At 31.3% G+C, this 115,343-nt stretch carries 107 protein-coding genes, 5 tRNA genes and 2 pseudogenes (1 of these 114 only partly in view); 67 read left to right on the top strand and 47 right to left on the bottom strand.

Annotated elements, in window-relative coordinates; translation table 11 throughout:
* The first annotated feature begins 247 nt into the window (after positions 1 to 247).
* The 3 genes from QZU90_RS07815 (at position 248) to dph5 (ending at position 3,112) form a co-directional block, all read left to right on the top strand.
* Positions 248 to 595, top strand: a complete 348-nt coding sequence (locus tag QZU90_RS07815) for a hypothetical protein (protein ID WP_295605611.1) — start codon at positions 248 to 250, stop codon at positions 593 to 595.
* An 89-nt stretch (positions 596 to 684) separates the two neighbouring features.
* Positions 685 to 1,839, top strand: coding sequence for an aldo/keto reductase (locus QZU90_RS07810; protein WP_296856525.1), 1,155 nt, complete (start codon positions 685 to 687; stop codon positions 1,837 to 1,839).
* 475 nt (positions 1,840 to 2,314) lie between these two features.
* Positions 2,315 to 3,112 (top strand): diphthine synthase, encoded by a 798-nt coding sequence (gene dph5 / locus QZU90_RS07805; protein WP_296856523.1) that lies wholly within the window; start codon positions 2,315 to 2,317, stop codon positions 3,110 to 3,112.
* Between the two features lie 869 nt (positions 3,113 to 3,981).
* On the opposite strand, the gene QZU90_RS07800 is transcribed toward dph5, so the two are convergent.
* A complete protein-coding gene (locus QZU90_RS07800; protein WP_295605615.1) occupies positions 3,982 to 4,215 on the bottom strand; it encodes a hypothetical protein in 234 nt (77 codons plus the stop codon).
* Positions 4,216 to 4,527: 312 nt separating this feature from the next.
* Here QZU90_RS07800 and QZU90_RS07795 point away from each other — a divergent pair, with 312 nt between their 5' ends.
* A complete protein-coding gene (locus QZU90_RS07795; protein ID WP_296856521.1) occupies positions 4,528 to 5,169 on the top strand; it encodes a queuosine precursor transporter in 642 nt (213 codons plus the stop codon).
* Positions 5,170 to 5,319: 150 nt separating this feature from the next.
* Here QZU90_RS07795 and QZU90_RS07790 read toward each other — a convergent pair whose 3' ends face one another.
* Complete coding sequence (locus QZU90_RS07790) at positions 5,320 to 5,871, bottom strand: helix-turn-helix domain-containing protein (protein ID WP_295605620.1); 552 nt, start codon at positions 5,869 to 5,871, stop codon at positions 5,320 to 5,322.
* Between the two features lie 947 nt (positions 5,872 to 6,818).
* Between QZU90_RS07790 and gdhA the strand changes: the two genes are divergently transcribed.
* From gdhA to QZU90_RS07770, 4 genes are all read left to right on the top strand, one after another.
* Positions 6,819 to 8,153, top strand: coding sequence for an NADP-specific glutamate dehydrogenase (gdhA, locus tag QZU90_RS07785; RefSeq protein WP_296856519.1), 1,335 nt, complete (start codon positions 6,819 to 6,821; stop codon positions 8,151 to 8,153).
* Positions 8,154 to 8,308: 155 nt separating this feature from the next.
* Positions 8,309 to 8,887: a sugar O-acetyltransferase gene (locus tag QZU90_RS07780; protein ID WP_295605624.1), complete on the top strand. Its 579-nt coding sequence runs from the start codon at positions 8,309 to 8,311 to the stop codon at positions 8,885 to 8,887.
* Between the two features lie 113 nt (positions 8,888 to 9,000).
* Complete coding sequence (locus QZU90_RS07775; RefSeq protein WP_295605626.1) at positions 9,001 to 9,399, top strand: PaaI family thioesterase; 399 nt, start codon at positions 9,001 to 9,003, stop codon at positions 9,397 to 9,399.
* A gap of 138 nt (positions 9,400 to 9,537) precedes the next feature.
* Positions 9,538 to 10,479, top strand: coding sequence for a M48 family metalloprotease (locus QZU90_RS07770; protein WP_296856516.1), 942 nt, complete (start codon positions 9,538 to 9,540; stop codon positions 10,477 to 10,479).
* Positions 10,480 to 10,589: 110 nt separating this feature from the next.
* Here QZU90_RS07770 and QZU90_RS07765 read toward each other — a convergent pair whose 3' ends face one another.
* The 3 genes from QZU90_RS07765 to QZU90_RS07755 all read right to left on the bottom strand — a co-directional run bounded on the left by QZU90_RS07765 (position 10,590) and on the right by QZU90_RS07755 (position 13,449).
* Positions 10,590 to 11,543: a hypothetical protein gene (locus tag QZU90_RS07765; RefSeq protein WP_296856514.1), complete on the bottom strand. Its 954-nt coding sequence runs from the start codon at positions 11,541 to 11,543 to the stop codon at positions 10,590 to 10,592.
* 132 nt (positions 11,544 to 11,675) lie between these two features.
* Positions 11,676 to 12,533 carry a hypothetical protein gene (locus QZU90_RS07760; RefSeq protein ID WP_296856512.1) on the bottom strand — a complete coding sequence of 286 codons (858 nt, stop codon included), beginning with the start codon at positions 12,531 to 12,533 and terminating at the stop codon, positions 11,676 to 11,678.
* Between the two features lie 577 nt (positions 12,534 to 13,110).
* Positions 13,111 to 13,449, bottom strand: coding sequence for a hypothetical protein (locus tag QZU90_RS07755; protein WP_296856510.1), 339 nt, complete (start codon positions 13,447 to 13,449; stop codon positions 13,111 to 13,113).
* Between the two features lie 166 nt (positions 13,450 to 13,615).
* Between QZU90_RS07755 and QZU90_RS07750 the strand changes: the two genes are divergently transcribed.
* Positions 13,616 to 14,992 (top strand): MATE family efflux transporter, encoded by a 1,377-nt coding sequence (locus QZU90_RS07750; protein ID WP_296856508.1) that lies wholly within the window; start codon positions 13,616 to 13,618, stop codon positions 14,990 to 14,992.
* 55 nt (positions 14,993 to 15,047) lie between these two features.
* Here the strand turns inward: QZU90_RS07750 and QZU90_RS07745 are convergent, their stop codons facing one another.
* Together QZU90_RS07745 and QZU90_RS07740 are read right to left on the bottom strand one after the other, a co-directional pair.
* On the bottom strand, positions 15,048 to 15,950 hold the full coding sequence (locus QZU90_RS07745) for a hypothetical protein (protein WP_296856506.1): 903 nt from the start codon (positions 15,948 to 15,950) through the stop codon (positions 15,048 to 15,050).
* Between the two features lie 11 nt (positions 15,951 to 15,961).
* Positions 15,962 to 16,780, bottom strand: coding sequence for a protein-ADP-ribose hydrolase (locus tag QZU90_RS07740; protein ID WP_296856504.1), 819 nt, complete (start codon positions 16,778 to 16,780; stop codon positions 15,962 to 15,964).
* 211 nt (positions 16,781 to 16,991) lie between these two features.
* Here QZU90_RS07740 and QZU90_RS07735 point away from each other — a divergent pair, with 211 nt between their 5' ends.
* A complete protein-coding gene (locus QZU90_RS07735) occupies positions 16,992 to 17,798 on the top strand; it encodes a DUF169 domain-containing protein (protein ID WP_296856502.1) in 807 nt (268 codons plus the stop codon).
* 120 nt (positions 17,799 to 17,918) lie between these two features.
* On the opposite strand, the gene QZU90_RS07730 is transcribed toward QZU90_RS07735, so the two are convergent.
* Positions 17,919 to 18,323, bottom strand: a complete 405-nt coding sequence (locus tag QZU90_RS07730) for a pyridoxamine 5'-phosphate oxidase family protein (RefSeq protein WP_296856499.1) — start codon at positions 18,321 to 18,323, stop codon at positions 17,919 to 17,921.
* A gap of 304 nt (positions 18,324 to 18,627) precedes the next feature.
* Here QZU90_RS07730 and QZU90_RS07725 point away from each other — a divergent pair, with 304 nt between their 5' ends.
* A complete protein-coding gene (locus QZU90_RS07725; RefSeq protein ID WP_296856498.1) occupies positions 18,628 to 19,020 on the top strand; it encodes a helix-turn-helix domain-containing protein in 393 nt (130 codons plus the stop codon).
* 73 nt (positions 19,021 to 19,093) lie between these two features.
* Here QZU90_RS07725 and QZU90_RS07720 read toward each other — a convergent pair.
* From QZU90_RS07720 to QZU90_RS07695, 6 genes and pseudogenes are all read right to left on the bottom strand, one after another.
* A pseudogene (locus QZU90_RS07720) lies at positions 19,094 to 19,682 on the bottom strand (orotate phosphoribosyltransferase-like protein).
* Between the two features lie 123 nt (positions 19,683 to 19,805).
* Positions 19,806 to 20,753: a Gfo/Idh/MocA family protein gene (locus QZU90_RS07715; RefSeq protein WP_296856496.1), complete on the bottom strand. Its 948-nt coding sequence runs from the start codon at positions 20,751 to 20,753 to the stop codon at positions 19,806 to 19,808.
* A gap of 337 nt (positions 20,754 to 21,090) precedes the next feature.
* Complete coding sequence (hemC, locus tag QZU90_RS07710; RefSeq protein ID WP_296856494.1) at positions 21,091 to 21,960, bottom strand: hydroxymethylbilane synthase; 870 nt, start codon at positions 21,958 to 21,960, stop codon at positions 21,091 to 21,093.
* Between the two features lie 175 nt (positions 21,961 to 22,135).
* Positions 22,136 to 23,785, bottom strand: coding sequence for a coenzyme F430 synthase (gene cfbE, locus QZU90_RS07705; RefSeq protein WP_296856492.1), 1,650 nt, complete (start codon positions 23,783 to 23,785; stop codon positions 22,136 to 22,138).
* Positions 23,786 to 23,907: 122 nt separating this feature from the next.
* Complete coding sequence (locus QZU90_RS07700) at positions 23,908 to 25,779, bottom strand: bifunctional NADP phosphatase/NAD kinase (RefSeq protein WP_296856490.1); 1,872 nt, start codon at positions 25,777 to 25,779, stop codon at positions 23,908 to 23,910.
* Between the two features lie 42 nt (positions 25,780 to 25,821).
* Complete coding sequence (locus tag QZU90_RS07695) at positions 25,822 to 26,280, bottom strand: pyruvoyl-dependent arginine decarboxylase (protein ID WP_295608537.1); 459 nt, start codon at positions 26,278 to 26,280, stop codon at positions 25,822 to 25,824.
* A gap of 326 nt (positions 26,281 to 26,606) precedes the next feature.
* Here QZU90_RS07695 and QZU90_RS07690 point away from each other — a divergent pair, with 326 nt between their 5' ends.
* The 4 genes from QZU90_RS07690 to ade all read left to right on the top strand — a co-directional run bounded on the left by QZU90_RS07690 (position 26,607) and on the right by ade (position 31,677).
* Positions 26,607 to 27,014 carry a translation initiation factor IF-5A gene (locus QZU90_RS07690; protein WP_295608705.1) on the top strand — a complete coding sequence of 136 codons (408 nt, stop codon included), beginning with the start codon at positions 26,607 to 26,609 and terminating at the stop codon, positions 27,012 to 27,014.
* A gap of 239 nt (positions 27,015 to 27,253) precedes the next feature.
* A complete protein-coding gene (gene speB, locus QZU90_RS07685) occupies positions 27,254 to 28,183 on the top strand; it encodes an agmatinase (protein WP_295608703.1) in 930 nt (309 codons plus the stop codon).
* A gap of 274 nt (positions 28,184 to 28,457) precedes the next feature.
* Positions 28,458 to 29,675 (top strand): TIGR00300 family protein, encoded by a 1,218-nt coding sequence (locus QZU90_RS07680; protein WP_295608701.1) that lies wholly within the window; start codon positions 28,458 to 28,460, stop codon positions 29,673 to 29,675.
* Positions 29,676 to 29,808: 133 nt separating this feature from the next.
* Positions 29,809 to 31,677: an adenine deaminase gene (gene ade, locus QZU90_RS07675; protein WP_296856487.1), complete on the top strand. Its 1,869-nt coding sequence runs from the start codon at positions 29,809 to 29,811 to the stop codon at positions 31,675 to 31,677.
* Between the two features lie 138 nt (positions 31,678 to 31,815).
* On the opposite strand, the gene QZU90_RS07670 is transcribed toward ade, so the two are convergent.
* Positions 31,816 to 32,262 carry a DUF447 domain-containing protein gene (locus QZU90_RS07670; RefSeq protein ID WP_296856485.1) on the bottom strand — a complete coding sequence of 149 codons (447 nt, stop codon included), beginning with the start codon at positions 32,260 to 32,262 and terminating at the stop codon, positions 31,816 to 31,818.
* Between the two features lie 44 nt (positions 32,263 to 32,306).
* On the bottom strand, positions 32,307 to 32,429 hold the full coding sequence (locus QZU90_RS07665; protein WP_296856483.1) for a hypothetical protein: 123 nt from the start codon (positions 32,427 to 32,429) through the stop codon (positions 32,307 to 32,309).
* A 195-nt stretch (positions 32,430 to 32,624) separates the two neighbouring features.
* On the opposite strand from QZU90_RS07665, the gene QZU90_RS07660 reads away from it, so the two are divergent.
* Positions 32,625 to 33,638: an SIS domain-containing protein gene (locus QZU90_RS07660; protein WP_296856480.1), complete on the top strand. Its 1,014-nt coding sequence runs from the start codon at positions 32,625 to 32,627 to the stop codon at positions 33,636 to 33,638.
* Positions 33,639 to 33,811: 173 nt separating this feature from the next.
* Positions 33,812 to 34,483 (top strand): flavodoxin family protein, encoded by a 672-nt coding sequence (locus QZU90_RS07655; RefSeq protein WP_296856478.1) that lies wholly within the window; start codon positions 33,812 to 33,814, stop codon positions 34,481 to 34,483.
* Between the two features lie 176 nt (positions 34,484 to 34,659).
* On the opposite strand, the gene QZU90_RS07650 is transcribed toward QZU90_RS07655, so the two are convergent.
* The 5 genes from QZU90_RS07650 to QZU90_RS07630 all read right to left on the bottom strand — a co-directional run bounded on the left by QZU90_RS07650 (position 34,660) and on the right by QZU90_RS07630 (position 39,886).
* On the bottom strand, positions 34,660 to 34,866 hold the full coding sequence (locus tag QZU90_RS07650) for a histone family protein (protein WP_295606323.1): 207 nt from the start codon (positions 34,864 to 34,866) through the stop codon (positions 34,660 to 34,662).
* Between the two features lie 408 nt (positions 34,867 to 35,274).
* Positions 35,275 to 35,919, bottom strand: a complete 645-nt coding sequence (locus tag QZU90_RS07645; RefSeq protein ID WP_295606238.1) for an Hsp20/alpha crystallin family protein — start codon at positions 35,917 to 35,919, stop codon at positions 35,275 to 35,277.
* Between the two features lie 535 nt (positions 35,920 to 36,454).
* Positions 36,455 to 37,507: an NOG1 family protein gene (locus QZU90_RS07640; protein WP_295606242.1), complete on the bottom strand. Its 1,053-nt coding sequence runs from the start codon at positions 37,505 to 37,507 to the stop codon at positions 36,455 to 36,457.
* A 197-nt stretch (positions 37,508 to 37,704) separates the two neighbouring features.
* A complete protein-coding gene (locus tag QZU90_RS07635) occupies positions 37,705 to 38,262 on the bottom strand; it encodes a TIGR00296 family protein (protein WP_296856477.1) in 558 nt (185 codons plus the stop codon).
* A 253-nt stretch (positions 38,263 to 38,515) separates the two neighbouring features.
* Positions 38,516 to 39,886 (bottom strand): TldD/PmbA family protein, encoded by a 1,371-nt coding sequence (locus tag QZU90_RS07630; RefSeq protein ID WP_295606248.1) that lies wholly within the window; start codon positions 39,884 to 39,886, stop codon positions 38,516 to 38,518.
* A gap of 150 nt (positions 39,887 to 40,036) precedes the next feature.
* Here QZU90_RS07630 and pyrI point away from each other — a divergent pair, with 150 nt between their 5' ends.
* Entirely contained in the window at positions 40,037 to 40,498 is a 462-nt protein-coding gene (gene pyrI / locus QZU90_RS07625; protein ID WP_295606251.1) for an aspartate carbamoyltransferase regulatory subunit, read from the top strand.
* 115 nt (positions 40,499 to 40,613) lie between these two features.
* Here pyrI and QZU90_RS07620 read toward each other — a convergent pair whose 3' ends face one another.
* The 7 genes from QZU90_RS07620 to hisA all read right to left on the bottom strand — a co-directional run bounded on the left by QZU90_RS07620 (position 40,614) and on the right by hisA (position 47,749).
* A complete protein-coding gene (locus QZU90_RS07620; protein WP_296856474.1) occupies positions 40,614 to 41,855 on the bottom strand; it encodes a GMC family oxidoreductase N-terminal domain-containing protein in 1,242 nt (413 codons plus the stop codon).
* Positions 41,856 to 42,131: 276 nt separating this feature from the next.
* Entirely contained in the window at positions 42,132 to 43,355 is a 1,224-nt protein-coding gene (locus tag QZU90_RS07615; RefSeq protein ID WP_296856472.1) for a preprotein translocase subunit SecD, read from the bottom strand.
* A 2-nt stretch (positions 43,356 to 43,357) separates the two neighbouring features.
* The gene (locus QZU90_RS07610; RefSeq protein ID WP_363142480.1) at positions 43,358 to 44,503 is read right to left on the bottom strand and encodes a protein translocase subunit SecF; all 1,146 of its coding nucleotides are present in this window, start codon (positions 44,501 to 44,503) and stop codon (positions 43,358 to 43,360) included.
* Positions 44,504 to 44,760: 257 nt separating this feature from the next.
* Positions 44,761 to 45,249 carry a flavodoxin gene (locus QZU90_RS07605; RefSeq protein WP_296856470.1) on the bottom strand — a complete coding sequence of 163 codons (489 nt, stop codon included), beginning with the start codon at positions 45,247 to 45,249 and terminating at the stop codon, positions 44,761 to 44,763.
* A 104-nt stretch (positions 45,250 to 45,353) separates the two neighbouring features.
* The gene (gene argC / locus QZU90_RS07600) at positions 45,354 to 46,370 is read right to left on the bottom strand and encodes an N-acetyl-gamma-glutamyl-phosphate reductase (RefSeq protein WP_296856468.1); all 1,017 of its coding nucleotides are present in this window, start codon (positions 46,368 to 46,370) and stop codon (positions 45,354 to 45,356) included.
* Between the two features lie 74 nt (positions 46,371 to 46,444).
* Complete coding sequence (locus QZU90_RS07595; protein ID WP_295606266.1) at positions 46,445 to 46,915, bottom strand: FAD synthase; 471 nt, start codon at positions 46,913 to 46,915, stop codon at positions 46,445 to 46,447.
* A gap of 93 nt (positions 46,916 to 47,008) precedes the next feature.
* A complete protein-coding gene (hisA, locus tag QZU90_RS07590; RefSeq protein ID WP_296856466.1) occupies positions 47,009 to 47,749 on the bottom strand; it encodes a 1-(5-phosphoribosyl)-5-[(5-phosphoribosylamino)methylideneamino]imidazole-4-carboxamide isomerase in 741 nt (246 codons plus the stop codon).
* 415 nt (positions 47,750 to 48,164) lie between these two features.
* Here hisA and QZU90_RS07585 point away from each other — a divergent pair, with 415 nt between their 5' ends.
* Both QZU90_RS07585 and QZU90_RS07580 read left to right on the top strand, forming a co-directional pair.
* Positions 48,165 to 49,145 (top strand): ABC transporter ATP-binding protein, encoded by a 981-nt coding sequence (locus QZU90_RS07585; RefSeq protein ID WP_296856464.1) that lies wholly within the window; start codon positions 48,165 to 48,167, stop codon positions 49,143 to 49,145.
* 57 nt (positions 49,146 to 49,202) lie between these two features.
* Positions 49,203 to 49,928 carry an ABC transporter permease gene (locus QZU90_RS07580; protein WP_295606275.1) on the top strand — a complete coding sequence of 242 codons (726 nt, stop codon included), beginning with the start codon at positions 49,203 to 49,205 and terminating at the stop codon, positions 49,926 to 49,928.
* A gap of 189 nt (positions 49,929 to 50,117) precedes the next feature.
* Here QZU90_RS07580 and nudC read toward each other — a convergent pair whose 3' ends face one another.
* Positions 50,118 to 51,020 (bottom strand): NAD(+) diphosphatase, encoded by a 903-nt coding sequence (nudC, locus tag QZU90_RS07575; RefSeq protein ID WP_295606278.1) that lies wholly within the window; start codon positions 51,018 to 51,020, stop codon positions 50,118 to 50,120.
* A 179-nt stretch (positions 51,021 to 51,199) separates the two neighbouring features.
* On the opposite strand from nudC, the gene truA reads away from it, so the two are divergent.
* Positions 51,200 to 52,084 (top strand): tRNA pseudouridine(38-40) synthase TruA, encoded by an 885-nt coding sequence (gene truA / locus QZU90_RS07570; RefSeq protein ID WP_295606281.1) that lies wholly within the window; start codon positions 51,200 to 51,202, stop codon positions 52,082 to 52,084.
* Between the two features lie 122 nt (positions 52,085 to 52,206).
* Here the strand turns inward: truA and QZU90_RS07565 are convergent, their stop codons facing one another.
* Positions 52,207 to 52,410, bottom strand: coding sequence for a DUF4870 domain-containing protein (locus QZU90_RS07565; RefSeq protein WP_295606284.1), 204 nt, complete (start codon positions 52,408 to 52,410; stop codon positions 52,207 to 52,209).
* Positions 52,411 to 52,572: 162 nt separating this feature from the next.
* Entirely contained in the window at positions 52,573 to 53,250 is a 678-nt protein-coding gene (locus QZU90_RS07560; RefSeq protein WP_295606286.1) for a DUF447 domain-containing protein, read from the bottom strand.
* A 253-nt stretch (positions 53,251 to 53,503) separates the two neighbouring features.
* Between QZU90_RS07560 and wecB the strand changes: the two genes are divergently transcribed.
* The 5 genes from wecB (at position 53,504) to QZU90_RS07535 (ending at position 58,651) form a co-directional block, all read left to right on the top strand.
* Positions 53,504 to 54,835, top strand: a complete 1,332-nt coding sequence (wecB, locus tag QZU90_RS07555) for a non-hydrolyzing UDP-N-acetylglucosamine 2-epimerase (protein WP_296856461.1) — start codon at positions 53,504 to 53,506, stop codon at positions 54,833 to 54,835.
* A 9-nt stretch (positions 54,836 to 54,844) separates the two neighbouring features.
* On the top strand, positions 54,845 to 56,020 hold the full coding sequence (locus tag QZU90_RS07550; RefSeq protein ID WP_295606292.1) for an ATP-grasp domain-containing protein: 1,176 nt from the start codon (positions 54,845 to 54,847) through the stop codon (positions 56,018 to 56,020).
* 87 nt (positions 56,021 to 56,107) lie between these two features.
* On the top strand, positions 56,108 to 57,130 hold the full coding sequence (locus tag QZU90_RS07545) for a hydantoinase/oxoprolinase family protein (RefSeq protein WP_296856458.1): 1,023 nt from the start codon (positions 56,108 to 56,110) through the stop codon (positions 57,128 to 57,130).
* 110 nt (positions 57,131 to 57,240) lie between these two features.
* The gene (locus tag QZU90_RS07540) at positions 57,241 to 57,936 is read left to right on the top strand and encodes a hypothetical protein (protein ID WP_295606297.1); all 696 of its coding nucleotides are present in this window, start codon (positions 57,241 to 57,243) and stop codon (positions 57,934 to 57,936) included.
* A 139-nt stretch (positions 57,937 to 58,075) separates the two neighbouring features.
* Entirely contained in the window at positions 58,076 to 58,651 is a 576-nt protein-coding gene (locus QZU90_RS07535; RefSeq protein WP_295606300.1) for a CDP-2,3-bis-(O-geranylgeranyl)-sn-glycerol synthase, read from the top strand.
* A gap of 120 nt (positions 58,652 to 58,771) precedes the next feature.
* Here the strand turns inward: QZU90_RS07535 and QZU90_RS07530 are convergent, their stop codons facing one another.
* Positions 58,772 to 59,071, bottom strand: coding sequence for a hypothetical protein (locus QZU90_RS07530; protein WP_295606303.1), 300 nt, complete (start codon positions 59,069 to 59,071; stop codon positions 58,772 to 58,774).
* Between the two features lie 353 nt (positions 59,072 to 59,424).
* On the opposite strand from QZU90_RS07530, the gene tes reads away from it, so the two are divergent.
* The 8 genes from tes (at position 59,425) to QZU90_RS07490 (ending at position 66,773) form a co-directional block, all read left to right on the top strand.
* Complete coding sequence (tes, locus tag QZU90_RS07525; RefSeq protein WP_295606307.1) at positions 59,425 to 60,954, top strand: tetraether lipid synthase Tes; 1,530 nt, start codon at positions 59,425 to 59,427, stop codon at positions 60,952 to 60,954.
* Positions 60,955 to 61,393: 439 nt separating this feature from the next.
* The gene (locus tag QZU90_RS07520; protein WP_295606310.1) at positions 61,394 to 62,374 is read left to right on the top strand and encodes a beta-ribofuranosylaminobenzene 5'-phosphate synthase; all 981 of its coding nucleotides are present in this window, start codon (positions 61,394 to 61,396) and stop codon (positions 62,372 to 62,374) included.
* An 80-nt stretch (positions 62,375 to 62,454) separates the two neighbouring features.
* On the top strand, positions 62,455 to 62,940 hold the full coding sequence (hacB, locus tag QZU90_RS07515; RefSeq protein WP_295606313.1) for a homoaconitase small subunit: 486 nt from the start codon (positions 62,455 to 62,457) through the stop codon (positions 62,938 to 62,940).
* A gap of 449 nt (positions 62,941 to 63,389) precedes the next feature.
* Positions 63,390 to 64,031, top strand: a complete 642-nt coding sequence (locus QZU90_RS07510; RefSeq protein ID WP_296856455.1) for an HVO_0476 family zinc finger protein — start codon at positions 63,390 to 63,392, stop codon at positions 64,029 to 64,031.
* Positions 64,032 to 64,119: 88 nt separating this feature from the next.
* Positions 64,120 to 65,394 (top strand): tRNA (N(6)-L-threonylcarbamoyladenosine(37)-C(2))-methylthiotransferase, encoded by a 1,275-nt coding sequence (locus tag QZU90_RS07505; RefSeq protein WP_296856453.1) that lies wholly within the window; start codon positions 64,120 to 64,122, stop codon positions 65,392 to 65,394.
* A gap of 625 nt (positions 65,395 to 66,019) precedes the next feature.
* A complete protein-coding gene (locus QZU90_RS07500; protein WP_012956484.1) occupies positions 66,020 to 66,220 on the top strand; it encodes a histone family protein in 201 nt (66 codons plus the stop codon).
* A gap of 405 nt (positions 66,221 to 66,625) precedes the next feature.
* A tRNA-Val gene (locus tag QZU90_RS07495) sits at positions 66,626 to 66,697 on the top strand.
* Between the two features lie 3 nt (positions 66,698 to 66,700).
* Positions 66,701 to 66,773 (top strand) — tRNA-Phe (locus QZU90_RS07490).
* A gap of 169 nt (positions 66,774 to 66,942) precedes the next feature.
* Here QZU90_RS07490 and deoC read toward each other — a convergent pair.
* Complete coding sequence (deoC, locus tag QZU90_RS07485) at positions 66,943 to 67,668, bottom strand: deoxyribose-phosphate aldolase (protein ID WP_296856450.1); 726 nt, start codon at positions 67,666 to 67,668, stop codon at positions 66,943 to 66,945.
* Positions 67,669 to 67,969: 301 nt separating this feature from the next.
* On the bottom strand, positions 67,970 to 69,676 hold the full coding sequence (locus QZU90_RS07480) for a tRNA uridine(34) 5-carboxymethylaminomethyl modification radical SAM/GNAT enzyme Elp3 (RefSeq protein ID WP_296856448.1): 1,707 nt from the start codon (positions 69,674 to 69,676) through the stop codon (positions 67,970 to 67,972).
* 304 nt (positions 69,677 to 69,980) lie between these two features.
* On the opposite strand from QZU90_RS07480, the gene QZU90_RS07475 reads away from it, so the two are divergent.
* Together QZU90_RS07475 and QZU90_RS07470 are read left to right on the top strand one after the other, a co-directional pair.
* On the top strand, positions 69,981 to 70,259 hold the full coding sequence (locus tag QZU90_RS07475; RefSeq protein ID WP_296856446.1) for a PRC-barrel domain-containing protein: 279 nt from the start codon (positions 69,981 to 69,983) through the stop codon (positions 70,257 to 70,259).
* A 69-nt stretch (positions 70,260 to 70,328) separates the two neighbouring features.
* Entirely contained in the window at positions 70,329 to 70,631 is a 303-nt protein-coding gene (locus QZU90_RS07470) for a DUF2098 domain-containing protein (RefSeq protein ID WP_296856444.1), read from the top strand.
* A gap of 176 nt (positions 70,632 to 70,807) precedes the next feature.
* Here QZU90_RS07470 and QZU90_RS07465 read toward each other — a convergent pair whose 3' ends face one another.
* From QZU90_RS07465 to QZU90_RS07445, 5 genes are all read right to left on the bottom strand, one after another.
* Entirely contained in the window at positions 70,808 to 72,889 is a 2,082-nt protein-coding gene (locus QZU90_RS07465; protein ID WP_296856611.1) for a DEAD/DEAH box helicase, read from the bottom strand.
* A 115-nt stretch (positions 72,890 to 73,004) separates the two neighbouring features.
* The gene (gene moaC / locus QZU90_RS07460; RefSeq protein ID WP_296856442.1) at positions 73,005 to 73,475 is read right to left on the bottom strand and encodes a cyclic pyranopterin monophosphate synthase MoaC; all 471 of its coding nucleotides are present in this window, start codon (positions 73,473 to 73,475) and stop codon (positions 73,005 to 73,007) included.
* 223 nt (positions 73,476 to 73,698) lie between these two features.
* A complete protein-coding gene (locus QZU90_RS07455) occupies positions 73,699 to 74,802 on the bottom strand; it encodes a glycosyltransferase family 4 protein (protein WP_296856441.1) in 1,104 nt (367 codons plus the stop codon).
* A gap of 229 nt (positions 74,803 to 75,031) precedes the next feature.
* Positions 75,032 to 75,283, bottom strand: a complete 252-nt coding sequence (locus QZU90_RS07450; protein ID WP_295606748.1) for an MJ0307 family thioredoxin — start codon at positions 75,281 to 75,283, stop codon at positions 75,032 to 75,034.
* Positions 75,284 to 75,518: 235 nt separating this feature from the next.
* A complete protein-coding gene (locus QZU90_RS07445) occupies positions 75,519 to 76,349 on the bottom strand; it encodes a S49 family peptidase (protein WP_296856439.1) in 831 nt (276 codons plus the stop codon).
* A gap of 290 nt (positions 76,350 to 76,639) precedes the next feature.
* Between QZU90_RS07445 and QZU90_RS07440 the strand changes: the two genes are divergently transcribed.
* Positions 76,640 to 77,548: a shikimate kinase gene (locus QZU90_RS07440; protein ID WP_295606754.1), complete on the top strand. Its 909-nt coding sequence runs from the start codon at positions 76,640 to 76,642 to the stop codon at positions 77,546 to 77,548.
* 69 nt (positions 77,549 to 77,617) lie between these two features.
* On the opposite strand, the gene QZU90_RS07435 is transcribed toward QZU90_RS07440, so the two are convergent.
* The gene (locus tag QZU90_RS07435; RefSeq protein ID WP_295606757.1) at positions 77,618 to 78,487 is read right to left on the bottom strand and encodes a radical SAM protein; all 870 of its coding nucleotides are present in this window, start codon (positions 78,485 to 78,487) and stop codon (positions 77,618 to 77,620) included.
* A gap of 184 nt (positions 78,488 to 78,671) precedes the next feature.
* Here QZU90_RS07435 and QZU90_RS07430 point away from each other — a divergent pair, with 184 nt between their 5' ends.
* The 6 genes and pseudogenes from QZU90_RS07430 (at position 78,672) to asd (ending at position 83,879) form a co-directional block, all read left to right on the top strand.
* Complete coding sequence (locus QZU90_RS07430) at positions 78,672 to 78,995, top strand: chorismate mutase (RefSeq protein WP_295606760.1); 324 nt, start codon at positions 78,672 to 78,674, stop codon at positions 78,993 to 78,995.
* Between the two features lie 2 nt (positions 78,996 to 78,997).
* Positions 78,998 to 79,195 carry a 30S ribosomal protein S17e gene (locus tag QZU90_RS07425; protein ID WP_295606763.1) on the top strand — a complete coding sequence of 66 codons (198 nt, stop codon included), beginning with the start codon at positions 78,998 to 79,000 and terminating at the stop codon, positions 79,193 to 79,195.
* A gap of 338 nt (positions 79,196 to 79,533) precedes the next feature.
* Entirely contained in the window at positions 79,534 to 80,751 is a 1,218-nt protein-coding gene (locus QZU90_RS07420; RefSeq protein WP_295606766.1) for an aspartate kinase, read from the top strand.
* A gap of 291 nt (positions 80,752 to 81,042) precedes the next feature.
* Entirely contained in the window at positions 81,043 to 81,936 is an 894-nt protein-coding gene (dapA, locus tag QZU90_RS07415; protein WP_296856436.1) for a 4-hydroxy-tetrahydrodipicolinate synthase, read from the top strand.
* Between the two features lie 58 nt (positions 81,937 to 81,994).
* On the top strand, positions 81,995 to 82,813 hold the full coding sequence (gene dapB / locus QZU90_RS07410) for a 4-hydroxy-tetrahydrodipicolinate reductase (RefSeq protein WP_296856434.1): 819 nt from the start codon (positions 81,995 to 81,997) through the stop codon (positions 82,811 to 82,813).
* 72 nt (positions 82,814 to 82,885) lie between these two features.
* Positions 82,886 to 83,879 (top strand): annotated as a pseudogene (gene asd, locus QZU90_RS07405) (aspartate-semialdehyde dehydrogenase).
* Positions 83,880 to 84,043: 164 nt separating this feature from the next.
* Here the strand turns inward: asd and QZU90_RS07400 are convergent.
* The 3 genes from QZU90_RS07400 to QZU90_RS07390 all read right to left on the bottom strand — a co-directional run bounded on the left by QZU90_RS07400 (position 84,044) and on the right by QZU90_RS07390 (position 85,952).
* Complete coding sequence (locus QZU90_RS07400) at positions 84,044 to 84,343, bottom strand: hypothetical protein (protein ID WP_296856432.1); 300 nt, start codon at positions 84,341 to 84,343, stop codon at positions 84,044 to 84,046.
* Positions 84,344 to 84,687: 344 nt separating this feature from the next.
* Positions 84,688 to 85,476: a sulfide-dependent adenosine diphosphate thiazole synthase gene (locus QZU90_RS07395; RefSeq protein ID WP_296856430.1), complete on the bottom strand. Its 789-nt coding sequence runs from the start codon at positions 85,474 to 85,476 to the stop codon at positions 84,688 to 84,690.
* A 299-nt stretch (positions 85,477 to 85,775) separates the two neighbouring features.
* Positions 85,776 to 85,952: a hypothetical protein gene (locus QZU90_RS07390; RefSeq protein ID WP_295606801.1), complete on the bottom strand. Its 177-nt coding sequence runs from the start codon at positions 85,950 to 85,952 to the stop codon at positions 85,776 to 85,778.
* Positions 85,953 to 86,585: 633 nt separating this feature from the next.
* Between QZU90_RS07390 and QZU90_RS07385 the strand changes: the two genes are divergently transcribed.
* A complete protein-coding gene (locus QZU90_RS07385; protein WP_295606804.1) occupies positions 86,586 to 87,731 on the top strand; it encodes an acyltransferase in 1,146 nt (381 codons plus the stop codon).
* Between the two features lie 470 nt (positions 87,732 to 88,201).
* Positions 88,202 to 89,326 carry a metallophosphoesterase gene (locus QZU90_RS07380; protein ID WP_295606807.1) on the top strand — a complete coding sequence of 375 codons (1,125 nt, stop codon included), beginning with the start codon at positions 88,202 to 88,204 and terminating at the stop codon, positions 89,324 to 89,326.
* A 105-nt stretch (positions 89,327 to 89,431) separates the two neighbouring features.
* On the opposite strand, the gene QZU90_RS07375 is transcribed toward QZU90_RS07380, so the two are convergent.
* Positions 89,432 to 90,064, bottom strand: a complete 633-nt coding sequence (locus tag QZU90_RS07375; RefSeq protein ID WP_296856427.1) for a hypothetical protein — start codon at positions 90,062 to 90,064, stop codon at positions 89,432 to 89,434.
* Between the two features lie 239 nt (positions 90,065 to 90,303).
* Here QZU90_RS07375 and QZU90_RS07370 point away from each other — a divergent pair, with 239 nt between their 5' ends.
* The 4 genes from QZU90_RS07370 (at position 90,304) to QZU90_RS07355 (ending at position 92,475) form a co-directional block, all read left to right on the top strand.
* Entirely contained in the window at positions 90,304 to 91,107 is an 804-nt protein-coding gene (locus QZU90_RS07370) for a hypothetical protein (RefSeq protein ID WP_296856425.1), read from the top strand.
* A gap of 572 nt (positions 91,108 to 91,679) precedes the next feature.
* The gene (locus QZU90_RS07365) at positions 91,680 to 91,967 is read left to right on the top strand and encodes a hypothetical protein (protein WP_295606815.1); all 288 of its coding nucleotides are present in this window, start codon (positions 91,680 to 91,682) and stop codon (positions 91,965 to 91,967) included.
* A gap of 1 nt (position 91,968) precedes the next feature.
* A complete protein-coding gene (locus tag QZU90_RS07360; RefSeq protein ID WP_295606818.1) occupies positions 91,969 to 92,238 on the top strand; it encodes a hypothetical protein in 270 nt (89 codons plus the stop codon).
* A gap of 163 nt (positions 92,239 to 92,401) precedes the next feature.
* Positions 92,402 to 92,475 (top strand) — tRNA-Lys (locus QZU90_RS07355).
* Between the two features lie 146 nt (positions 92,476 to 92,621).
* Here QZU90_RS07355 and QZU90_RS07350 read toward each other — a convergent pair.
* Entirely contained in the window at positions 92,622 to 93,773 is a 1,152-nt protein-coding gene (locus tag QZU90_RS07350; protein WP_296856423.1) for a chitobiase/beta-hexosaminidase C-terminal domain-containing protein, read from the bottom strand.
* A 179-nt stretch (positions 93,774 to 93,952) separates the two neighbouring features.
* Here QZU90_RS07350 and QZU90_RS07345 point away from each other — a divergent pair, with 179 nt between their 5' ends.
* Together QZU90_RS07345 and QZU90_RS07340 are read left to right on the top strand one after the other, a co-directional pair.
* Positions 93,953 to 94,717 carry a nitroreductase family protein gene (locus QZU90_RS07345; protein ID WP_295606824.1) on the top strand — a complete coding sequence of 255 codons (765 nt, stop codon included), beginning with the start codon at positions 93,953 to 93,955 and terminating at the stop codon, positions 94,715 to 94,717.
* Positions 94,718 to 95,011: 294 nt separating this feature from the next.
* On the top strand, positions 95,012 to 96,685 hold the full coding sequence (locus QZU90_RS07340; protein WP_296856421.1) for a hypothetical protein: 1,674 nt from the start codon (positions 95,012 to 95,014) through the stop codon (positions 96,683 to 96,685).
* Between the two features lie 226 nt (positions 96,686 to 96,911).
* Here QZU90_RS07340 and QZU90_RS07335 read toward each other — a convergent pair whose 3' ends face one another.
* A complete protein-coding gene (locus QZU90_RS07335; protein ID WP_296856419.1) occupies positions 96,912 to 97,721 on the bottom strand; it encodes a TMEM175 family protein in 810 nt (269 codons plus the stop codon).
* 529 nt (positions 97,722 to 98,250) lie between these two features.
* Here QZU90_RS07335 and thsA point away from each other — a divergent pair.
* The 9 genes from thsA to QZU90_RS07290 all read left to right on the top strand — a co-directional run bounded on the left by thsA (position 98,251) and on the right by QZU90_RS07290 (position 105,136).
* Positions 98,251 to 99,861 (top strand): thermosome subunit alpha, encoded by a 1,611-nt coding sequence (gene thsA, locus QZU90_RS07330; RefSeq protein ID WP_295606833.1) that lies wholly within the window; start codon positions 98,251 to 98,253, stop codon positions 99,859 to 99,861.
* 343 nt (positions 99,862 to 100,204) lie between these two features.
* Complete coding sequence (locus QZU90_RS07325) at positions 100,205 to 100,468, top strand: hypothetical protein (RefSeq protein ID WP_296856417.1); 264 nt, start codon at positions 100,205 to 100,207, stop codon at positions 100,466 to 100,468.
* A gap of 139 nt (positions 100,469 to 100,607) precedes the next feature.
* On the top strand, positions 100,608 to 101,285 hold the full coding sequence (locus QZU90_RS07320) for a class I SAM-dependent methyltransferase (RefSeq protein WP_295606839.1): 678 nt from the start codon (positions 100,608 to 100,610) through the stop codon (positions 101,283 to 101,285).
* Between the two features lie 303 nt (positions 101,286 to 101,588).
* Positions 101,589 to 101,855 carry a hypothetical protein gene (locus QZU90_RS07315; RefSeq protein ID WP_295606842.1) on the top strand — a complete coding sequence of 89 codons (267 nt, stop codon included), beginning with the start codon at positions 101,589 to 101,591 and terminating at the stop codon, positions 101,853 to 101,855.
* A gap of 16 nt (positions 101,856 to 101,871) precedes the next feature.
* On the top strand, positions 101,872 to 102,150 hold the full coding sequence (locus QZU90_RS07310; protein ID WP_295606904.1) for a hypothetical protein: 279 nt from the start codon (positions 101,872 to 101,874) through the stop codon (positions 102,148 to 102,150).
* Positions 102,151 to 102,273: 123 nt separating this feature from the next.
* A tRNA-Gly gene (locus QZU90_RS07305) sits at positions 102,274 to 102,347 on the top strand.
* A 13-nt stretch (positions 102,348 to 102,360) separates the two neighbouring features.
* A tRNA-Gly gene (locus QZU90_RS07300) sits at positions 102,361 to 102,434 on the top strand.
* A 446-nt stretch (positions 102,435 to 102,880) separates the two neighbouring features.
* Positions 102,881 to 103,921 carry a hydroxymethylglutaryl-CoA synthase gene (locus QZU90_RS07295; protein WP_295606845.1) on the top strand — a complete coding sequence of 347 codons (1,041 nt, stop codon included), beginning with the start codon at positions 102,881 to 102,883 and terminating at the stop codon, positions 103,919 to 103,921.
* A gap of 54 nt (positions 103,922 to 103,975) precedes the next feature.
* Entirely contained in the window at positions 103,976 to 105,136 is a 1,161-nt protein-coding gene (locus tag QZU90_RS07290) for a thiolase domain-containing protein (RefSeq protein ID WP_295606848.1), read from the top strand.
* A gap of 102 nt (positions 105,137 to 105,238) precedes the next feature.
* Here the strand turns inward: QZU90_RS07290 and cobQ are convergent, their stop codons facing one another.
* Entirely contained in the window at positions 105,239 to 106,861 is a 1,623-nt protein-coding gene (gene cobQ / locus QZU90_RS07285) for a cobyric acid synthase CobQ (RefSeq protein ID WP_394350206.1), read from the bottom strand.
* Positions 106,862 to 107,407: 546 nt separating this feature from the next.
* Between cobQ and lonB the strand changes: the two genes are divergently transcribed.
* The 7 genes from lonB to QZU90_RS07250 form a co-directional block, all read left to right on the top strand.
* Positions 107,408 to 109,294 carry an ATP-dependent protease LonB gene (gene lonB / locus QZU90_RS07280; protein WP_295606907.1) on the top strand — a complete coding sequence of 629 codons (1,887 nt, stop codon included), beginning with the start codon at positions 107,408 to 107,410 and terminating at the stop codon, positions 109,292 to 109,294.
* Positions 109,295 to 109,577: 283 nt separating this feature from the next.
* On the top strand, positions 109,578 to 110,060 hold the full coding sequence (locus QZU90_RS07275) for a hypothetical protein (RefSeq protein WP_295606854.1): 483 nt from the start codon (positions 109,578 to 109,580) through the stop codon (positions 110,058 to 110,060).
* A 289-nt stretch (positions 110,061 to 110,349) separates the two neighbouring features.
* Positions 110,350 to 111,447, top strand: a complete 1,098-nt coding sequence (locus tag QZU90_RS07270) for a hypothetical protein (RefSeq protein WP_295606857.1) — start codon at positions 110,350 to 110,352, stop codon at positions 111,445 to 111,447.
* A gap of 294 nt (positions 111,448 to 111,741) precedes the next feature.
* Positions 111,742 to 112,662 carry a ribose-phosphate diphosphokinase gene (locus tag QZU90_RS07265; RefSeq protein ID WP_295606860.1) on the top strand — a complete coding sequence of 307 codons (921 nt, stop codon included), beginning with the start codon at positions 111,742 to 111,744 and terminating at the stop codon, positions 112,660 to 112,662.
* Positions 112,663 to 112,909: 247 nt separating this feature from the next.
* Positions 112,910 to 113,293, top strand: a complete 384-nt coding sequence (hypA, locus tag QZU90_RS07260; RefSeq protein ID WP_295606863.1) for a hydrogenase maturation nickel metallochaperone HypA — start codon at positions 112,910 to 112,912, stop codon at positions 113,291 to 113,293.
* Between the two features lie 148 nt (positions 113,294 to 113,441).
* Entirely contained in the window at positions 113,442 to 114,182 is a 741-nt protein-coding gene (hypB, locus tag QZU90_RS07255; protein WP_295606866.1) for a hydrogenase nickel incorporation protein HypB, read from the top strand.
* Between the two features lie 174 nt (positions 114,183 to 114,356).
* On the top strand, positions 114,357 to 115,343 hold the 5' portion of the coding sequence (locus QZU90_RS07250; RefSeq protein ID WP_295606868.1) for a DUF354 domain-containing protein. 45 nt of this gene lie beyond the right edge of the window; only the first 987 of its 1,032 coding nucleotides appear in the window; it begins with the start codon at positions 114,357 to 114,359; the stop codon falls past the right edge of the window.

Here is a 115,343-nt window from a genome sequence, read left to right as displayed (position 1 = left end):
TTTCGTATCGAATTTTCAATATTTATTTTATTGTTTTATTACTTTAAATTGTTTTTCTCTTTTGAGTAAATATTTAATTTTTATTGTTTTTAAGATTATCTTATCCTTAAATCATTTTTTAAGAATTATATATATTGTCCTTTAACATTAATTTTATATATATAAAATTTTAGATTATATATTATATTCATATTATTGAAGTATTTTTGAAATATAATGATTTTAGCATTATCTTTAGGTGATAATTATGGGTTGTTTTAATGAGACAACTAGTGTGAAGATAAATAAGCAGAAAAAAGACCTTGCCAAATCAAAGGGATTGAAATTGCAGGATCTTTTGGACCATGCCCTTGATGAAGCTTTAGGATTTAGCTATTACCCCATGAGTGAATTGAGACTTTTGGAAATAGACAATGAAATTGAATCCTTGAAGATTCAAAAGGAAAAGGCAATGAGAGATTGTCAAAAGAAGATTGATATTCTTATCAGTGGCTTGATTGAATTTAAAGAGGAAGAGGCTGCTCAATACGATAGGAAAATCAGACAATTGGAATTGGAAAAGGAATACAATAAACAGATGTTGTATAAAGATTAATGATTTTTAAAAGAATTTTGTTATTTAATAAAACTATTAAACTAATTTATAAATTATTTAATTAATTATTGTGCATTAGGAGATTAAATATGAAGAATATGGGATTTGGAATGATGAGATTGCCGCAGCTTGATGAAAATGATTTCTCAAGTGTAGATTTTGAACAAGTTAAGAAGATGGCTGACGTTTATATGGAAAATGGTTTCAATTACTTTGATACCGCTTATGCTTATCATGATGGAGCAAGCGAAGTCGCTTTAAGAAAAGCGGTTGTCGAACGTTATCCAAGAGACTCATTTGTAATTGCAGACAAGATGCCGACTTTCTTAATCACTGAAGAGTCTCAAGTGGAACCGATTTTCAAGGAACAATTGGAACGTTGCGGTGTAGATTACTTTGATTATTATATGATTCATAATGTAAGCAGCTTTTCTGAAGCGGGATGGAAATATGTTGACACCTTTGGTTTCTGTAAAAAGATGAAAGATGAAGGCAAAATCAAGAAGTTAGGTCTTTCCACTCATGCAAATGCAGAATTCCTGGACAATATATTGAAGGAACATCCTGAAATGGAATTTGTCCAATTGCAGATCAATTACCTTGATTGGGAAAATGATGGTGTGGAATCCAGAAAATGTGTTGAAGTTGCTCATAAGTATGGTTTGCCAATAATTGTTATGGAACCATTGAAAGGCGGATTCTTGGCAGATCTTCCTGAAGAAGCAGAGAAAAAGTTGAAAGAGTATAATCCTGATGAATCTCCAGTTTCTTGGGCATTGCGTTATGTAGCAGGAATCGATGGTGTGTTCATGGTATTGTCTGGTGCAAGCAGCTTGGAGCAAATGGAAGAAAACATCGGTTTCATGGATGACTACAAGCCACTTAATGAGGAAGAGCATAAGATCATTGAGGACGTTACTGAAATTATTAACAGTAACATTGCAATCCCTTGTACTAAGTGTAATTACTGCATTAGTTCTTGTCCTTCAAATATCATGATTCCTAAATTGTTTGACTTGTATAACAACGAGAAGATTCAAGGTTTAAAGGTTGGTGAATTCACTGCAGTTGGTAATGCGTATAGGAACTATTCCTGTTTGGAAGGGGTAGGTATTGCTTCTGACTGCACTGGCTGTGAAGCATGCATGAAGGAATGCCCACAACAGCTTGACATTGCAAGCTTAATGCCAGAAGTTGCTAAAACCTTTGAAACAGAAGTGTACGGATTTACTAAAGATGAATGATTAGTTTTTTACTTTTTTTATTTCTTTCAGTTTTTCATTTTCATTTTTTTACATTTTTTACTTTTTTTATTTCTTTCTATATTTTATTACACAAAATATCATTTTTTTTAATTATATGCAAATCCCTTAACTTCCAATTATCTTCTTTATTAGAATTTGAAAAATAGTTTCATATCATACGAATATGACACGAACCTTTAAATATAAGTTATGTATAAAATATTATTAGCTGTTTATAAAACAGCTACGCTTTTTTTTTAAAATAAAGTGGTGATGTATGGTGTAAAAAGGGTTGCTTTTTAACGTGAAGAGCAGGTTTATGGTGGGCCTGTGTTATTAAGCGCCCTTTTTTTTATTAATCTATTTTTACTTTTTATTGAATTATAACTCTTTATTTTGTTATTGATTGTACATTTAGATTGATTATATTAGGATATTAATTAAAATATTATATTAAGATGCTTTAAGTGATTTTATGTTTTATTTGGTTGGTTTAGGATTATTCGATGAAAAGGACATATCTTTAAAAGGTGTGGAAGCATTAAAAAAAGTGGATAAGGTTTATGCTGAATTTTTCACTTCACGCTTATTTGGCTCTAATTTTGAAAAGATAGAATCAATTATTGGAAAGGAAATCATTGTTCTTGACCGGACTCAAGTGGAAGAGGAGTCAATTTTCTTAAAGGAAGCAAAAGATATGGATGTTGCATTGATTACTGGTGGAGATCCTTTAATCGCTACAACACACTCTGATTTTCTAGTGGAATGTGCAAGAAAATGCATTGATTTTGAAGTAATTCACGGATCAAGCATTTTATCTTCAGCACCAGCTATTTCAGGCCTTCAGGCATATAAGTTCGGTAAGGTCACAACTATTCCATTTCCTGATTTGGAGTATAACTATTTCCCTAAATCCCCTTATATGGGTATTGAAGAGAACTTAAAGATGGATATGCACACCTTGGTTCTATTGGATATTCAAGCTCATAAGGATAAGTACATGACTGTAAATGAAGGATTAAAGAATTTGATGACAATCAAGGAAAATCTTGATCATGAAGGACTAGTTAATGAAGACACTTTAGCTATTGGAATTGCAAGAGTCGGATCTAAGGATAATCTTGTAAAGGCAGGATATATTAAGGACTTGATTGATTTTGATTTTGGCGGTCCTCTTCATTGCATAGTTATTCCTTCTAAATTGCATATTGTTGAAGCGGAATACTTGGTGGAAGTTGCTGGAGCTCCAAAAGAAATTCTTGATGATATCTAATTCATGATATTTTGCTTAAATTTAATTTTTTTTTTAAAAATAGAAAATATGGTTTTAAAAAGTTAGTAAAGATTTTAAAAATAGTATTAGATTGCTAAAAAACTTCTAAAAATAGTAAAATCAGAAAAAAATTGGAAAGAACATAGTAATTTTTTGTTAGCTTCTAATCTTTTAAAAAATTTTTAAAATTTATTTTTACAATATAAATCATAAAAATTCCGTTTTACTATGTTCTTTTAATGAAAATTACTATAAAAAAGTTTATAATATTTTTCATTTTCCCAATGGATGTTAATCCTATACTTATTTTTATTTTTTTAATTAATAAATATTTTCATATTTCAGAACTATTTTTAACATTACTAATAATTAAAATATTTTTAGTTTTTTATGAAAATATTATCTTTATGTTTAAAATATTAAAAAAATAATAATTAATTGACCTATGAAGACATTTCCTTAATTACTTTATGTTTAAAAAAGAGATTTAAAATAAGAGGATATTTTTTTATCATCTTTTTAAAAAATTAATAAGTACTTTATTATATTATTTAGGTAATTTGTATAAGATAATTGCAATTAAGCAAATATCAGTTTTTAAGGTAATTTATATAGGACTTTTTTTAATTAAAGACGATAGTCAAATATCCTCTTATATTAATATTATTTATTAATAAATTATTTTTATTGGAGATTATAAATTTATTAATATGATATGTAATTATATACACATCGTATAATATTATGTTATGAGGGCTTATAAATTTTTCGTTTTAATTTTCAAGGATAAAAAAATCAGATATTATTTAAGATATGAAACATGTTTTATTTCATTATGAAATCTTTTAAAAATTAGATAAGATCATCTCTTATTTTCTATTTCTATTTGCATTCAATTCATATCTTTTTGGGCTTCCAACATCTTCATGAGCCTGATTGATGATGTAAAGGAAAACTCTCTTGTTGAGATTGTACTTTTTTGAAAACTTTTTATAAAGAGCGTATTTGCTTCTTCTGTTTCCAAAATAGTCTATTTTTTCCAAGTATTCCTTCTTGATTTCCTCAATTGGACTTAGATCTTCTTGGTTGTTTTTGGAGCTCATGATTCAATTCCCCAGTTTTAAAAATTAGATAATGATAATAATCTTTTAGTTTTATTAGTTCATTAGTTATATTAATTCTATTAATTAATATGTTTATAAATTATATAAAATTTTCTTAGATTCAAAAAAATTTTGCCGATTTAATGAAAATTTGTATAAGTAATACTAAATATTTATATTAGATTAAGTTAAATATAATTATGTTGTATGAAATATCTTATTTTTTAAAAATCTTCTTTTTAAATTAATATTTCATTAACTTAAAATATTTTAATCTATTATTTTAACTTTATTAGATTAAGGATTGATTAAATGGATTTAAATTTTGACTTTACAGAAAAAAGAGTAATACTCACAGTATTCTTCTGTATGGCTTTTACCATTGCAAACTTAATTACTGTTAAGATTATCAATATTAATTTCTTAGGTATGGAAACTCCTGCTGGAGTATTGATCTATCCTTTAGTATACATTTTAACTAATGTAATTGCTGATGTATACGGTGAAAGAGTAGCACAAAGAACCCTTGTATTAGGTATTGCTGCTGATGTATTATTCGTATTTATGACTACATTAATATTATTCTTGCCATCCCCAGATTTCTTTACTGGTGATGCAGCATTATCCTTTGTATTTACCCAAACCCCAAGAATTCTTATAGCTTCTTACATCAGTTACTTAATCGGTAACTTGGTAAATGCAAGATTGACTACTATTGTAAATGAAGGAAAAGCTTACGCATCAGGAATAAACTTATTAGTTCTTGCTTTCAGTGAATTTATTGATAACTTCGTATTCATTGGATTGGCATTTGTTGGTGTTTACTCTGTTGTAGACATCTTAATAATGATCATCACTCACTGGATATTAAGTTTGATTTGGACTGCAATTGCTCAGCCATTCACTACCATGACTGTAAGATGGGCTGAAAAAGGAAAACCTGCTGAAGCTTAATTTGATAATGTAGAATATAAATTAGTTATTGAAAACGAAAATTAAAATTTTTAAATCAAATGTGAATGATTTATTTCACATTTTGATATTTCTTTTTTTAAGAGGAAATTTATTATCTCAAATTTCATTAATCCATAAGACTATTTTTTTTTAAATGATTGCCATCTTTCCTGCATTTGTAAGGTAATATTTTTCATACTGTTTTGTCTGTCCCACCAAACCATCTTCCATTAAGCTATTGATGTGTTTATAGACCATAGCTCTTGAGATTCCAACATTCTTTCCTATTAGAATAGCGGTCTGTTCGGACTCTTCAAGGGTTTTTAGAATTTTCATTTTTGTTTTGGATAGGTTTATGCTTAATTTTGGCATTTGTATGGCTTGGTCATTGAAGCAATAGTAAATGTGGTCCGCACCTTCCTTATTTGCAACGAAGTTTAAGATGGATCCTATGAAGTTTCCATCAGTTGCAACAAAGATTTCATTTCCCTCTTCTTTTGAATTTCTTATTATGTATGTTAATTGCTTTGAAGCTTCAATAGCACTTGTTGTGCTGATTTTAATGTTTTCTTTCATCATGTACTGATCAAGCAAGCTGGTTTCGTTATAGTTTGTATATACGGATATCAATTTTTCAATCCTGTTTTTCATGGCTATGTCTAAAAGTTCTTTCCCCTTTAGGTTTGATATTAAGATTCTCATATAATTCCTCATTTTTTAAAAATTTTAAATTTATTAGTGTTCAAGTTTTAATTCTATTATTTGTTATATTATTTATAAAATAATAATTTTTATTATTATTTTGTTCAATTTTGACTGGCACTTTGTTTTCCGACCGATGCCGATTAATGAAAACTTAAATTGTATTTGTAACATGAAAATTATTTCATAATTTTTTTAAACAATGTTTATCTTTTTATTTAATTTTTTTATATTTTCTATTTTTATTATAAAAAAATTCATTTTGTTCAAATTTTTATAAAATAATGCTTGGATCTAATTTTAAATTTTTCTAAATATTTTTATGGAATTTCATCTTTTTTAATGATTTCCATCATTGGAAAAATTAGCTTTTTTCCTTAATAATCTGCCTATATTCTTTATTATTATTGCTGGTTATTATTAAATTTTTTGTTTTTGTCTATCTTTAACATTGACTTGTCAATATATTATTTTCACTAATATTTTTTATTTTAAAGCTTTATTAGTGATATTTTATATTTTTATTTTTAATTTTTGTAGATGGCTTAAAATTTGTATACCTTTAATATTGAATTGTAAATAAAAATTTTTTAAAAATAGGTACCTTTATATTGAATATTATTCAATTTATAATTAGGCATCAAATCGGAAAAGGTTTTCCACTATCAGTTATGATAGTGCAATCTTATAGGATAATGTCTAAAGATATTATTTAAATTCTTAAATAATATTTTACTAATAATTAATTTACTAATATTTACTTATATTGGCTTAGAAATAGCTAAAATAGTTAAATGTCTTTTGTAGTTAAGTATAGTTAGTTGAAATATAGTTGAATTTTGTTAGCTATTTTTAATCAATAATAATTAATTATTAGTTAATTAATTATTTCAAATTTAAAAATATCTTAAATTCATTTTTTTATTTAAACAAATGGAGATTAAATTATGTCCTATGTTGATGAAGTAATTGACTTAATAGTTAAAGAAAACCCTGATGAACCTGAGTTTCATCAAGCTGTAAAAGAAGTATTAGAATCTTTAAGAGTCGTAATCGAAGAAAATGAAGAACAATACAGAAAAGATGCACTTTTAGAAAGATTAGTCAACCCAGAAAGACAAATCAAATTTAGAGTCCCTTGGGTAGATGACAACGGTCAAGTACAAGTGAACACCGGTTACAGAGTACAATTCAACAGTGCGATTGGACCTTACAAAGGAGGTCTCCGTTTCCACCCTTCCGTAAATGTTGGTATTATTAAGTTCTTAGGATTTGAACAAATCTTCAAAAACTCCTTAACTGGCCTTCCAATTGGTGGAGGTAAAGGAGGATCCAACTTCGACCCTAAAGGAAAATCCGACAGAGAAGTTATGGCATTCTGTCAAAGCTTCATGACTGAACTCTGCAAATACATCGGTGCTGACACTGATGTTCCAGCTGGAGATATCGGTGTAGGTGGTAGAGAAATCGGTTACTTATTCGGTCAATACAAAAGACTTCAAGGATTATACGAAGGTGTGCTCACTGGTAAAGGATTAACCTTTGGAGGATCTCTCGCAAGAACTGAAGCAACTGGATATGGTTTATTATACTTCACTAACGCAATGTTAAAAGCAAATGACATTGATATTGCAGGAAAAACCATTGCAGTATCCGGTGCAGGTAACGTAGCTATTTACGCAATTCAAAAAGCTCAACAATTAGGCGGTAACCCTGTAACCTGTTCCGATTCCACCGGTTGGATTTACGACCCAGAAGGAATCGATGTAGAATTATTAAAAGAAGTCAAAGAAGTAAGACGTGAAAGATTAACTGCATATGCTGAAGCAAGACCATCCGCAGAATACCACGAAGGTAAAGGTGTATGGACTGTAAAATGTGATATCGCTCTTCCATGTGCTACTCAAAACGAATTACAATTAGAAGATGCTAAAGCTTTAGTTGCTAATGGAGTAACTGCAGTTGCTGAAGGTGCAAACATGCCTACCACTATTGAAGCAACCGAATACTTACAAGAAAATGGTGTATTATTCGCACCAGGTAAAGCTTCCAATGCTGGTGGAGTAGCTACTTCTGCATTAGAAATGTCTCAAAACTCCCAAAGATTATCTTGGACCTTTGAAGAAGTTGATTCAAGACTCCAAACCATTATGGAAAACATCTTTGCTAATGTTGATGCAGCAGCTAAAGATTACGGATTTGAGAAAAACTATGTAGTTGGAGCTAACATTGCTGGATTCTTAAAAGTAGTTGACGCAATGAACGCTCAAGGAATCGTATAGATTTTCTATACTTCCTTATTCTCTTTTTTTTAATAGTTTTAAACTATTGCTTTTTTTATATTAAATTTATTATCTATTTTTCATTATTTCATTTTTTAAATCTAAATTTCATTTTTTTAAAAATTTTTATATTTTATTAAAACCAATTTATATATATGTTAGAACTTAATGAATTATTGGATATTTTCAATGAGGGTGATGCATTGGTTATGGATGATGAAGCTGCTGATGCATGCAATTATTACAGCATTGAAGCTCAAAAGATCACTTGTGAATTAAATTATAATTTTCATGATTTTGATGAAAGGAGGGAACTCTTCTCTAAGCTAATCGGTAAGGAACTTGATGATGAATTTAGGGTTTTCACTCCATTTTTCACAGATTTCGGAAAGAACATTCACTTGGGCAAGAATGTATTTATCAATGCAGGATGCAAGTTCCAGGATCAAGGTGGAATCTATATTGGGGATGATGTATTGATTGGCCATAATGTTGTTATGGCTACCTTAAATCATGATGAAAATCCGCAGAATAGGGCTAATCTAATTGCAGCTCCCATCATGATTGGAAACAAGGTTTGGATAGGTTCAAATGCAACCATTTTGCCAGGAGTTACAATAGGTGATGGTGCAATCATTGCAGCTGGAGCAGTAGTGACAAAAGATGTTGAGGAATGTTCCATTGTTGCAGGAATCCCTGCTAAATTTATTAGAAAGGTTAAAACAGATGAATAATCTATTTTTCATAATTTCTAAACCTTATTAAGTAGAATAATCTTTTAAATGATTTTGAATATAATAATATTATAATAAATTAATTATATGTTACATTTTTATTAGGTGATTTTTTGACAACATTTGAATCAATAGATGAAGCAAGAGAATTTTTCAATGGAGATAAATTTGCAGCAAAATTGGGGATTCAGTTAGATGAGCTTGGAGATGATTATTGCATTTGCAGTGTAGAGATCAAGGATGATTTCAGAAATGGTTTCGGTGCTGTAATGGGTGGAGCTATATTCACTCTTGGAGATTTTGCATTTGCTGTCATGTCCAATCAACTGCACAAGTTGACAGTAGGTCTTCAGGTAAGCATAAACTATTTAAGTGGAGCAAAAGGAGAAAAACTTATAGCAAAGGCTACAGTTCGTAAAGATGGGAGGACAACCTCTGTCATAAATGTTGACATTACAGATGACACTGGCAGGGAAATTGCCCAGTTTGTTGGAACAGGGTATAAAATGTAATTTTTTTATTAAATGTAAATAATTTACTATGAACAATATGTCTTTCGTAAAAAAATAAATTTTCAATTAAATGTGAATAATTTTTATTAATGAACAATATATAATATCATAAAGTGATTAATTGATTTTGGTGATAAAATGGCAAAAGATCAAAGAAGCAGTTTAAACCCATTCACTGGCAAAAGTCATTTTGATATAGTAAATGATGATAAGTTTCTAGAGGATTCCTACAGGCAATATTACGGTATGGTCCAACAGGCTCAAGTTCTTGACAATGCTCCTGAAGGCCAATTGGTTAGGGCAGTTGCTGTAAGATTGATTAAGGCAGTGGAAGCATATCTTACACAAATTGGCAGAATGGACTATATTCAAGATTATTATGATTGGGACGTGCATTTATTGGCTGATAAAACCGTAAACGCATTTTGTATGCCTGGTGGAAAAATAGTGATGTTTTCAGGTATTCTTTCAATTGCAAATACCGAAGAGAGAATAGCTTTCATTTTAGGTCACGAAATGGCGCATGCATTGCTTGACCATTCAAGAACCCGTGCAAGTGTAGAAAGTGCTAAAAACACTGTTGCTACTGCCGGTTACTTAGGAAGTTTCATTCTAGATGTATTTGGTTTAGGTGCAATAGGTGACATTACAAGAGCATCAATCAATGCTGCAAACATTGGGTCTGACTTTTTATTCGTAAAGCCATTTGGAAGAGACCAAGAATTGGAAGCAGACAGATTAGGCATGTTGATTATTCATTGGGCCGGTTATGACATCAAACAAATCCCCGCATTTTGGGAAAGTATGAGTCAAAGAGGAGGAAATAATTTTGAATTCTTCTCAACACACCCATCTGATGAAAAAAGGATTGCAAACATGAAAGCTTTAATCGCTGAGATTGACAGTGATAAGGATTTCACTAAAGGCCCTGTAATTGGTGATGCTAAACCTACAGCAGAATACGGTAAAGCAAATCCTGCTGCCCCTATTGCTTCAAAAGCTAATGTATGTCCGAAATGTGGAACTCAAATTGATCCTGGAGACAATTTCTGTACCAATTGCGGTCAAAAGATTCAATAACTTATGTTTTAATTTATTGAATTTAATTTAATTTTGAAAAGTCTTTTTTAACTTTTCATCTTTTTTATATAGGCTTTTTTTCTTTTTTTCATTGATTAAGTTATTATAACCTAATCAAACAATTCTTTAATCAAATATCTGCTTTTTTCTTCACTGTTCATGTTTTGTATTTTATAGTAATTCAAGAATCCTTCTTGGATATCATATACGAAAAACATTTTTCCATTTAATATTCCAATGTCAATTCCTTTAAAGAAGACATATTTTAAGTAGAAATCAATCAATTCCCTTGCTTCAAATTCCCCTTCTAAGTTTGCAAACAAATCGGATACAAACATGTCGTGTGCTGTAAATGTGTCGAAGCGATAGTAATTTTGACAAGCTCTCTCAGCATTGTTCAGATTGACTTCTAAGATATTAAAGAGCTTTTCAAATAACTTGTCATTTATGTTGGAATATTGATTTTTTATCTCATCATCAATCTCCTCATCCTCAAGGAATCTCATTATTCCATCTTCTTTAATTCTTTTCTTATATTCAATTATCTCTTCATTGATGGTGTAATATGAATCCTTGATTTCTTCACAGCTTACATTGATTCCATTGACTTTCCTTTTTTCCTCATACTTCTTGTTTCTGTAATTCAATTGTCTTGGGTTGCTTTCCCTTGTAGATTTCCTGATTTTTATTGGAGGAATTACCTTTTTAAAAAAGTCTATTTTAAAGCTGTATTCTGTGTAATAATCATAGTTTCTGCCCATATATTCATTGTACTTTTCCTTATCTCCCAAGCAGTTGTTTAGCTTGATGATTTTTCCGACTATGATTCCAAATAGTATTCCTTCCTTGAATATTTCATCATATGCCTGTTTCACTTTTTCTTGAAGCTCATCATATTCATATCTGATTATGTCATTGGATTCAAGCAATATTTCAAGGTCAATGTTTACATCAATAAGATAATTGTGAATATTGTCTTCAACTCCCATATTCTTCAGGACAGGTTCTGTAATTTCCAAATGCTTTTCGTAAAGTTCATAAATTTCATTGATTAAATAGCTCATGCTTTCACCTTTTTTGATTCATAAATAGCTTTTATAAACACCCCCATCTGAATTCCTAAATTCCAATAATTCTATAAATTTTAAATTCCAATAATTCTATAATTTCTATAATTCCATAAATTCCATATTTGATCAAATGCTAACTTTAGTGTCGTATTTCTTATAGATATAATCGCTGTGTTCCTTTTGAATATACATCATTGTTTCCGTTTCAGATAAGTTCCCTAATAGTTCATAAGGCATGATTTCCTTTTGAATATCTTCAATTACCAATCGCAGCCCTGTTCTGATTCCTATGTCCAAACCCATATCTATCATGTATTCAAAGTAGTCTTCGATTATCTTCTTGATTTTATATTTTCCCCTTTTCTCTTTGAAAAATCTGGATTTTATTAATGGTCTTAAACTTTCACTATCAATTCGAATCTTTTTATTGATTCTGAATTTGGCTTTCTTCCTGTCTATTTCAAATTCATCAAAAAACTCTTCAAAAAGAATTTTCTTTAATTCCTTATGGTTTTCATCAATGATTTTGGAGATGTATGCAACTGCAGATATTTCAACTTCAAGTTTACTTGGATCATCATTTACAGATACTTTGAGTCTTTCGATTCCATCTTCATCAACTTTTTCAAAATCGGATTTTGATTCGTCAAAAGGGGGATAATATTCATGGTATTCCTTTAGGTCTATATCAAAAATTTCACTTTTGCTTAGAGGAAATTCCAATATTTTCTTTATCATATGAGCCTTTCCAAAACCAATGCCCAATAATATTCCTTCCTTAATGATTTTCTCATAAAAATCATCAATAAGCTTAAAGGAATCCATTTCTTCATTTAAGAGATTTACACTATCTAAAATGACTATCAAATCGTTGTTTATATTGGGATACAGGAGGCACTTCACATCAATTCCAAAGTGCTTTGTCATAAGGATGATGTTGTCATTTTCCTGCTTTTTATACTCTTGAAAAATTTCGTCAATCATATATTTCACCTTAATAATGCTTAATATTCTTTATTTTTCTATTTATCTTCATAATATAAATTATTATCGTTTATAAAAAGTTTTTAGAATATTATAACAAAATTAAAGCAATTTTACAACTTTATTTTAATATTGATGTCATTTCGTAATTTTTCATCTAATTTTAAATTTAATAAAGTCTTTTTTATAGATGTTTATCTTGAAAAATAAGTTTTAAAAATAGTTCAATAAAAAAATTTTTTAAAAAGCAGTGTTTGAAAATTTTTAAAATTTTCAATTTTTTATTTTTGTAATTTTTATAAAATTTTAATAAATTTGCCATAATGGTATGGGTGATGTTGATAAGGTTTGATTTGTTTTTTAAAAAAAGTTTTAGATATGAAATAATGAAATATATGGTTGATTAAATTAATATTCTAAATAATAACTATTTAGAATATTAGTCGTGTTTTCATTTAAATTAATGGAATTATTTTTGTGATTTTCGCTTTTGTGATATTATGATTTTGTTTCTATGCAATTCACATAAGATGCATTCTTGAATTGGTTTTCCATTTTCCGGTTGATTTCAATTAGCTTATTCTTGAAGTTCATCAGGTCTCGGATTCTTTTCTTGAACTGTAATTGAAAATGATGAATAACTATTTTTATCAATCACTGGAGAGATTCCTCTAAAGGTACATTCAAAGTCTCCAGTGCCAGCAATATTGAACTGAATGTCTTCTCCCAAGTTAAATTCCTCAAAGTATTGCACTGTCTTTGTTGAATCTTCAACAGGAACTATGATATTGATTATCATGGATTGTTCTTTTTCATATATTTTCACGCCATTTAAATTGATGGATAATTCCTTTACTCTTGGGTGTTTAATGTTTCCGTACTGTTTTTTAAATATTACATAATTCTTTTCATCCATTTTACCACATCTTGATAGTTACTTATATAAATTTTGATTAATATATAGTTATAGGGATTAAACTAAAAAGAATTAAAAATAGTTAATTAATTCAAGTTTTAAAGAATTTTAAGCTATTTTAAGAATTAATTTTAAGTATTCAAAACTATTTAATAATTGTGATAAAATGAGTGATAATATAAGAAATTCTCAAGGAGTGGATGCCATACTAGGTGATCCTAAGAAGGCCTTATGGAAGATGTCCATTCCGCTTATAATTTCATTGCTTATCACAAGTCTTTATAGTGTAATCGATGCCATTTGGGTATCTGGCTTAGGTGCTGATGCTCTCGCAGGTGTTGGTTTTGTAAGCCCTATTTTCATTGCACTTATGGGAATTGGTAATGGTTTAGGTGCCGGTTCTGCATCCGCTTTATCAAAGTATATCGGTGAGGAAAATAAGCAAAAAGCAGATAATGGAGCCATTCACACTTTTTTTATTACAGTAATCATTTCAGTAATAACAACAATTTTGTTACTTATTTTCCTAAAGGATATTCTACTTGGAATGGGTGCAGGAAGCACAATTGATTATGCAATGGATTATGGGGTAATCCTATCCTTTGGTTCAATTCTTGTTATCTTATCAAATGCATTATATGGTGTTTTAAGAGGGGAAGGTGATGCAAGCAGGACAATGTATGCTATGCTATTTTCTTCAATTCTAAATATGATATTGGATCCGATTTTCATCTATGGCTTGAATTTAGGGGTAAGAGGTGCAGCTATTGCAACATTGATTTCTCTATTGCTTGTAAATGTCATTTTGTTTTACTGGTTCTACATTAAGAAAAACACTTACTTAAAGCCATTCTTATCCAATTACAAATTCAGCAAATCCATTTCAATTGATATCTTGAAAGTAGGTTTGCCTGCAAGTCTAGAACTTATAAACAATGCTTTATTTGCAGCATTGTTCTCACTTTTGCTTGTTGTTGTGGCTTCAACTGATGCTGTTGCAGTATATTCAACTGGCTGGAGAGTTGTGACCATTGCAACCACACCTATCATTGCAATAGCTACAGCATTGATATCAGTTGTGGGTGCAAATTATGGTGCTAAAAAGTATGAAGAGATTTTGGTGGCTCATAGGTATTCAATGAAAATAGCTATTCTATTTGGTTTCATAGCTGCCATAGTTGTTTATTTATTTGCTCCGCAGATAGTATCCGTGTTTGCATACACAGGCACAAGCACAAGATTGGCTCCACAGCTCATTGCATTCCTATCAGTGATAGTCATTTATTTCCCAACAATGGGTTATGGATGCACATCAACATTCGTTTTCCAAGGAACTGGGAATGGAATAACTGCAATGTTCCAGACAATCTTAAGGGAAACAGTTTTCACTCTTGCATTTGCAATACTTTTAGCTATTGTATTAGGTTATGGAGAATATGGTGCTTGGTGGGGAATAATCCTTGGAGAGATTGTTGTAAACACAATCACAATGATTTGGGCAGATTTGCATATTAAGAAATTGATAAAATCAAATAGTAAATAATGTTCAGATATACAAAAATAGTTTATTTTATCTATTTTAATTTTCATCTCTTATTTTATCTTATTTTATTCAATGTTTCATCAATGCTCTCATTGAAAGGAACATATCTCTCTTTAATGTCTGGCGAAACATACTTGTCAAGTTCATCTTCAGGAACCAAATAATAATTTCCATTATGCTTCACTGTTAATTCTGTGTGACTTCTGTTGAATCTCACAAGATTGACATTGTCATATGATTTCACTAAATCATCAAAGGGGAAACGAATTATAATTGGAGTGTTAAATCCTATTCCAAATTCCAAAAGGAGCAATTTTCCATTTAGTGCCTTTTTTCTAAAATCAATGTAATTTTGATTCTGTTCATGCCACTCATCATCCTCTACAAAGAAGCTGTCTTTTCTTAAGTTCAAGTCCATTTCCTCTCCACAAACAGGACATTTTGGGACAAGTTCAGATGGTATTTTCAAGTCTTCATCAGTCTTTCCCATCATTTCCAAGATTAATTCTTCGTCATCATATAGTTTATTGTGGCATGCTTTTGAGCATTGGATTTTGCTGTATGTTCCCTGTGTTCTAAAGAACCTCTCCTTATCAAATCCGGATTTCAGGAATTGGTCATCAGTATTTGTTGTGATAACGAAATAATCCTTATCTTTCACTATGCTGAACAGTTTTTTATATAAATCAGTTCCTTCCATTCCAATGTTGTTTACATAAATGTGCTTTGCAAAATATGCCCATCTTTCTTCTGAGCTTTTGAATGGATAGAACATTGAAGTGTACATATCTTGGAATCCATATTTTTCAATAAATTCTGGGAAGTTGTCTGTAAACCTTTTCCCAGCATATTCCACTCCTGCAGCAGTTGATAATCCTGCTCCTGCACCTATCAATATATAATCAGCATCATCAATCAATTCTTTTAATTTTTTCACTCTTTTATTGTAGTCACACATGATATTGTCTCCTATTTTAGGTTTTTCCTATAGATTTCTGTAGCTTCATCTGAAAATGTATTGAAGATTACCCGTTCAATGCTTGTTTTTGGATTATTTTTTAAATAGTTCCTTACAGTTTCAATAGCTAATTTGGATGCTTGGTCTTTTGGGAAGTTAAAGACTCCGGTGGATATTGAACAAAAAGCTATTGATTTTAAGCCATATTCATCTGCAAGCTCTAAACAGGATTCATAACAGCTTTCAAGTTCCTTTATTTCCCTTTCATTAGGTTCCCGTCCATTGGCAATTGCAGGGCCTACAGTATGAATGACATATTTTGAAGGGAGATTATAAGCAGAGGTGATTTTTGCATTTCCGTTTTCCTCTTCATGTCCTTGCTCTTGCATGATTTTATAGCAGTCCATTCTTAACTGGAATCCTGCAGCTGAATGAATCTGATTGTCAATGCAGTTGTGCAGTGGAATGAAGCAACCTAACATTTGTCCATTTGCAGCATTTACAATTGCATCCACCTTAAGGCAAGTTATGTCTCCTTGCCACAATGCTATTTTTGAGTCTATCCCATCATGATTCTGGCTAATCGGATTTATGTCCATACATGAAATCAAATCCTTAGTATTTGTTTCTTCACTGAGGATTTGGTCTTGTATCTCATAAAATTCATCACTTAATTGAACTGGAGTTTGTATATTCATCAATGCTCTAAGCAATTTTCTTTTCTCTTCGTAGTCATTAGGGATTTCCATATCATTATCTATTCTTTCGTTGGTGGAAATCAATTCATTTATGAGAAAATTTATTTCAATGTTTTTATCAAATTCTTTCATCTTTAACCTCATGAATCTTCTTTTCATTATTATATTAATTATTGTTCGCATATATTTAAATCTTTTTTGTAACTGGGGAGTAACTTGATTTTTTATACAAATACTTAATTTGATTAATAATTCTCATCTTTCCTTTAAATAGTAAAATCTTTATATTTCATTGCATAAATCTAGAATTAATTATATAAATCTATTTAAGGGTTGTTTTAAAATGGAATTCAATATTGTAAAGGAATTAAATGGTCAATTTAATCCTATTGTCTTAATCAAAGCTGATTTAAAGCCAGAGGATGCATTGGCTCCTAAAGCAGGTAAGGGCGGTTGTGTAATGTCTCTTGTTGGACAAACAATTGCAAAGAGAAAAGTCACTGCTTTTGGTCGTGAAAACATAACTTGCGGAGGAGTTTCTGCAGGATTCGGTTGGGGAACTGGATTCAAGACAGATGAAGACAGAGCATTTCAAGCTACATTTTTATCATTAGGTACAGAATCAGCTAAGGATAAGGAAGCATTTCTTCATAGGTTAAGCTTCATGCCAAAGCCAACTCAAGAAATGTTTAAGAAAGGGGAAAGGATCTTTTCAGATTTTGATACAGCTTATGAAAACATCAAGAACAGGCCTTTATATGATGAAGGTGAATATGTTGTCTTTAAGCCAATAGAGCTTCTTGAAGAAGGAGAAGTTCCAGATTCTGTTGTATTTACATTAAACACTATGGAATTATCAGCAATTCTTCAATTGAACGGTTCATTCAGAACTGAAAGCGCCCATATAATGACTCCTCAGGCATCTGCATGCCAAGCTATTGGTGCATTCACTTTTGAGCAAAATGATAGTGATGATCCAGTGCCTGTTTTAAGTCCGCTTGACTTTGCAGCAAGAGCTCATATGAGAAGATTGATTCCAGATGAATACATGAACTTGTCCATGCCATGGAAACTGTTCCTAAAATTAGAGGAACTTAGTAAAAGAAGTGTTTTCCAAACTCATTTCTGGGATGATTTTGGAAATAAATAATGATTAGTCAATGTTTTTTATAAAAATAGCATTGGATGTTTTAAAAAAATAAAGTGAAGATAAATAAGTGAAGTAAATAATGTGTAGATAAATAAGTGAAAATAAATAAGCATTCGCTTATTATATTTCATAAACTTTTGGAGGTTCTCCAGAGAAGTCAGCAATTGTTGCCTTACCTTCACTAATTGTAAATACTTCAAAGATTGGGTTGTCTCCACTTTCATATAATGCTTTTACAAGTTCATTTGCTTCAATGACCTTTTGTTTGATTTCCAAATCATCTACAAATTCAACTTTTCCTGCAATTCTTATCCATTGGAATTCAGGGGTTGCTGCAGTCATTTCAAAGTTAGGGTTAGCTTCCAATTCTTTGTACATAGGCTTTTGATTGCTAGTACAGAAGTATGGTTTGTCATTTTCTGCAAAGTAGAATAGGATAGGCCTTACTTTTGCATTTCCATCAAGTCCGGTAGTTGCCAAATATTGTTGTGGGTTTTCAGTTAAGAATTTAATTACTTCTTCCATTTTATCATCTCGCAAATTTATATAAGTTCATATTTTTATTTATTTTGAACGTTTTGGATTTAACGTTAATTATAGATTGTTTAGAGGTAAATATAAAGGTTTTGTAACCAAAAAGTAACATAAATGCTTCAAATTGGAGTATAATCATTTATATGGTTTTGGTTACTTTTTAGTAACTAAAATTTTATAAATAATTTTTAATAAAATAGTTTTAATGAATTGTTATATGAACTAAGTTATGAAATTTTATAAAAATTGTCGAATTTAAAAAAATATTTTAATGCTAATTTAAAAGGGGTATTTTATGACAAAATTAGAGGGTAATATCTGTCCTGTAGATCAGTCTTTAAAATTGTTTAGCAAAAAGTGGCATATTCTGATTATCAGAGATTTGTTCTTTGGTAAAAATAGATTTAAAGAGTTCAAAGAAGATAAGCCTGATTTGAGCAATAAGGTTTTAACAAGTTGCTTAAAGGATTTGGAATCTAATGGATTGATTGGGAAAAGGACTTTTGAGGACAATTCTAAAGTGACTGAGTACTATTTGACTGATGAAGGAAAAAGAATGAATAAGATCATCTATGAATTGGCTATGTTTACTTTAGAAAAAGATGATTTTCCATCAGACAATAAACGTGATGAGATTATTCATCTGTTCAGAACTACATTGAATATTGGGAATCAGGATAAAAAATGAAAGACATCTTAATTTATTCGCAATTTATCAAACTAATTAACATTCAATAAAAAAAGAAATAAAGCAATTAAGATTATCTTAATTGACTTACTTTAATTAATGATTCGATTGGGACTCCGTCCACTTCTTCGAGTCCTGATTTATCGATTAAAACAGTTACCACAATTGGATTTCCACCATGGTCTTTAACTACTTTAATTACATCAGTAATTGTGTCACCACTGGTAGTTACGTCATCAACAATAACTATTTTTTTACCTTCTACAGTACCAAAGTTGCTGCTTATAGCTCCTTCATCACTGTTAGCTGCATTGGTTCTGTGTTTTTTAGGGTGGAAAATAGATATGCATGTTGTGGTTCCAGTCAATTCTTCAATTACGTCAGCCATCATGGTTGCAAATGGAACTCCACTTGTTGCAATACCTACAACAAGGTCGATTTCTCCATGTTTCAATGCAATGTCACTTAAAGCTGCTGCAACATATCTGAGTCTAGTTGCACTACCACCTAAACTGTTCCAGTTAATTGCAATGTCAACAGGTGCTTCTGTTTGTGCACCATTGTGCAGTATCCATTGATACATTAAGCTCATCAGCTATTTCACCAGTTGTGAATCCATGGTTTCTAAGTTCCTGAGCTCTGTTAATAAGATCTTGATTCATTTTTTTACCTCATTAATCATAAATTTTATTAAATATTTTTGGTTAAATATTTTAGGAATCTTTGAGTTATTTATTTTTATAATAATAAATGGGAATATATTTTTAACATTGAAAAATTAAATTCTATCTAAAATTGATTGGACTGTGTTCTTTAGATGACTTGTTTGCTGCAAGAACCATCTTAAGAGCCTTAAGCCCATCTTCACCAGTGATTTCAGGTTCTTCATCAGCTTCAATTTTGCATAGGAATGAATTTAATTCTTCACTTAATGGTTCTACTGGTTTGATTTGAATGTCTTGTGCGAATTTACCATAAACTTCAATGCTTTGGTCAATGTAGTCAATGGTAATTATTCCATCAGTACCAGTGATTTCGATTTGTCTACGTTTGTACGGAGTTAACCAGTTTACTTCTAAAATACCGGTAATGTCTTCATCAAAGCTAACCATGATTTCAGCATGGTCTTCAAAGTCAGATTGATCTAATATGCTGCTCATAGTAGCATAAACTTGTTTTACAGGTGCTTCAATCAAGAAGTTCATTACATCTAAATCGTGAATTGCAAGGTCAATAGCTACTCCCACATCCTTAATTCTTGGTGGGAAAGGACCTACTCTTTTTGCTGAAATTGTTACCAAGTCACCGATAACCTCATTTTCAATGAGTTCCTTAGCTTTTTGCACTGCAGGATTGAATCTTTCAACGTGACCAGTTGCAAGCTTTACCCCTGCTTCTTTTGCAGCTGCAATCATTTCTTCTGCTTCTTCAGCAGTAAAAGCGATTGGCTTTTCAACTAAAACGTGTTTTCCATGTTTAATGGCTTCCATTACGACTTCGTGGTGGAAGGTTGTTGGTACACAAACACTAACTGCTTCAATTTCAGGGTCTTTCAATAAGTCTTCAATTTCAGAGTAACCTTTTGTCTTATATTTTTTCACAACTTTATCTAAGGTTGGCTTTACTACATCAGCCACTGCCACGAGATTGGCTTTTTCTAATTTCGAATATACACGTGCATGGTTATATCCCATTGCACCTACACCTATAACTCCAACATTTATAGTTCTCAAAGATATTCCTCCAATTATTCAACTATATTTTTGTGTTTTATAACTTATAAATATTATTAAAATTTTATATTTTTTTATATAATTTTTTCTTAATAATTATCATAATCACTATTAAATTGATTAATATCTAAAATAAAAAAGAATTAGTTGTTTATTTTCTTAAAATATTGTAAAAAATAGGATAAATTGATTTTTAAGAATTATTAATCATTTTTCAAATTTTGATAAATTTTTGATTTCATGAAAATTCAAGTTTTTTCATGAAATGCAATTATCTATTAAAAAAATATTAGAATAATTAAATTTTTAAAATCTAATTCAAGGATTTTCAGCTATTTTAAAGGAATTCAAGCATATTTTTGCCTATTTTCCTTCCCATTTCCTCAGCTTCTCTTATGCTGCCCCTAATTGTTTCCTGATATAGGATTTCCCCATTCTTATCAAGCAAGATGGAATTAAGTTCTAGCTTGTTGTTTTTTATTCCAGCTATTGCTCCAATTGGCCATTGGCATCCAACCCCTATCTCTTCAAGGATAGTCTTTTCAGCAAGCACTTCCTGGAATGAGAAATAATGGTTTAATTTGGCTATTGTCTCTTTAAATTCACTGTCTTTTCTGGTGATTACTGCTAAAGCGCCTTGGCCGGCTGCAGGCATAATATAATCTGTTGGGAACTGGGTTTTAATGTATTTTTGAAGGCCTAATCTATTCAATCCCGCTTCTGCCATGATTGTCGCATCCACTTCTCCATCCATGACCTTTTTGATTCTTGTTTCAACATTTCCTCTTATTGGCTTTAATTCAAAGTCCTTGTCGTGGAGCTTGCAGAATGCTTCTCTTCTTAAGCTGCTTGTTCCAAGTGTGGAACCTTCCTCAAGTTCGCTCCAGCTGTAGTTTGAGATGAGCACTTCGTTAGGACTTTCCCTTGGAGGAACTGCAACAATCTCAAGATCCTCGTTCAATTCGGTTGGCACATCCTTTAGGCTGTGTACTGCAAAATCAACCTCTTCATCAAGTAGTGCGTTGTCAAGTTCTCTTGTAAAAAGTCCTTTAGAATCCATATTATATAACTGGGAGTTTGTTATCTTGTCTCCTTTGGTCTTTATGATATTCTTTTCTACTTCTTCTCCAGTGATATTGTATAAACAGCTTCTGATGTAGTCTGTCTGTACAAGTGCAAGTTTACTTCCTCTAGTTCCAACAATCATTTGATTCGCCTTAGCTTTTTATATGAAATTTGTGAATTTATAAATTTGATTTAATTGATTAATAGATTAAATTGTGATTAAATCATTGTTTTAATCTTTAACATATTAATTTTGTAAATTATTCTTAATAAAATTATTTAAATTTTTAATATTTTTTATTTTAATTTTTTTAATTTTAACGTTTAGAAACTTGGGAATAATTTGATCTATAAATAAATAGGATATTTTTATTATTGTCTATTGCTATGTTTTGAGCTTCCTGATAATCTTCAATAAATTCCATTTTAAATCTATTTTCTTCCCCTTCCCCATTTAATGAGCTTATTTTATTCTCTAAACTCTTTCCAAGCTCGTCTGTTAATATTAAGTTAGTGTTTGGATTATGAGTCAAGTATTCGTGTAAGAATTTAGATAGTTTGTCTTCGTCTATCTCTTCACATGTAACTCCATACTTTCCACCAATGATTATGTAATAATTGTCAATGTCCTTTATCATATTTATTGAGCTTTCAATAGCTTTTGTATTTATGCCCGGATTGATTTCTTCAATAATTCTTAAACCATTCTCAGCATCGATTTCCCTAACATTTGTTCGCCCATCGATTCCTTTAAATTTTGATAAAGCATTTTGAATGGTTTCCTCTTCTATGCCTAATGCAAGTGCAGTTGTTGTAGATGCTAAAACGTTTAGGATATGATGAGGTCCTGGTGCAAAGCAACCTACATCAAGTTTACCATTAATTAATTTTCCATCAATAGTTTTTAAGTCATGATAAATGACCTTTGCATTAGTTTTATCAATATTGTAATCAATGGATTCGCAGTAGACATTTGCATTTCTGTCAGTTAAGGAAAAGCTATTGATTTTATTTTTGAATTCCTCTTTTTCATTCGGATAGAATTCATTCAATGTTTCATATTCAATCACAACTGCTGGGGATTTGAAGACTTGTCTTTTTGCGTTTCTTGCATCTGATTTGCCTTTTGCAATGGAATAGTTTTCAACAAGATTAGTCAAGATTCCAATGTCAGCCAAACCGCAAATTCCTAATGAGTTTTCAAAGATTGCCATTTCATAATTCAAATCAGTATATGGATTTTCATCAAATTCTTCCTGAATATCACTTTCCGCCATTCTTTCATCCAAATCAAGATTCTTATCGCATATTGGAAATGTGCTGCATTTTGGATTTGCTATTTTTTTAGCTAGTTGAATGGTGTTTATGATATTTGCTGGAGTGATGCTAATATCCTTTTGTAAAATAATCTTCTGCTCATTATCATTATTTTTTCTAAATAAGTAAGCCCCTAAGCTGGATAATAGTAAAGTGTCTTTATTGTTTTCTAAAAATATTTCCTTTAAGAGGAATGCAACGCTTGTTTTTCCTTTAACTCCAGTTATTTCAATGGTTTTTATATTTTGATTCTTTGTTTCCTCTTTCCAAAGAGATAAAACAAGTTCTGTAGCTTGATGATGGTTTATGATATCATATTGATTTAATATCTTGTCCTTATCAGAGCCAATTAGATTAGCTATTTCAACCAATAATTCTTCAATGTTTAATGATGAGTGAATTGGATTGATTATTAGGTCCTTTTCCCATCTTTCTCCAATCTTTTTAATGGAATTTAATTTTAGCTGATTTTTAAATGAGTCCAAATCATTTATTATATTAACATCATAAGTGATTAAAAGATCTTCTTCTTCACTTTTCAATGTATTGTATAAGTCATAAGCATATACCTTTTCATAATTTCCTGATTTGGCAAGTTCTGAGGATATCTTGACTCCTCCATGTGTCAAATCAACTAAAAAAACATTCATTGTTTCAACTCTTGATTAAATAATTATTAGTAAAAAATTGCAATTGAATAATAAAAAATAAAAAAATTAAAAATAGATTTGATTTGAAAATAAATTAAATGGAAAGATTAGTAGTAGAGCATTTATAATACTCTGTTAATGCTGTCTAATCCTCCTTCATTAAGTTTATCCTTAACTTTCTTGTAGAAGTATTTCTTATTGATTCTCATGAAGTAAACGTCTTTTTCAGATTTCTTGATAACGAGCTCTTCCATATAGTTCACTTCTTTTTGAATTTGCCCATCCATTACGAAGATTGCTTTCTTACCTCTTTTAAGGAGCTTGATTCTGATTTCACTTCCATCAGATACAACAAATGGCCTTACTCCAAGTTTGTATGGACAAATTGGCACTATAATGAATGCACCTACTTTAGGGTCTACAATAGGTCCCCCTGCAGACATTGAATATGCTGTTGAACCACTTGGTGTAGAGATGATCAATCCATCTGCCCTTAATTCCTCTACAACTTCTCCGTCTACAGAGATTTCATAATGAAGCATTTTAGCAGGTCTTGCAGTCATGATTACAACTTCATTCAATGCACGGAAAGTTTGGTTTTCGTGGGAAATGATGAGCTGTGTTCTTTTCTCTTTAGACCATTCTCCATCTAATATTGCATCAAGAGCTTCGAAAGTGTTTTCAACTTCAATTTCAGTCAAGAATCCAACAGTACCCATATTGATTCCAAAAATTGGAATTTCCTTAGTCAATTGGTTTTGTGTTCTTAGCAGAGTTCCATCTCCTCCAAGAATGATTGCCATATCTGTTCTAAGTTCATTCAACTCTTTTGCATAATCCCTAAAGTTGTAGTTGAAGTTCAGGCTTTCAATATGCTTAGCGATTTCCGGAGTTTCATTCATTGTTTTTGCAATGATCTTATGGAGTTCTGGATTTTCTTTGATTTCTTCCAGCTTTTCTGCAAGTGAGGATTCAATAACGGTTTCCATGTTTTTTTGAATCAATGTCTCAAAGATTTTAAGTGAGAACAATACGGACTTATACTCGTCAACTCTACTGACGATTGCAACGCTTTGAATCTTATCCAACTCGTCATTGTTTATGATTTTGATTATTTGATTATGCAAGTCAGGATTTCCTGCACTTACAACAACCGCCTTTTCGTAGATGCTTAATCTGCTGTTTAGTTTTTCACCGTACTTATCGGTTACAATAGCTCCAGCTTCCTCTACGATAAGCTTTGAAGCAGCAATATCGATGATTCTACTTCCTCTCAAATCGAGAAATGCATCGTATTTTCCGCTTGCAACATATGCAAGTTCCAGTACTACAGAACCTAATACTCTCATCCTTCTTGCAGTGTCCACTAATTTGGATACGGATAATGTCTTGCTTTTGGTAAATCCTCCCAGGCTTATTTTTGTCAAGTCAGTTTCACTGCTTGGAGTCATTGGCTCCCCATTTCTTTTTGCTCCGTTTCCTTTAATGGCTTCATAGAAGTTTCCATTAGCATAATTCTTTACGAATCCTAATTGAACATCATTTAAGGTTGCTTCTCTTCCTTCAGGCACATTAGCCACTGCAATGGACATACCATATGCTGGAATGTTCTTTATTGCATTGCTTGTTCCATCAAGAGGATCGATTAGGAATATGAATCTAGGTTTATCTTGGTCTTCCCTTTCCTTTTTGGTTTTAGGAACATTATTAAGCAATTCTTCACTAAGACTGATTGCTTCCTGTTTTCCTTTTCCTAGCTTAAGTTCACCTATTTCCTCACTAATCAGATAAGACTCAAAATCAGCATCCTTAAGAAGTTTGATTACTTCATCTTCTGCTATGATATCGATATAGGATGTAGGGGTGCCGTCTGCACCTATTTTAACAAATTCCCCAGCTTTTGGATTTCCAACTTGCCCTTCAAGGAGATTTTCCACTTTTTCAAAAACTGTGGTGGCTATGTTTCTGCAAATATCTATATCCTCTTGATTCATTCTATCCCCTCAATAATGTTCTTTTGATTAAAAATTTATAAATTATTCTAAAATATCTTCTCTAATGTAGATTACTGCAGCTATTGCAGATCCTATTTCTTTCACGGTATGATGTGCTTCCTCTACAATTAATTCCTTGATTCTTACATTACGCTTATCCATCATGTACTTTACCATTTCTATTGCTTCACTCTTTATGTCTTCTGGATTTTGATTTGTTCCGTTTGCCTCAACGACACATCCAAGTTCATCACCGATAGCCACTGCAACACATGCAATAAGCTCATCTCCTTCGTTATCTGAGGTTAAGCTTGATAAAACGCAGTTTACCATTGATCCTGCTTTCAATTTAGGCAATTTTTCCACTTTGGTATTAGCTTCAAGCATGCTAGAAACTTTTATTAAGTTCACATCACCTATTTCTGCTTCATATAAAGCATTATCAAAAGCATTCAATTCTGTTGGCCCTTCGCTTGAACCTGAAACAATAGCTATTCTCATTATACCACTTTGTTTTAAAAAATTTGATTAATATTCTGATTAATATTTTTTATTTTTTATTTTTTAATCGTTTATTTGTCTCACTTTGATTAAAAAATTTTTTATCTTAAATAATATTTATCTTTTATAATATATTAATTTATTAAATATTATTTCGTATATTCCATTTTGACATATTTTTCATACGAAAGTTTATATATAATTTTAAATTAATATATTATTAATCTATATTTTATTAGGTTAATCGTATTTAATTTCAAAAAATGAAATTAAATAAATAAATTTCAATTAAATTTATTTTTAATTATTATTGTGAGGTTATTTTAATGTCAACCAAAGTTGTAGAACTTAAAACCGTAAAAGTCGGAAAATATATTGTATTAGACGGAGAAGCTTCTAAAGTAACTAGCTTAACCACTTCATCCCCTGGTAAACATGGGGCTGCAAAAGCAAGATTAGAAGCTGTTGGTATTTTTGATGGTCAAAAAAGAAGTTTAGTAAAACCTGTAGACACTAAAGTAGAAGTACCTATTCTTGACAAAAGAATTGGTCAAATTTTAGCTGTTATGGGTGACCAAGTTCAAATCATGGACTTAGAATCATTCGAAACCTTTGAATTACCTATACCTGCTGAATTCGATGAAGAAATCAGAGGTGCTGTAGGTACTGACTTAGGTGTAGAATATATCATTGCTTTAGGCAATATGAAAATCATGAGAACTAAAAAAGTATAATTTTTTAGTTTTTTTACACTTTTTACGGATTTTTTTAAAATCCGTTTTCAATCTTTTTTCAAATCAAATCAAATCTAAAATCAAATCAAACTTTTTTTATTTTTTATTTATTCTATTTTTAATTAATTACTTGATTAACTGAGGTTTTTCAATAATTCAATTAATCAATTAATTAATTATTTTTCATGATAAATTCAAAAATAAGAATTATTATAAATATTATTAAATCAAGTGATAAAATGCTTTTCAATACTTATGAACCATGGAAATTTGCTTTTTCAGCAGAATCTATAGATTTAAATAATTTAGATAATGGAGATTCTAATGATTCTAATGAATCAAAAAGGTGGGGGATAATTGGAGTTCCATTCGACAGCACTTGTTCCTATCATCATGGTTCAAGGTATGGTCCAACAATCATTAGAGAAGCATCATTTGGATTTGAACAATACAATTCAACATTCGAAAAGCTTTTGGATGGTGTATTTTATGACTGTGGCGACTTGAATGTTGTTCATGGAAACTGCAGAAAAACTTGTGATTCTCTTGAAGATGCTGTAAGAGAATTAATTGAATCCAATATCAGGCCGATTATCATTGGTGGTGAACATAGCGTAAGCATAGGATCCCTAAAGGCATTAGCTGATTTTGAAGAGAATAAAGATTTATCTGACATTATCATTATCCATTTAGATGCTCATAGAGATATTATTGATACATATATTGGAGAAAAGGATTCTCATGCTACAATTATGAGAAGAGTCCATGATTTGAATCCTAAGGAATTGATTCAAATAGGAATCAGATCTTTCTCCATTGAAGAAAAGGAATTTGTTGAAGGTAAAGAGAATATCACTAGCTTTTTAGCAAAAGACCTTTTTGACGATTTTGATATTCTTTTGGAAAAGCTTGAATCAATTGAGGGAAAAGTTTACATTTCCATTGATATGGATGTAATTGACCCCGCATTTGCACCATCTGTAGGAAATCCAACTCCGAATGGATTGCATCCTGTGGATGTTGAAAATATTTTTGAAGCATTAGCAAATAATGAATCTATTGATATAATTGGTTTTGACCTTGTAGAGGTTGCAAGTGATAAATTAGGCGATATCACTGCTGTTCTTGCAGCTAAAATGATTTATGACTTCTTGACATTATTTGCTTAAATTTTTTTTAATATTCAATACTTCATGACCCGATTTTTTCGTTAGTTATTTTTACTTTTTATTTAGCCATTATTATTTAACAAATAATATAAATATTACTTAAACACATATTTTAATTATAATTTATTATTTACTATAAAAGTAAAATAAAAATTATTAAAAATTAATATTATTTAAAATTAATATTATTACAAGTCATTTTTACAAAAATAAAAAAATTATTAATAATTTATTAATCATATTTACAAATTATAAAAAATTAAGGAGATTTTTGATGTATAAGAGAGAAATAGAATTGTCTGGTCATATCATTGATTCTTTAACTCTTCCTAAAACCATGGATATTATCATGGATAATGGTGGAGACTTTGATATACTAGAGTTTGATATAGGAAAACGCAAATCTGATACTAGTAAAGCTAAAATAATGGTTTCAGCAGAATCTCCCGATATTTTAAATTCTATTCTTGATGAACTTAACTTTATTGGGGTTTCAATATCTGAAATTGAAGAGGTAAACTTAGTGCCTTCTCCAAAAGATCAAGTAGCTCCAGAGGGTTTTTATTCAACAAGCCATCATGTTACTCATATTTACTACAAAGGTGAATGGATTCTTGTAGAAGAAATTGAAATGGATTGCCTTATTGTCATTGATGAGGAAAACAAGACTGCTAGATGCAAGCCAATTGCAGACATTAAGGAAGGAGACTTGATTGTCGTTGGTAGAGAAGGAGTAAAAATCACACCACCTCAAAGATCAAGAGGTAAGCAAGGCGTATTTGAATTCATGAACAGTGAAGTTTCTTCCGAAAAGCCAATGATGAGCATCATTAATGATGTTGCAACTGAAATTAAGAATGTCAAGGCAAATGGCGGAAAAATAGCTCTTGTAGGAGGGCCAGCTATTGTTCACACAGGTTCTGCAGGAATTGTTGCACAACTCATTAAGGAAGGATTCATTGATGTGATCTTTGCAGGAAACGCATTGGCTACTCACGATATTGAATGTGATCAATTCGGAACTTCCCTTGGTGTAAATGTAAAAACCGGTGAAGTTGTAGCTCATGGTCACACTCACCATATGAGAGCCATTAACAGAATCAATAATTCCGGTTCAATTAGGGAAGCTGTTGAAGATGGAACCTTAAAAAGTGGAATCATGTATGAATGTATTAAAAACGATGTTCCATTCGTTTTGGCAGGATCCATTCGTGACGACGGACCTCTTCCTGATGTGATAACAGACACTGTTGAATCACAAAAGTTAATGCGTAAGTATGCTCAGGAAGTTGACATGGTCATTATGATTTCAACTATGTTGCATTCCATTGCAACTGGTAACCTATTGCCTTCAAGAGTTAAAAGTATTTGTGTAGACATAAACCCATCTACTGTTACTAAACTTGCAGATAGAGGCAGTGCACAAGTTGTAGGTATTGTAACTGATGTAGGAGCATTCTTGCCTGTTTTATACAATGCATTACATGAATAAATTTATTTTATTCTTTTTTCTTTTTTTAATTTTTTAATAATTTTTAATTATTTTTAATTTTTTTTATATAAGTATTTTTAAAATTTGTATAATTTTTCTAATAATTTACTTAATCTTATCAATTGGTGTCAAAATGGATGAAAGAATTATAGATGTGGATGGAAATGAAATTATAATATCTGTAGATGGTATTGATGATTTTGAAATTGCAGATATAAGCTTTGAGGATGCAGAAGAGCTTGAAGGTGACCTTATAATAACTGCAAAATATCTTAATGTTGAATTTGGAGAAGTTTACCCTGCGGAGATTGTAATTGAAGATGGTCTGTTTAAAGAGGTCATTCCAATCATCACTGATGACGATAACGAACTTGATTTGGATTATGATGGCATTTTAATACCAGGGTTTATTGATTCACACATTCACATTGAAAGTTCAAAATTATCCCCTTCCAATTTTGCTAAAGCGGTATTGCCTTATGGGACCACTTCTGTAGTGGCGGATTCTCATGAGATTGCAAACGTTTTAGGAATTGATGGAATTAATTGGATGGTGGAGGATGGAAAGTATGTGCCATTTGATTTTTATTATGCTGTCCCATCATGCGTCCCCCATTCTAGCTTTGAAAATTCAGGAGCGGTAATTACAAGTTCTGATGTAAAGGAATTGCTGAAACGTGATGAAATGGTTGCTCTTGGCGAAATGAATTTTCCAGCAGTTTTATCCGGTGATGAAGAAGTTTTAAGGAAAATTGAAGGGGCTCATAAATTAGGAAAACCTATTGATGGTCATGCTCCTTTATTGTCTGGTGAAGACTTGAAAAGATATGTCTCATATGGAATTACAACTGACCATGAATGCACTAGCTTTAGCGAAGCTATTGAAAAGTCTCGTCTTGGAATGACAATCATGGTTCGTGAAGGATCATCTGCTAAGGATATGGATGCCCTTTTAGATTATGATGATAGATTGAATTACTTGATTGAAGAGGAAATGGCGGGTAATGCGGTTATAGAAAGCATTGATGATGCTATGTCTATTCCACCATTTGAGATTTTAGTATGTGATGATATTGATGCTGAAGACTTGTCTGAAGGGCATTTGGACAGAGTGATAAAAAAAGCCATTTCATTAAAAATCAATCCTAAGGAAGCCATTAAAATGGCAACATTTAATCCTGCAGAACATTATGGATTAAATTGTGGTGCGATTGAAGAAGGCAGAATTGCAAATTTCGCATTGGTTGATGACTTAAGAAACTTGAATGTCAGCAAAGTTTGGGTTCATGGAGAGCTTGTCGTTGATGATGGTAAAGTCCTATTTGAAACAGAAATAGCCGAATCAAAACCTAGCATTGTTTTAGATGAGGTTAAAGCTGAGGATTTTGATGCAAAAATGGAAATGAGTTGGACAAATTCATTAATGGATGAGACAACTAATGTTTTTGCAATTAAGGCATATGACAGCAGTATTCTTACAGAAAAGTGTGAAGAGACCCTGCTTGTTCAAGATGGTGTAATCCAATCGGATTTAAATAAGGATGTTGTTAAGATTGCTGTAGTAAACAGATATGGTGGAAACAATATAATGAATGGTTTCATTAAAGGGTTCAATCTTAAAAAAGGAGCTTTCGGAGCTTCAGTGGCACATGATTCTCATAATATTTTAGTCATAGGAACAAATAGTGAAGATATGGCTAAAGTGGTTAATATTATTAGAGAGCATCAAGGTGGACTAGCAGTTTATTCATCAGAAGAAGATCTTTGTGAAGTTTTAGAGCTTCCAATAGCTGGGCTAATGTCCAATAGGGATATTGATTATGTGGCAGATAAAAATAGAAAACTAGGAGAGGCAGTAAATAAATTAGGATGTAATTTAACATCTCCATTTACTACTTTATCCTTTATGGCATTGCTTTCAATTCCTCATTTTAAAATAAGCAATCAAGGGCTATTTGATGTGGATAAGCTTGAATTTATAGATTTAATACATAATTTTTAAATAATTTATTATTTAATCTTTTTTTATTAATCTATTCTTTTTTTATTTTTTTATTAATTTAAACTATTTTTATTTTTTTAAATTTTAATTTTTTTTATTAATTTAAACTATTTTTAATTTTTAATTATTTTTATAACCCTATTCTTTTTTCAAAATCTCAAATCCTTGATTTATCAAATCATCTTTTAGGATTTGAATTGATTCTTTTTCCTTTTCATTTCCCACTCTTTTGATTACTCTTTCGGATTCTAAAAATCTTTCAATGAAATATTTTCGTGTATCCTCATCAACAATGTTTATTCTGGAATAATTTACCAATGCCTCAGTCAATGCATGAATTGCTCTATTTATTGGTTTAACGCATTTATTTTTAATATTGAGCTTAACTACTTCTGATTTAATGAAATTGACATCGCTTGATTTAATGTCATCTTCTCTTAGGGATGTTTTCAAACTTTTAACTTCACATATGAAATAAGCATCAGCATCAGTCAAATATGCCAATTCATTACTGCTTTGGGTTTTATTAGAGATTCTGGTCAGATATTCGTCAGGAATTGTATTTGTTGTTGCGAGAGTAAACATTAATGGGTCAGTTGTGACATTTACGACGAATTCTTCTTTTTCTTTTATTCCAAGACTCTTAGTCCAAATGGTGCAGCATTGGATTTTCCATTATTGTCTATTGTAGTGATAATGACTTCATATTGCTGGTCTTTATACATGCCTATTTTTGTTAAATCAATTTCCATTTTTTGCCTCTAATTAATTGTTTTTAAATTCTATTAGTATTTATTAATAATTAATTATATAAACTTTTTATAGTATAAATGATAAAAGTATATATAATATATTAAAATAGCTAAAAATTAAAAATAATGGCTTTAATAACTTAATTTTAATAAAAAAGTTTATAAGATTGTTATTTCAATTTATAAGGTGGTTTTATGAAATATCAGATGTATTATGAAATGATGGAACAACCAGAAGCTTTAAGAAGGACTTTTGCTTCTGAATTGGATAATATGGCTAATATTTCTAAATTAGTTGAATCTGTTGATACTATCTATTTAATTGGATGTGGAAGTTCTATTTCCACCTGTTATTCTATAAGGGATGCATTGGCATCTGTATCTGATTTAAGAATAGAAGTTTTCACTGGCTATGAATTCTTATACAATAAAAAATTAAATGAAAATGAAAATTCATTGTTTATTGCAACTTCCCAATCTGGTGAAACTGCTGACACTTTAGCCGCTTTAAGGAGAGCTAATGAATTTAATATTGACACTGTTTCAATTTCAAATGAACCTGAAAGTTCAATGATTAAGGAAGCCAAATATCCTGTCAAAACCTTAGGAAATACTGAAACAGCCATTCTTGGTACTAAAACTTATATCACTCAATTAGCATGTCTTTATCAAATTTTATTTGCAGCTTCAGGTTATGAAAAGGCGGATGAAATTTTAGAACAGTTATCTGCTATGCCTGATTTAATTGAAGATCTTCTAAAAACTACTGAAGAAGACAATAAAAAATTGGCAGAAGAATTAAAAGATGAAGAAGGATTCTACTGTTTAGGTAGCGGTGTTAACTTTGGTCTTGCATATAAATTGGCTATGACCATGTTGATGGAAGGGGCTATCAAGCATGCTTGTCCACTTTATTCATCTGAATATAGGCATGGTTTAATAGAAAGGGCAGAAAAAGATGTTCCTCTAATTTTCTTGGATGCTGACTTGGAAAGTGATGAGTTGACTAAGATAGCTATTAGAAATTCCAGGAATGAATTATCTGCAAATGTGATAATATATAACCTTAAGGATTATGCAGATATTAATCCATTGCTTGCACCATTTATACTTGTAATACCTTTAGAATGGTTTGTTTACTATTTAGCACACTTCAATGGTGAAGATCCGGGCAGTACAAGACATATTGGTAAAGTAAGATACGAATAGTTTGTTTGATTTTTTTGGTAAATGAAAAATTCTTTATCTTTTTTCATTTTTATTTTTAATTTTTTTTTATTATTTTGATTTTTATAAGATTTTTATAAGAATTTTTTAATATTTTTTATAATTAATTCAGATATTTTTTATTAATTTTTTTAAACAGATTATAACGTGATTTTATGGATTTTTATATAGTGAATGGCGGTCCAAGAAAGAAATTTAACACTGCCCAATTATTGGAAAAAGCAAGTCAAGGCATTGTTGATGAATTAAAGAAGAACCATGATGAAGAAGAAATTAACATTCATAATGTTCATCTTTATGACTTGGATTTCAAAGGATGCAAATCATGTTTCCATTGTAAAAAGATTGGCGGGAAATATTATGCGCAATGCCCTATCAAAGATGACTTAAGGGATTTGCTTCCTAAAATGAAAGAGTCTGATGGAATCATTTTTGGAAGCCCTATTTACTTTGGTGAGATAACTGGAGAACTCAGATCCTTTTTTGAAAGGTTTTTATTTTCTTTATTCGTTTACGGTGGAGAGTCCAATGCTCCTAAAAGAATGCCTATTGGAATGATTTACACTATGAATGTTACTGAGGACATATGCGCTCCGCTTTATGGCAGCACATTTGATCTTTTAGAAAGCAATCTTGAAAATGTTTACTCAAACCCACATTCATTAAAGGTTTATGACACTTATCAATTTACAGATTATTCCAAGTATGAAAATTATGCATTTGACCCTGAATTAAAAGCTAAAAGGAAAGAAATACACTTCCCAATTGACTTGAAAGACGCTTATGGTTTAGGTGTAAAAATAGCTCAAGATACCTTGAAAATTTAATTTTCCACTTCTTTTTTTCTTTTTTTTTAAAATTAATTTTTTTTAGTTTATTATAAAAATATCTAATAAAAGTAGTTTAAAATGTTTAAATTGTTAAAAATAGTAAAAAATATAAAAAAATAGTAAAAAATAAAATAAAATTTTATTAAAAATGTTTAAAAGAAAAGTTAATACACTTATTCTTTGTCGATAGCTAATGCAATATCATCTGCTTTTACAGTTTGTCTTTTTGCAATTTTAGCGTATTCAATTGCTTTTTTAGCTACTGCTGCTGCGTCAGCTTCTAAGTATTCTACTAATGCAACTACAGCTGCATCACTTACTCTTTCAGCACCAGCATCTTTAATAATCCTATTTACAGGAGCTTTAGGAATTGCCATAATTTTCACCTCCGTTATAATAGTATAGTAATATTATATCATTACTTAGTATTAAACCTTTTCCCTTTTTTTCACTTAAATTTTCTTAAATTCCTATATCTATATTGTCAATACTTATTTTTCAAATATATTTGAATTTTAGATTTATTTTATAAAAATAGTTAATAATTTATAATATTTTAATATTTGAGAAATTTATACATAATTTAGCATTGAAAATTTGAATATGAAAAATCAAATTGAAAATGAAAAAAATATTTTTGCAAGAAAATCTTGCAAAAATTAAAAAAAGTTAAGGTGTTTATGTTGTGTTTAATAATTTAAAAAATTAAAAAGATTAAAAATTAATTTAATCTTTTTAATGTTGAGATAATTGTTCGAAATAATTTATTAAATAATTTATTAAATAATTTATTCGATGTCTATTTTAGTTTTAGGAACTATTCTTTTTGGAATTGTTACGAATAAGGTTCCATTGTTGTGTTTTGCAGTAATTTCTTCTTTTACAATGTCTTCAGTTAAAGTAACTGTTCTGTCTGCTTCACCTGCTTTGATACCGGAAACAATTAAAGTTGCTGGGTTTTCTTCAGTACTTTCAATGTTTTTCATGATGTTGTCAAAGCATGCTTTGATGGTTACAGAGTTGTTAGTTGCTTCAATGGAGATGTCTTCTTTTTCGATACCTGCTAAGTAAGCTTGTAAGTAGTAGAAATCTTTGTTTTCTGCTAAGTCGATGCTGATATTTCCGGTTGCAACGGTTTCTTTGTAGCCTTGGTATCTGGTATCGAAATTCTTTTGAAGAGCTTTCATTGCAATAATGGTGTCATCGATAGTTTTACTAAGGTTTTCACCAACTTTTCCAGCAACATCTTTACTTTTGTTTAAGGTTTCATCGAATTTTTCTTTGTTAGCCTCATTTCTTGCTTCAGCTTTGGTTCTGAAGTCTTCTCTGAATTTTTCTGCTTTTTCTTTTAATTCGTCAGATTTGGAAGTTTCTACTTCTACGTCAACTTCTTCAAATTCTACTTCAATGTCTTCTTTTACATCTTCAGGCATTTTAATATCTCCTTTACATTATTTTTTAAAATTCATAAAACTTGTACCTATGTTTTATAGATAAAATTTTTATAAATTATAAACATGATCTGTAAATTTTATAAAATTTTTTTATAAAACTTAGTGTACATTTATTTCTAATGTATACTATATGACTCATATCTTATAAATATTTCTATGAATTGTATACATTTTACTCATTTAGTATACAAAATTCTTAATTTTTTTAAGATTTTTCTCAAATTTTTCAGAAATTCAAAAAATTTAGAATTTTTAAGTATACTTTTTATTCATAATGTATACTAGTAATTCATCATTTATAAACTTTTCTATTTTAGTAATAAAAAGTTACTAAAAGTTTGATAAAAAAAATGTTGAATTAGAAAATGATTTTTTAAAAATAGTAAAAAAATAATAAAATAATTATAAAATATTTATAAAATAATTATAAAATAATTAAAAAAATAAAATTAATGGAAAAATAAAAAATAGAAAGTAGAATAAAAATCAAAAAAAAAGAATCATGAAAAATTACTTATGTTAAATCAAAGTAATTTTCATCATCTTCATATTCGTCTTCTTCTTCAATTCTTTCTCTTTTTTCAACTTTCATTATTAAGTCAATGATTTCTTCAATACCTTCTCCCTCTGCAGCTGAGATAAGCAATGGATCTTCACATTTATCAATGTACTGTTGTACATAATCATGTCTTATGCCATCATACTCAGCAATATCCATTTTATTGAATAAGTAGATGATAGGAGCATCAAACACATTTTGAATCTCTTCTAAAAGATTGTATTGATTTTCAAGAAGGTATCCGCAGGTTTCAGATCCATCAAAAATGAACAATATTGCATCTGCCAAGTGTTCAAGAGCTACCATAGCATTCAATTCAATATCATTCATGTCTCCAATAGGTCTATCCAATAAACCGGGAGTGTCAATGATTTGGTAATGCTGCCATTTTTTCTCAAAGTGTCCTATTTGAATACCTTTTGTTGTAAATGGATAGTTAGCCACTTGAGGCTCTGCATCTGTAATGTGGGTAAGCAATGTTGATTTACCTACATTTGGGAAACCTGCAATTACAATGCTTATTGCATCAAAGTCAACAGTAGGCATATTCCTTAAGGATTGTTTTGCAAAGTCTAAGAAGTCAAGATCCTTTTCAATCTTATGAACAACTGAAGAGATTCTTCCATAAGCCTGTTTTCTAAGGCCAGTTGCCCTTTCAGAAGAGGATTTTCTGATTTTTGCACCATATTCCTTTTCGAGCTGGGTAATAATACCATAAGCCCAATTAAGTGCACCTAATGCTTGCTTGAAATCATCTACACCTACAGTGATGTCTATATAATCTTGATAAAATTCAGGTAACTCTTCGATTTCAGGGGTACGGTCCAAGATCATTTTAAGTCTATCTTTAATGACTTGACAAGCAGTGATTACTCTTGTTTCTTCGATACGTTTGCCTTTTAAGTGTTTAGGCATCTTTTCTCCTCTTCTTAAATCAGCTGCCTTCTTACCTCTTCTGAAACCTTTATCTAATAATTCATCTGGAGTTGGAATAGTTGGTAACATCATTTTTTATCACCATGTAATCATAATAATTTATTTTTTTAATAATTTTAATAATTTTAATAATTTTAATAATTTTAATAATTTTAATAATTTTAATAATTCTAATGATTCTAATAAAATTTGATAATTTAATAGTTTAATATTTAATAATTTTAATAATTATAATTCTATTATTTAAGTTAATACTTTTATAAAAAGCTTTATTTAAATATTTGCCCTTGGAATTTGTATACTTTTGTATTTTTATCTAACCATGCATCTGGTCTAAGTCCTGCCTTCATGCAAGTGTGGGATAGGAACTCTTCTTTGTCCATATTGTGTTCTGGAGCCACTTGTGGCAAGAGCAATCCTCGGTAGAATCCACGTTCAACAATCAATCCATCTTTTCCAATGATGATGTTGTCTAAATAATCGATTGGCTTTTCAACTTCAATGACTTGTGGCTTGGTCAAAACAGTAATCTCATAATCGAGTGAATCCAATTCACTTTCATCAACACTTGGAAAACGTGGATCTCTCATTGCTGCAGAAATTGCTGAATCAATGACAGCATCAATCAATGGGTAAACAGGTTCAGGGTAACCGATGCATCCCCTTAGATTATTGTGTTTGTTCAATGTGACAAAAACTCCAAGTTCCTCATGCATATAGTCTGGACAATCTGAAGGTGTGTCAATTTTTCTATTCTCTTTGACATATGTTTCAATAGCATCTTTTGCTACACTTAACAAATATTTTCCATCATCTTCACTTAACATATTTCCACCTTCAAATTTTTTCATGATTATTTTTTAAGATTTCAATGTATATTTTTTAATAGTTTAATGTATTTTTTTAGAAATTTTTCTAAAATATCATTTTTAGACTACTTTATCTACATATCTTTTTATCAATTCGTTTACTATTTAACATGAATAGTTTATTTTAATTATATCTTCAATTAAATTGATAGTAAAGAAATTCAATAAAAAATTAATATATTTAATTTTTAATATACAATAGCTATTTGATTTAGCTACTTCCACCTACCATTGCATTCAAGATTCTGGTGTGTGGTCCGCCATCACCGACTGGTGCAGTTTGTCCACCTTTACCACAGTAACCGACACTAAGCTTGAAATCTGAACCTATTCCATCAACACCTTTAAGTGTTTCAAGAATGTTTCCAGATAATGAAACATCACGGAAGTGATCTGCAAGTTCACCATTTTCGATCTTGTATGCTTCAGTTGCATTGAATTGGAAAATTCCTTTACCGGTATCAACTTGTCCTCCTCTTGAGCCCTTAAGGTAAATTCCATCCTTGATGTCTTCAATAAGTTCTTCGAAGCTTAAGTCTCCAGGTTCAAGGAAAGTGTTACTCATTCTGACAATAGGTTGGTCACTGACTGAGGACCTTGCATTTCCAGTAAGTGGGATTCCTAATTTGCCTGCACTTTCTCTTGAAGTTAGGAATGATACAAGCTCACCATTTTTAACGATTTGATTCTTTCTGGTTTTGACTCCTTCAACGTCATATGGGTAATAGCCGAATCCGTCTTTGTAACTAGAATCGTCATAGATGTTTACAATGTCTGTTCCAATTTTCTTGTTCATTTGATCATGCAAAATTGAATCATCCTGAAGGACAAGGTCTGCCTCAACAGCATGCCCTACAGCTTCGTGAATGAACACTCCAGTGAGATTGTTGTCAGCTACAATTGTAAAGCGTCCTGATGGAGCTGGCTTTGCATCCAATAGTTCAGTTGCTTTTTCCCCAATCTTTCTTCCAAAGGATTCAATGTCTGCATCCTGCAATATTTCGAACCCTTTCACTCCACCTAAACTGCCATGGTTGAATTGAATCAGTTCTCCATTAGAAGCAACTGCATTAAGTGCAAGTGCCACTCTTGAACTGTCTACAAGAATTTCACTCCCTTCACTGCTTACAAAGGCAGTTTGGCTTTCACCATCTGAATAGCTGACTGTTGTGCTAACTACCTTTCCAACATTGCTTGCCTTGTTTGCTTCCTGAATCAATTCCTTCTTATCTTCAATGCTAACATCACTTACAGATATTTTTCTATCGGTCTTTACATTATCCTCTATAATTTCACATTCTGCAAGTTCAATGTCTCCAGTAAGTGAGTTTGATATTTTAATTGCCTTTTCACTTATCTCCTCTAATTTAGAGAAGTCGTTTGTAGAAGCGAATCCCCATGCTCCATTGTTCAATACTCTTATTCTTGCAACAGTGGAAAGGCCTGTATTGATTTCTTGAATTTGATTGTCTTTCATGATTATGCTTGTATTGTTTCCTTTTCCTGCTCTTATATCTGCATAATCAACCTTATCATCAATTTTAGTTAATATCTTTTTAAATAAGTCTATATGCTCTTCCATTTTAAGACTCCTTTATTTTATCTCATTAATTAGTAAATTTTTATAAAAGTTTATTCATTTATTATTTTATTGTTTTTAATAGATATAACTATTCATAAATATGATTTTATATAATAAATTATAAATAAAATTTAAAAGATATAATTATTCATGACTAAACATGAATTGAAAGTTAAACCTATTGAAAATGGTACTGTAATTGACCATATTCCTGCCAATAAGGCACTTCAAGTATTGAAAATATTAGGTCTTCCAAAGGAAGGAACAAATGTTACCCTTGCTATGAATGTTTCTTCAAAATTAGGTTTTAAGGATATTGTGAAATTTGAAAACAGGGAGTTGGAACATACTGAAATAGATAAGATTTCCTTAATAGCTCCTGATGCAACCATTAACATTATACGTGATTATGAAATTGTTGCAAAGGATCAGGTTAGAATGGTAAAGGAATTAAATGGAATTGTAAAATGCACCAATCCTAAATGTATTTCAAATACTGAAGAACCTATTGAAAGCAAGTTTTATCTTGTTGAATCAAATCCAATTACAGTAAGATGCCATTATTGTGAAAGATTGGTTCAAGCAAATGAGATTTATAATCAATTTGAATAATTTTTAAATTTTTAAAAAAGCATTTTTTTATTTTTATCTTAAAAATCTCATTTTAAAAAAAGTAAAAAGAAGTAAAATTACTTCTTTTATCATTAATTTCTATTTTTTAAAGAAGTTAAATAACTTCTTCAATTAAATGATTAGCTAATCTTAATGCTAATGCTAAAATCAATAATATAGGTGGTTTTCCTGGAGACATTGGGATTACACTTGCATCTCCGACATACAAACCGTCTATTTCTGTTTTTAAGTTATTGTCAACGACATCTCCAATAGCTGCAGTTCCTCCAGGATGAGCTCCTCTAAATATTGTTGAAGTCATGGTTGTTGGATCGACACCTGCCTTTTCAAGTATTGAACCTGCTGCAGCACAGCCTTGAGCCAATCTTCGGATGTCATCAATTGTATTGAATTTGAATACGTTTCCATCTGCATCAACAGTACCTACCATATCGTCTTCAACTTTAACCATAATGCTTAAGATATCCTTATCTTCAACTTCAGGGTTTGATTCCTTGATGTATTTAGCAATAAATGATGAGAAATGAGGTGCAAGGATGTATTCCTTTCCTATTGCAAGCCCATTCATCTGAACTTCGCTATTGAAATTAATATCCTTTAAATATCCTCCAACACTTACAAATGGGTCAAAGAAGAGTTTATTTCCTGCATCAATTCCTGATTTCTGAAGGATCACTGCACTGTCAACTGCTCCTGCACAGAGGATTACCAAGTCAGAGTTGATATTTTGCTTGATATTGTCCTTGATGTATTCTACTCCTGTGATTTTCTTATCTGAAAAGATAACTTTTGTGACTTCAGCATCTGTAATTAGTTCTGCACCATTTTCGATTGCTATATCTACAAAGTCTTTTCCACTCCATTTTGCATCTCTTGGACAACCGAATGAGCATTTTCCACAAGGCTTGCAATCCTCATCCCTTATGAATTTAGGCATTCTGTTTGCTTCAAATCCTAATTCATTTGCACAGTCTATGAAAGCTTGAGTTCCCTTACCGATATGTTCATCATCCATTTGATGAATTCCTACTAACTCTTCGATTTTGTCATATTCAGCAGATATGTCTATTCCAAGTTCCTTGAATTCATCTTCAAGAATCCTTACGCCATTTCCTGCAGCTACAATTGTGGATCCTCCAATACAAGTTGTCTTCAATAAGTCGACACTGTTTGTATTTTTCAAACGCTTATCGTAGTATTTCATGTCATAATATTCAAATGAATCTTTGCTTTTTATGTATGGTCCTCTTTCTATAATTGTTACAGGAATATTTGCTTTTGCAAGTTCCATAGCTATTAATGAACCTCCTGCACCAGTACCTATGACTATAACCATTTTTTATCTCCGTTGTTTTTTATTAATATATTTGTTTTATCATTTAATTAATTATTTATTAAATTTAAAACTAGTTTAATCCCTTCATATTAATATTTATTTTTATATTATAAATACTTAACAATTGTTATATTTTTATAAATGATTTTTTATGGAAATTTTAGAAATGGAATAATAGAATAAAAAAAATAATTGGATAATAGAAAAATAGAAAAAAAGAAAGAATAATAAAAATTATTCTTTTTCATAATGTTTTTTTTTAATTTTAAATCTTGCTTAAGATACAAAGATTTCAATAAATTTAGCATAAGCTGGTCTTGTGATGAATACACCAATTAAAACCCCTATGATTGTAGTGAATGCGAAACCTGCGATGGTACCGATACCACTGCTTCCTCTTGCAAATCCAACATATGCAAGTGGTAACATTGCAGCTATTAATGTTCCTGCAGATGCGAAGATAATGAATAATGCATTTTTAACGTTCATTTGGGTTCTAGTTCTTCTATGTCTTGTGTTTTCACTGTCGTGGTGCAATACCTCATCTGTAATGATGATCTGGTCGTCTACCCCAGTACCTACAGATGCGATTAAACCAGCGATTGCTGCAAGGTCTATATTCCAATGGATAATGGAAGCAACACCTAAGATAATTATTATCTCAGAAATTGTTGTAATTAAAATTGGGATTGCCAAGAATGCTCTTCTGTATCTAATGTATACAACCAATGCAATACCAAGTATGGCTAATAATCCTGCAATCAAAGCTCCTTGTGCAAATTGCTGACCTAATTCAGGTGAAACTGTATTGGAACCGATAGTGTGAATCTTTACAGGAAGTGAACCTGTTTTTAAAACAGTATAAACTGTATTGGATTCCTCTTTTGCAGTTTCAACGTCTGCTGCGCTGCCTGTAACTTCAACTTCCGCTACAGGTTCTCCACCAGCTAATTCTCCAGAGAGTTGTGGTGGATGGTCATCAATTTGCTTTCCATCCAGATACATCACTACTTCATGACCACCTTTTCCTTTAGCAAGTTCTGCAAATTTTTTAGCCCCTTCTGTTGTAAGTGTAAATGGCACATGCCACTCTCCACTATCTCCAACAACCGGTGCTTCAACTGAAGCCACATCGCTACCTGTAAGGACAGTCACATTATCAATTTTTGCTTCAAAGATACCTGGATTTCCAATCAGCCGCTCTACCTCTTCCGGTGTCTTTCCAGCCATTTCAACTATAACCATCTGGTCTCCGCTGGACCTTACCTTTACATCACTTACACCATAAAGGTTAAGCCTTTTATCTAAAACAGAGGTTACAACTTTCATTGTACTCTCATTAACTGGATGTTCAAGTTGCAATTGGATGGATGATCCACCTTTCAAGTCAAGACCTTGCTCTACACCTAAAAGAGCAATGCTTCCAATACTGATCAATAGGAATAATAAGAGGATAATTACTTGTCTGTCTTTAAAGAATTTAGATAAATCGCTTGCCATAATTATTTGCCTCCTTTTCCTTTTTTCTTTTTAGCCTTACGCTTATTGCCTTTAGCTTTTTGTTTTTTATTGGACTTCTTTTTTGGAGATTTTTCTGATTTCGGAACATTTTCGGAAGATTCTTCCATATTGTCTATTTTTTCCAATTCCTCTTGGATTTTAGACATCACTTCATCATCTTCAACTTCAGTTTTTCTCTTAAGTTTATCTTTAAGACTTAATTTGGATTCTTTTTCTGAGGTTTTATCTTTAGATTCAGAAGATTTATTCTTGCTTGAAGATGAACTTACATTGTATTTCTCTTGTTTTTTAGATTGTCTCCAATCAATGTAAGTCTTAAGAATTCCTAAGTTCATTAACCAAGTGGAAAGAATATCTCCAATCAATCCGATTACTAAAACTGCAGAAATATTGCTTAATGTAGTTGCTTCAGGCATGAGTATCTTGGTTACCACGAATAGGATTCCCATTGCAGCTATTGCCGCAAAGGACATGGTTAAACCGGTATACATAGCATTTTTAGCACGCTCTTCCACAGTTCCTTCTCTTCTTTTCAAAAGTCTGGTTGTAAGAAGAATATCTGTATCTACGCTGTACCCAATAAGCATTAATAATGCACCTACAGATGCAATTGACAATGGAATCTTGAATATTGACATTCCTCCAAGCGCAATGAGTATATCACACAAAGCTGCGAGGATAATTGCAACAGATGGTACAGGTTCTCTAAATACAACAAACACGGTAATTGCCATAAACAGGAATGCAAAAATCATAGCAACATAAATTTGTCCCATAGCTTCTTCACTTAATACTGGACCAATTTCATTATAGCCGATTACCTTTGCCTTTCCATTTATGGCGCTTGTAAATGTACTTGAATTGATATTGTTTTCCAATTCCACAGTAACCTTATTGTTTCCATTATTTGTGACTTTTATATTGTTGGTGTTCAATTTGGCATCAAGTGTGTCTTCCAATTCACTTGGAGTTACAGAACCTAATAGCTGTAATTCCGCTTGTGAACCTCCTTTTAAGTCAACACCTTGTTCTAAGCCGTGAAAACCTATAAGAACTAATGATAAAAGTGCAAGAATAATAGGAATCGCAATTAAGATCTTGTGGTTTTCCATCATTTTCTCTAACATTTTTCTTTTGCACCTAAAATATTTAATTTTTGATTTAATGATTTAGTATAAAAATTATTTTAATGATTGTTTATTCATTAAAAATTATACATTAATAAATTTCTAATTTATAGTATTAAATAGTTTGCTTGATTAATATTTTAATATTTGATTTAATTAGAAAATTGATATCAAATTGTTAAACACAGCATAAGTTAGTTAAAAAGTTTAAAATAATATAAAATTTAAGAATAAGTAAAAAAAGTAAAAAGATAGATTTAGTATAATGCTAAATCTAAAGTCATAAATAATCTGTCAGTATCTCTTTGGAGTTGAGCAAGACTTTTGTCTTTAGTCTTTAAGCTGAATTGTTGAACTACCCTTGCACCTCTTGCCCTAACTTTCATTTCCATTTTTTCTAAAGCGGATTCCCCACCGGAAGTGTTAGTTGTGGTAAACAATACAATGTCTTTTCCACGTAAGTCGCATCTGTCAATCAATGTGATGATTGCAGGAGTTGGATTGTTTGCCCAAGTAGGTGTGCCTATGTAAATGGTATCATATTCTTCTAAATCAAGAGTAGGCGGATAGATCTCTGTCTTGCTTTCTCTGAATGCATCGATAGTTGAAGTAAATCTATTTCTGATTCCATCACGTTTCTTCATATCCTTGATTTGACAGATATCGCACCTTAAATTAATTGCAAGTGTTTCTGCAACTACTTTTGTTTTTCCTCCATCTGAATAGTATAAAATTATTCTTTCCATAGTTTTTCCTCTTGAACTATTTTATAAAAAATAATCTATTTAAATATTTGCATGATTGTCAAATATTCAAATTCAGACTATTTTCAAGTTTTTTCAAAATTTTATTATGGATGCATTCCAAAGAAGTCCAAACCGGTTTTCTCATCAAATCCGCACATGATGTTCATGTTGTGAACAGCTTGTCCAGATGCTCCTTTAACTAAGTTGTCAATCGCTGAAATGATGACCAATCTGCCGGTTTCATCTATTTCAAAGCAACCGATTTGAGCATAGTTTGATCCTCTTACACTGCTTAAGCGTGGAATTTCTCCATCTTCCAAGATTTGGATGAATGGTTCCCCTTTATAGGTTTCCTTATAGATGTCTAACACTTCTTCACTGGTGACATCTGCACCATCAACTAAGAAACAATGGTTAGTTGTAAGTATTCCTCTGATTACTGGCACCAAATGAGGTGTGAAGGAAACTTTGACATCTGAAAATGCACCAAGTTCCTGTTGGATCTCAGGCATGTGTCTATGTTGGGTTACTTTATAAGGATTTACATTGTCTCCAATGTTTGGATAATGGGTTGATGCAGCAGGATTTACTCCAGCACCGCTTACTCCAGTTTTGGAATCGAAGATCATTCTATCTGCAAGTTTAGCTTTTGACAATGGGTATCCTGATAGGATAGCGCCAGTTACAAAGCATCCAGGGTTAGCAAGCAATGTTGCCTTTTTGATTTCTTCTCTGTGGATTTCAGGAAGTCCGAAAACCCCTTTCAAGTCAGAAGTATGTTCAATTCCATACCATTTTTCATAAACGTCAATGTCATTGAATCTGTAATCTCCACTTAAGTCAATGACTTTAGCTCCAGTATCGAGTAAATCTGGCACGATTTTCATTGAAGCTCCATGTGGAGTTGCTGTAAATATGATGTCTGCATCCAATTCGCTTGGCTTTTTGTTTCTAAATACTAAATCAGTCCCTCTAATATGTGGGTGAACTTTATGAACTGGAGTTCCTTCAAACTGTCTTGAAGTTATATCCACGATTTCAACTTCTGGATGAGCAGAAAGAAGTCTGATTAATTCTCCTCCAGTATATCCGCTTCCACCTACAATTGCTACACTTACCATTTTTACACCTTGATTTTATTGTTTTTTGTTTTAAGTAATTATCAATTTAATTATTATCAATAATTTTTTTATTATCAGTCATCGTTGATTACATTGCTGCAATCCAAGTTTTTCTCTTCCAATTCAGAGTGCTTGATTCTATTGATTATCTTACAGGTACTGTCGAGATCTCCTGTTCTGTACTCTTTAACCCTTTTAGCTACAGCTTTGATTCCTCTTTTATCCAGTTGTTCCTGAAGCTTTGCAATGTCATGATTTTGGTCAGAACCGATAGCTATTATGTCAGGTTGAATTTCCTCTACAATCTTGAACATATCTCCATCATAACCAATGTACGCTTCATCAACGGGCTTGAGATATTTGATCATTTCTAATCTTTGATTCTCATCAATAACAGGAATTCTCTTTTTCTTCTTAACAGTTGAATCTCTTGCTATTACAACTACAAGGACTGCATCTTCTCCACCTAATTCCTTTGCTTTTTCAAGATACAATCCATGCCCTGGATGCAATAAGTCAAATGCTCCTGTTGCCATTACTTTCATATTTTGTCTCCATTTTAAAATATAATATTTTATAAGAATAAAAATTTTTTAGTTATTTCTTTTAATTTTATAATTTAATTCTAATTTTTAGATTTATTTTATATCTTGGTATTCCAAAGCATCAACAAGATTTATTTTGTCTTTGTATAATGCAGAACCGATTACAACTCCCTTTGCACCGGTTGTTTGGAGTTGCTTTAGGTCATCCAAGCTTGTAACGCCTCCAGAGTATACAACTGGAATGTCTACAGAGTTTACAAGGTCTATGACAGGATCCACATAGAATCCACCAAGCAATCCTTCCACATCAACATTTGTAAACAATATGCTTCCTGCACCAAGATTTTGGAATTCTTTGCTTATTTCAGTTGCAGACTTGTCTATCTTTTCCTGCCAACCTTTTATGACAACCTTGTTGTCTTTGCTGTCAAGGGAAATCATTACCCTTTCACTGCCATATTCATCAGATAGTTTAGTTATTGTTTCTGGGTTCTTGATTCCCATGGTTCCAATAATCAATCTATCAATATCAAGGTTGAGCAACTCTTCTGCATATTCAATGCTTCTTATGCCCCCTCCAAGTTGAATGGGAACGCTTACTTCATCAAGCACTTTCTTAATTGTTTCAATGTTTGTTGTGCTTTCAAGTGCACCGTCAAGGTCAATAACATGAACAACTTCTGCACCTAAATCTTCCCATTTTCTAGCAACCTTTTCAGGATTTTCAATAATTACCTGTTCGGTTCCAGGTTCCCCTTGCACTAACTGTACGCATTTTCCATTCTTAATGTCTACAGCAGGCATAATTAGCATTTTATTATCTTGAAATGACATTTTGATTCCTTTTTAAATCTTTGAATTTATAATTTGAATTATTAACAATTATAATATTATAATATATTCACTTTATATTATTAATTTATTTCTTATTTTATACTTTTCTCATATGGAATTTAGTTCTTCTTTTTCAATAATCTCATAAAGTTTGTGCTGATTTTAACAAAACATTTATATATGATGTAAAATAATTATTACATATGTAATGTATTTTTTACAAAAGTAAATAATTTTTGACAAAAGTAAAAAATTAATTACATATTTCTAATTTCCTCCTTTGATTATTTTGTGCACATAATATTCAAATAAATTTAGAAAAAATTATTTCTTCAATTATAAAAAGTTTGAAAAAATTCATTTAAAATTATTGTTTATTATAATTTATTATTATTTTATTATCAAAGGTGATATGATGACTGATTATGTTATTGAAACAACTAACTTATCCAAAAGGTATTCAGAAAACTTAGTTGTGAATTCCATAGATGTGCATGTGGAAAAGGGAAAGATCTATGGCCTTTTAGGTAAGAATGGGGCTGGAAAAACCACAACCATGTGTATGCTTCTAAACCTTGTGCATCCAAGTGGCGGGGAGATTCTTCTCTTTGGGAAAGATCCTAAAAGATATGCAAGAGATGTTTATTCTAACATAGGTTCAATTATAGAGACTCCTGGATTCTATGAGAATTTAACCGCTTATGAAAATTTAGAAATCATTGCTCGGCTTCGAGGAAACTATAATCCTCTAAATGTCAAGATGGTTTTGGAGATGGTTAATTTGGACCATGAAAAGAGCAAGCAATTCAAGGATTTTTCATTGGGAATGAAACAGCGCTTAGGAATAGCAGCTGCAATTATGCATAATCCTGAATTGTTGATTCTTGATGAACCTATTAATGGCCTTGATCCATTTGGAATTAAGGAAATCAGAGATTTACTTAAAAAGCTATCTTGTGATTATGGTGTGACAATCCTGATTTCAAGCCATATCCTAAGTGAAATAGAAAACATTGCTGATGTAATTGGATTTATGGATAATGGCGTGTTAATAGATGAGATAAGTCGAGAAGAGCTTCACAATAGATTAAACAAATTCGTTGAATTTGAGGTTTCAGACATTGATCTTGCAATTGACCTCATGAATAAAACAGGAATGAAGGAAAATGTAGATTATTGCTTTAAACGTAATTTAAGCGAATATATTGATGATTTGGATTCTAATAAAAACAGTGATGGGGTGATTATTGGCGGTACCATTCATTTGCTTTCCAATTTGGATTTAAGGGATGAGTTCAATAGCTTGTTTGTAAGTTCTGGAATCAAAGTCAGAAAAGTGAATCTATGTGAAGAGAACTTGGAAGAGTTCTTTACAAGAATAATTTCCAACACTTAGAAAATTTAATCTTATATGTTATTCTTAATTTATTATTTTTATTAATAAGGTGATTAGATGCTTACTTTTATAAAAATGGAATTTTTAAAGCTAAAGAGATCAAAGATATTCTTATTGAGCATACTTATGGCAGCATTGCCTTCAGTTTTAATGTTCATTGCAACATTTGCTTTTGATGAAACACAAAGCTTTGATGCTTTATTCTCCACTGTGAATATGTATATGTCTGCATTGTTTGCAATTCTTTTGTTTTCAATAATAATTTCCTACCTTTTTGGAAGGGAATACAATGAACATACATTAAAGACTATGCTGACTGTTCCAATATCCAGAGGAAAATTCTTGATTTCCAAATATGTCATGTTCCTAATTTGGATTTTAATCTTAACAGTGGTGACAAGCATATCAACTCTTGCATTTGGTTTTGTAGCAGGACTTAGTGGATTTTCATTGCAGCTATTCATTAATAGTTTTGCAGAATTGCTATTTGCAAATGTATTGTTGTTCCTGACATTTTCCCCATTTGTGTTCATTTCATTGTTCATTACAAATATGGTTCCTGCAATGGTTGGTGGTGCAACATTGACTTTAGTTAATCTATTGGTTCATGGTCAAAGTTGGGCTCCATATGTCCCTTGGGCATGTCCTTATCTGATTTCATCAGGGGAGATAGCAGACTATAGCGTAAGTATGATGATTCCATATGGTGTAATCTTAGCTACTTTCATAATTGGAATAACTGTTTCATATATTTACTTTACAAAAAAAGATGTTCCTCTTTAAATTAATTAATTTAATTAAATTGTTTAAATAAATTAAACGCCTCATAACTAAAAAAGATGTTATTCTCTCAACCTCTTAAATTTTAAAACATCTTTTTTAGTTTTCTTTTTTTAAGATTTTAATTTAAAATAAGTAAATTTTAGATTTCATGAAATTACATGAAATCAAAAAATGAATTAAAATGGTTCTTCAGTAATTTTCCTTGAAATTCTTTAGTAATCTGGAAAATATTGAAATATTTGATGGCGGTTGCTCTATTTCCTCTTTTTTAAACCATTTCGCTTTGGTGATTTCATTTTCATCTACCTTGATTTCACCAGACTTGTATTTGCAGATGCAACCGATCATCAAGGAGTTTGGGAATGGCCAGGATTGGCTTCCGAAGTATTGGACATCCTCAACTTCAATTCCAACTTCTTCCATAACCTCTCTTTTGACAGCTTCCTCAACGCTTTCTCCAGCTTCCAAGAATCCTGCAATCAAAGCATATCTTGGATATTCATGGTATGAGTGTCTTGCCATCAAAATCTTTTTGGTTGGATTTCCATTTTCATCAAGGTCTTCATCATCTTCTTTGATGATAGTGGTAATTATTGCAGGGCAAATCCTTGTAAAGCTTGTAAATCCACATTCAGGGCATACTTTAGCCATTTCCACATCAGATGTAACTGTCTTTGCACCGCATCTTCCACAATATTGGTGGTTGTTTTCCCAATCGATGATTTGAATGGCTCTTCCACTAAGATAATAGGTTTCTTCGTTAATGTCAAAAACTTCATAAAGATTGATGAATTTTAAATTGATCTCTTCATTCTCTTCCTTAAAAGCTTCAATGTCAAAGTCTTCAGCGAGTTCAACTGCATAAGCGTCCTTAAGGTAAAATTCTCCAAAGTAAATGCAGTTTTTAACATCCTCTTCATGGATGTCAATTTCATTCAAGTCCTTGAGTAATGGAAGTTGATTGTCAATCAATAGAAGATTTCTGTCACTGAATATGAAATAAAATTTTTTTTCAGTATCTTTAGCTTTAAGACCTATTTTATAATTATCATATAAGCTTAGTGATTCCTTTGTATCGTGTTGTGTTTTCATATTTTATAATATGTTATTTTAGTTTATATTTTTAATTATTGAGACTCGATTTTTTTTAACAAATAGCTAAATATTTATATTTTTAATAAAAAAATTAATAATAAAATTATAATACAAATTGTATTAGTAATTAAAATTGTTATAAAAGTATACTCAAAATTATTATTTTTGTGATTGTTATGAAACGAACTGCTTTAAAGATTGCTTACATTGGAACTCACTTTCATGGATTTCAAAGACAGCCTGATGTAAGAACCGTTGAAGAGGAATTGATTTATCATCTTAGAAAATTGGGATACATTGATGATTTAAAGGCTTCAAGGTTCAGGATAGCTGGAAGAACAGATGCTGGAGTTCACAGTCTAGGAAATGTAATAAGCTTTCAAAGCGAGAAGGAGGTTCGTGTCAATCAGATAAACAACAGCTTGCCCGAGGATATTCAGATAATTGCTTGGGCACCGGTTAGATTTGGATTCAAGCCAAGATATGCCCAAATGCGCTGGTATCGTTACATCCTTTTTGAAGAGGATTTGGATATTGATCTCTTAAGGCAGACTGCAGAGGTATTTAAGGGAACTCATAACTTCACTAATTTTACAAAAAGAAAGCAGAAGACAACTGAAAGAACAATTGAAGATATCAAAATATCCTGCCCAACAATAAATGAGGATGATAAGAATAAGAACAATAATTTTGCTCATTTAAATAAAACGTATAGCCCTATTTTTGTAGACATTTATGGTGAAAGCTTCTTATGGAATATGGTCCGTAAGATGATGAGAGTTTTCCTGGATGTAAACTATGGAAAGCTAACTCTTGATGATGTAAGAGGATTGCTGGATCCTGAAGAAGATGAACCAAGAGCATACATCAAGGTTGTAGAGCCTGAAAATCTAATTTTAATGGACATTGAATATGATGGAATAAGATTCAGATATGATGACTATGCATGCGAGAGATTCAGAAGATATCTGGTAGATAATCTCTTTGATTTGCAAAAGACCTATTCCGTTAGTGAATCCATGCTAAAAAGTTTAGAAAGTTTAACTGATAGTGAAAAATAGATTTTTATTTTATTTTTTATTATTTTAAAAAGATTATAAAAATAGAAATTTCTTATTAATTAAAGTGGATTAATTAATAAGAAAATATTGAAAAAATTTTTTAATTTAAATTAAGGTGTGTTTTAACTCAACAAACCTACTAAAATAGCGCTTAAAGCCCAAACAACTATTGCAACGATTATAATGTATTTTGCATGTTTTTGGTAGAATGGGTCTTCTTTTTTTACAAAGTATAATACTACTCCTGCAATTAAACCTAATAAAGGTATGAATATAGCAAGAAGATATCCAACAATTACAATTACTTTATCTATTGTTTCAGCCATTTCACATCCTCCATAATTTTTAAAGAATAATTTACATTATCCTTTGTTAATAATATTTTTTTAGAAACCAATATATTAAATTTTTTATTTTTTATCATTTTTTTAGCTATTTTTATTAATTTTTTCTGAATTATATTCATTTTTTAAAAAATTTGTTAGATATTATTCTAAATAAATATGATTCTCTTTTAATTTATCTATGATAAGTTTCATGGATTTCTTTTCCTTTTCATTTCCAACTTTTTGACAGACTCTATTAAGCTCTTTCATGTGAGTCCAAATGATATCCTGTTTATCCTTATATTTATGGTCAAATCTGCAGTAATAAACCAAGCTTTCTATAACGGCATTCATAGCTCTGTTTAAAGGAACAATCTCGTTATTATCACTAATGTAAATGTCTTCCACTTCACAAGTCACTACATTTCCAATTCCATTGTTGTAGTCATTCTCTCTTTTCTTCTCTATTGTCTTTACAACATGAGCCTTAAAGAATCCTAATGAGTCCTTTATCATAGGGAATTCATTGAACTCTCCAAAATACTCTTCTTCCAGTTCTCCAAGAGTAGAATAAGTAAAAATAAGTGGGTCTTTTGTAATGTTCACAATCAATTCCCCATTTTCCATAATGTTTAGATGGGTGTGAACACAATTGTCCAAATGAATGACAACATGATTTGAATCCTTGCAGATAACTCCTATTGGGGCAGCATTTTTAACTTGGTCATTACTTTGCGTGGTGACAATTGTTTCATAGAGCTGTCCCTTAAACATGTTTAATGATTCTAAATTTTCTGCCTTTTTATAGTGTTTATTGTTTATGATCAGTTCTTGGTTCATATTTGCCCTCAATAATTATTTAAACATTTTAATTATATATTTTTTATTTTTTCATTTTTTATTTTTCCAATATGAATTAAATTAATATTTTTTAAAGGAAACTGCTATCACTTAAAGATATTTATTAAAAATTAATTAAACTATATATTATTTAAAGAACATAACTTTATATAATATAAATTAATAAAGAATTTTTCAAAACCAAATAATCGATTTTAATTAAATTATCAACTAACTTATAGGATGTTTAAAAATGAAAATAGCTATTGTACTTGGAACAAGGCCTGAAATAATCAAAATGGCTTCCGTCATGGATGAGATTGAAAAGAGAGGCCATCAATTGCTTTTGATTCACACTGGTCAGCACTATGACAAGGAAATGTCTGAAAATTTCTTCATTGACTTGAAATTGCCTACCCCTAACTATAACATTCATGTTGGATCAGGTTCACATGGAAAGCAGACTGGCAAAATGATGGAAGGTATTGAAGAGGTTCTCTTAGATGAAAAACCTGATATCCTGCTTGTACAGGGAGATACAAATGCAGTGCTTGCAGGTACACTTGTTGCAAGCAAATTGCACATTCCAGTAGGTCATGTGGAAGCGGGGCTTCGTTCTTTTGATGAGACTATGCCCGAAGAAATCAACAGGCTTGCTGCAGACATATGTTCCAAACTATACTTTGTTCCAACTGAAGAGTCTGCAATTAACCTTGCTATGGAAGGAATTTCAAGAAAAAGAATATTCATTACTGGAAATACTGTAGTGGATGCATGTTTCAGAAACCTTGAAATATCCAAAAGCAGAAAAATAGAGGAATACGATGAGGGTCTCGCTGAACTTGATATTGACAATATGGAAAACATCCTTACCCTAACAATGCATAGGGCAGAGACAGTTGATGATAAGGAAAGACTAACAAATATCATAGAAGCTTTGGAGGAACTTGATGACATGAACATCATCTTCCCAATTCATCCAAGAACCAAGAAGACAATGGAGAACTTCGGCTTGTTTGATAGATTAAATGACCTCAAACATGTTCATATCATAAAACCAGTCGGTTATCTTGACTTCCTTCTTCTCATTTCAAAATCCACAATTATCCTAACAGATTCTGGAGGACTTCAAGAGGAAGCGATCACTCTTGATGTACCTGCACTTACCTTAAGGTACAATACTGAAAGGCCTGAAACCGTAACTGCAGGTGGAAACATCCTTGTAGGTTCCGATAAGGAAGTCATACTTGAAAATGCAAGAAGAATTTTGGATGATGAAGAGTTTGCAAATAAGATGAAATCCGCTAAAAACCCATATGGAATGGGAAATGCAGCAGAGCTAATGATTAAAATCATAGAAGATGCAGATAAAAATGATAACTTAAAAATGGAAGCTCCTGATGAAGTGATGTCAAGCTTTACAAGAAAGATGAAAGTCATTGATGAGGCTATAAGTGTGAATGAGTTTGAGAAAAACAACAATTCATTGATTAAGATTGCTTTTGACGGTGAAGAAATTAAATTCCCTTATGATGATTTGAATTTAAATGGATTAACAATTATCTATGAGGATTATGCTAATTAAGGTGGCAATATGCTTAATTTAAAAGATGTGAATGATGATTCAATATTGGTGTTTGAATACTTTACTGCTTCTGGCGTAGAAGATTTATCAATAGTTTCAGAAGCTGTAGAGTTGATAAGATCACTTGTAACTGATTTGAAGGATGAGGACATTTTTGTTTTGCTTGCAAAACAGTTTGAAAACATCTTTGATGACTTTGACTTTGATATAAAAACTGTAGTTATTGAAGAAGCTCTTGACGATTGGATTGAAAGGGAAGCTTATGTATTTGATAGGGCAATGTTCATTGCTGCTGAAAATGACAATAACCTATACAATTTAACTAAATTGCTTGAATCCAAGGATATAAAGGTTTACGGCAGTGACCATTTTGCTGTGAACCTTGCATCTGACAAATATGAAACCTTTGATTATTTGGCGAATAGGATTCCTCAGCCAATGACATATAATATTCTCTTGAACAAGAAAACCTATTGGAAAAGGGCTATTCAAATCTTCTTTGACACCATCAATGGGGATTATGGTGATGGAAGCAATGACAATGCAGTTCCTATAATGCAAAAGCCTAAAGACATTCCAGTGTTGGATAATTCAGATAGGGATGTAGTTAAAGAGAACAAGCTCATTGCAAAGCCACGTTTTGGTGTGGATTGTGATGATATCAAGATAATTGCATCTAAAAGGGATATTGATGACTTGGAGGAAATTTATGGTGAAGGTTCCAGATTCATCGTTCAGCCATACATTGAAGGTGACGTTTGCAGTGTCTGTCTAATCAGTGATGGCAAGGAAGCTCTTCCTATAAGCTTGAATAAGCAAATCGTTGAAATCGATGAAAATGGTGGAGAATATCTTGGAGGATATGTTCCTTATGAGCATCCCCTTAAGGATAAGGTCTTTGATTATGCAAAAAAGGCATGTGAATATGTTCCAGGTCTAAAAGGTTTTATAGGAATTGATTTTATAATTGAAGATGATTACATTTATCTTTTGGAGATAAACTCCAGATTCACAACTTCCTATGTGGGACTTCAAAAAATCATAAACATCAATATTGCTAAAACAATCATTGATTTGATTGATAAAAAGATAGGTGTTGAAAATATTGGCGAAATAACTTATAGTTCTAAAGCAAGCTTCTATAAGAATGATGATGGAATTTTAGAAATAAAATTGGAAAAATAAATAATGAAAATAATAATGAAAATTAGTTTTCAAATATTATGAATTTTAGGAAAAAATAGGGGAAAATTATACTTATTTGGTGATAATGTGAAAATAGCAGGTTTTGATATCGGTGGTGCAAATACCGATTTGGCAATTGTGGAATATGAAAATGGTGAAATAAAGGATATTCAAACTGTATTTGAATACTTACCTATGTGGTCTCAAAATGAGAGATTGGGAAATGTCTTATACGATTTGATAGAAAAGATTTGTCCAGTTGATGAGATAGATGCTGTAGGAATTTCCATGACTGCAGAGTTAGTTGATGCTTTTGAGACAAAGGCACAAGGAGTGTTGGATATTGCAACCACATGCGAAAAGCTCTTTGACTGTCCTGTTGCGTATATCGGTACAGATAAGGTATTGTCACTTGCTGAACTCATTGCAAACCCTATTGAAGTTGCAGCTGCAAACTGGATTGCCACTTCACACATTGTTGCCGAAATTGAAAAGGATTGCATTTTTGTAGATACTGGAAGCACAACCACAGACATCATTCCAATCAAGGATGGAAAGGAATGTGCTAAGGGCAGAACCGATTTTGAAAGATCCTCTACTGGTGAGCTTGTCTATACAGGAACATTAAGAACCAATTTAACAAGCTTTGTAGATTCAATTCCCCTTAATGGAGAAACCTACAGGGTTGCTTCAGAACTTTTTGCAATAACTGCTGATGTTTATAATGTCCTTGATTTGATTAAAGATGAGGATTATGTTTGCGCTACCTGTGATGGTGCAGGTAAATCTAAAGAGGAATCTGCAAGAAGAATTTCAAGAGTTGTCTGTGCAGATTTGGATATATTGTCAATGGATGACATTAAGGAAATGGCAGATTATATTCATAAGGAGCAGGTTAAGCAAATAGCTGCAGGCCTTAAGGAAGTTTCAGATAGGGAAGGATTGGATAAAGTGATTGTAACTGGTCTTGGAAAAGACATTTTATGTGCTGAAGCAGCTAAGCTCTTAGGTCTTGATGTAAAGTCCATGGGGGACTTTTACAGTGATGATGAGTGTACAGTAGCTCCAGCTATCGGTACTGCAATCATGATGAAAAATTATTTAGATTAAATTCTTAATAAATTCTTAAAATTCTTTATAAATTCTTTATAAATTCTTAGCTAAATTTCTAGATAAATTTCTTTATAAATTTTTTACATTTAGTTAAATTTCGTGATATTATGGGTAAAAAGGCTAGAATCATCATAATTAGTTTAATAATTATTATCGCAGTTATTTTAGGATTTTTCGTTTTAACTGAAGGCAGCAGTGAAATTATAGGTGAGAATAATTTAGGCAGTGTAACTAAGGTCAATTATACTCATTCAGAGGATACAACTGTGAAAATCGCAGTTGTTTCAGGTATGCATTCAAGAGAAAAACTTCATAAGTTCATTCTCCCTCTAGTTTGCAGAGCCTTCGCATTTTCTCATGGTGATGTGGAAGTCATAAACTATCAGGTTAAGGTAACAGATTCTCCTGAGGACTTTAATCGAGGCAGAGCCAATGGGGAGTCCCTTGTTCATGATTATGTAGTTAGCGATGTGGCTAAATTAAATCCTGATTTAGTCATTATAGGTCATGACCATGAGCCAAGCTATGGGGCAGGATATTATATAGCAACCCCTACAATGGATAATGCATCTGTGGATTTGGCTGAAGAAGTGACAAGTGATATTGGGTTTAACTATTATAAAAGAAATAAGACAAGGCCTGCAAAAAGTACATCTATCAAAAAGGTAGACACTCCTTTAGTTGAAACTGGAACCCTTGTATTCGTTTATGAAATTCCTGAAACAGATACAAAAACATTAGCATTTGTAGGATCCTATAGGCTGTTGGAGGCTTCCTATAATCATTTGATTAATAATAAGTGAAATGGGTTTTAAGTGAACAAATAATTGTTGACTCAATACCCAATAAATTACCCATAAGTTTATATGCTTAAATTTATTAATAATTAAAAATATAGTTTTAAATGAGAAATAACGAATTTATTTTATTTTGAGGCAAATAATGGAAATTGAAATTTTTAATTTACTGATTGCTGTTGCAGGTGCAATATATTTTATGCTACCTGCTTATGTCGCTAACCTTAGCGGTCTTGCATTCGGTGGAGGAACACCAGTTGACGGTGGAAAGGAATGCAAGGATGGGCGTAGGCTTATTGGTAATGGTGTAACATGGAAAGGCCTAATAAATGGTACAATTCTTGGGACCATTGTTGGTGGAGTATTGGGAATTATCGGTACCTTTTATGGAGATTTAAGTGTCTTGACTGGTGGGATAATAGATCTTCCAGTTTATGGTAGCATAACCGGTGGTTTAATCTTAGGATTCCTAATGGCTTTCGGTGCATTGTTAGGAGATTTAGTTGGAAGTTTCATAAAAAGAAGGATTGGCCTTCAAAGTGGAGAGCCAGCTCCTATTATGGACCAATTGGATTTCGTAGTAGGTGCATTGATTTTAAGCTTATTGGTCGTTAAGATCAGCTGGGAATTTTTCATTATAGTTGCTGTTTTAACTCTTATTTTGCATTTAGGCTCTAATATGATTGCTTATTTGCTTGGAATTAAGGATGTTTGGTATTAGTTCTGTGTTTATTAGTCCTGTATTAAAGTCCTTTTTTCTATTTTTTAACTATTTTTCTATTTTTGTTTTTTAACTTTTAATCTATCATTACCTTTCTTAATGATTTATTCTATTTTTAAATTATTCATCATCAAAAATATCAACTAATGGCTTTTGCTCATTTGTTTTAATGATTGGAGTTTCCTCTCTTTTTTTACCTTTCTCATCTCGTTTCTTAAATCTCCAACCATATTCCTTAAGCTCTTTTTCACGAACTCCATATTTGTTTGCTACCCATCTTAATCCGTGTTCCTCAACTTCCGATTTGACATCTTCTGGGTCGTTGAATGTTATTGGGTCTATGCTTTCGTAATATTCAAGGACTTTTAAAATTCTGTTATTAGGTATGTTATTTGCTTTAATCCATTCACTTAATTTCATGCCATGCACCTAAATTCTTTAAAATATGTTTTCTTAATTATATATTATTTAAACTGATTTATAAAACTTTAATATGGATTTCATTATCTGGTTATATTTTTTGCCATATCATTCAGTGTTTCATTGAATTATTTATCTGTCATTTTTTCAGTTCTTATGCTATTTTATATATTAAGTTTAAATATTAAAAAGGATATATTAAATATATCATGTTAATGTAAGTTTTTTAAAAGCTTAGTTCAGTTTACTATTTTTAGTAATGAGCTTTTTATTAAACTATTGTTTAGGAATACTAACTTTAAGAATTATATTTACACAGATCATGGATTAAAAAAATCAATTGTGGTGAAAAGATGCATATTAAAAATACAACTAGTTTATGTCCTATATGCCTTAAGCCTTTAGATGCGGAGGTCTATGAAGAGGACGGAAGAGTCTGGATTAAAAAAGAATGTCCAGAACATGGGGAGTTTAATAATACTTATTGGAGTGATGCAGAGTTATACAACAGAATTGATCAAGTTGACCCAATCACTCAAGACTTGGAAAATCCTATGGTGGAAAAAGTTGCAAAATGTCCTTCAAATTGTGGTATTTGTTCAGAGCACGAATCTTACACAGTTTTAGGATTAATTGATGTGACAAACAGATGCAATTTGAAATGCCCTATCTGTTTTGCTAATGCAGCAACTTCCAAGAAATTATTTGAACCTACTCAAGATGAAATCCGTCAAATGCTCAGGAACTTAAGAAGTGAAAAGCCTGTTCCTGCACCAGCTATTCAATATGCTGGTGGTGAACCTACTGTAAGAAAAGATTTGCCTGATTTAATCAGAATGGCTAGGGAAGAAGGATTCAATCATACTCAAATAGCTACCAATGGTATAAGAATTGCTAAAAAAGAAGGCTATGCTCAAGAATTAAAAGATGCAGGATTAAACACTGTTTACTTACAATTTGATGGTGTTACTGAAGAGCCTTATTTAATTGCAAGAAGCAAAAACCTATTGGATGTTAAATTGGAAGCAATTGAAAAATGTAGAGAAGCAGGTTTAGGTGTTGTAATTGTACCTACCGTTGTAAAAGGTGTTAATGACCAGCAAGTTGGAGACATTATCAGATTTGCTATTGAAAACATTGATATTATTCATGGTGTCAATTTCCAACCTGTATCATTCTCTGGAAGAACTCCATCTGACCAAGTTGAAGAGCAAAGAATCACAATTCCTGACTTCTTGAACTTAGTTGATGAACAAACTGAAGGTCAAATCTCCAAGGATGATTTCTATTCAGCTACATCTGTACAACCTGTATCTGAATTTATTGGAGCTTTAAGAAATGAAGAACCTCCAGTAACCTTAAACTGTCATCAACACTGCGGTTCAGCTACTTACATATTCATTGAAGATGGTAAAATCATTCCTATTACAAGATTCATTGATATTGATAAGTTCTTAGTGTTCTTAAACAAATACACTGAAAAATTGGAATCCGGTTCATTTGCAATCAAGTCCAGAATTTTTGCTAGTGCTACTAAAAACTTCAATAAAATCTTTAAGGAAGAAGAGGCACCATCTGGATTGGATATGAAAAAGATTATTTTTGATATCTTTAAAGATCAATCTTATGATGCTTTAGGTGAATTCCATGTAAATTCATTACTCATTTCATGTATGCATTTCATGGACCCATTCAACTTCGACACTGATAGGGTAAAAGACTGTGTTATTCACTATGCAGTGCCTGATGGAAGAGTCATTCCATTCTGTACCATGAACTCCATTTACAGACAAGGCATTGAAGATGAATTCTCAGTTCCATTAACTCAGAAAATGACTGAATTCAATGACAAGACTGGAAAAGAAGAGGAAGATGAAGATTAGATAATCTTCATTGTTTTTTAAATTCTTTTCTTTTTTTATTAAATTCATTTCTTTTTTTATCAAATTCTTTTATTTTTCTATTTTCATTCTATTTTTTTATAATTTTTTAATTAGTTTCTATTTTAGGATATCTTTCATTTGGTTTATATTTTAGGATATTTTTTTATTTCATTTCATTTTTTTCTATTATTCTATAATTTTTCAATTTTTAGTCTTTTTTCTATTTTTTCTTACATTATTTTCTAATTTTAAGCCATTTTTATAAAAATTTTTCAATAAGTTTATATAATAAAATTAATATATTAATATTGAAATATTTAAGTTTGTTAAATATTGTAATTTAATTAAAATTATAACATTTGATATTTGGAGTTAATGGGATAAATTGAAATTTTTTATCTTTTCCATTATTGAATAGTATAAAAATGGTCGTGAAATTATGATTATTAGAGCACCTTCAAGATTACATATGTCTCTTATTGATTTAAACGGGTCATATAAGAGAATTGATGGTGGTATAGGTCTCGCACTTAGCGATCCACAATTTGTTTTAGAAAGTGAAGAAACCAATGAAAAAGGATTTACCTTAGAATTTGCTGATGGCATTAGAGAGGATTCCAGAGAGGAATGTTTAGAAAAGATTCCAAATGCTGCAGAAAAAATTGCAAAGATTTGTGATATTGAATCTGGATTCCATTTTAAAGTTTTAGAAGCATACCCTGCTCATTCAGGATTAGGTTCCGGTACTCAAATTGCAGTTTGTACCGCTCACTTAATGACTGAAACTGCAGGACTTAAATTTACAAGCAGAGAATTAAGTACTATGGTCGGCAGAGGAGGAACCTCTGGTATTGGTACTTTTGCACATGACTTAGGCGGGTTTATTGTTGATGGGGGACACAGTTTAGAAGAAAAGCCGGGATTCTTGCCATCTTCTGCATCTAAAGCAAAACCTGCTACATTGATTGCAAGATATGAGTTCCCTGAAGAATGGAACATCTTGCTTGCTATGCCTGAAGTGGAAGAGCATATGCATGACCAACAGGAAGTAAATGTTTTCCAAACATACTGTCCAATTCCAAAAACTGAAGTTGAACAGGTTTCACATTTAATCTTAATGAACTTGCTCCCATTCTTGCTTGAAAAGGACATTGTTAACTTCGGTTGGGCAATCAAGGAACTTCAAAAAGTTGGTTTCAATAAACTTGAACACAGTTTAGACCCACATTACTTGCCTACTATGCAAGCGCTTGACGATGCAGGAGCTTATGGTACTGGTATCAGTTCATTCGGCCCTACCTTATACACTGTCTTCGATGATGACAATAAGGATATCGTAAAGGCAGCTGAAGAGATTGTAGGTAAGGATAAGGTAAAAGTAACCAAAGCACAAAACCATGGTTATGTAATTGAAAAATAGTTATCCTAAATCGTAACTATTTTTTATTTTTTTAATTATTTTTTGAATTTTATTAAATTTTTATATATGTAGTGAATACTATGGCTGAAATTAAAGGAAAGGTTTGGAATTTTGGAGATAACATTGACACAGATGTCATCATTCCCGGAAGATATTTAAGAACATTCAATCCAAAGGATTTGGCAGAACATGTTCTTGAAGGAGAAAGAGCGGATTTCACCAAAAATGTAAAGCAAGGTGACTTGATACTTGCTGGTGAAAACTTCGGATGCGGTTCTTCAAGGGAACAGGCTCCAGTGGCTATCAAGGCAGCAGGAGTTGAAGCAATCATTGCAAAATCATTTGCACGTATCTTCTATAGAAATGCAATCAACATAGGTCTTCCTGTTGTGGTTGCAGACATTGAAGCAGATGATGGCGATATCGTATCAGTTGATTTGGAGCATGGAATCATTGTCAATGAAACTAAAAACATTGAAGTGGAATTCCAAGCTTTTGAAGAATTCATGATAAATATATTGTCTGATGGTGGTCTAGTTAAACATTATTTAAAAGAAAAAGAATAAGTTTAATTAAATTGATTGGTGATATATTTAAACCAGTGTTGTTCTGGTAAACTATTTATTAAATCAATCAAACATTTATTTTAAAGGATATCATTTTGAAATATATCTTTCTTTTATTTTTTACTTAAGATTTTTTAGAAAAATTATATTATTTCATATTTTTGTGATGATTTTTTTTAAATCGAAATGATCTTTTAAAATTAATTTTTTTAAAATTAATTATGATTAATACATAAGTTTATAATTAACTTAATCTATAATATTATAATAATCAAAATAATTTATTAATTAAAATTAATGACATAGCTATTTTTAATTATTTTCTTAATTTTTCAAGTCATGAAAAATTAATATGTTTTAATTTATTATTTTTATTGAGATTTCAAATTTTAGATAAATTTTTAGCTGTGTTTTTAATGAAAAAAAACAGAAGATAACGAGGTGAAAATATGGTTTGTCCAGTTTGCGGATCTGATGAAGCAGTCATTTTAAAGAATAAGCTTATCAAAGGCAAAAATAAGGAAATTAGAGAATTCCTATTGAAATGTGATGAATGCGGATCTGTTTATAATGAAAGAATTTCTCAGGATAACCCAAAACCATTCAGATTAATCATTAGTGAACATGAAGATACTCATAAGATATTCATTGACTTATTCCCTGATGAACAACTTGTTGTTGGGGATTTCCTAATGTCAGAGCTTGGAAAAGTGAAGATCACTTCTTTAGAGCTTGAAGGAGAAAAGAGAGTTAAGAAAGCTATTGCAAAAGATGTCAAAACCATTTGGGCATCCTCTGAAGAGATTCCTGCACGTTTTGGTGTTTCAATAGATTTGCATGGAAAAGTCGCTTCATTTAAATGTGAAACTGAACGTGACTTCAAGATAGCTGTTGATGATATTCTAAAAATTGACAAGTATATTGCAAGAGTTCATGTGATTAAGACAGAAGAGAGAAAAACCACTAAGGGTTATGCTAAGGCAAGAGTAATTAAAAGGGTTTATGCAAAACCTGTTAAGTTCAATAATTATGACTATGATTTGACTAAATTCATTGTTCAAGCAAAACCTTTGAATAAACATAAAAGTTAATTTAACGACAATTTAAAACAATTTAAAATTTTCTATTGGGATGATATATTCAATCCCATATAATCTATTTTTATTTTTAGAGGATAATATGAAAGTATTTATAGAAACTTACGGATGCACATTCAATCAAGCTGATTCTGAAATTATGGCAGGTATTTTAAATGCCAATTCCATTGATATTGTAGATAATCAAGAGGAAGCTGATGCAATCATCGTAAACACCTGTTATGTAAAATTGCCTACTGAAAGCAAGGTGATAAATAGAATCAAAAAGCTTCAAGAGGAATTTCCAGATAAGGAAATCATTGTTGCAGGATGTATGGTTGAAGTGGATCCTAAAAAGCTTGATGCAATTGGACCGAACTGCTCTTGGATTGGTCCTCACCAATTGAACAAGACTGCTGATGTTGTCAAGTCAGCTATTGGTGGGGAAGTTTCCAGAGAGTTTGGCTTTTCAGATGAGCCTAAAGTTTGTGTTCCTAAAATACGTCAGGACCCATATGTTCATGTTATCCAAATATGTGAAGGTTGCTTAGGTTCCTGCAGTTACTGTTGCACTCGCTTTGCAAGGGGCCATCTAAACAGTTATCCGATTGAGGATATTGTAAAGGAAGCAAAACAAGCTATTGAAGATGGTTGCGTAGAAATTGAGCTTACAGCTCAAGACACTTCTGCATTTGGAAAGGACACTGGTGAAAAGCTATCTGACTTGATTAAGGAAGTGGCTGGTTTAGATGGTGACTTTAAAGTTCGTGTTGGAATGATGCACCCTAAAAACATAGGAAATGACCTTGAGAATCTAATTGATGCATTTAAGATGGAAAAGGTATACAATTTCATCCATTTGCCTATTCAATCTGGAAGTGATGCAGTCTTGAAGCATATGAGAAGGAATCACACTGTTGAAGATTATAAGAAAATTGTTTATAGGTTTAAGGAGGAAATCCCAAACCTTACATTGGCTACAGATATCATTATAGGTTATCCTACAGAAACTGAAGAGGACTTTTTGATGACTGCAGATTTGATTGAAGAGATAAAATTCAATTTGATTCATTTATCAAAGTATCAGCATAGGGAAGGTGCAAGTTCATCTGATCTTCCAAATATTCCATTTGAGGATATGAAAAGAAGATCCAAAATTTTATCCGATAATAAATTTGGAATTATTGAAGAGGAAAACAAATGCCTAAAGGGTAAGGAATTAAATGCATTGGTTGTTGGTAAAGGTTCCAAAGGTGGTTTCATTGCAAAAACCGATTCATATATTCCAGTAGTTGTTCAGGATGTCGAATTAGGTGAGTTTATCAAGGTTCATATTGATGAGACAACCGGAACTTATCTGATTGGTCATAAGATCTAATTTTTTATTCTTTTCTTATTCTTTTATTTTATCATTTAATTTTTCATTTAATTTTTCATTTTATTCAGCATTTATTTTATCCTTTATTTTTTCTTATTTTACTTTTATGAAATTATCAATTCCCTAATTATTTTTTTAAGGAATTTTTTCTAATTATTATTACTTTTACACTAATATTTTCATTATTTTCTAATTTAGAAAATTCTTAGAAAATTTAGATAAAAAACTCTTTTAAAATTAGTTATTTTTTTAAATAACTTTTAAATTATCTTGTATTTTTGTTTTAAAGACTAATTTATATTTTATTTACCTTTTAAAGAAAATTTTCTTTCTTTGCTTTTTTTAAAGACTATTTGTTATTTATTTAATAAAATAAAGATATTTGGCTATTTATTTAAAGAATTAAGAGTTTTTAAAAGGTTTATTTTTTAAGAGTTCTATGGCTTTTAAATACCTTTTTTTCATATATTTTTTATTAAATTTTTTTAATTAGTTTTAATATTTCTCATTATTAAAAAATCTATATTTTTACAACTATTTTTTGAATAATAAGTGATTTAATGGCCTTAAAAAAACAAAACATTTATATACTAGGTAGAACACACTTTCAATTGGAGGTGAAAATATGAGTGAATTACCAATCGCACCTGTCGGTCGTATCTTAAAAAATGCTGGCGCACAAAGAATTAGTGATGATGCAAAAGTTGCATTAGCTGAAGCTCTTGAAGAAAAAGGTGACGAATTAGCTAAAAAAGCAGTTAATTTCGCACGCCACGCTGGTAGAAAAACCGTAAAAGCTGAAGATATCAAATTAGCAATCAAATAAGTTTGTTATCTCTAGTTTTTAACTGTTAACTATTGGCCAAGATCTTTATTGGCCAATTATTTTTTTTTTAAAATTTCTGTCTATTTTTATCTATTTTTACATATTTTATCTATTTTTACATATTTTTATCTATTTGCACTGTTTTTTAATACTGTTTAACTTTTTTAAATATTATTCTTAATAATTAAAAATTTTTTCACATGGTTTTCCATTAAGTTTATATGTAATTATTAACATATTTTAATATGTCTGTCATTTTATTTGTTAGGCTCTAGGCATCGGTTTTTTAAGATTTTGTTTTTAAAAAGAGTTATTTTTAAATGAAATTTCTTAATTTTAATTTTCTAAAATTATTGATTTAGAAACATTTATATATAATTATAAACATATTTTAATGAGTAAGAAGGACCGGTGGTCTAGGGGTATGATACCGCCTTGACATGGCGGTGATCACGAGTTCGAATCTCGTTCGGTCCATTTGCCGTAGTAGTTCAGTTGGGAGAACGCCAGACTGAAGATCTGGATGTCGCTGGTTCAAGTCCGGCCTACGGCACTTTTTTTATCGAGGAATATTTAGTTTTATTATATACGAACTATTTTTTTAAAAATAAAACCAGCAGATTTTAAAATGCTTCAAAAAAAGAATGTTATTGATAATTAAAATTTGAAAAAATAGAAATAAAAAAGAAAATAAATAAATTATAAAATTTTGTATAATTTATTTAAATAAGTCTTGGGCCTGTTTTTTGATTAGGATCCACTTTCTGATTATCAAGTACATGATTAAGTTGATCCATAATGATGTGTCCGGAAGAAGTTCCAATCTTGCTTACTCCTGCAGCAAGAACATTATTTGCTAACTTATAGTTATCAATTCCGCCAGCTGCTTTCATTTCAAGATGCGGAGCATTCTTTTTCATAATTCTTAAACTTTCCATCAAGGAATAGAAATGTTGTTTTCCATTGAATCCGCTTGAGGTCTTAACGTAATCTGCTCCTCCTTCTTCACACATTCTGGAAGCTCCAGCCATTTCATCTTCATTAAGAAGAGGGTTTTCAATAATTACTTTGAGTATGTGGTCTCCAATTGCTTCTTTAACTGCTTTGATATCATTTTTAACGTATTCGAAGTCACGTTCTTTAATTGATGGGATATTTGCCATCATGTCGATTTCATCTGCACCATCTGCAATTGCAGCTTTAGCTTCTGCTATTTTTCCTTCGGTGTTTCCTGCACCTAATGGGAAGTCAATAACAGTCACCACTTTCATGTCAGTGTCTTTCAATTCTTCTTTTGCTAGTTTAACAAAATGAGGTAAAACTACAACAGCATAAAAAGGATATTCCTTTGCTTTTGCGAAGAATGCTTTCATTTCCTCAATGGTTGCAGTATTATCTAAATGAGTAAATTCAATAGCTTTTGCAAGTTTTTCAGCTTTGTTGATCATTTAAGTCATCTCCCTATTTTTAAAACGATTCTAATCTCCAATAAGATTAATTCAGTAATCATTCAATTATTTTTCAATAATTGATTAAATTTTAATCTCCAATAAATATAATTTTCATAATTAATATTAAATTTTAATCATTTTTTCATAATTTTAATCATTAATTTAATATTAGTTAATTTAATATTAGTTTTATATGTATATAATAGTTAGTTTAACTTCAAACTATATAATACTTTTGACTTGTCTGATTGTTTCAACTTTTGATGTTTTTTTAATAAAACAAATATTTAAGTGCTATTTAAACCAATTTTTTAGCCATATATGGGCCTTTACGTTCATAACCGAATTTGCGGTAATAATTTCTGGCTCCAATGCCGCTGATAATCAATAGCTCTTCCTTGTTCTGGTCGATACTTATCTCTTCAGCACGTTTCAACAACTTTTCACCAAAGCCTGTGTGCTGTCCGATATCACTTCCTTTCTGCCCTATCTTTATCATGTTTCCATAAACATGCAATTCACGAACAATAGCTGTTTTATTATCAATCTCTTCTCTATGAGCTTTTTCGGAAGGCATTCTTAATCTTAGGAATCCTGCAAGGCTTTCCTCATTCTTATCTTCTATGGATAGGAAGTGTTCCTTGCCTTCGGTAGCAATGTAATCCTCTTCAAATAATTTGTAATCATCAATTGAATACTCTTCCTTGGTCTTCTTATGGCCAATTTCCCTGCATCTTATGCATTGGCAATTGATATTCTCTTCTTCAAGACGATTGTAGACCAATTCCCCAAGGTTTGATTTTTTCACTCCATCTTCAATTAATGTGGATGGAATATCCCTTTGGATTCTCATGGTTCTTACCCATTTCGGCAAGATCTTCTTGATTTGAACTATCAGTTCAACAGCTTCTTCATCACTATATGGTCTGTATTTCCCTTCTTTCCATAATTTGTGAAGTTCACTTCCATCTGTAACAAGGCAAGGATAAATCTTGAGCATATCCGGCTTGAAGTTTTCATTTGTAAAGATGGTTTTAAACATTTCCAAATCTTTTTCTGGGCATTGCTCTATTCTAGGTTCATCTCTTGCAAGAGGAAAAAGCCCAGGCATCATGTGCATAGCCACTTTCACCCCAGAATCCCTTAGAATCCTGTTTGCTTCAATGACATCCTCAACGGTATGTCCTCTTTTGATCTTTTCATAAATGTGGTTATGGATGGTTTGAACACCTAACTCAACCCTTGTAACTCCCATATTCAACATTCTGTCAACATGAGGCTCCTTACAGTAGTCCGGTCGGGTCTCAAAGGTCATTCCGATGCATCTTACTTTAGAGCTTTCGTTAATTCTTTGGATGTCATCTATTAGCACATTATCATTTGGAGGATAAGTTTTAAGTGCATTGTTGCTATATGGGGGATACTTTAAAAGGTCTTCTTTATTGAATGATTCAATATCCCCAATTTCAGTTATGTTTTCAAGGATCACTCCAAAGTCACTCATTGCCTTTAGACATTGTGAAACGAACCATTCCTGATAGCATATGTCCTTTGATGGGAAGGTTCCTCCCATGATGATGAGTTCAACCTTATCTATTGGATGGCCTACCTTATGCAATTGCTTTAGACGATTGTAGCACTGGACATATGGATGGAACTTAAACATTCTTCCTCTAAGTGCTGCAGGCTCCTCTCCAGTATAACTTGGAGGTGCAATGTCACTTTCAGGGCAATAATAGCATCTTCCATGAGGGCATTGGTGTGGATGGCACATCACTGCAACAATTGCCACTCCAGAGATTGTTCTGGTTGGTTTCTTTCTTAAAAGGTTAGAAACGATTTTCTTTTCCTCAAGGCTAGCATGTTCTAGGATTACAGAATTGCTCATAAATTTCTTCAGGTTTCTATCTCTACAGAGCTGCCTTTTTTCCACTTCGAGCTCACGACGAGTAGTTATTTTCCCATTTATGATATCTTCTATGATAATTCGACATGCTTCTTCCATTAGGTTCACCCTCGATAAAATTTTTTTAATGATTTTTATTAAGATTTGTTTTTGATTTTCTTATAATGATATTTTATAGTAATTATATTTGTTTTTAAAATATTAATTTATTATCATAATTATATAAATTTTATTGCTTTAAAAAAATATTTAGATAAGTTTATATAATTTTCAAATCATATTCTTAATTAATGGTGATTATGTTAAAAATAACTTTTTAGTTATATGGCCATTTCCAAATAATCAAACCATATTTGATTAGTTTTAACATAATTTCATGAAAAATAATAATTGAGGTAATAGAATGAAAATTAAACAATTATTAGGTATGATGGCTTTAGATGCTAATGCAAATGAAGTAGGTAAAATTGATGATGCTGAATTTGATCCTAAAGAAGGTAAAATCAATGCAATAACCATTGTCCTTAAGAAAAACTTTATCTCTAGGAAATCAACAAAGAAGCTGCAATTGAAGAAGCTGAAAAAGCTAAAGACGCTAAAGAAGAAGTGGAAGAAGTTGAAGCTGAAATTGTTGAAGATGAAGAAGAAGCAGAAGAAGAGGCTGAAGAAGAGGCTGAAGTAAAAATAGACTAAATTAAATTTCTATTTATTTTCTTCTTTGAAGACTTTATTAAAACCTATTGGTGATAGTATGAGTATTTGTGATATTCGAGGAGAAACCATTGATATAGGTTCCTTTATAAGATATACCGGTACTGGTACCATAAGTAAAGTTGTTGATTTGAAAGAAGAAGACAACGAGCAATGGGTAAAATTAGATGAACCTGCCTTATGGTATGCAGCTGATTCTTTAGAAGTGGTTAATGAAAAAGACATCGTTGATTCAGATAACCTTGATAAAGACACTCTTGAGCAAGTCAAGGACATTAAGGAAGGCTATGAAGAACTCAATGCCAACTTAAATGACATTCAAGGTTGTGAAGGTGGAGGATAATTATCCTCTTCTTTTATTTTTTCTTTTTTTTAAAATTTTTTTATATAATTAAAATCAAAATCTATCTATTTTTCATATTTTTTCAAATATTCAAAATCTCTTTTTAAAAATAGTAAATAATTTTTTTTAAATTTAACATTAATTTTTTTTTTAAAAAATAGAAAAGAGATAATTAATTAATAATTATCTGCAAATTTCTTAATGTTTTGAGCTAATTTTGGACCGATTCCATCAACTTTTTGAAGCTCTTTTTCTGAATATGGTCTCAAATCATCGCCAAATACATCAACCAATGCTCTTGCACGACGTCTTCCTAAACGTTTCACTCCAATTACAAGAGGTATTATGTCTTCCTTTACACCATAATAAAGTCTTGCAGAAAGGAAATCCAAATCTTTTGAATAGGAGTATTTTCCAAGGACTTCAAGGGTGTTCTTTGTAAACCTTACAAGCAATGAAGCTTCATATGCAGAGCGTCTGGTAGAAGATGAGTATACATGATAAGCATTTTCAATTTGGTACTCTGTCCTTTCATTTATCCATTCAATTAAAGAGACTGCTGTTGCTTCTGGGTTTCCAATATCAATTGCAAACAATCCATAGTTTGATAGCATTTCACGAACAGGGTCTTTGGATTTTCTGCCTTTAAATGCAATAAGAGGCATATCTGGAGTTTGGGCTAATTGGTAAATAAGTTCCTCAGGCTTAAAGTTATCGAGATTGTTTGCATATTCCTTGATTTTTACAGCGGTTTCAACACTATAATTGGATCTTGCAATTAGATTACCGAATGGGGTTGTTTTGAGTCCACTTGGTGTTGCCTGCAAAATCTGGTTTTGAAGCAAGAATTCCAAAGCATTCATGATTTCAAATTTCAAGCTTTCTTCAGCAAAGAAGCTCATTGAAGAATTTGCAGTCATTTGATATCCATAAAATGTTTTGGTGAAAAAGTCTTGAAGCTCTTCAGGAGTTTTTGATAGAGTGGATGCCACTTGTGCAATTATTTGCTTGAAAACAGCATCCTTGTTTTCAATTAATTTAGAGTTTGTAGGCTCCACTTGACCGTTAATGTAACGCTCTTCAAGTGTAATTGCCTCTTCCATGGATTTAGCAATCAAATAGGAATATCCTGTATCATCATATTGAGGCCTTCCTGCTCTACCTGACATTTGCTCATAATCAAAAACAGGAATTGCTTGGGGACCATCTGAAGTCCATCTTGTATAGTCTCTGATAACCACATACTTTGAAGGAAGGTTAACTCCATACATTAAGCTTGGAGTAGCTGCAATCATCAATATATTTCCATTTCTGAATTCCTCTTCAATGATTTCCTTTTGTTCACTGAAAAGGCCAGCGTGGTGGAAAACAGCACCGTTTTCACAGCTTTCCGCTAATTTAAGACAAGTTGAGGTTGGTCTTGATCCCTTTTTCTCAGGCACTGCAAGCAACTTATCAGCCACTTCCTTGAAGCGTTTCTTTTGTTCTGCAGTAGTTTTCTTTTTCAATTTTCCTGCAACATAATTGGCAAGGCTTTCTGTAAATCTTCTGGTTGATACAAAGCTCAATGCCTGTGCATCATCGGATATTGCCTTTTCAATAACTTTTACAACCACATCATTCTTGTTTTTTGTATTGAACATTTCAGCATCCAACACATCCTTGTTCAATGGCACTGGTCTGTAGTCATGTTCTACAACAGTTGCATCCAACCAGCTTTCGATTTCCCCCATATTTTCAAGTGTTGCAGACAATGCAATGATTCTTAAGCTTGGATTGATTATTTTTGCCCTTGTGATTGCACATTCGATTGTAGGGCCTCTTGTAAATTCTCCAATCATATGGAACTCATCGATGATTAATGTGTCGACTTCCCTTAAGGCATCCCATGAAAATCTGGTTAATGCATCAAATGATTCAAAGACCATAACTGACAAGTCTGAAGATGATGGGTGTTTTCCTACATTGATTCCAAATTCCTCGAATTTCTTGAATTCCTTAACCTTCTCATTTTGGATTGAAAGGAGAGGTACAGCATAAACCGCTTTTCCACCATCTAAAATGGATTTGAGAGCTGCCATTATTCCAAGCACGGTTTTCCCACTGGCAGTAGGAATCGCTATGACACAATTCCTATTGTTTTCAAGGTATCCTGATTCAATCACTGCCTTTTGGGCAGGGTTGAAATCCTCAATGTATGGATAGCAGCTATTGATTATTGTTTTAATGTTTTCAGGGATGTTTTCCATATTAATCAGTCTAATAGTTTTTATAATATGTTTGTATTTAATAAATAATCTTGATTTTCTTAGAGCATTTGAAAACAAACTTTTAGAAAAAGTTTGATCAAAATATTTTCAAAAAAAATTTTAATTACAATTTTTCTTTCTTTAAAACAACTATGTCAGAAATCTTAGTGTCTGGATATTGTCCGTTTTCATCTTTTTCCACTGCTTTTGTCATGTCCCAAATGGTGAGCAATGCTACGCTTACTCCAGTGATTGCTTCCATTTCCACACCGGTTTGTCCAGTCAATCTACATTCGCAAGTTGCAGTGATTTCCTCTTCTCCAACATCAAATTCTATTTCGATTCCACTCAAGTTCAATGGATGGCAAAGGGGAATGATATCAGATGTCTTTTTGACAGCTTGAATTCCAGCTATTTGGGCAGTTGTCAACACATTTCCCTTTTTGATTTCTGCATTCTTGATCATGTCAATTGTTTCCTTTTGAAGATGAATCTTTCCGCTTGCCACTGCAGTTCTTCTTTGCTGTGGCTTAGCTCCAACTTCCACCATATGAACTCCAGTTTCAGTTAGGTGGGTAAATTCCTTTTCTCCCATTTGATAACCTCTTAAATTAATTATAATTTATGAATATGTTTTCTTTAATTTAGTTTATTTTTTATTATTAATAACTATTATCCAAAATCTGATTATAATTTGGCTTAATAATTATTATTTTTTAATTTAAATCAATTTCATTAATTTAAATCAATTTTGAAAATGTTTTAATAATTTTTATAATCTTTAAATTTTATAATGATATTTTTAAATAATTTTAATTTCAATTCAATTCATCATAAGGCAATTTGGTTTCTCCAAAGTCCTTTGCCCTATCCCTTGCATTTGACTTGAACTTTTCCATCAATTCTTTATCGCTTAAGACTCTATCAATTGCATTAGCCAAATCTGATGGGGCATTTGGGTCAATCAACAAGCCAACATCTTCAGTGATTATTTCATTTATTCCCCCAACATTGCTTCCAATAACTGGCTTTCCACAGGATAATGCTTCAATAAGTACAAGTCCAAAGCTCTCACTGAATGATGGCAATACTAGGATGTCACAGCTTGGTATTATGTCCTCAACATCTCCTCTGGAACCTGTAAAGTAAACATTTTCAATATTTTCCTTTTCACATTTTGCCTTTAGCTCTTTTGAATGAGGGCCATCACCAACTATGACAATATTCGCTTTCACATTCATTTCTTTTTTAGCTTCAATAAGCAAGTCAACATTCTTTCTTTTAATTATATTTCCGACAAATAAAATGATGGGTTTGTCAGCATCTATGTTGAATTCTTGAACCAATTCTTTTTTAAATTTGTCTTTGTTTTCTTCTGTAGTTTTAAACTTACTCACATCTACACTATTCCAGTGCAATCTTGTCTTTTCTCTAATATTTGGAATATCTGTCTTTATGATTTCATCTTTCAAAGCTTCACTTACCGCAAGAATCACATCAGCATCATTAAGCACTTTATTGATGAGAGGTCTAGTAAACTTTTGCTTTTTATAGGTTTCAAACATGTCAGATCCATGTGAAGTCACATAGGTTTTGGTATGGGTTGATTTCCCTGCCTTAACGCTTGACCATCCTGCGGGAAGCAGATAATGGCCGTGGATTATGTCTATGTTTTCCCTTTCAATGAGTTTTTTTAGCTCTCTTGTTGCGTTTATTGCAAAGAATAATCCTCTTAGTCCTGGGATATTAACTCCCTTTGTGCCGATTACATGGATTCCATCAATGTCCTTAATGTCCTCATGGGGATAGGTTATTACATACACTTCATGGCCTTGTCTGACCAATTCCTTTGATAATGTGTGTATATGAACTCCAACTCCTCCAATATGTGGTGGGAACTGTCCAACCATAGCAAATTTCATGTTTTAACCTCTTTCAATTTAGAATATTTGAACTTAATGTTTGAACTTAATATTTAATTAATATTATAATATATCTTATTAATTCTATTTATTCTTATATAAAATGTTTAGAAAAATAGTGGGATTGATTTAAAAATAGTAAGAATATGTTTTTAAAATGAGTGTTTTAAATTTAATTTTAATAAAAATAGTAAAAAAAGAGAAAAATATTAGAAAATTGTTTTTGCAATTATTCTAATCTTTCTAATAATTCTTCAAGTGTTGGAGCACCAATGAATGCAAGTGAATTGTTAATTGCAATTGCAGGAACTGCATGAACTCCATAGTCAATAGCTAGATCTCTGTTAGCAGGATCAGCAATGCTGAGGATTTGCACATCAATTTCGTCTCCTAATTTTGCTTTTGCTTCTTCAACAACTTGCACAGCACCTGGACAATGTGGACAGGTTGGTGAGGTAAATACTTCTATTTTGTGTACCATTTTATCACCTTTGTTTAAAAATTAATTAAGTCTTATTTGTTTTTAGTTAAATTGTAATTATAAATTCATAAAAATCTTTAACTTTTATAAATTTATTTATATATTATTGTTCGTTAGTATATAAATATTCCTATTTAAATAGAAACTCAAAATAAAAATAGATAAAAAATAGATAAAAAATAGATTGGCTAATGATTTTTGATAATGTTAATATTGAAAAGTGAAAATTTTTTATTTATAAATTGAATATCTTGTTTTCACTTAAAGTTTCAGTTAAGCTTTTCTTTGATTTAGGATAATTGAATGCAGTGTAATTAGTTGCATTTGCTTTAGAAGCCGCTAATTTAATAGCATTATTCTTATTGCCAATCTTGTCAATCAAGCCTAAATTTTTAGCCTCATTTCCATTATATCTTTTGCCATGAGCCAATTTTGCAAGATAATTAGGTTTCAAGTTTCTATTTTCAGCTATTGCTTTAATGAATTGTGTGTAATCCTGATCAATCATCTTTTGACCATTCAAAAGATTATCTGGATTGCTTTCATTTGATTTTTTCAATTTGAGATAATCTTCATTATAAACTCCAGTAAGCTTTGTTTTTGAGTATTTGTTGCTGTCAATAAAGCTAAGGCCGATTCCGCCAATTGATGAGGATGAGCTTGCAACAATTGCATCTGCACCGCTTGCAATCAAATAGCTTTCATCCAATCCATTATCACCAATGTATGCAACTACAGGTTTAGATGATTTTTCAATATCGTCAGCTATCTCTTCACAAGCCACTTGGCTTCCGCCTTTACTGTTTATGTCTAATACAATAGCCTTAACATTTGGATTTGAATTTGCCTCATTCAATGCATTTTCTATTTGGCTTGCACTGGTAAATATTCTGGTTGAGTTAGATGAGTCGTATGTAACTGCTCCATTGATTGTTATGACTGCTATCTCATCTTGTTGCTCCACCATATTTCCAAATGGCAAAAGGAGAACTAAAAGCAATACTATGGCCAATATAATAAAGGCACCTATTCCAATGTTAAGCCAATTTATATTATTTTCACTCATAGTATCACATCTTAGTTATATTTTTAAATTATCTCGATTCAATAAATTTGCATTATTCTTAAAAATTCGTTTATAAAAAATTTTGTATTATAATATATTTATTTACATTAATATAAAGTTTATTTTTATAATTTTATTTTTTTATGAAATTTAGAAATGCTTTTAGGAATACTTTCAATGATTCACATAAATATTTATAAAATTTAGAAATACTTTCAATGATTTACATTAAATATATATCATTTGATTTTAAAATTAATATATAGATTTATAAGATAATTGGTGATTTTTTGACTAAAACAGTATTTTCTCCAGGTTCTGCAACAATAATCAATGCTATTTCAACCGGTTTCGGTTCTGCATTCGGTATAGGATTGGGTATTGAGGCAGAGGCTAAGTTTTCTGATGTGGGTGTCAACTGCTCATCAGATATAGGGGCTGACCCTCATTTAATGAATTTATGTGTGGAACAGGTTTTAGACTATTATAAGATAGGCAGTGCATTGGATTTCGATGATATCATACCTAGCTTGGATTTTGGAAATGGGCAGGGAATTGAAGTCAAGACAAAATCCAATTTGCCTTTAGGTTCTGGGCTTTCTTCAAGCAGTGCATTATCCAATGCTGTTGTCATGGCTACCGCTGCATTGGTTGCAAGCGAGTTTTGCCTTGAGCCATTGACAGATTTGGAAATGATAAACATGGGTATTGATGCATCCCTTGAAGCGGGAGTTACAATTACTGGAGCTTTTGATGACGCTTCCGCATCTTTCTTTGGAGGATTAACAATTACAGATAATGGAAATAGGGAAATTTTGCATCAGGAAAGAATGCCTGATTATGATATTTTGGTCTTTATGCCAGATAAGGAATCATTAAGCGGTTCTTCTGATGTGGATAGGATGAAATTGGTTGCTCCATTTGTAAGAATAGCATTCAATAAGGCACTTGATGGAGATTATCTTGAAGCATTGACATTAAATGGGCTCTTGTATGGTAATGTATTAGGTTTTGATAACAATATAGCTCTTGATGCACTTCAAGCTGGTGCACTTGCTTCTGGATTGTCCGGAACTGGATCTTCATTTGTAGCTATTGTTGATGAAAGTTCCATTGATGGTGTTAAGGATGCTTGGGCATCATATGATGGAAGAGTCATTGAAACAAATGTGGACAATAGGGGAACAAGAATAATTTAATTATTCTTCTTTTTTTCTTTTTTTCTTTTTTTATTTTTTACTATTTTTTTTTATTTTTACACTATTTTTTTAAAATAAAGTGGTCTGCTTAGTTTTATCCTTGCTTGGAAACTCATGAAGATATGTGAATATTTCTTCTGGATTATTCATCATATTGTTTTCATTTGTTCGTTTATAGAAAATCTTCATTAGTTCCTTTTGATTTGGGCTAGCTATTCCATAGCTGTTTCCATAAGTCCTGATGTACTTTTCCTTAAGTCCAGGGAAATGCTTGTCTAGCTTGCTATAGAAATATTCCATGTTTCCATCTCTCAATGTCATTCCCATTCCAAAGCAGATAATTCCCTTGACATTTGCGTCTATGCAATAGTCAAGTATTCCATTGATGTTTTCTTCTGTATCGTTTATGAATGGAAGAATAGGGCATAGCCAAACGATTGTAGGTATATTGTGTTTATTTAGAATTTTCAATACCTTTACTCTTTCCTTTGTAGTGCAAACATTAGGTTCAAGTGTTTTGCACAATTCTTCATCGTATGTTGTCAAGGTCATCTGAATGACTACTTTTGCCTTTTCATTGATCTCTTTAAGCAAATCCAAGTCCCGGAGTATTAGATTTGATTTTGTGATGCAAGTAAATCCATGACCATATTTGTTAATGAGTTCCAAGGATTCCCTTACACTTTGTATCTTCCTTTCAAGAGGTATGTATGGGTCTGTCATAGATCCTGTTCCAATCATGACCTTTTCCTTTTTATTCTTAAGGGCTTTCTTTAGGAGTTCTGTTGCATTTGCCTTTACTTCAATGTCTTCAAATGCATGGTCCATATTGTAGACATTGCTTCTTGAATCGCAGTAGATGCAGCCATGTGAACATCCTCTGTATAGGTTCATACCATTCTTATTGGATAAAATGCTTTTAGCGTTAACGTAATGCATGATTTCACTTGTATTTCCTATTTTTTCTTATTTTATTTTTGGTTTTAATATATTAAATTATTTCTGAGAGCATTTGAAAAGAATTTGATAAAAATTAATACAAAGAAAAGTTAATTTCAATAAGCATGTTTATATAAGATGAAATATAAAGTATAATTATTATCAAAACTATGGAGTTATTTTTGTGGATAAGAAAGAGATTATGGGCTTATTTGAAAATGAGGAAGAAGCTCAGGATATTCTTGAAAAGTCTAGAAAAAGAATCGATGAAATTGATAATGATTTAGTTAACTTAATAAGTGAAAGAACTTCACTTGCTAGGAGTATTGTTTTAGCTAAAGTTTTTTTAGGCATGGAAATTTATGATAAATCAAGAGAAGAACAAGTTCATGCCAAAGTAAATAAATTAGCTGAAGACTTGAACATTGATAACGATATTCTTAGCGATATTATGGATATGCTAACAACTTTAAATAAAAATAAACAAAGAGAAATTTTGGAGGAATGATTATGGGAAACATTAGAACTTCATTCGTAAAACGTATATCAAAAGAATTAATTGAAACTCACCAAGGCAAATTTACCACTGATTTTGAAGAAAACAAAAAATTAGTGGCAGAGTACTCTACTGTAAGTACTAAACACTTAAGAAATAAAATTGCTGGTTACATTACTAGATTAGTAAAACAACAAGCAAACCAAGCTTAATTTTATTTTTTACTTTTTTTAAGATTAATTTATTTTAATCTTCTATTTTTAGATTAATTAATTTTAATCTGCTATTTTTTATAATTTTTATATCAATTTTAAATTTTTTTAAATTTTCACTGATTTATCAATTTTTGGATTCTTTTATTTTGGATTTTTATTAATTATTCACTATTTATTATTAACAAATTCTGTATTTTATATAAAAATATCTAAAATTAATAATTAAATATATAAATACCCTTTAATATAATTAATAAATGGATAATAGTCTATAAAATATAATTTATCAAAATTTTATTTTTATTTTTAATTTAAAAGAAAAGGTGTGTAAACAAATGGAATTAATTGTAGCCAAATTTGGCGGTACTTCGATTGGAAATGGACAAAGAATTAGAAAAGCTGCACAATCTATCGTAAATGCATATATGGAAGGAAAGAAGGTTGTGGTTGTTGTATCAGCTATTAACAAGACTACTGATGACTTAGTAGCTATTGCTGATGAATCCATTGGAAAAGAAGTTACTGAAAAGCAATTGGCGGAAATTTTATCCATGGGTGAGAGAACCAGCATCAGAGTATTTTCATCAGTCTTGGAATCCTTAGGTGTAAAATCTGAATATATAGATCCAAGTCATGATTTATGGCCTGTAATTACTGATGACAACTATGGAAAAGCTCAAATTGACTTTGAAAGAACTGAAGAACAAGCTCAAGGGCTTTTAGGACTTTTAGAGCAAGGAATCATCCCAGTTGTCTGCGGATTCTTGGGAAGGACTGAAAATGGAGAAGTGACTACCTTAGGAAGAGGTGGAAGTGATGTAACTGCATTCCTATTAGGTCATTGCTTAAATGCAGATAATGTGATTATCGTTACTGATGTGGATGGAGTAATGTCCACTGATCCAAGAAAAATCAATGAAGCTGAAAAATTAGATTACATCTCTGTTGAAGAGATGAGAGATTTAGCTACTCATGGAGCTCAAGTTTTACACCCTCATGCTTTAAGATTTAAAGATCCTGAAATAAAAGCGAAAATCATTAGCTTTGAAAAAGGTGATTTGTCTGACCCTGGGACTGAGATTGTAGGTCCCTTCGAAGATTCCATGAGCAAATCAGTATGCTTGCATCCTGAACCTATCTCTGTAGTTGCTTTAGTTGGGGAAGATTTGCTTAATCAAATTGGACTCCTTGCAAAAATGACAACTTTGGTAGCGGAAGCTAACATTAACATTTATGGAATTTCTGCAGGTCAAAATTCAATTACCTTATTCTTGGATAAATGTGATGCTGATGAAGCATACCATTTATTGCATAATTTAGTCATTGCTGAAGACAGCTTAAGCTCAATATCCTTAGGAAGGGACATTGCAATGTTAACCATGATTAATCCAGACTTTATTGAAACTCCTGGAGTAATCACTGAAATCACCAATCCACTTAAGGAAGCACACATAAACATTGTCGAAATCTCATCATCCCAAACTGCTATTGTCTTATTCATTAACTGGGAAGATGGTAAGGTAGCATACGACTTAATCAAGGGAGTTTTATAACTCTCGCTTTTATTATTTTTACCCAATAAAGAAGTGTTTACTTTTATTTTCATTTAAGAGAAGTAAAATCTTCTGTTCGTTTTTTATTGTAATTAATTTTTATTTACAATCCTTGAAGGTTCGTAAAAATATTTGGTTTTTAATGATACGAACTTTAACTGATTAAGTATTTGAAATTAATATGATTCTTTAGAAATTAAAATTAGATTGAAATAAAAATCAATGATTAGATTTATTAAATAATCGAAATAAAAATTCAAAAATAATTATAATAGTAAAAAGGTGTTTTTTATGCGTTTTGAAGGAACTGCTGTTGCTATGGTCACTCCTATGCATGAGGATGGATCCATAGACGAAGAAGGATACAGACAAAATATTAACTGGTTGATTGACAATGATGTGGACGGTTTAGTTGCTGTAGGAACCACTGGTGAATCTGCTACTTTAACCCATGATGAACATAGAAGAGTTCTTGACATCATGATTGATGAAGTTGACGGTAGGGTAACTACCATTGCAGGAACTGGAAGTAATGCAACTACTGAAGCATTGGACTTAACCAAATATGCAGATGATGCTGGAGCAGACATGGCTCTATTGATCACTCCATATTACAATAAACCACAACAACATGGTGTTATTGAACATTATACCCAAATTGCAAATGCAGTGGACATTGATTTAATCACTTATAATGTCCCATCACGTACCAGTTTGGATATGGCTCCTGAAACCATTGTGGAACTTGCAAAAGTGGACAATATCTCTGCTTTAAAAGAAGCTTCCTCTGATGTGGACAAAGTATCCAAAACCATGAAACTCTTAAGGGATGAAGGATTGGAAGACGATATTGTAATATTGTCCGGTAGTGATGAATTGACCCTTCCTTTAATGTCTGTTGGTGCAAGAGGTGTGGTGAGTGCATCCGCTAACATCGATCCAAGAACCATGGTTCAAATGGTAAACTGCATTTTAGACGGTAACTATGATCAAGCGTTGGAATTGCACTACAAACAATATGACTTAATCAAAGCTTTATTCATTGAAACCAGTCCTGCACCTGCAAAAGAAGCATTGAAAATGATGGGAATGCCTGCAGGTCCATTAAGATTACCTTTAGTTCCTATGTTAGAAGAAAACAAAGCAATCTTAAGAAAAGCTTTAGAAGATGCTGGAATTATATAAATTCCACTTCTTATTTTTTTACAATTTGATTATATTTACAAAATTATTAGATGATATTATGATAAAAGTTGCTGTAACTGGAGCTGCTGGAAGAATGGGCTCCGGAATTATAAGAAAAATTACTGAACAGGATGATATGGAAGTTGTAGCTGCTATTGAAATGCCTAACACTCCTTTAGCAGGTGTAGATGCAGGTGAAAAAGCAGGTATCGGAAACATTGGAGTTCCTATTGTCGGTTCCCAAGATTTGGAAAAAGCATTGAAAGAATCTGGCGCTGAAGTATTGGTAGACTTTACCATTGCTCCTGCTGCTGTTGAAACCATTAAAAGAACTGCTGAATGTGGCGTAAACTTAGTGGTCGGTACCACTGGATTTACTGAAGAGCAAGCGCAAGGGAATGCAGATGTAATCAAGGAAAAGAACATCAAGGCAGTTATTTCCTCTAATTTCTCAATTGGTGTAAACGTATTCTTTAAGGTATTGAAGGACTTGACTCCTATCTTAAATGACTTTGATATTGAAATCATTGAAGCTCACCACAACCAAAAGGCAGATGCTCCTTCCGGAACTGCTATGACTGCATTTGAAGTGGTTGCTGACGCTCTTGAAAGAAACCCTGAAGAAGTGGGCGTCTATGGAAGACAAGGTCAAGTAGGTAAAAGAACCAAAGAGGAAATCGGTATACATGCAGTACGTGGTGGAGACATTGTAGGAGATCACACTGTATTGTATGTTGGCGATGGTGAAAGATTGGAAGTGAAACACATGGCACATACCAGAGAAGTATTTATTGCTGGTGTTATCAGAGCTTTAAGATTCGTAGGTTCAGCAGGACCTGGAAAAGTTAACGACATGTCTGATGTTTTAGGAATTTAATTTTTATAATTCTATTCCTTTTCCTTAAATCAGACTTTTATTAAAATAATTATGATTATCGAGATGATTTAAATGGTAAAAGTAGGTGTACTTGGTGCAACTGGAATGGTAGGTCAAAGATTCATCCAATTGTTGGCTGATCATCCTGATTTTGAAATTGCTGCACTTGCAGCTTCCGGAAGATCTGCAGGCAAAAAATATGAAGACGCTACCACTTGGTATATGAATAGTGAAATGCCGGAATCTGTAAGAGACATTACTGTTATTGAAACTGACCCTGCACAGATGGATAAGGATGTTGAAATAGTATTCTCTTCACTTCCTGCTGATTTTGCTGCAAAAGTCGAGCCAGAATTTGCAAAGGATTTTGTTGTGGCATCAAATGCTAGTGCGATGAGAATGAAAAAGGACATTCCTTTAGTAATTCCTGAAGTCAATCCACAATTCTTGGACATGATTGAAGCACAACAGAAAAACAACAACTGGGACGGATTCATTGTAACTAACCCTAACTGTTCAACCATTGCTTTGACATTGACATTAAAGCCAATTTATGATAATTTCAACATAAACAGGATTTATGTATCTACCATGCAAGCTGTTTCAGGAGCAGGTTATAATGGTGTTCCTTCAATGGCTATTGTAGATAACTTGGTTCCATACATTGGCGGTGAAGAGGAAAAGATGGAAAGCGAAACATTGCATCTTTTAGGTTCACTTGACGGTGGAGAAGTTGTACCTGCAAACTTCTCATTAAGCGCATCCTGTCACAGAGTGCCTGTTATTGACGGTCACACTGAAGCAGTATTCGTAGAGCTTGATGATGAGGCAGATATTGATAAAATCAAAAAGACAATGGCTGACTTTAGAGGACTTCCTCAAGAATTAGGTCTTCATTCCGCTCCAGAGCAACCTGTCATAGTCAAAGAAGAAGATGACAGACCTCAAAAAAGATCAAGCATTTGATAACAGCTTCAAATATGTTCTTGTAGGACATAATACAATTAGAGGTGCTGCTGGTGCTTCTATTTTGAATGCTGAATTGATTAATAAACAAATATTATAATATTTTTTATTAATTCTTTTTTTTACTTTTTTTTAATTATTTTTATTTTCTATTTTTCTATTTTTTCCTGATATTTAAAGAGTGTTTCGTAAAACTATTGTTTAATGAACTAAATTAAACTCTAAAAGTTTCAAAATATTTTAATAATTTCATACACTTCTTTTTTAAAGTTTTGCACGTTTTCTTATTTCTTCCAATTCCTTCTCTGCTTTAGGCCTAAAAAACCATGCGTCCCCACAGTCATTAAGATTTCTTCTATCAATCTCATCGATGATTTCCTCATACAACTTGATTGCATCATAATAGTTTCCTTTATCCCTGAATACATGAGCTTGGCGATACAGTTCTCTGATTTCATTTTCAAAATTTTCTGTTCCTGAAGAGAAGCCTCCTACGCTGGCTCCACAACTGCATATGCTGTCTCCTTCATCTACCCATGAACCACAATTTGGACAAATTGGCATTTCATCACTCCTCTTTTCTTCTCAATTTAAAAAAATATTACAATCCCAAATAGATTTAAAAAAATAATAAATAAATAAAAAATCAAAAAAATTAATCTTTTACTTATTTTCCATTTACATTGTTTCCAATAAAAAGAATCATTCTGCTTTTGTTGTTTCGTGAAACTTTGGTTTAATGAAATAAATTAAACAATAGTTAAAAATTAGTATATTTTCTGTTGTATTTAAATTTTTGTAAAAATTGATGGTTTGAGATTATCCGTTTCGTAAAACTCGGGTTTAATGAACTAAATTAAACAAAAAACAAGAAAATAAGTAAAAAGAATAAGAAAATAAAATGAAAATTATTTCCTATTTTCCAAGTCTTCAATGACCTTTTTAGCTACATACTCACCAGACAAGAGCATTCCACCAAATATAGGACCCATGCGTTGGGAGCCATGAACTGCATTTGCAGCCATTCCAGTAACATATAATCCGGGATAAACTTCAGTAACATTTTCCAATATCTTGGATTCTGCCCTATCAGCCCACATGGATTTCTCACCCATTATCCTACCTGTTGCAGTATTCAGTCTTCCTCCCATCTTCTCTTCAACAATCTTGGTGATTTCTGTTGGATGGCCTGTTGCATCAATGACCGCCTTAGCTCTGACAGTCAATGGATCTATGTGCAATCCAGACATCTCTACAGAGCTCCAATTCAATACAATCCCATTTATTCCATTTTCCCTAACCATCAAGTCTTCAATAGACATCAGATTAAATATTTTAAGCCCTGCTTGAGTTGCTTTGGAACATAAGGTGGAAGTGCATTCAACCGAATCAACAACATAATAATTGTCTTCAAAAACTTTAGATCTGATTCCAAACTCATCGAGGATTCTCTTTCCTTCCTCCTGAACGACAACCTTATTGAACATCATTCCACCACCCCACATGCCTCCACCTATGCTGAGCTTTCTCTCAAACAATGCAACCTTATATCCTGCCTTAGCAAGATAATATCCGGCAGTGACTCCAGAAGGGCCTCCCCCACCAATGGCTACATCCATATCTGTGTAATCTAAAAAATCATTCATATATTCCTGTATAATCGCTTTTGATATTGTAATATCATCCAATTTTTTCAATATAAAACCTCCATTTGAATAGATTTTTGTTTTGATTAATTAAAACAATTATAAGTATTTTAGCTTTTTATATATTTAAATTTTATTATAACGGCGAATTAAACTTAAAAAAGGAAATAAAAGTTGTTTCGTAAAACTTTAGTTTAATGAACTAAATTAAACGGTTATAGTAATCTTCAAAGATATTTAGTTTATTTATCTTCATTTATACTATTTGTTTGTATGTTTTTACAGTTTTGGATTGATGTAAAACCTTCTAATTTTGATTTTGCTATAACTTTAGGTATTTTTATTATATTTTATTTATATATTGTATCTAAGGATAATGTTAGGTTTTCTCCTAAATCAAATAGGGCTGATGCAATTTTTGCAAGTATTATGACTTTTGTCTTATTACTTGTTAGTATTTTGGTTTTTTTAAATAGTAATTTACTTAACTTAATCTTAGTTCTTGTTTCTTCAATAATTAATTTCATAGTATTTATTCCACATACCTTGAAATAATTAATAAATCGTTAGGTCTAATTTATTTCTGATAAGATGTATATATTCCACAATATTTAATTATTAAATAATGGTTTTTTCTCAAAAAACATTAATTTATTAATTAAATAGTAAATATTTTAGATAAATTTATTAAATTGCTTTAAAATCATTAAATTTAGCATAATTTTATTTATAAATAAGTAGTTTTTAGAAAATTTATTTTTAGGATTTGTTGAAGTCCTCAAAATTTTTAGAATAAGCTTTCTTAAAATTGATTTTCAAGTATTAACTAAGTTTAAATTTTTATAAAAAATAGTTTTCAACAGACTTTATTTTTAAATAAATAGCTTTTAATAATTCTAATTTTTTATATTTTTAATGATGTTATTTTATTAATATCAATTTCTTTTTAATAATTATCATATATATTTTATATTCTCTTGATTTAATTATTGTCTTTGATTGATTTTTATGAATATTGTTTAATTATTTTTATCTTTTTTAAATAATTTTATACAGTTAAATAATATTTTTTTAATTCTTATTTGTCTGATTAACTTTATATATTATGAGAATATACATATTTATATTTAAATTATTTTGATTTTTGTGTTAGTGGTATAATGTCTTTTTTAAAGGTTTCAGATAAATATATTCCATCTATTCCCTTTTCAAATATTTCTAAAAGGATTCCAAAAAGAAGAATTGCATTCATTGATGAATTACGTGCTATAAGTATAATGTCTCTTGTTCTTATTAATACATCAACTTTATTAAATCATAAAGGTGTTTTTACTTATGAGGAATATGTTTTATTTTCAACTATGGCTTTTGGTGTACCTATATTTTTAATGCTTCTTGGAACATTAATGTTAGAAAGAGATTATTATGATGATATTCCAAAGTTTCTTAAAGGTAGATTTATGCGTATTGTAATTCCATTTTTAGTATGGAACACAGTTATTGCCCTTGTTTATACTTATTATCATGGAAATTTAACATTTAGTTTATCTGGATTAGGAGCATTTTCTAGAACTTTTGGTTTGCAACATTGGTATGCATGGATGTTAATTGGTATTTATTTGTCTTTACCAATTTTTAATTCTTATATTAAGGAAACCAAAGTTTATGGTGCTAAATATTTTTTAGTATTATCATTTCTTGCAGTAATTATTTATCAAGCTTTAGAAATTTTCAATACTTCTACTTACTTTAATTTAACTTTCTTTATTGGTCCAATAATATATTTGTTCTTAGGTTATTATTTAGATCATAATGAATTTAATTTAAGTTCTAATAAGTTAATTTGGATTGGTTTATTATTATTTATTGCTACAACTACATTTATTATATATTTTGATATATTTCATAATGGATTTCAAAAAACAGTTTTCTTACATCATTATAATTTTTATACACGTTCTTATATGGATGTAAGTTTGGTTGTTATACTTCAAGCTACTGGAGTATTTTTATTCTGGAAATATATTAATTTTGATAGTACTAAAGGTTTATTTAAGAAATTTGCATTATTATTTAAAAAACCATTAATTAGTGTAGGTATTAAATCAATAAGTAGATCTTGTTATGGTATTTATTTAACTCATCAAACAATGTTACTTATAATATTCCTTCTTGTTGATGTTAATTATTTCAATGCTTATTATTGGAATTTTTTACTTGCATTTCTTACATTTGTTAGTAGTTGGGGTTTAATTACTGTTCTTAGAAAATTAGGTATTCCTGGTTACATTATTGGTTATGATTAATTTCATAACTTCTTTTTTATATTTTCTTTAAAATTTAAAATCTTCTCTTTGTTTCGTAAAACTTGGGTTTAATGAACTAAATTAAACAATTATTTGAATTGATATAATGATTTAATTTAAACATTAAATAAATTACAAAAATAGAAGTAATAATTTATTTAATTTTAAAAAAATATTTTTTAAATTAAAGATAGCTTCAAAAGATATATATTCCTTAAAAAATATAGGTATGCATACTGAAGGAGGTAATAATTATGTCTATTTTAACAATAATCAGTATTTTATTAATCATAGTGCTTATAGTGCTTTTAGTTAAAGATAAGGAAAGAGAAAACAGGACTTTATTAATTGTACTATCTGCTATAACATTGGTTTTAATTATTTTGAATATTTTACTATAACAAATATGAAAAAATCAATCTTTAAGTAATCATCAATTTTATCATGAATAATTATTAAAAGTGAAAAATATGTCTAATGAAAAACCCTTCGGACTTACTGCTCGACAAAAGATACAAAAGGGAATGACAATCACTCGAGAAAAGATCATACCTATGGAATTTGATGAAAGCAGGTATGATATTGTTGAGGTTAATGTTGAAATCAAGGATTTAGACCCTGTTTTCCATGACTATAAAATTGTGAACCTATCTGATCTTCATCTTGGCCAATGGCTGACTGCAGAGTATTTGGAAGGTGTAATCGATATTGTAAACAGACAGGGACCAGATATGGTTGCACTTACTGGAGACTATGTGTCCTATGTCCTTGATGATGTTGCAGAAGACCTTGAACGATGCCTATCCATGATTGAAGTTAAAGATGCATCCCTTGCAGTGCTTGGAAATCATGACCATTGGAACGGAGCAGAGGAAATTAGGAAAATCTTGAAAAATGCAGGAATAATGGATGTGAGCAATGATGTCTATTCAATATCCAAGGATGCAGAAAAGGGAGTGGTTAATCTTCACATTGCCGGTGTTGACAGCATGAAACTGAATAAGGAAGACATTGATGCCGTTATGCTTAAAATACCTGAACAGGGCCCTGCAATAATGCTTGCGCATGAACCTGATTTTGCAGACATTGCTGCCACTACTGGAAGATTTGCACTTCAAATATCCGGCCATTCCCATGGTGGACAATTCATTATTCCTGGACTCAACACCACAATTTTAAGAAGTGACTATTCTCGAAAATACCCTGTTGGAGAATATCAAGTAGGGGATATGGTGCAATATACATCTAAGGGATTGGGAACAAATGTTTTCTGGCTTAGAATCAATTGTGCCCCTGAAATTACAATTTTTAGATTAAAAAGTCCTGAAGTTGAAGAAAAAATTGGAAATGAGGAAAGCAAAAACGTTAATCAAACATTATCAGTTATTCATTCCAAGAAAATCTTCCCAACAAGGGATGATGTTGACAATTTCCTAAATATTGATGATATTAGTGACTTTATAGAATCAAAAAGAAAAAGAATCCCAGTTTATATGGAAAATAAGACAGACAACATTAAAGAAAACATAAATGAAATCCCAAAAATTATAGAAAATAAGACAGAAGAAATAAAAAACAATTTAAAGTTTAATTAAGTTCATAAACCATAGCTTTAAAAGGTCATTATAAAAATCTTTTACAAATTTAGTTGTTTTTTAGTTTTTATGAAGTTTCATAAAACTATGGTTTTATGAACTTAATTATGGCATGGCATCATAATCAATAAACTCTTTCTTTACATTAACATTGTCAACATCAACTCTTTCACGATATATGCACTTGCCATAATCCAAATGGGTTCTGTATACTTCAAATATTGCGTAATCCGCTTTTTCATCCAAATGCACTTGATATGGCACATCTCCAAGATAGCAGGTTCCCACATAGTTGCTGTCATTATACAATACTTTCCCATTTTTTGAGTAGAATATAACATTTATGGCATGTCTTCCATAGCTTTTCTGATTGTATGTAATTTCATATCCTTCTTCTATAGAAACCTTTGAATTGTACTGGGTTGAATGAATGTATCGGGTAATTTTCAAATCATCTATGACTACTGTATTAGACAATGAATCAGAAACTGCAGGCACAACAACTGTTGCTAAAACTATTATCCCAAGAACAATCAGAATTCCTGCAAGGCAATATTTTCCGCTGTTGTCATTTTCGGAGCTAGCATTTTGTCTACTTGATCCATTTCCTCCATAACTTCTTGGATAGTAGCCTCCAAGATCAGAATCATCATAGTCTCTTCCATACATCTTCTCTGCATCGCTGGCTCCATAGTGATAATCTGCATTCTGCATGAAAAAGTCATCATCACCTATCATGAATTTACCCCATTCACCTTTTTGATTAATTCTATTTTTATTATAAGTATTTATTTTTTTACATTTCTATTTTTCAAAATGGTTAAACCACTTAATTAGTTTAGCAAAATACTTATTTAACGTTTCGTAAAATAAGATTATAAAGAATATTTACATAATATTTTAAATTTTAATAGTTAAGTTTACTTTTTATAAGAAGCTTTTTTAAGAGTTTTATTTTTTTTAAAGAGGATTATCATATGATGGAAATTCATTGCAAGGAATGTGGAGGCAATAAGTTTGCCAGAAGGGAAGAGATGTACATCTGCACTGGCTGTGGCAGAGAATATTCTGCATTTGAGGTTATAGAACTTACTGATGATGTGATATCAAATCAAAAGACTTTTGAATCAAAAAAAGGTTCCATAACTGAAAACACTAAGGATTTTCATCCAAAAAAACCTTTGAGCTATTATGAATCCGCTTTTAAAAGAAATCCTAACGATTTTAACGCTCAATTGAATATAATTTACCTGAAGGCAGATAAGGCAAAAGTCACTGAAATAATCCCATATATTAGAAAAATGACCAATATATCTCCTAAAATCCTAAAGTCAATAAGGGATAGTCAAATGGATGAAGACAAGGAAATGGAAGCAATTTGGGAAGTAGGTGGCGTATTTCAGATAACTGCAGTCACTTTCAAGAATTCTGGGGATGCAAATACAAGGAAAATGGCCAATGATGCCTATGCCCAAAGAGTCAATAAGGAATGGTATCTTCGCATTCTCGAATTGACTAAACTGTTTTTCACTTTTGGTGATGATTTGGAAAGGGTATTTGATGGCAAGTATAATGATTTGGCTGTAAATTCATATAAGACTGGAATTTGGTATTATCTGGATATAATTAAGCTTGCAGAGGATCAGGAGGTTCATATTAAAAAGATAAGGAATTATGAAGAGAAAATAAGATTGGTTGAACCTGATTTTGAGTCTAGGTTGGATCTTAAAGTTGGTAAAAACAAGGGATCCTTCTTTGGAAGATTATTGTCCAGAAATTAGCATTTTTATTTTTCCTTAGTTTTCATAAGATGAATCTTAAATTTTCTTTTTAGTTTATTTTAACACTTTACATTATATTGTTCCATATGTATTTCATGTTTTTTTTCACTAATATATTGTCAGTAATGTCTTTTTCAAGTGATGCCAATTGTTGTTTTGTTTCTTGTTTTTTGCCCAAATAAAATCTTCCCATTCATTCTATGAATATCTGCTTTTCATTATTTGATATTTTTATCATGAATCATATTTTCTCATTCAATTCATGAACTCATTGTAATCCATGATAAAAGATATTGCCAATTTAATGAAATGACTTTTCTTCTAAAATTTAATTTTAAAATTTCATTGAAAGATTGTTCCATTTATTTACCCTACTCTTTAAACAGGTGTTTTTTGAAACTTATGAAAGAGAAAAAAATTATATATGCCCTATAATAAATAGGAATATGTAAAAATTAAATTTTTTAATAATGAGATGGGTATTGTGTTCATTGAACTTTAAATGGATTTTACATGATACTGATCTCATTAATAAGAATTTGAATTTTCAATTGATTTGACGGAGAAATTTTATGTTGGAAGAATTCATGCCTTTTGTAGGCCTAATTATTTTTGGAAATATAGAAAACCTTATTTTGGCATCGCAAGGTGTTGTTGCAGGTGTAAATCCTAAAGTTTTAGGATTGTTGAGTATTTTTGCTGTCGTTGTATGGCTATTTATAGGATTTGTTGCAACTGATTTCGCAATGCAATATTCCCAATACATCACATTCCTTGGTGGACTAGCGATTGTAATATTAGGTATCATATCCATCCGCGATGCAGTTCATCATATCTCAGAAGCTAAAGGAGATGCATAAGATGATAAATTTAAGAGATTATGCCCAGTTTACAGGACTGCTCATCTTTGGGAACATTGAAAACCTCATCTTGGCATCCCAAGGTGCTGTAGCACATGTAGACCCATTTATATTGTCCATATTGAGCCTGATTGCAGTGGTCATATGGCTGTTGCTTGGAACATATGGGACAAAACTGGCTATCAAATATGCAGACTACATTGAAATATTCGGTGGAGTGGCCATCATAGTTTTAGGTATTCAATCCATGCTTGAAGCTATGGGGTTATAATATTTCTGCCTCCCCTTATCTTTTCTTTATTTATTCTATTTCTTAGTTTCAATCTATTTTTAGAAAATTTTGGTGCAAAGAACAAAAAATTTTGGTGCTAAGAACAAAATAGTTAAATAATTTAAAGTATAATATAATATTGTTTTTTTATAATTTTTCAACCGGGCCCGTAGCTCAGTCTGGCAGAGCGCTTGGCTCTTAACCTTGTTGTCGCGGGTTCAATCCCCGTCGGGCCCGTTTTTTATTAATTCTTTTTTCTATTTTTTTTACTTTTTTTCACATTCACAAATAATGAAATAAATTAATCTAACTTAAAAAATTAATAAAAAATAAAAAGAAATTAAAAATTAATAATTAATAAAAATAGGGTTAAAAATTAAAAATTAATGCTTAAAAGTCAAATTAACTTTATTTAAAGCTTTAATATATTTGTCTGCATATTTTTGTTTAAGATTCTTTGAATAAGAAGCCTCTGTTTCATAAATATAAGAAACAATACCCTTATTTGCTATAGGAACAGTTATGTAAGCAGGACTTGAGCCTAATTGAGGATCAAACCTTTTTATGTGTGGTGCCAATTTAAGCAATCTTTTTAAATAAGTCGAAGACTTATTATGGAGTTTTTTAGATATTTTAACACTTTTAATTTTTTTATTTGAAATCATGTGAATAAATCGAGGATACTTGTATCCGCTAAGCCTGTAGTTTGTTTCATGGATATCAGTTACTATTTGAGGATTTTCTTTAGATATGTCCTTTACAACATATTTTTGACCCAGAACCTGACCGTTCATTCTGCTTTTAGAATAGCTGTTCTTATCTTTAGTCACATGAATGTAATACAAGACAAATCTTCTATTTAATTTTCCATTTTTGTTTTTCAGGCTTTTTTGCATCGCTTTATGCATTCCATTCTCTTGAACATGAACTCCAACAATTAGGGCAATGGTTTTGGTTGAGGATAAATTGCCATAGTACAACTTTTCAACATAGCCTTTTGTAGTTTTACCTAAAATCCTTTTATATGTGAATATTTTGGATTTGGTTCCATCATTAGCGAGAATGAAATATTTCAAAACCTTATTTGAAGATAAAGTGATATTATTCTTGAACTTTTTACTGTTTAGAGTAGGATTCTTGCCGTCTGTGGTATAATAAATAATTCCTTTCTTATCTGATTTTAGCTTTATAACTGTTTTTTTGGATTTGATTATCATTTTATTAATCCATACGCGAGGGGCCTTTTTACTGGCTAATGTGGAATTATTAGATACAATAGGTGTGCTTTGATTAGTTGAAACAGAATTGCTGTTCCCTTCACTTGATGAAGAATCATCTATACTTAAATCACCAGTCTCTTCAATGTAGTTTGAGGGCTGTGTATTATGATCAATAACAGGAATATCTCTTGAATCATCTGCTATGCCACTATTTTCAGCACTTACTGTTGCAATGGAACATAGCAAAGATAAAATGATTAGAATTAATAACAGGAATTTTTTATAAGACAAGATATGGCCTCCAATTAATATCATTAAAAATAGTTTGTTTAAACCTATATAAATAAATGTTTCTAGTTAAATAAAAAATCATTAAAGTTTTCTAATTCTAGGGTTTTATTAAACAAAATAATAACATATTTAAATTTTTATCATCAAATTATAATAAGATGTTTATAAATTAATAAATTAGTTGGAACTAAAGAGGTAAAAATATGAATCCTATTTTAATTGATGATGATAAATGTATTGCATGCTCCTCTTGCATAAATGACTGTCCTAATTCATTCATTTATTTGGAGGATGGCAAAATAAAAACCCATGACAATGGTTGTATAGAATGTGGACATTGCTATGCCATTTGTCCTGAAGGTGCCATTAAAATGGTCAATTATGATTTCACTGAGGAAATGGCAGTGTCTATGAGCGAAATAAATGAACACACTCTTCTTAATGCAATGAGAAGCCGACGTACTACAAGGCAGTTCAAACCAATTGAGGTCGAAGATGAAAAAATCAATATGATTCTGGAAGCTGGAAGATATGCTCCAACAGGTGCAAATTCTCAAAATGTCAAATATACAATTCTCGGTTCCAAACAGGATGAAGCAGAGGAAATCTGTGTAAACCTATTTAGAAAGGGTAAAAAAGTGGGAAATCTGAGCAGTTATTTGAGAAGAATTGAAGTGACAGATGATTTCTTCTTCAAAGGAGCTCCATTGATCATAGTCGTTTCAAGTAAAAGCAATATAAATGCAGGTCTTGCAAGCGCATATATGGAAATAATGGCTAACAGTCTTGGACTTGGAGTTCTATATAGTGGATTTTTTGTAATGTGCACAAAGCTAAGCAGGAAACTTAGAAATCTTATTGAATTGGAAAAAGGATATGATGTTGTTTCTTGCATGGTAATAGGTTATCCTAAGGTCAAATACCAAAGAATCGTCCCTCGTAAGGATTTGCAGGTAAATAGATTATGATTTTGCTAATAATATCCAATTCTTTATTATTTCTTTTTATTCTTTTCATATAATTATCATTTTTTTATTTCAAATCAGCTATTTTTGATTTTTTCATATAATTTTTTCTTATTTTTTTCTAATTTTTCTTAAAATTATCCAGTTTTTTATAAAAAACTTAAATATTTCATTAAATTTAATAAATATAATTAATTAAGTTTAAATAAGAGATTAAACATAAATTTAATTAATAGTTTTAATTAAGGATTAATCTATCTTGATTAACGTTAAATTAAGTTATATTTAAGTGATAAAATGAGTTTTGAGAATTCTAGTGAAATATTTAAATTACAGAAATTAGTGAAATCTTCCCTTTTGGAGATCAACAAGCTTAAGATGGAAATTGCCCAATTAAAGGATGAGCAAAATTCCCTAGTGTCCAATGATGAATTTGAAACCCTAAAAAATGAATCTGAACAGTCTTTAAAACAAAAAGAAGAAGAACTTATTGATTTAAAGAAAAAACATGAAATTGAAATTTCAGATTTAAAACTTAGATATGATGAAGATTTAAGAATCAAAGATGATGAAATCTCTTCTTTAAAAAATCAGTTTGAAGATGACTTGAAAAGCAAAGGATTAGAGCTTAGCGACTTTTTAGATAAGTTTGACAATGACATCAAGGCAAAAAACGATGAGATTTATGATTTGAAGGCTAAGTATCAGGCTGATTTGAAAACTAAAAACTATGAAATAGAAAACTTAACTCATTCTTTAAATACTAATATTGAAGTATTGAACAGATCCAAGGATCTATTGAATTCAAAGGATGAAACCATCAGAAACTTATCTGATAAGGTTAATGAACTTTCCGATTTAAACGAATCTCTTTCTAAAATGAAGGAATCCTTTGATGATGAATTTAACAGCTTTAAAACTTTAGAATTAGGTCAAGCAAATCTTAAATTGAAAGAGGCATTGAATGATGTCAGCTCTAAAGACAATGAGATTCAAGCTATTTCTAATGACTTAAAGATGGCTGAAAACAAATTGACTGATGTTCAACGCCAATTGGATGAAGCAAAAACCAAGGAAAATGAAGCTAACCTCAAATTGGCTAATACATTAAGCACTGTTGATGAAAAGAATCTTGAAATCCAGACACTTAATAATCAAATCGCTTCTCAGAATGAAGAGATCCTTGACTTGAAGAACAATTTGGTCAATAAGGACAATCTTGTGGCATTGCAAAGGGAACTTGATTCACGTGATGTAACAATTCGTGAGAAGGATGTGCAGATACAATTGTTGAAAGACAAGTCTGTTTCCCGTGAGGAATATGCTAAAGTTCAAAATGAATTGTCTAAAAAGGACTTGCAGATCCAAAGGTTGAATGAAGTGAAAGACCTATTCTTTGAATTGTCTGATGACAGCTTCTTGGATAACCAGTCTCAGGATGGAGTCATTAACAAGACATCTGTTGAAGATAGGGAATTGCTTGAGCTAAATGACATCAAGAGAGAATTGGAATTGGCTAAAGAGAATAAGCTTAAGATTAGGGCTGTTGGCGATGAGGAATTGGAAAATGTGGCTAATTTAATTGATTCCTCTTCAAGTGATGCAGGTGCTGGCAATGCTTCAAATCAGAATAATTCAGAGGAAGTTGAAAAGTTAAAACATGAAATTGAAGGATACAAATCAACAGTTGAGGAATTGGAAAAATTCAAGTTTGTCTATGATAAGTTAACTGCTCCTCAATTGAAGAACTTAAATTCCATCCAGTCTCAAATTTATCATTTGTTACCTGAAGATGAAGCTATGGATACATTGTCTGTAAAGGACTACCTTAATGATCTTGCTTTCAAGAATCTTTCATTTGGTAATACAAAGAACATTCTTAAAAGTTTAGAGAGAAAAGGTTATGTTGAAGTAGCTAAAAAAGAAAATGATATATTCTTCTGGCAAAAGCTTCCTTTACCTGAAGAATAATTAATCTTTCTTATTTTCTTTTTTTATTATTTTTTTTGAATTTATTTTTTAATATGCTTAATTTTGCATCGTTTTTGAATTTCATGTAATTTTAGAATTTTTCATGAAATCGTTTTTTCTTTGACTTTATGCTTTTTTTATACTATTTGTTATTTATTAACTTTTTTTATAAGTCTTAGTTTATTTTTACTTCACCTAATTCCTCTATTTGATAAATTATTATATATTATTTCATTAGGTACTGAATATGTCTTAATGTTGAAATGATAGGAATCAATAGGAACAAGTAAATGAAGTTAGGGTTTACATTAAAGTCAAGTAGGTTTACGATAATTGTGACACCCATAAGCATATACAAAGTGTGGAATACATATTTTTTATCTTCTTCGCTTGTGTATTCTTCAAGGAATCCTCTCTTGTGTGCATAATGGAACATGATTAAAAAGAATATTATAACTAAAAGTATATTCACTCCAAATATTACATTTGCCAAGAAGAAATGTGAATAGTTTCCAATGACTGATGTTGAAAAAGGTATGAAGCATAGGCATGCTAAATAAAAGATATTTAACCATAGATAAGGCATATTCAAGCTTTTTATTTTCATGAACTCATGATGGTAAATCCAGAATGAACCCAGTACAATGAAGCTCACAATGATTAGTCCAGCTATTGGTCCGATGGAGCCTAAAAAATTTATGAATCCAGTGTAATTGAGTATTTCCTTATCCGGCAAGACCATTCCAAAGATCAAAAGGGTCATTACTATACTGAATATCCCATCAGTAAGCCCCATCAGCCTTCCAGGATCAATGTCAATGTTTTTTTCAAAGGCATCCATGAATCTTTGATAAGTGCTGATTTTTTTATTGGTTTTTTCAAGTTTCCTTATCTCTTCATCGATGTTCTCTTCATTGATATTTTCACTTAATTTATTTTTTCCCTTTGCATTTTCAAGTTTTTTATGAACTTTCACAGCCTTATTTTCATCCATTTCGATTATTTGCCGTTCAATCTCGTCTTTTAGTCTTTGCAATTCTTTATATTTTTCATCAACATCTTCATCAACATAATCCTTAGATGGGCTGTGATTTTCTATTCCTTCATCTGTTATAAAATCACCTCCAAGTCAATTATAATTAGTTAAAATTTTGTAAATCTTATTATAATAACATTTTGGAAAACATGCACTCCCACCATGTCTCTTTCAATTGTTTACCGCAACGGAACTAGTGTTAACTGCAAAGGAACTAGTGTTAACTGCAAAGGAACTTTCAATTTTAATATATTTTTGTAACTAAATTAAATTTATATTATTTTGTTCATATTTTTGATATATTATTATAATTTTATTCAAAGTTTATTATTTTTATCATATTTTTATTTAAAATAATAATTTTATAAAAATTCATCATAAAAACAAAAACTTTATATATTACTTTAAACCCATTGTTATTATAGAATAAATATTATTAAATTAGTTGAATCTATCAATGATTTAAATTAACTTATATTTATTTAATCTATCAAAAAAATTATTTATTAAAAAAATTGAGGTGTATAGAATGGCACAAGGTCAACCTATTTTCATTTTACCTGAAGGAACTAACAGATTGTTAGGTAGAGATGCTCAAAGAACCAACATCTTAGCAGGTAAAGTATTAGCAGAAACTGTAAGAACCACTTTAGGTCCAAAAGGAATGGACAAAATGTTAGTGGACGGACTCGGAGATATTGTAGTAACCAATGACGGAGTTACTATCTTAAAAGAAATGGATATTGAACACCCTGCAGCAAAAATGCTCGTAGAAGTTGCAAAAACCCAAGAAGACGAAGTTGGAGATGGAACTACTACTGCAGTAATCATTGCTGGAGAACTCCTCAAAAAATCTGAAACTTTATTGGATATGGACATTCACCCAACCATCATTGCTATGGGTTACAGACAAGCAGCAGAAAAAGCACAAGAAATCTTAGATGAAATCGCTATTGAAGACATTTCCCGTGAAATCTTAGTAAAAGTAGCTATGACTGCTATGACTGGTAAAGGAACTGAAAAAGCTCGTGAACCTTTAGCAAACTTAATCGTAGATGCTGTACAACAAGTAGCTGACGATGGTGAAGTTGACACTGATCACATTAAAATCGAGAAAAAAGATGGTGCAGTAGTAGAAGAATCTACCTTAATCCAAGGTGTAATCGTAGACAAAGAAAAAGTACACCCAGGTATGCCATCCGAATTAAAAGACGCAAAAGTTGTCTTAATCAACTCTCCTTTAGAAGTTAAAGAAACTGAAGTAGATGCTGAAATCAGAATCACTGACCCTGCTCAAATGCAAGCATTCATTGAACAAGAAGAACAAATGGTCAGAGATATGGTTAACAAAATCGCTGATGTCGGTGCAAACGTATTATTCGCACAAAAAGGTATCGACGACTTAGCACAACACTACTTAGCTAAAGCTGGAATCATGGCTGTAAGAAGAGTTAAAAAATCTGACATTGACAAATTAGCTAAAGCAACCGGTGCAACCGTTGTATCTAACTTAGATGACTTAACCGAAGCTGACTTAGGTCACGCAGGTTCCGTAATCGAGAAGAAAATCTCTGGTGATGACATGATCTTTGTAGAAGAATGTCAAGAACCTAAAGCAGTAACCTTACTCGTCAGAGGAAGTACCAAACACATCGTTGACGAAATCGACAGAGCTGTTGATGATGCAATCGGTGTAGTGGCTGCTACTGTAGAAGACGGTCAAGTTGTAGCTGGTGGAGGAGCTCCTGAAATCGCTATGGCTAAAAAACTTAAAGAATATGCTCAATCCATTAGCGGAAGAGAACAATTAGCAGTAACTGCATTTGCAGAATCCTTAGAAATTGTTCCTAAAACCTTAGCTGAAAACGCTGGTTTAGACAGCATTGACTCTTTAGTAGACTTAAGGGCTGCTCACGAAAAATCTGCTTACATGGGATTAAACGTATTCACTGGTGATGTTACTGACATGAAAGAAGAAGGTGTTGTAGAACCTAAACGTGTCAAAAAACAAGCTATTCAATCTGCTTCCGAAGCTGCTGAAATGATTTTAAGAATCGATGACGTAATCGCTTCCAGCGGAACCAGTGCTGGCGACATGCCTATGGACCCAGGAATGGGCGGCATGCCTCCAATGATGTAGCCAAGCTTTTCCGTTGCCTACGGCAACGCAAAACCTTGACCAAAATTTTTTCCTATTTTGGTAAAGGGGTAGGCTTTAATTTAGATGAACCTTTTTTAAGGTTTATTTCTTTTCTTTTTTTACTTTTTTACTTTTTTACTTTTTTTACTATATTAAACTATTTCTAATAATTATGCTTATTTTTTAATATATTAAACTATATATGATTTATTTTTAATTTAACTAACTAATTACTCTTTATTTTTAATATTACTTTTCAAATGCTCTTTGTTTATGTTTATATTCTTTAAAAATCAACCTTTATTCAAGAATATTTTTAAAAATATGTAAAGGATTTGATAAAATGTCTTTGGAAAATAAAAAAGATTTGGAAAATAAAAAAGAGCGTAATTATAAAAATTATACGGAAGACATGTATGTTAAAAACAGCATTGATTATGGTTCTTGTGAACCTTCTGAATCTGGAGGTGATGGGGAAATTGAGGTTCCAATTGATCTTGAGGAAAATGACTTGAATGAATTGGCTCTATTGGGTTTTTTCAATGATTTTGCCTTGATTGATATAGGCATTCATGAGTTTATTAGAGAAGTTTATTTTGAAGAATAATCTTCTTTAATATTCCATTAATTATTTTAACATTTTCTTCAGAGATACTAAAATTTATTAACTATGCAATTGATATTATTAATGGTAAGATTATATTGATAAATAGATATTGAAAATGGTATATTTTAGGAGTTATAAAATGGCTGATAATGAAAAAAATATTAGAAGTGAAGAAGAGAAGGAACTGATCATTAATGCCCGAAAACCTGTTGGCGAATTGGGAGATAAATTATTGGATAGGATGAATGAAAGTCATGAAAGCCTTGCTCAATGGGGTGTAAGCCATTTGGATATTCTAAAGGATGATGTTATTTTAGATATTGGTTGTGGTGGAGGAGTCAATGTTGAAAGATTCCTTAAAATGACTGAAAATAAGGTTTATGGACTTGATTATTCTGAAATAGCTGTGGAGAAATCCACAAAGTTAAATCAAAAAGCTATTGGCGAAGGAAGATGTGAGATTATTCAAGGGTCTGTCTCTGAACTCCCATTTGAAGACAATACCTTTGACATAGTAACTGGATTTGAAACAGTTTATTTCTGGCCAGACTTTGTGAATGACTGCAAAGAAGTCAGAAGAGTGTTGAAAGATGATGGAATAATGTTCATCTGCAATGAGGCAATTCCTGATGAAGAGGATGAGCGTCAAAAGGAACTCATTGATCTTTTGGATATGAAAATATTCTCTGAAGATGAATTTGATGAATATTTGCGTGAGGCAGGATTTTCAGATATTATATGTTTCTCAAAAAGTGGTCCTGATAGTGTAGATAGGGAATTAGTCACTGGATGGCTTTGCGTTATTGCTAGAAAATAATAAAATCTATTTTTTTCATTCACATCCAGTTATTTCCTTTTATTTTTTCTTTTCTTTTCTTTTTTTCTTATTTTTTATTTTTATAAACAATTTCATATATTTTTTCTAATTTTTGGTAATAATTAATTTTTTTAAGTAAATTTTAAATATGATTAAATGTTAATAAAATATGTTAAAGATTAATTTTGATTATATTTCTTATTAATTATTATTTTTCATTGATATTTTTTTTAAATCCGTTCGGAAATAATAACTAATAAAAAATAGCAATCATTTTAATCATATTGTGTAAATGGTGATTAGATGAGTATGGCTTTATCAATTGGTTTAATTTCCTTAATAATTTTTGGAAATATCGAGAACTTAATTTTAGCTTCTCAAGGAGTAGTTAAAGCAGCAAATCCTTTAAAATTAGCGATTTTTAGTTTAATTGTTGTAACTTGTTGGTTAATAATTGGTACTGTTTGTACTCAGCAATTGGAAGCTTATGGAATTTACATTGAATTCATTGGTGGATTGGCCATATTTATTTTAGGTATTCAATCAATGCTAGAAGCAGTTAGAGGTTAGTGATAGAATGTCTTCAATGAAAGATTTTTTAAATGAATATAAGCCTTTCTTAGGATTATTGATTTTCGGAAACATTGAAAACTTGGTTTTATCCGCTCAAGGTGTTATTGAAGGAGCAAATCCTTTACTTGTTGCGGGACTAAGTTTATTAGCAGTAATCATTTGGCAGTTTATAGGTGTTTTCGGTACAAAATCCGCTATGAAATATTCCAGACACATTGAGTTTATTGGTGGATTTGCTATATTTGTTTTAGGTATTCAATCAATGCTTCCTTTGATATATCAGTTGATTTAAATTTTTAAGGATTTTCCTTATTTTAATTTAAATTATTGCCCATTTTCCTTATTTATATAATAAAAATCTTAATTATAGAAAGATTTATATATTATGTTAACTAACATTTATATGTTGTATATTGCGGTGTTAGTCCAGCCTGGTTAAGACTCTAGCCTGCCACGTTAGAGACCCGGGTTCAAATCCCGGACGCCGCACTTTTTTTATATTGCAGCTGTGGTATAGTCTGGTTATTACTTGGGCCTTCCAAGCCTACAACCCGGGTTCGAATCCCGGCAGCTGCATCTGTTTTTTTTTATTTTTCTAAAATTTTTTTGCTATTTTTCTAGATTTTCTAGTTATTCTAATTTTTTAAAAATCATTTACAAATTTTTTAGATCCATTAGTTTTCTTTAGAGATTTTTTCACATTCTGCTTTTTTCCATATTTATTCAATGATTTTTTATTAACTTCTTTTAGTATTGCTTAATGATTCATTTTTAGCTGTTTTTTGCTTATTTTATTAAATAAGTTTATATGTATTAAAATATAATATTATATTAATATAACCTTATAATGAATATTTTAAGTTTTTAGTCATTTTAAGTTTATATTTCATTATAAAAACAAAATAAAAGATAAAACTACTGTTGAAATTAAAAATTATATTTATTTATTTAAATTAAAATTAAATTAATAGCAATTATTAGCTATTTCAATTAAGACTAAATTATAAAATGGTTGTGATTTAATGGCAGGAATTGTTGGATATGGGGCAAATGTGCCTTCATATAGAATTAAAGTAGAAGAAATCGCAAAGGTATGGGGAGATAACCCTGATTCAATCTCAAACGGTTTAATCGTTAATGAAAAATCAGTGCCTTCATCTGATGAAGATACTGCAACCATTGCAGTTAGCGCTGCAAGATATGCATTAGCTAGAGCACAAATCGACCCTCAAGATATTGGAGCAGTTTATGTTGGTTCAGAATCTCATCCTTATGCAGTAAAACCAACCGCTACAATCGTTGCAGAAGCAATTGGAGCTACTCCTGATATGACTGCAGCAGATTTGGAATTTGCTTGTAAGGCAGGAACTGCTGGAATTCAAGCTACTATGGGTTTAGTGGACTCTGGCATGATAAAATATGGTTTAGCTATTGGTGCTGATACCTCTCAAGGAGCTCCTGGAGATGCTTTAGAATACACTGCATCTGCTGGTGGTGCAGCTTATATCATTGGTAATAAGAATACCATTGCTGACTTTGGAACTACTTACAGCTTTACTACTGACACTCCTGACTTTTACAGAAGAGAAGGTCAACCTTATCCAAGTCATGGAGGAAGATTCACTGGTGATCCAGCTTATTTCAAACATGTATTAGGTGCAGCAAAAGGATTACTTGAGAAAACTGATTCAAAGGTAGAGGATTATGATTATGCTATTTTCCATCAACCTAACGGTAAATTTTACTTAAGAGCAGCTAAAAAATTAGGATTTACTCCAGAACAATATAAAGACGGTCTCTTAACTCCTAATGTGGGAAACACCTACTCTGGTGCTGTTCCTTTAGCACTTTCCAATGTTTTGGATAAAGCAGAACCTGGAGATAAAATATTTATTGTATCCTATGGTTCAGGTGCAGGTAGTGATGGATTTACCTTAACTGTAAATGACAGAATTGAAGAAGTTAAAAATTTAGCTCCTACAACTGAAGAAATCCTCTCTAAAAAGATTTACGTTGATTATGCAGTTTATGCTAAATTTAAAGGAAAACTTAGAATGGCATAGAAAGAGGATAGAGTTAGAGGAATTAATTATAATTATTATGATAAAGGTGAAAAAATGAGAGATGTTGCAATTATCGGAGCTTCCCAAACAAAATTCGGTGAATTATGGGACAGTTCATTTAGAGAATTAATTTCACAAGCTGGTCTTGGAGCTATGGAAGATGCTAATGTTAGCGGTGCAGATTTGGAGGCAATGTTTGTCGGAAACATGTCTGCAGGTCTTTTCGTAGGTCAAGAACATATAGCAGCACTTATTTCTGATAGTATGGGTATGAACCCAATTCCATGTACAAGAGTTGAAGCTGCTTGTGCATCAGGAGGACTTGCACTTAGACAAGGTATTATGGCTGTCGCTTCAGGTTACCATGATGTTGTGGTATCTGCAGGTGTAGAAAAGATGACTGATGTTGTTGATGCAACTCCTGCTATTGCTACCGCTTCTGACCAAGAATGGGAAGCACAGCAAGGAGCTACTTTCCCATCATTATATGCTATGATTGCTCAAAGGCATATGTATGAATATGGAACCACTAGAGAGCAATTGGCTATGATGTCTGTAGTAAACCATAAGAATGCTTCAAACAACCCTAATGCTCAATTCCCATTTGAAATTAGTGTTGATAAAGTATTGGCATCCTCTCCTGTTGCAGACCCATTAACTTTACTTGACTGTTCACCTGTTTCTGATGGTGCAGCAGCTATTGTTATTTGTGCAGCAGAAAGAGCTAAGGAGTTCACTGATACTCCTATTTATGTAAGAGCATCTGCACAGTCTTCTGGAACCATTGCATTGCACAGCAGAAAAGACATTACAACTTTAGATGCAACCATTGCAGCTTCCAGAAAAGCTTATGATATGGCTGGAGTGACTGTAAAGGATATCGATGCTACTGAAGTTCACGATTGTTTCTCAATCAACGGATTGCTTGCAATTGAAGACCTCGGATTTGCTAAGAAAGGTGAAGGTGGAAAAGTTCTTGAGGAAGGACAAACCAATATCGATGGTGATTGTCCAATTAACCCATCTGGTGGTTTAAAAGCAAGAGGACACCCTCTTGGTGCTACTGGTATCGCTCAAGCTGCTGAAATCGTATGGCAATTAAGAGGAGAAGCAGGCAAACGTCAAGTGGATGGTGCTGAAATCGGTATGACCCATAATGTTGGTGGTACTGGTGGTACTTGTGCTGTTCACATCTTTGGTAGAGATCTTAACTAGATTTCTACTTTCTTAACTTTTTTTATTTTCTTACTTTTTTATTTACTTATTTTATTTACTTTTTAACTATTATTTTCTTATTTTTCCAATTTCTATCTTTTTTTATTCATCAAAAATAAGTTTATCAATGTAATCCATATCCAGAGCTTCCTCTACAATATTCGCTAATTTTTCGAGTGAATTCTCTACGCTTGTTTCAAATGGGTCTTCTCCAATTCTCTCTTCAAGTCCTTTGCTTTTTCTTAAAGCGTTTAGGAATTCCCTTCTGATATTGTAGTTATTGAAGATTCCATGGAAATAGGTTCCAAATACATTTTCACTGTATGCTCCATCGAATTGGTCATTGTCATTGTTTCCAATTCCCTTTTCTATCTTAAATAATGGGTTGGCACTTATTAGGTTTGTAGTTCCTTCGTGCAATTCGTATCCTGTGACCTCTTCGCCATTGATTTTGGAAAAGATTTCATGGAACATGCCATTATCATCAGGGCTTTCATCAATTTCTATTGTAGCTAAGCTCTGCTTTACGATTTTGCCTTCTCTAATGAATTCGCTTTCAATATCCAAAAGACCTAATCCTTCAACTTCATCAAGCTTTGATTCCTTGTGGTCCTTATCATAAATCTTATTTCCTAATATCTGGTATCCTCCGCAGATTCCAATTATTGGTATTTTGGATTCATTTGACAGTTCCCTTATTTTGTTTGCAAAGCCTGATTTTTCCAATTCCATTATGTCTTCAGTTGAATTTCTTGTTCCAGGCAAGATCAATGCATCGACGTCCTTTATCTTTTCCTGATAGTTATGGACTTCAATCATCCTGACTTCAACGTCTTCCTCTGTATCAAATGGGTCGATATCAGTAAAATTAGCTATTTTTGGAAGTTTGATTACTCCAATTATTATATGATCATCATTGCTTTTGAATTCCTTAGTCCAGTCATGTTCCTTTAGGGATGCGGAATCCTCTTCAGGAAGCTGCAGGTTTTCTGCATATGGGACTATTCCAAGGACTGGAACTTCAATGATTTCTTCTAATCTTTCGATTCCAGAGCATAACAATTCCTGTTTTCCTCTGAATTTGTTTATGATAACTCCTTTGAATCTTAATCTGTCTGCATCATCAAGAAGTAGGAATGTTCCAGCTATTGATGCAAATACTCCTCCCTTATCAATGTCTCCAACAAGAAGCACATTTGCATCAGCTATTTCTGCAGCACCCATATTTGCAAGGTCTCCTTCCCTTAAGTTGATTTCAGCAGGGGAACCTGCACCTTCCATAATTATTATGTCATAATCTTTCTTTAAGTTGTTTAATGAGTCTATTACAGCTTCTTTTGCTATGATTCTATAATCTTCATCGTCCATTAGATTATTGTCTATGTCTTTTTGGGTAGCTTTTGTCTTGTCATACTTTCTAAAGAAGTCCTTGTTTCCCACTGCTTCGCCTTGGATGATTACCTGTGAACATGATTCCCCTTTTGGCTTTAATAAAATAGGGTTCATGTCTACTGTAGGCTCTATGTTTGCAGCTTTTGCCTGCAATACCTGTGCAATGGCAATTTCTTTGTTTTCCTTTGTAGTGTATGAGTTTAAGGACATATTCTGTGATTTGAATGGAGCAACCTTATATCCCCTTTTTGTATATATCCTACAAAGTGCTGCAACGATTAAACTCTTTCCTGCATTGGAAGCAGTTCCTTGAATCATTAAACATTTTGTCATAATTTTACCCAAATTCTTGTATATTAGTTTCATTTGTTTTTTATAAAATATAAATTTTATTTGATTTGATATTTTTGTTTGAATTATTTGGAACCATTTTGAATTTTCATATTCTGTTATTTTAGTTAATAAAAGTTACTAAAATACAAACCTTTTTATATAACTAAAATCATAAAGTTATTAAGAATGTAGTTTAATATATATTAATATAATGTAATATTAATAATGAAAATATATGATTATAAATTGAGGTAATTTAAAAATAATTTATGAAACAATCGTCATATTAACTAGAAATTAAGTAAAATTAAAATATTTAGGAGGTTTTATATGGAAGAAGATAAAGTAATTGCTACAGAAGTAGAAGAATTAGAGTCTAAAGAAGAAATCGTAGACTCTTCTGTAGAAGATAATATAATTGATGAAGCTGATAACGCTGCTGATGCTGATGCAGTTGAGGAAATTGCAGAAACTAAGGCTGAAGAAAAAGATTCCCTTGAAGTCGAGTTTGTTGAAGATGATGGTGGAAATCGTAGAATCAAACCTATGCTTGATTATGAGTCAATTTCAAATACTGCAGATATAGAAGTGCCTCCTTTGCTTATTGATCAGGTCATTGGTCATGAAGAGTCTGTTGAGACTATTAAAAAGGCAGCTAAACAAAGAAGAAATGTTCTTCTTATTGGTGACCCCGGGGTAGGTAAGTCAATGTTAGCTAAAGGAATGGCTGAATTATTGCCTCCTGAAGTGCTTCAGGATGTATTGGTTTATCCAAATCCAGAAGACAGCAATTATCCATTGGTCAGAACTGTGCCAGCAGGTCAAGGTAAAAAGATAGTTAAGGCAAACAAGGCTAATGCAAAAAGCGGTGATGAGAAAAAGATGATGATTACCATGTTTGTCACTGCAGCTATTTTCGTTCTTGGATTAATGTATCAAAGAATATTTGAGGCTATTATTGCTGCACTTCTTGTTATATTTATTTCAATGCAGATCAAGCCTAAAGTATCCAATAGCGCTCCAAAATTGTTAGTGAACAATGGAGATAAAAGATTCGCACCATTCATGGATGCTACTGGGGCTCATGCAGGTGCATTGCTTGGTGATGTAAGACACGACCCTTACCAATCTGGTGGTCTTGGAACTCCTGCACATGAACGTGTTGAAAGTGGTATGATCCATAAGGCACATAAAGGGGTTTTATACATTGATGAAATAGGTACAATGAGCATGAAAACCCAACAAGAGCTTTTATCTGCAATGCAAGAGAAAAAATATGCAATCACTGGTCAAAGTGAAAACAGCAGTGGTGCAATGGTTCGTTCTCAAGCAGTTCCTTGTGATTTTGTTCTTGTAGCTTCCGGTAACATTCAAGTTCTCGAAGGTATGCACATTGCGATGCGTTCAAGAATTAGAGGATATGGTTATGAAGTATTCATGAAGGACTATATGGAGGATACTGAAGAAAACAGAAAAAAACTTGTCCAGTTTGTTGCTCAGGAAGTTAAGAATGATGGAAGAATTCCACACTTTGCAACCGATGCACTTGATGAAATCATATTGGAAGCTAAACGTAGAGCAGGCAGAAAAAATGCATTGACTCTCAGATTAAGGGAGTTAGGTGGTTTAGTACGTTCCTCTGGTGATGTAGCTATTGAGGAAGGTGCAGACTTAGTAACTGCTGAGCATGTTGTAACCGCTAAGAGATTTGCAAGAACCTTAGAACAGCAAATTGTTGACAGATCTATCATACAAAGAAAAGAATACAGTGTATTCCACTCTTCTGGTGGAAAAATCGGTATGGTCAATGGTTTAGCAGTTATGGGTGACAGAAGCGGTATTGTTATGCCAATTGCTGCTGAAATGGCTCCTGCAAACAGTAAAAATGAAGGTAAAATCATTGTAACTGGTAAGCTTGGAGAAATTGCATTGGATTCCGTTCAGAATGTAAGTGCAATCATTAAAAAATACACTCAAGTTGACATTTCCAATCATGATATTCACGTCCAATTCTTGCAAAGTTATGATGGTGTAGAAGGAGACAGCGCAAGTGTTTCAATAACTGCAGCTGTAATCTCTGCTGTTGAAGGAATTCCTATTGATCAATCTGTTGCACTTACCGGTTCCTTAAGCGTTCGTGGAGATGTAATGCCAATTGGTGGAGCTACTGCTAAGATTGAAGCGGCAGCAGAAGCAGGCATTAAGAAAGTTTTACTTCCTAAATCCAATATGGATGATGTAATGCTTGAGAAAAAGTATGAAGACATGATTGAAATCATTCCTATTGAAACCATCGAAGATGTTTTAGAAAATATCTTAATCAATGGTAGCAAAAAGGAAAGATTAATCAAGAAAATGAGAGAAATCAGTGGTGCTGTAACCAGTAAAGTATCCGCTGATTCTATGGCTTTGTCTAATCCAAGTCATAACTGATCTCTAATTTTTCTATTTTTTTCTTTTTTATAATTTTTTATAATTTTTTATAATTATTTTTTTATAATTTTTTATAATTATTTTTTTATAATTTTTTAATTTCGTTATTCCCCTATTTCATTGCTATTTTTCACTTTTTTATTGTTATATATGCAAAAAGTTTATATATTAAAAATAGATTATAATAATAATTAGATGTAAAAACATCTTATAATAATATATAAGAAAATTTCATTTTTATCAATTGACGTTTTTCAATTTGATGAATTATGGTGGTGATAAAATGGCAACTACATTAAAAAAAGCTGTAGGTATCATAGCGGTTGTCTTTGTTTTGTTTTTTGTGATAACTGCATTTTCTGGTATTTTGATTTTAGCTCAAGATGATACTGAAGGAGGAATTCCTGGAGTAGATATGGCTGCTTTATGGAGTATAAATGGTGGATTCACTTGGATTTATCCTGGAAGTTCACATAATGCAAATGGTCATACCCTTCATAACATTTACATGACTGATAATCCATATCAGGATGCTAAGGAAATCATGGAATATACATATGATGTAAGCCCTCATATTTTAGTGATTATTAACGATCAAGCAGCTGCACACATCTTTGGGGATAATATTTTAGATACTATTCGTCAACATGACTGGGTTGAAGGAAACTCTCGTGGAGATGCTGTTGCTATGAGTATTACACATGTAAATCCATTACCAATTATTCCGGATATCCTGTTAGGTAATATTAAAATCATGTTAATTTAATAGTTTTGAATCCTTTTTCAAAACTAACTTTTCTCTTTCTTTTTTTAATTTTTTATTTTTATCTTATTTTGCTATCTTTTTCTCTATCTATTTTCAAATCATTATTTCTAATTTTTAAATCCTAATTTTTAATTATCAATCCTATTTTTACTAATATTTAAATACTTAATTAAATAAAAATAATGATGTATATATAATCTTAAAAGTTATTTTAGACTTTTTAAAGATTATTTTTATTCAATTTATAAAATATAAAATTTAAAAATTAAAATTATTATTGTGTGATTTCATGTTATTGATAGCTCAAAATCATTTTCAACTTATAGTCGAAGTAGGTTTGATTTTACTTGCTACCATGATTTTCGTTCTAAATCTAGTTCCTTTTTCATTAAGTGTAGTCACTTTCCTGTCACTATTCTTATCTGGAGGATTTGCAATTTTATTCGGAGTGGATTTAGCGTTCTTGATATTGTCATTTGGTCAGCATGAATTTACTCACCCATTCGGCCCAATTGCTCTTTTAGCTATTATGACTGCATTAGCTTCGCTGAAGGTGATGGAAGAGTCGGGGGTTAATGTAGCGCGGCTGAAAAGGATAGTTTACATACTTCTTGCAGCAATTACTATCTTTGGAGGAGCAATGCATAGATCTTTCTTATTATTATGGTTTGTCGGTTTATTCATAGGGTATACTATTATTTCAAAATCTTTTAGACAAAAATCCATTCTTACACTAAGGAGAATTGGTATGTTCTTTGGAGCGGCATTAGTTGCTTTTGGAGTATTAGAGATAGTTGCAAGAATCAGTGGTATGGAGGTTTTCTCTCCTGTACTTAGGATTTCAAGACTTGCAGCAAATTCATTGTCAAGTTTGAAACTGGTAGTTGGAAATACTTGGTTGATTGGGCATGACCCTTCATCCTCTTACTGGTCCAATAGTTCCGGATTTGCTGATGGGTATATCAGTTTGCCAATGCAATTCATCTTATTGTTTGGTTTACCGTTCCCTCTCTTCTTCGGTCTATTAGTAACCAGAAAGGATACTATCGATTATATGCTTCCAGGTATTTTTGGTTATGCTTATGACTTTGGATATCTTACATTCTTGATATTGCTCTTAATAGTTCTAGGAACCATTATAGTTGGATTAATGATTTTAAGAGAATATAGACATAAAAGAGAAAGTAAAAATAGAAAATACCTTGGTAAAGAGGTCCTTTTAATAGGTTCACTTACAGGTTTTGTTTCTCAAGCGGTGATTGGTCTTTTCTTATTCAACAGGACTGTAAACGGTATGGCTTTACTCACATTCATGTTCTTGGGATCTTTAGTATTGGCTCATACTGTAACCATTAGAAGAGACAGCAATGAAGCTGTAAGCAGATAAAAAATAATTTTTCTATTTTTTATTTTTTTTATTTTTCATTTTAACTTTTTTATTTTATTCTAATTTTTTTAACTTTTTATTTATTTTAACTTTTTTTAATTTATTCTAATTTTTTTAACTTTTTATTTATTTTAACTTTTTTTATCAATTTCTATTTTCACTTCTTTGTTTTATTTTCACCATTTCTTAAAATAGTAATATTTAATTATAAACATTTATAAAAATATTAGTATATTATTAATTTGATTAATTAATAAAATTTTAAGATTAACGACAATATTTTTGGTGATTATTTTGATAATTGGTGGTTCAGCATCACAAAAATTGGCAGCAAATGTTGCTAAGGAATTAGGAGAAACCTTATGTCCTCTTGAAACTAAAAAATTCCCAGATGGAGAAAGGTATGTTAGGATTAAAGGGGAAGTTGAAAAGAATGTTACAGTTATTCAATCAACCGGTTTTCCTCAAGATGAAAATTTAATTGAATTGTTATTTATACTCAGAACTCTTAAGGACTTAGGGGCAGAGCATATTAAAGTGGTTGTTCCATATTTAGGTTATGGTAGACAGGAATTAAGATTTAAGGATGGAGAAGCTATTTCTGCTCAATTGGTATCTAATCTTATTGAAGAATCTGGTGCAGATGAATTCATTTCAATCAACTTGCATGAAGATAGTGTCAGAGACTTCTTCAACATTCCAACTGCAAACCTTTCTGCTATGGCTCCAATTGCAGAATACATTGCTGATAAAGTGGAAAATCCTATAATCATTGCTCCAGATAAAGGCGCTTTAGGATTTGCAGAGGAAATTGCTGAAATTCTTGGTTGCAATTGCACCTATATGAGCAAAGTCAGATTAGGTCCTGATAAGGTTGAAACCAGAATCGTTGATGTTCAATGTGATTTTGATTCAGAAGATCTTGATAAGGTTAAAAAGGATTCTAAAGTTAATATTGATTCTGTAGCTGGAAAAGAAGCGGTTATCATTGATGACATTATTGCTACTGGTGGAACAATTGTTAATGCAATCGGCATCTTAAAGGAACATGGTGCAAAATCTGTAGATGTATGTTGTGTTCACCCTGTGCTTGTAAATGATGCTGTCTTAAAGATCATGGCTGCAGGAGCTCGTGACTTATCAAGTACTGACACTTTGAAATCTGATGTCAGTTCAATTTCTGTAGCAAAATTGATTGCAGATGCTTTAAGATAAATTTAATCTATATCTTATTATTTTATTATTTTATTTTTATTCCAATATTTTTTAAATTAATTTTTTTATTTTTTTATTTTTTTATTGGGATTTCCACTAATTTTTTTAGTCCTTTTATTTTCTTTTTAAAAAAGTATTACTTACGAATTATTTCAATAATAATTGTTTGATTAATCAACAATAGTTTTATATTATATTAATTAAAATATTATATTATAATTTAAATAATTTTATTTGGAGATATGAAATGCACGAATTTGCTATGGCTCAAGGGATTTTCAACACAGTTTTAGAAACAGCACAAGCTAATGATGCAATTGAAGTTACTGAAATGGTAATTGAAATTGGGAAGTTGGCTATGTTAAATCCAGAACAATTGAAATTTATGCTTGGCGTTATGCTTGAAGGTGAAGAATTAACTAAAAATGCCAAGATGATCATTAATACCATTGATGTTGAAATTAAATGTCATAATTGTGGCTTTGAAGGTATAGGTAATGTTGATGACAGCGATCATTATGCTCCTATGATTTTATGCCCTGAATGTGAAAGTCATAGGGTTCAAGTTATAAATGGTAAAGACATTACCGTTAGAAGCATTAGTATTGAAAAAGAGGATGATGAAAATTAGCTAAAAATGACAATAGAAAATTCTATTGAAATAATTAATATGTCTTTTGATAATTCTTATACTTTTTTGATAAACTATTAAAAATATTGTCCAAATTTTTAAAATTATTAAACTTATTATAAAATTATATGTTTTGAAGGTGAATCATATGCATAAGATTGCAGATGTAGAGATAGCAAAGAATATTATGGATGCTAATGACAGATTAGCACATAAGAATTTACATTTATTGGAAGACCACGATATATTTTGTATAGACTTCGTAGGAGCTATTGGATCTGGTAAAACTGCTCTTATTGAAGACTTAATTGATAATCTTGATGAAAAAGTTGGTGTACTCGCAGGAGATATCATCAGTGATTTTGATGCAGATAGGATCAAATCACACAATGCACCTGTTGTCGGATTGAACACTGGTACTGAATGTCACTTGGATGCACATTTGGTCAGTCATGGTTTAGGTGACTTGCCTCTTGATGATATCGATTACCTTTTCATTGAAAACGTAGGTAATTTAATCTGCCCTGTTGACTTCCAGTTAGGTTCTCATATGAGAATTGTTGTTGTCAGTGTTACTGAAGGTGATGATACAGTAGAGAAACACCCTTACATTTTCAAGGATTCTGACTTAATCATCATCAATAAGATTGATTTGGCTGATGCTGTCGGTGCAAGCACTGATAAGATGGTTGCTGATGCTAAAAAACTTAATCCGGATGTTAAAGTCATCACTACCAGCTTAAAAGAAGGTAAAGGATTAGATGAAGTGATTGAAGCTATTAAAGATGCTAAAGCACACGCTGCTGAACATCACCATCATGACCATGATCATGAACACGACCACAGTCATGAACATGAGCATGGCCATAGTCATGACCATCATCATTAATCTTTTTTCATTTTTTTTATTTTTTAACTTTTTTCAAAATGTTTTATTTTAAATAAATCTCTTTAGATTTATATTTCTTTTATTTTTTATTTTCTTTTAATTTTATTTTTTCATTTTAATTTTTACTAAAATTTATTAAGTATTACTAAAATAATATTTATAAAAGGTGATTTCATGAAAATATGGATTGATATATCAAATGCTCCTCATGTAAGATTTTTTAAGGATGTTATCAAGTATTTTGAGAATGAAGGAGAAGATGTTTTAGTTACAGCCCGTAAGTTTGGAGATATTCATAAATTAATGGATATGTATGACATAGATTTTGTATCTGTAGGTAAACATGGAGTCACCTTAGAGGAAAAGCTTAAGGAAAGTGCGGAGAGAGTTGTCAATTTAGCTGATTTGATCTCAGGTGAAAACTTTGATGTAGCTTTATCCAAACATTCAATCGAGCTTCCAAGAGTGGCATTTGGCCTTGGAATTCCAAGTCTCTTTGTTTTGGATAATGAACATGCAATGGCTGCCAATAAGCTTACTCTTCCATTATGTAGCAAGATTATAGTTCCAAGCATTATCGATGAGTGGAAATTATTGCAATATGGTGCAAATCCAAATGACATCATCAAGTATAATGGAACTTCTGAATTGATGCACTTTAACAACTTTGTATTCAATGAGAATATTTTTGAGGATTTGGGATTGGATTTGCCTCTCCAAAAGACTATTTTAATGAGGCCTGAACCATCTCTTGCTTCTTATTTGAATACTGATTGCAGAAAGTCTGTTTTATCTCCAGTTGTCGATGTCTTAAAGGAATATGCTAATATTCTTATTCTTCCTAGATTTAAGGAGCAGGCAGAGATTTTTGAAGGAATTAAGAATGTAACCATTCTAAAGCCACCTGTTGACACTTCTAGTATAATCAAGGCATGTGACCTTGTCATTGGTGCAGGTGGAACAATGAATAGGGAAGCAGCTATTCTACAGACTCCAGTCATTTCATGTTACCCTGGAGACACTTTATCTGTTGATCAGTTTTATGTAGATAATGGTTTGATGTATAGGACAACTGATTTAGAGGATATTACTAAACAGGCACTTAGTTTTATTGTTAATCCGCATAAGCCAATTGATTTTAAAACAGATGATTTATTTGGA

It is taken from the genome of uncultured Methanobrevibacter sp. (assembly GCF_902784195.1).
In the GTDB taxonomy this organism is placed as follows: Archaea; Methanobacteriota; Methanobacteria; order Methanobacteriales; family Methanobacteriaceae; genus Methanobrevibacter.
This window is presented reverse-complemented; position numbering and strand designations above follow the sequence as displayed.

Bases quoted from the DNA above. Each gene is read 5' to 3' on its own strand.
- QZU90_RS07815 (WP_295605611.1), top strand. From the start codon at position 248: ATGGGTTGTTTTAATGAGACAACTAGTGTGAAGATAAATAAGCAGAAA.
- QZU90_RS07810 (WP_296856525.1), top strand. From the start codon at position 685: ATGAAGAATATGGGATTTGGAATGATGAGATTGCCGCAGCTTGATGAA.
- dph5 (WP_296856523.1), top strand. From the start codon at position 2,315: ATGTTTTATTTGGTTGGTTTAGGATTATTCGATGAAAAGGACATATCT.
- QZU90_RS07800 (WP_295605615.1), bottom strand. From the start codon at position 4,215: ATGAGCTCCAAAAACAACCAAGAAGATCTAAGTCCAATTGAGGAAATC.
- QZU90_RS07795 (WP_296856521.1), top strand. From the start codon at position 4,528: ATGGATTTAAATTTTGACTTTACAGAAAAAAGAGTAATACTCACAGTA.
- QZU90_RS07790 (WP_295605620.1), bottom strand. From the start codon at position 5,871: ATGAGAATCTTAATATCAAACCTAAAGGGGAAAGAACTTTTAGACATA.
- gdhA (WP_296856519.1), top strand. From the start codon at position 6,819: ATGTCCTATGTTGATGAAGTAATTGACTTAATAGTTAAAGAAAACCCT.
- QZU90_RS07780 (WP_295605624.1), top strand. From the start codon at position 8,309: ATGTTAGAACTTAATGAATTATTGGATATTTTCAATGAGGGTGATGCA.
- QZU90_RS07770 (WP_296856516.1), top strand. From the start codon at position 9,538: ATGGCAAAAGATCAAAGAAGCAGTTTAAACCCATTCACTGGCAAAAGT.
- QZU90_RS07765 (WP_296856514.1), bottom strand. From the start codon at position 11,543: ATGAGCTATTTAATCAATGAAATTTATGAACTTTACGAAAAGCATTTG.
- QZU90_RS07760 (WP_296856512.1), bottom strand. From the start codon at position 12,533: ATGATTGACGAAATTTTTCAAGAGTATAAAAAGCAGGAAAATGACAAC.
- QZU90_RS07755 (WP_296856510.1), bottom strand. From the start codon at position 13,449: ATGGATGAAAAGAATTATGTAATATTTAAAAAACAGTACGGAAACATT.
- QZU90_RS07750 (WP_296856508.1), top strand. From the start codon at position 13,616: ATGAGTGATAATATAAGAAATTCTCAAGGAGTGGATGCCATACTAGGT.
- QZU90_RS07745 (WP_296856506.1), bottom strand. From the start codon at position 15,950: ATGTGTGACTACAATAAAAGAGTGAAAAAATTAAAAGAATTGATTGAT.
- QZU90_RS07740 (WP_296856504.1), bottom strand. From the start codon at position 16,780: ATGAAAGAATTTGATAAAAACATTGAAATAAATTTTCTCATAAATGAA.
- QZU90_RS07735 (WP_296856502.1), top strand. From the start codon at position 16,992: ATGGAATTCAATATTGTAAAGGAATTAAATGGTCAATTTAATCCTATT.
- QZU90_RS07730 (WP_296856499.1), bottom strand. From the start codon at position 18,323: ATGGAAGAAGTAATTAAATTCTTAACTGAAAACCCACAACAATATTTG.
- QZU90_RS07725 (WP_296856498.1), top strand. From the start codon at position 18,628: ATGACAAAATTAGAGGGTAATATCTGTCCTGTAGATCAGTCTTTAAAA.
- hemC (WP_296856494.1), bottom strand. From the start codon at position 21,960: ATGATTGTTGGAACTAGAGGAAGTAAACTTGCACTTGTACAGACAGAC.
- cfbE (WP_296856492.1), bottom strand. From the start codon at position 23,785: ATGAATGTTTTTTTAGTTGATTTGACACATGGAGGAGTCAAGATATCC.
- QZU90_RS07700 (WP_296856490.1), bottom strand. From the start codon at position 25,779: ATGAATCAAGAGGATATAGATATTTGCAGAAACATAGCCACCACAGTT.
- QZU90_RS07695 (WP_295608537.1), bottom strand. From the start codon at position 26,280: ATGAGAATAGCTATTGTTTCAGGTTCAAGCGAAGGGCCAACAGAATTG.
- QZU90_RS07690 (WP_295608705.1), top strand. From the start codon at position 26,607: ATGTCAACCAAAGTTGTAGAACTTAAAACCGTAAAAGTCGGAAAATAT.
- speB (WP_295608703.1), top strand. From the start codon at position 27,254: ATGCTTTTCAATACTTATGAACCATGGAAATTTGCTTTTTCAGCAGAA.
- QZU90_RS07680 (WP_295608701.1), top strand. From the start codon at position 28,458: ATGTATAAGAGAGAAATAGAATTGTCTGGTCATATCATTGATTCTTTA.
- ade (WP_296856487.1), top strand. From the start codon at position 29,809: ATGGATGAAAGAATTATAGATGTGGATGGAAATGAAATTATAATATCT.
- QZU90_RS07670 (WP_296856485.1), bottom strand. From the start codon at position 32,262: ATGTTTACTCTCGCAACAACAAATACAATTCCTGACGAATATCTGACC.
- QZU90_RS07665 (WP_296856483.1), bottom strand. From the start codon at position 32,429: ATGGAAATTGATTTAACAAAAATAGGCATGTATAAAGACCAGCAATAT.
- QZU90_RS07660 (WP_296856480.1), top strand. From the start codon at position 32,625: ATGAAATATCAGATGTATTATGAAATGATGGAACAACCAGAAGCTTTA.
- QZU90_RS07655 (WP_296856478.1), top strand. From the start codon at position 33,812: ATGGATTTTTATATAGTGAATGGCGGTCCAAGAAAGAAATTTAACACT.
- QZU90_RS07645 (WP_295606238.1), bottom strand. From the start codon at position 35,919: ATGCCTGAAGATGTAAAAGAAGACATTGAAGTAGAATTTGAAGAAGTT.
- QZU90_RS07640 (WP_295606242.1), bottom strand. From the start codon at position 37,507: ATGATGTTACCAACTATTCCAACTCCAGATGAATTATTAGATAAAGGT.
- QZU90_RS07635 (WP_296856477.1), bottom strand. From the start codon at position 38,262: ATGTTAAGTGAAGATGATGGAAAATATTTGTTAAGTGTAGCAAAAGAT.
- QZU90_RS07630 (WP_295606248.1), bottom strand. From the start codon at position 39,886: ATGGAAGAGCATATAGACTTATTTAAAAAGATATTAACTAAAATTGAT.
- pyrI (WP_295606251.1), top strand. From the start codon at position 40,037: ATGACTAAACATGAATTGAAAGTTAAACCTATTGAAAATGGTACTGTA.
- QZU90_RS07620 (WP_296856474.1), bottom strand. From the start codon at position 41,855: ATGGTTATAGTCATAGGTACTGGTGCAGGAGGTTCATTAATAGCTATG.
- QZU90_RS07615 (WP_296856472.1), bottom strand. From the start codon at position 43,355: ATGGCAAGCGATTTATCTAAATTCTTTAAAGACAGACAAGTAATTATC.
- QZU90_RS07610 (WP_363142480.1), bottom strand. From the start codon at position 44,503: ATGTTAGAGAAAATGATGGAAAACCACAAGATCTTAATTGCGATTCCT.
- QZU90_RS07605 (WP_296856470.1), bottom strand. From the start codon at position 45,249: ATGGAAAGAATAATTTTATACTATTCAGATGGAGGAAAAACAAAAGTA.
- argC (WP_296856468.1), bottom strand. From the start codon at position 46,370: ATGGTAAGTGTAGCAATTGTAGGTGGAAGCGGATATACTGGAGGAGAA.
- QZU90_RS07595 (WP_295606266.1), bottom strand. From the start codon at position 46,915: ATGAAAGTAATGGCAACAGGAGCATTTGACTTATTGCATCCAGGGCAT.
- hisA (WP_296856466.1), bottom strand. From the start codon at position 47,749: ATGTCATTTCAAGATAATAAAATGCTAATTATGCCTGCTGTAGACATT.
- QZU90_RS07585 (WP_296856464.1), top strand. From the start codon at position 48,165: ATGACTGATTATGTTATTGAAACAACTAACTTATCCAAAAGGTATTCA.
- QZU90_RS07580 (WP_295606275.1), top strand. From the start codon at position 49,203: ATGCTTACTTTTATAAAAATGGAATTTTTAAAGCTAAAGAGATCAAAG.
- nudC (WP_295606278.1), bottom strand. From the start codon at position 51,020: ATGAAAACACAACACGATACAAAGGAATCACTAAGCTTATATGATAAT.
- truA (WP_295606281.1), top strand. From the start codon at position 51,200: ATGAAACGAACTGCTTTAAAGATTGCTTACATTGGAACTCACTTTCAT.
- QZU90_RS07565 (WP_295606284.1), bottom strand. From the start codon at position 52,410: ATGGCTGAAACAATAGATAAAGTAATTGTAATTGTTGGATATCTTCTT.
- QZU90_RS07560 (WP_295606286.1), bottom strand. From the start codon at position 53,250: ATGAACCAAGAACTGATCATAAACAATAAACACTATAAAAAGGCAGAA.
- wecB (WP_296856461.1), top strand. From the start codon at position 53,504: ATGAAAATAGCTATTGTACTTGGAACAAGGCCTGAAATAATCAAAATG.
- QZU90_RS07550 (WP_295606292.1), top strand. From the start codon at position 54,845: ATGCTTAATTTAAAAGATGTGAATGATGATTCAATATTGGTGTTTGAA.
- QZU90_RS07540 (WP_295606297.1), top strand. From the start codon at position 57,241: ATGGGTAAAAAGGCTAGAATCATCATAATTAGTTTAATAATTATTATC.
- QZU90_RS07535 (WP_295606300.1), top strand. From the start codon at position 58,076: ATGGAAATTGAAATTTTTAATTTACTGATTGCTGTTGCAGGTGCAATA.
- QZU90_RS07530 (WP_295606303.1), bottom strand. From the start codon at position 59,071: ATGAAATTAAGTGAATGGATTAAAGCAAATAACATACCTAATAACAGA.
- tes (WP_295606307.1), top strand. From the start codon at position 59,425: ATGCATATTAAAAATACAACTAGTTTATGTCCTATATGCCTTAAGCCT.
- QZU90_RS07520 (WP_295606310.1), top strand. From the start codon at position 61,394: ATGATTATTAGAGCACCTTCAAGATTACATATGTCTCTTATTGATTTA.
- hacB (WP_295606313.1), top strand. From the start codon at position 62,455: ATGGCTGAAATTAAAGGAAAGGTTTGGAATTTTGGAGATAACATTGAC.
- QZU90_RS07510 (WP_296856455.1), top strand. From the start codon at position 63,390: ATGGTTTGTCCAGTTTGCGGATCTGATGAAGCAGTCATTTTAAAGAAT.
- QZU90_RS07505 (WP_296856453.1), top strand. From the start codon at position 64,120: ATGAAAGTATTTATAGAAACTTACGGATGCACATTCAATCAAGCTGAT.
- QZU90_RS07500 (WP_012956484.1), top strand. From the start codon at position 66,020: ATGAGTGAATTACCAATCGCACCTGTCGGTCGTATCTTAAAAAATGCT.
- deoC (WP_296856450.1), bottom strand. From the start codon at position 67,668: ATGATCAACAAAGCTGAAAAACTTGCAAAAGCTATTGAATTTACTCAT.
- QZU90_RS07480 (WP_296856448.1), bottom strand. From the start codon at position 69,676: ATGGAAGAAGCATGTCGAATTATCATAGAAGATATCATAAATGGGAAA.
- QZU90_RS07475 (WP_296856446.1), top strand. From the start codon at position 69,981: ATGAAAATTAAACAATTATTAGGTATGATGGCTTTAGATGCTAATGCA.
- QZU90_RS07470 (WP_296856444.1), top strand. From the start codon at position 70,329: ATGAGTATTTGTGATATTCGAGGAGAAACCATTGATATAGGTTCCTTT.
- moaC (WP_296856442.1), bottom strand. From the start codon at position 73,475: ATGGGAGAAAAGGAATTTACCCACCTAACTGAAACTGGAGTTCATATG.
- QZU90_RS07455 (WP_296856441.1), bottom strand. From the start codon at position 74,802: ATGAAATTTGCTATGGTTGGACAGTTCCCACCACATATTGGAGGAGTT.
- QZU90_RS07450 (WP_295606748.1), bottom strand. From the start codon at position 75,283: ATGGTACACAAAATAGAAGTATTTACCTCACCAACCTGTCCACATTGT.
- QZU90_RS07445 (WP_296856439.1), bottom strand. From the start codon at position 76,349: ATGAGTGAAAATAATATAAATTGGCTTAACATTGGAATAGGTGCCTTT.
- QZU90_RS07435 (WP_295606757.1), bottom strand. From the start codon at position 78,487: ATGCATTACGTTAACGCTAAAAGCATTTTATCCAATAAGAATGGTATG.
- QZU90_RS07425 (WP_295606763.1), top strand. From the start codon at position 78,998: ATGGGAAACATTAGAACTTCATTCGTAAAACGTATATCAAAAGAATTA.
- QZU90_RS07420 (WP_295606766.1), top strand. From the start codon at position 79,534: ATGGAATTAATTGTAGCCAAATTTGGCGGTACTTCGATTGGAAATGGA.
- dapA (WP_296856436.1), top strand. From the start codon at position 81,043: ATGCGTTTTGAAGGAACTGCTGTTGCTATGGTCACTCCTATGCATGAG.
- dapB (WP_296856434.1), top strand. From the start codon at position 81,995: ATGATAAAAGTTGCTGTAACTGGAGCTGCTGGAAGAATGGGCTCCGGA.
- QZU90_RS07400 (WP_296856432.1), bottom strand. From the start codon at position 84,343: ATGCCAATTTGTCCAAATTGTGGTTCATGGGTAGATGAAGGAGACAGC.
- QZU90_RS07390 (WP_295606801.1), bottom strand. From the start codon at position 85,952: ATGAAATTAATTATTGAAGAAACAAGAACTAAGATTAAGTTAAGTAAA.
- QZU90_RS07385 (WP_295606804.1), top strand. From the start codon at position 86,586: ATGTCTTTTTTAAAGGTTTCAGATAAATATATTCCATCTATTCCCTTT.
- QZU90_RS07380 (WP_295606807.1), top strand. From the start codon at position 88,202: ATGTCTAATGAAAAACCCTTCGGACTTACTGCTCGACAAAAGATACAA.
- QZU90_RS07375 (WP_296856427.1), bottom strand. From the start codon at position 90,064: ATGATAGGTGATGATGACTTTTTCATGCAGAATGCAGATTATCACTAT.
- QZU90_RS07370 (WP_296856425.1), top strand. From the start codon at position 90,304: ATGATGGAAATTCATTGCAAGGAATGTGGAGGCAATAAGTTTGCCAGA.
- QZU90_RS07365 (WP_295606815.1), top strand. From the start codon at position 91,680: ATGTTGGAAGAATTCATGCCTTTTGTAGGCCTAATTATTTTTGGAAAT.
- QZU90_RS07360 (WP_295606818.1), top strand. From the start codon at position 91,969: ATGATAAATTTAAGAGATTATGCCCAGTTTACAGGACTGCTCATCTTT.
- QZU90_RS07350 (WP_296856423.1), bottom strand. From the start codon at position 93,773: ATGATATTAATTGGAGGCCATATCTTGTCTTATAAAAAATTCCTGTTA.
- QZU90_RS07345 (WP_295606824.1), top strand. From the start codon at position 93,953: ATGAATCCTATTTTAATTGATGATGATAAATGTATTGCATGCTCCTCT.
- QZU90_RS07340 (WP_296856421.1), top strand. From the start codon at position 95,012: ATGAGTTTTGAGAATTCTAGTGAAATATTTAAATTACAGAAATTAGTG.
- thsA (WP_295606833.1), top strand. From the start codon at position 98,251: ATGGCACAAGGTCAACCTATTTTCATTTTACCTGAAGGAACTAACAGA.
- QZU90_RS07325 (WP_296856417.1), top strand. From the start codon at position 100,205: ATGTCTTTGGAAAATAAAAAAGATTTGGAAAATAAAAAAGAGCGTAAT.
- QZU90_RS07320 (WP_295606839.1), top strand. From the start codon at position 100,608: ATGGCTGATAATGAAAAAAATATTAGAAGTGAAGAAGAGAAGGAACTG.
- QZU90_RS07315 (WP_295606842.1), top strand. From the start codon at position 101,589: ATGAGTATGGCTTTATCAATTGGTTTAATTTCCTTAATAATTTTTGGA.
- QZU90_RS07310 (WP_295606904.1), top strand. From the start codon at position 101,872: ATGAAAGATTTTTTAAATGAATATAAGCCTTTCTTAGGATTATTGATT.
- QZU90_RS07295 (WP_295606845.1), top strand. From the start codon at position 102,881: ATGGCAGGAATTGTTGGATATGGGGCAAATGTGCCTTCATATAGAATT.
- QZU90_RS07290 (WP_295606848.1), top strand. From the start codon at position 103,976: ATGAGAGATGTTGCAATTATCGGAGCTTCCCAAACAAAATTCGGTGAA.
- cobQ (WP_394350206.1), bottom strand. From the start codon at position 106,861: ATGACAAAATGTTTAATGATTCAAGGAACTGCTTCCAATGCAGGAAAG.
- lonB (WP_295606907.1), top strand. From the start codon at position 107,408: ATGCTTGATTATGAGTCAATTTCAAATACTGCAGATATAGAAGTGCCT.
- QZU90_RS07275 (WP_295606854.1), top strand. From the start codon at position 109,578: ATGGCAACTACATTAAAAAAAGCTGTAGGTATCATAGCGGTTGTCTTT.
- QZU90_RS07270 (WP_295606857.1), top strand. From the start codon at position 110,350: ATGTTATTGATAGCTCAAAATCATTTTCAACTTATAGTCGAAGTAGGT.
- hypA (WP_295606863.1), top strand. From the start codon at position 112,910: ATGCACGAATTTGCTATGGCTCAAGGGATTTTCAACACAGTTTTAGAA.
- hypB (WP_295606866.1), top strand. From the start codon at position 113,442: ATGCATAAGATTGCAGATGTAGAGATAGCAAAGAATATTATGGATGCT.